The 115,343-nt window shown below is 34.0% G+C and carries 107 protein-coding genes, 1 tRNA gene and 1 pseudogene (1 of these 109 running past the window's edge); 35 read left to right on the top strand and 74 right to left on the bottom strand.

Annotation, left to right across the window (positions count from 1 at the left end; all coding sequences use genetic code 11):
* From GBH57_RS14030 to mraZ, 18 genes are all read right to left on the bottom strand, one after another.
* Positions 1 to 1,168 carry the 5' portion of a TolC family protein gene (locus GBH57_RS14030; protein ID WP_235904722.1) on the bottom strand. 26 nt of this gene lie to the left of the window's left edge, so only the first 1,168 of its 1,194 coding nucleotides appear in the window; it begins with the start codon at positions 1,166 to 1,168; its stop codon lies beyond the left edge, outside the window.
* A 101-nt stretch (positions 1,169 to 1,269) separates the two neighbouring features.
* Positions 1,270 to 5,022, bottom strand: coding sequence for an efflux RND transporter permease subunit (locus GBH57_RS14025; protein ID WP_151675129.1), 3,753 nt, complete (start codon positions 5,020 to 5,022; stop codon positions 1,270 to 1,272).
* A gap of 108 nt (positions 5,023 to 5,130) precedes the next feature.
* Positions 5,131 to 5,550 carry an HYC_CC_PP family protein gene (locus GBH57_RS14020; RefSeq protein WP_151675128.1) on the bottom strand — a complete coding sequence of 140 codons (420 nt, stop codon included), beginning with the start codon at positions 5,548 to 5,550 and terminating at the stop codon, positions 5,131 to 5,133.
* A 197-nt stretch (positions 5,551 to 5,747) separates the two neighbouring features.
* Positions 5,748 to 5,821 (bottom strand) — tRNA-Arg (locus GBH57_RS14015).
* Positions 5,822 to 5,850: 29 nt separating this feature from the next.
* On the bottom strand, positions 5,851 to 6,303 hold the full coding sequence (locus GBH57_RS14010; RefSeq protein ID WP_151675127.1) for a GatB/YqeY domain-containing protein: 453 nt from the start codon (positions 6,301 to 6,303) through the stop codon (positions 5,851 to 5,853).
* 128 nt (positions 6,304 to 6,431) lie between these two features.
* The gene (gene ftsZ / locus GBH57_RS14005; protein WP_151675126.1) at positions 6,432 to 8,585 is read right to left on the bottom strand and encodes a cell division protein FtsZ; all 2,154 of its coding nucleotides are present in this window, start codon (positions 8,583 to 8,585) and stop codon (positions 6,432 to 6,434) included.
* 112 nt (positions 8,586 to 8,697) lie between these two features.
* Positions 8,698 to 10,044: a cell division protein FtsA gene (gene ftsA / locus GBH57_RS14000; RefSeq protein WP_151675125.1), complete on the bottom strand. Its 1,347-nt coding sequence runs from the start codon at positions 10,042 to 10,044 to the stop codon at positions 8,698 to 8,700.
* A gap of 3 nt (positions 10,045 to 10,047) precedes the next feature.
* Positions 10,048 to 10,764: a cell division protein FtsQ/DivIB gene (locus GBH57_RS13995; protein WP_151675124.1), complete on the bottom strand. Its 717-nt coding sequence runs from the start codon at positions 10,762 to 10,764 to the stop codon at positions 10,048 to 10,050.
* Positions 10,754 to 12,121 carry a UDP-N-acetylmuramate--L-alanine ligase gene (locus GBH57_RS13990; RefSeq protein WP_151675123.1) on the bottom strand — a complete coding sequence of 456 codons (1,368 nt, stop codon included), beginning with the start codon at positions 12,119 to 12,121 and terminating at the stop codon, positions 10,754 to 10,756. Before GBH57_RS13990 ends, GBH57_RS13995 begins: the two co-directional genes overlap by 11 nt.
* A gap of 16 nt (positions 12,122 to 12,137) precedes the next feature.
* Positions 12,138 to 13,238 (bottom strand): undecaprenyldiphospho-muramoylpentapeptide beta-N-acetylglucosaminyltransferase, encoded by a 1,101-nt coding sequence (gene murG, locus GBH57_RS13985; RefSeq protein ID WP_151675122.1) that lies wholly within the window; start codon positions 13,236 to 13,238, stop codon positions 12,138 to 12,140.
* 29 nt (positions 13,239 to 13,267) lie between these two features.
* Complete coding sequence (locus tag GBH57_RS13980) at positions 13,268 to 14,461, bottom strand: FtsW/RodA/SpoVE family cell cycle protein (protein WP_151675121.1); 1,194 nt, start codon at positions 14,459 to 14,461, stop codon at positions 13,268 to 13,270.
* Positions 14,462 to 14,526: 65 nt separating this feature from the next.
* Positions 14,527 to 15,885 (bottom strand): UDP-N-acetylmuramoyl-L-alanine--D-glutamate ligase, encoded by a 1,359-nt coding sequence (gene murD, locus GBH57_RS13975; protein ID WP_151675120.1) that lies wholly within the window; start codon positions 15,883 to 15,885, stop codon positions 14,527 to 14,529.
* A 13-nt stretch (positions 15,886 to 15,898) separates the two neighbouring features.
* A complete protein-coding gene (gene mraY / locus GBH57_RS13970) occupies positions 15,899 to 17,131 on the bottom strand; it encodes a phospho-N-acetylmuramoyl-pentapeptide-transferase (protein WP_151675119.1) in 1,233 nt (410 codons plus the stop codon).
* A gap of 4 nt (positions 17,132 to 17,135) precedes the next feature.
* Entirely contained in the window at positions 17,136 to 18,599 is a 1,464-nt protein-coding gene (locus GBH57_RS13965; RefSeq protein ID WP_151675118.1) for a UDP-N-acetylmuramoyl-L-alanyl-D-glutamate--2,6-diaminopimelate ligase, read from the bottom strand.
* Positions 18,596 to 20,599, bottom strand: coding sequence for a PASTA domain-containing penicillin-binding protein (locus GBH57_RS13960; RefSeq protein ID WP_151675117.1), 2,004 nt, complete (start codon positions 20,597 to 20,599; stop codon positions 18,596 to 18,598). Before GBH57_RS13960 ends, GBH57_RS13965 begins: the two co-directional genes overlap by 4 nt.
* 4 nt (positions 20,600 to 20,603) lie before the next feature.
* Positions 20,604 to 20,921, bottom strand: a complete 318-nt coding sequence (locus GBH57_RS13955) for an FtsL-like putative cell division protein (protein ID WP_151675116.1) — start codon at positions 20,919 to 20,921, stop codon at positions 20,604 to 20,606.
* A 17-nt stretch (positions 20,922 to 20,938) separates the two neighbouring features.
* Positions 20,939 to 21,850 (bottom strand): 16S rRNA (cytosine(1402)-N(4))-methyltransferase RsmH, encoded by a 912-nt coding sequence (rsmH, locus tag GBH57_RS13950; RefSeq protein WP_151675115.1) that lies wholly within the window; start codon positions 21,848 to 21,850, stop codon positions 20,939 to 20,941.
* Positions 21,837 to 22,304, bottom strand: coding sequence for a division/cell wall cluster transcriptional repressor MraZ (mraZ, locus tag GBH57_RS13945; protein ID WP_151675154.1), 468 nt, complete (start codon positions 22,302 to 22,304; stop codon positions 21,837 to 21,839). Before mraZ ends, rsmH begins: the two co-directional genes overlap by 14 nt.
* Positions 22,305 to 22,570: 266 nt before the next feature.
* Here mraZ and GBH57_RS13940 point away from each other — a divergent pair, with 266 nt between their 5' ends.
* Together GBH57_RS13940 and yihA are read left to right on the top strand one after the other, a co-directional pair.
* Entirely contained in the window at positions 22,571 to 23,338 is a 768-nt protein-coding gene (locus tag GBH57_RS13940) for an alpha/beta fold hydrolase (protein WP_151675114.1), read from the top strand.
* A gap of 62 nt (positions 23,339 to 23,400) precedes the next feature.
* Positions 23,401 to 24,006, top strand: a complete 606-nt coding sequence (yihA, locus tag GBH57_RS13935; protein ID WP_151675113.1) for a ribosome biogenesis GTP-binding protein YihA/YsxC — start codon at positions 23,401 to 23,403, stop codon at positions 24,004 to 24,006.
* On the opposite strand, the gene GBH57_RS13930 is transcribed toward yihA, so the two are convergent.
* From GBH57_RS13930 to gldB, 3 genes are read right to left on the bottom strand one after another with little or no spacing between them, the layout of a single operon-like run.
* The gene (locus GBH57_RS13930; protein WP_151675112.1) at positions 23,998 to 24,381 is read right to left on the bottom strand and encodes a GTPase; all 384 of its coding nucleotides are present in this window, start codon (positions 24,379 to 24,381) and stop codon (positions 23,998 to 24,000) included. The genes yihA and GBH57_RS13930 overlap by 9 nt on opposite strands.
* Before the next feature lie 6 nt (positions 24,382 to 24,387).
* Positions 24,388 to 24,726 (bottom strand): gliding motility protein GldC, encoded by a 339-nt coding sequence (gldC, locus tag GBH57_RS13925; protein WP_151675111.1) that lies wholly within the window; start codon positions 24,724 to 24,726, stop codon positions 24,388 to 24,390.
* Positions 24,727 to 24,729: 3 nt separating this feature from the next.
* Entirely contained in the window at positions 24,730 to 25,689 is a 960-nt protein-coding gene (gene gldB / locus GBH57_RS13920) for a gliding motility lipoprotein GldB (protein ID WP_151675110.1), read from the bottom strand.
* Positions 25,690 to 25,845: 156 nt separating this feature from the next.
* On the opposite strand from gldB, the gene nadE reads away from it, so the two are divergent.
* Positions 25,846 to 26,640 (top strand): NAD(+) synthase, encoded by a 795-nt coding sequence (gene nadE / locus GBH57_RS13915; RefSeq protein WP_151675109.1) that lies wholly within the window; start codon positions 25,846 to 25,848, stop codon positions 26,638 to 26,640.
* Positions 26,641 to 26,781: 141 nt separating this feature from the next.
* Positions 26,782 to 27,414, top strand: coding sequence for a response regulator (locus tag GBH57_RS13910; RefSeq protein WP_151675108.1), 633 nt, complete (start codon positions 26,782 to 26,784; stop codon positions 27,412 to 27,414).
* Here GBH57_RS13910 and dnaG read toward each other — a convergent pair.
* The 7 genes from dnaG to GBH57_RS16045 all read right to left on the bottom strand — a co-directional run bounded on the left by dnaG (position 27,411) and on the right by GBH57_RS16045 (position 36,051).
* Positions 27,411 to 29,393, bottom strand: a complete 1,983-nt coding sequence (gene dnaG / locus GBH57_RS13905; protein ID WP_151675107.1) for a DNA primase — start codon at positions 29,391 to 29,393, stop codon at positions 27,411 to 27,413. The genes GBH57_RS13910 and dnaG overlap by 4 nt on opposite strands.
* 125 nt (positions 29,394 to 29,518) lie before the next feature.
* Positions 29,519 to 30,565: a hypothetical protein gene (locus GBH57_RS13900; protein WP_151675106.1), complete on the bottom strand. Its 1,047-nt coding sequence runs from the start codon at positions 30,563 to 30,565 to the stop codon at positions 29,519 to 29,521.
* Positions 30,566 to 30,674: 109 nt separating this feature from the next.
* The gene (locus GBH57_RS13895; RefSeq protein ID WP_151675105.1) at positions 30,675 to 31,586 is read right to left on the bottom strand and encodes a hypothetical protein; all 912 of its coding nucleotides are present in this window, start codon (positions 31,584 to 31,586) and stop codon (positions 30,675 to 30,677) included.
* Positions 31,573 to 32,139, bottom strand: coding sequence for an RNA polymerase sigma factor (locus GBH57_RS13890; RefSeq protein ID WP_151675104.1), 567 nt, complete (start codon positions 32,137 to 32,139; stop codon positions 31,573 to 31,575). Before GBH57_RS13890 ends, GBH57_RS13895 begins: the two co-directional genes overlap by 14 nt.
* Before the next feature lie 159 nt (positions 32,140 to 32,298).
* Positions 32,299 to 33,276 carry a polyprenyl synthetase family protein gene (locus GBH57_RS13885; RefSeq protein ID WP_151675103.1) on the bottom strand — a complete coding sequence of 326 codons (978 nt, stop codon included), beginning with the start codon at positions 33,274 to 33,276 and terminating at the stop codon, positions 32,299 to 32,301.
* Positions 33,277 to 33,374: 98 nt separating this feature from the next.
* Positions 33,375 to 35,912 carry an alkaline phosphatase family protein gene (locus tag GBH57_RS13880; RefSeq protein WP_151675102.1) on the bottom strand — a complete coding sequence of 846 codons (2,538 nt, stop codon included), beginning with the start codon at positions 35,910 to 35,912 and terminating at the stop codon, positions 33,375 to 33,377.
* Positions 35,899 to 36,051 carry a hypothetical protein gene (locus GBH57_RS16045; protein WP_161596106.1) on the bottom strand — a complete coding sequence of 51 codons (153 nt, stop codon included), beginning with the start codon at positions 36,049 to 36,051 and terminating at the stop codon, positions 35,899 to 35,901. Before GBH57_RS16045 ends, GBH57_RS13880 begins: the two co-directional genes overlap by 14 nt.
* 100 nt (positions 36,052 to 36,151) lie before the next feature.
* Here GBH57_RS16045 and GBH57_RS13875 point away from each other — a divergent pair, with 100 nt between their 5' ends.
* From GBH57_RS13875 to GBH57_RS13865, 3 genes are all read left to right on the top strand, one after another.
* Positions 36,152 to 36,982 carry a T9SS type A sorting domain-containing protein gene (locus tag GBH57_RS13875; protein WP_151675101.1) on the top strand — a complete coding sequence of 277 codons (831 nt, stop codon included), beginning with the start codon at positions 36,152 to 36,154 and terminating at the stop codon, positions 36,980 to 36,982.
* Positions 36,983 to 37,402: 420 nt separating this feature from the next.
* Complete coding sequence (locus GBH57_RS13870; protein WP_151675100.1) at positions 37,403 to 38,209, top strand: T9SS-dependent choice-of-anchor J family protein; 807 nt, start codon at positions 37,403 to 37,405, stop codon at positions 38,207 to 38,209.
* A 69-nt stretch (positions 38,210 to 38,278) separates the two neighbouring features.
* Complete coding sequence (locus GBH57_RS13865) at positions 38,279 to 39,634, top strand: aryl-sulfate sulfotransferase (protein ID WP_151675099.1); 1,356 nt, start codon at positions 38,279 to 38,281, stop codon at positions 39,632 to 39,634.
* Between the two features lie 38 nt (positions 39,635 to 39,672).
* Here GBH57_RS13865 and rlmN read toward each other — a convergent pair whose 3' ends face one another.
* The 13 genes from rlmN to GBH57_RS13800 all read right to left on the bottom strand — a co-directional run bounded on the left by rlmN (position 39,673) and on the right by GBH57_RS13800 (position 54,987).
* Positions 39,673 to 40,713: a dual-specificity RNA methyltransferase RlmN gene (gene rlmN, locus GBH57_RS13860; protein ID WP_151675098.1), complete on the bottom strand. Its 1,041-nt coding sequence runs from the start codon at positions 40,711 to 40,713 to the stop codon at positions 39,673 to 39,675.
* Positions 40,714 to 40,809: 96 nt separating this feature from the next.
* Positions 40,810 to 42,405, bottom strand: a complete 1,596-nt coding sequence (locus tag GBH57_RS13855) for a T9SS type A sorting domain-containing protein (RefSeq protein ID WP_151675097.1) — start codon at positions 42,403 to 42,405, stop codon at positions 40,810 to 40,812.
* 174 nt (positions 42,406 to 42,579) lie between these two features.
* Positions 42,580 to 43,629: a tRNA preQ1(34) S-adenosylmethionine ribosyltransferase-isomerase QueA gene (queA, locus tag GBH57_RS13850; protein ID WP_151675096.1), complete on the bottom strand. Its 1,050-nt coding sequence runs from the start codon at positions 43,627 to 43,629 to the stop codon at positions 42,580 to 42,582.
* A 255-nt stretch (positions 43,630 to 43,884) separates the two neighbouring features.
* Entirely contained in the window at positions 43,885 to 45,120 is a 1,236-nt protein-coding gene (locus GBH57_RS13845; RefSeq protein ID WP_151675095.1) for a carboxyvinyltransferase, read from the bottom strand.
* The gene (locus GBH57_RS13840; RefSeq protein ID WP_151675094.1) at positions 45,117 to 45,356 is read right to left on the bottom strand and encodes a hypothetical protein; all 240 of its coding nucleotides are present in this window, start codon (positions 45,354 to 45,356) and stop codon (positions 45,117 to 45,119) included. The genes GBH57_RS13845 and GBH57_RS13840 overlap by 4 nt, the downstream gene beginning before the upstream one ends.
* Complete coding sequence (locus GBH57_RS13835) at positions 45,356 to 45,682, bottom strand: nucleotide pyrophosphohydrolase (RefSeq protein WP_151675093.1); 327 nt, start codon at positions 45,680 to 45,682, stop codon at positions 45,356 to 45,358. Before GBH57_RS13835 ends, GBH57_RS13840 begins: the two co-directional genes overlap by 1 nt.
* Positions 45,683 to 45,684: 2 nt before the next feature.
* On the bottom strand, positions 45,685 to 47,718 hold the full coding sequence (locus GBH57_RS13830) for a transglutaminase family protein (RefSeq protein ID WP_151675092.1): 2,034 nt from the start codon (positions 47,716 to 47,718) through the stop codon (positions 45,685 to 45,687).
* Between the two features lie 2 nt (positions 47,719 to 47,720).
* Positions 47,721 to 49,568, bottom strand: coding sequence for a transglutaminase family protein (locus GBH57_RS13825; protein ID WP_151675091.1), 1,848 nt, complete (start codon positions 49,566 to 49,568; stop codon positions 47,721 to 47,723).
* A 10-nt stretch (positions 49,569 to 49,578) separates the two neighbouring features.
* Complete coding sequence (locus tag GBH57_RS13820) at positions 49,579 to 51,405, bottom strand: DUF3858 domain-containing protein (RefSeq protein ID WP_161596105.1); 1,827 nt, start codon at positions 51,403 to 51,405, stop codon at positions 49,579 to 49,581.
* A gap of 113 nt (positions 51,406 to 51,518) precedes the next feature.
* The gene (gene dtd / locus GBH57_RS13815) at positions 51,519 to 51,971 is read right to left on the bottom strand and encodes a D-aminoacyl-tRNA deacylase (protein ID WP_151675089.1); all 453 of its coding nucleotides are present in this window, start codon (positions 51,969 to 51,971) and stop codon (positions 51,519 to 51,521) included.
* Complete coding sequence (gene rsgA, locus GBH57_RS13810; protein ID WP_151675088.1) at positions 51,968 to 52,933, bottom strand: ribosome small subunit-dependent GTPase A; 966 nt, start codon at positions 52,931 to 52,933, stop codon at positions 51,968 to 51,970. The genes dtd and rsgA overlap by 4 nt, the downstream gene beginning before the upstream one ends.
* A gap of 54 nt (positions 52,934 to 52,987) precedes the next feature.
* Positions 52,988 to 54,070 carry a chorismate mutase gene (locus GBH57_RS13805; protein ID WP_151675087.1) on the bottom strand — a complete coding sequence of 361 codons (1,083 nt, stop codon included), beginning with the start codon at positions 54,068 to 54,070 and terminating at the stop codon, positions 52,988 to 52,990.
* A gap of 35 nt (positions 54,071 to 54,105) precedes the next feature.
* Positions 54,106 to 54,987, bottom strand: coding sequence for a prephenate dehydratase (locus GBH57_RS13800; protein WP_151675086.1), 882 nt, complete (start codon positions 54,985 to 54,987; stop codon positions 54,106 to 54,108).
* Positions 54,988 to 55,298: 311 nt separating this feature from the next.
* On the opposite strand from GBH57_RS13800, the gene gldA reads away from it, so the two are divergent.
* On the top strand, positions 55,299 to 56,210 hold the full coding sequence (gldA, locus tag GBH57_RS13795; RefSeq protein WP_151675085.1) for a gliding motility-associated ABC transporter ATP-binding subunit GldA: 912 nt from the start codon (positions 55,299 to 55,301) through the stop codon (positions 56,208 to 56,210).
* Here the strand turns inward: gldA and GBH57_RS13790 are convergent.
* From GBH57_RS13790 to GBH57_RS13755, 8 genes are all read right to left on the bottom strand, one after another.
* On the bottom strand, positions 56,191 to 56,946 hold the full coding sequence (locus GBH57_RS13790; RefSeq protein WP_151675084.1) for a head GIN domain-containing protein: 756 nt from the start codon (positions 56,944 to 56,946) through the stop codon (positions 56,191 to 56,193). The two genes, gldA and GBH57_RS13790, sit on opposite strands and share 20 nt — an antisense overlap.
* Position 56,947: 1 nt before the next feature.
* A complete protein-coding gene (locus tag GBH57_RS13785; RefSeq protein ID WP_151675083.1) occupies positions 56,948 to 58,081 on the bottom strand; it encodes an acyloxyacyl hydrolase in 1,134 nt (377 codons plus the stop codon).
* Between the two features lie 27 nt (positions 58,082 to 58,108).
* Positions 58,109 to 58,876: a head GIN domain-containing protein gene (locus GBH57_RS13780; RefSeq protein WP_151675082.1), complete on the bottom strand. Its 768-nt coding sequence runs from the start codon at positions 58,874 to 58,876 to the stop codon at positions 58,109 to 58,111.
* Positions 58,877 to 58,884: 8 nt separating this feature from the next.
* Entirely contained in the window at positions 58,885 to 59,973 is a 1,089-nt protein-coding gene (locus tag GBH57_RS13775; RefSeq protein ID WP_151675081.1) for an acyloxyacyl hydrolase, read from the bottom strand.
* A 31-nt stretch (positions 59,974 to 60,004) separates the two neighbouring features.
* A complete protein-coding gene (locus GBH57_RS13770; RefSeq protein WP_151675080.1) occupies positions 60,005 to 60,949 on the bottom strand; it encodes a pyridoxal-phosphate dependent enzyme in 945 nt (314 codons plus the stop codon).
* A 28-nt stretch (positions 60,950 to 60,977) separates the two neighbouring features.
* Positions 60,978 to 61,604 (bottom strand): phosphoadenosine phosphosulfate reductase domain-containing protein, encoded by a 627-nt coding sequence (locus GBH57_RS13765; protein WP_151675079.1) that lies wholly within the window; start codon positions 61,602 to 61,604, stop codon positions 60,978 to 60,980.
* A gap of 107 nt (positions 61,605 to 61,711) precedes the next feature.
* The gene (locus GBH57_RS13760) at positions 61,712 to 62,131 is read right to left on the bottom strand and encodes an RrF2 family transcriptional regulator (RefSeq protein ID WP_151675078.1); all 420 of its coding nucleotides are present in this window, start codon (positions 62,129 to 62,131) and stop codon (positions 61,712 to 61,714) included.
* 22 nt (positions 62,132 to 62,153) lie between these two features.
* Positions 62,154 to 62,576 carry an OsmC family protein gene (locus GBH57_RS13755; RefSeq protein WP_151675077.1) on the bottom strand — a complete coding sequence of 141 codons (423 nt, stop codon included), beginning with the start codon at positions 62,574 to 62,576 and terminating at the stop codon, positions 62,154 to 62,156.
* A gap of 86 nt (positions 62,577 to 62,662) precedes the next feature.
* On the opposite strand from GBH57_RS13755, the gene GBH57_RS13750 reads away from it, so the two are divergent.
* Both GBH57_RS13750 and metK read left to right on the top strand, forming a co-directional pair.
* On the top strand, positions 62,663 to 63,205 hold the full coding sequence (locus tag GBH57_RS13750) for a hypothetical protein (protein ID WP_151675076.1): 543 nt from the start codon (positions 62,663 to 62,665) through the stop codon (positions 63,203 to 63,205).
* A gap of 253 nt (positions 63,206 to 63,458) precedes the next feature.
* Entirely contained in the window at positions 63,459 to 64,715 is a 1,257-nt protein-coding gene (gene metK, locus GBH57_RS13745; protein ID WP_151675075.1) for a methionine adenosyltransferase, read from the top strand.
* A 142-nt stretch (positions 64,716 to 64,857) separates the two neighbouring features.
* Here metK and GBH57_RS13740 read toward each other — a convergent pair whose 3' ends face one another.
* The 4 genes from GBH57_RS13740 to alaS form a co-directional block, all read right to left on the bottom strand.
* The gene (locus GBH57_RS13740) at positions 64,858 to 65,781 is read right to left on the bottom strand and encodes a DUF302 domain-containing protein (RefSeq protein ID WP_151675074.1); all 924 of its coding nucleotides are present in this window, start codon (positions 65,779 to 65,781) and stop codon (positions 64,858 to 64,860) included.
* Positions 65,782 to 65,914: 133 nt separating this feature from the next.
* The gene (locus GBH57_RS13735) at positions 65,915 to 66,406 is read right to left on the bottom strand and encodes a hypothetical protein (protein ID WP_151675073.1); all 492 of its coding nucleotides are present in this window, start codon (positions 66,404 to 66,406) and stop codon (positions 65,915 to 65,917) included.
* A 43-nt stretch (positions 66,407 to 66,449) separates the two neighbouring features.
* Positions 66,450 to 67,400: a GSCFA domain-containing protein gene (locus GBH57_RS13730; RefSeq protein WP_151675072.1), complete on the bottom strand. Its 951-nt coding sequence runs from the start codon at positions 67,398 to 67,400 to the stop codon at positions 66,450 to 66,452.
* Between the two features lie 7 nt (positions 67,401 to 67,407).
* A complete protein-coding gene (alaS, locus tag GBH57_RS13725; protein ID WP_151675071.1) occupies positions 67,408 to 70,023 on the bottom strand; it encodes an alanine--tRNA ligase in 2,616 nt (871 codons plus the stop codon).
* Positions 70,024 to 70,141: 118 nt separating this feature from the next.
* On the opposite strand from alaS, the gene GBH57_RS13720 reads away from it, so the two are divergent.
* From GBH57_RS13720 to GBH57_RS13655, 14 genes are all read left to right on the top strand, one after another.
* Complete coding sequence (locus GBH57_RS13720; RefSeq protein ID WP_151675070.1) at positions 70,142 to 71,119, top strand: M23 family metallopeptidase; 978 nt, start codon at positions 70,142 to 70,144, stop codon at positions 71,117 to 71,119.
* 136 nt (positions 71,120 to 71,255) lie between these two features.
* Entirely contained in the window at positions 71,256 to 71,585 is a 330-nt protein-coding gene (locus tag GBH57_RS13715; RefSeq protein WP_151675069.1) for a MerR family transcriptional regulator, read from the top strand.
* A 51-nt stretch (positions 71,586 to 71,636) separates the two neighbouring features.
* The gene (locus GBH57_RS13710) at positions 71,637 to 72,245 is read left to right on the top strand and encodes a LemA family protein (RefSeq protein WP_151675068.1); all 609 of its coding nucleotides are present in this window, start codon (positions 71,637 to 71,639) and stop codon (positions 72,243 to 72,245) included.
* 154 nt (positions 72,246 to 72,399) lie between these two features.
* Positions 72,400 to 72,861, top strand: a complete 462-nt coding sequence (locus tag GBH57_RS13705) for a TPM domain-containing protein (protein WP_151675067.1) — start codon at positions 72,400 to 72,402, stop codon at positions 72,859 to 72,861.
* Positions 72,862 to 72,913: 52 nt separating this feature from the next.
* Positions 72,914 to 73,741 carry a TPM domain-containing protein gene (locus tag GBH57_RS13700; RefSeq protein ID WP_151675066.1) on the top strand — a complete coding sequence of 276 codons (828 nt, stop codon included), beginning with the start codon at positions 72,914 to 72,916 and terminating at the stop codon, positions 73,739 to 73,741.
* A 497-nt stretch (positions 73,742 to 74,238) separates the two neighbouring features.
* A complete protein-coding gene (locus GBH57_RS13695; protein ID WP_151675065.1) occupies positions 74,239 to 74,778 on the top strand; it encodes a hypothetical protein in 540 nt (179 codons plus the stop codon).
* A 46-nt stretch (positions 74,779 to 74,824) separates the two neighbouring features.
* Positions 74,825 to 75,397 (top strand): hypothetical protein, encoded by a 573-nt coding sequence (locus GBH57_RS13690; protein WP_151675064.1) that lies wholly within the window; start codon positions 74,825 to 74,827, stop codon positions 75,395 to 75,397.
* Between the two features lie 461 nt (positions 75,398 to 75,858).
* A complete protein-coding gene (locus GBH57_RS13685; protein WP_151675063.1) occupies positions 75,859 to 76,506 on the top strand; it encodes an SLATT domain-containing protein in 648 nt (215 codons plus the stop codon).
* A gap of 157 nt (positions 76,507 to 76,663) precedes the next feature.
* Entirely contained in the window at positions 76,664 to 78,361 is a 1,698-nt protein-coding gene (locus GBH57_RS13680) for a DUF262 domain-containing protein (protein ID WP_151675062.1), read from the top strand.
* A gap of 30 nt (positions 78,362 to 78,391) precedes the next feature.
* A complete protein-coding gene (locus GBH57_RS13675; protein WP_151675061.1) occupies positions 78,392 to 78,865 on the top strand; it encodes a hypothetical protein in 474 nt (157 codons plus the stop codon).
* A 193-nt stretch (positions 78,866 to 79,058) separates the two neighbouring features.
* Positions 79,059 to 79,652, top strand: coding sequence for a hypothetical protein (locus tag GBH57_RS13670; RefSeq protein ID WP_151675060.1), 594 nt, complete (start codon positions 79,059 to 79,061; stop codon positions 79,650 to 79,652).
* A gap of 42 nt (positions 79,653 to 79,694) precedes the next feature.
* On the top strand, positions 79,695 to 80,033 hold the full coding sequence (locus tag GBH57_RS13665) for a hypothetical protein (protein WP_151675059.1): 339 nt from the start codon (positions 79,695 to 79,697) through the stop codon (positions 80,031 to 80,033).
* Between the two features lie 235 nt (positions 80,034 to 80,268).
* A complete protein-coding gene (locus GBH57_RS13660) occupies positions 80,269 to 80,730 on the top strand; it encodes a mobile mystery protein A (RefSeq protein WP_151675058.1) in 462 nt (153 codons plus the stop codon).
* Positions 80,721 to 81,317 carry a mobile mystery protein B gene (locus GBH57_RS13655; protein WP_151675057.1) on the top strand — a complete coding sequence of 199 codons (597 nt, stop codon included), beginning with the start codon at positions 80,721 to 80,723 and terminating at the stop codon, positions 81,315 to 81,317. The genes GBH57_RS13660 and GBH57_RS13655 overlap by 10 nt, the downstream gene beginning before the upstream one ends.
* A 100-nt stretch (positions 81,318 to 81,417) precedes the next feature.
* Here the strand turns inward: GBH57_RS13655 and GBH57_RS13650 are convergent, their stop codons facing one another.
* The 13 genes from GBH57_RS13650 to GBH57_RS13590 all read right to left on the bottom strand — a co-directional run bounded on the left by GBH57_RS13650 (position 81,418) and on the right by GBH57_RS13590 (position 99,065).
* Positions 81,418 to 81,945, bottom strand: a complete 528-nt coding sequence (locus tag GBH57_RS13650; protein ID WP_235904720.1) for a hypothetical protein — start codon at positions 81,943 to 81,945, stop codon at positions 81,418 to 81,420.
* Positions 81,946 to 81,992: 47 nt separating this feature from the next.
* Positions 81,993 to 82,223: a YodC family protein gene (locus GBH57_RS13645; RefSeq protein ID WP_151675056.1), complete on the bottom strand. Its 231-nt coding sequence runs from the start codon at positions 82,221 to 82,223 to the stop codon at positions 81,993 to 81,995.
* A 132-nt stretch (positions 82,224 to 82,355) separates the two neighbouring features.
* Entirely contained in the window at positions 82,356 to 82,844 is a 489-nt protein-coding gene (locus GBH57_RS13640; RefSeq protein WP_151675055.1) for an Hsp20/alpha crystallin family protein, read from the bottom strand.
* A gap of 175 nt (positions 82,845 to 83,019) precedes the next feature.
* Positions 83,020 to 85,794, bottom strand: coding sequence for an outer membrane beta-barrel protein (locus GBH57_RS13635; protein WP_151675054.1), 2,775 nt, complete (start codon positions 85,792 to 85,794; stop codon positions 83,020 to 83,022).
* A 207-nt stretch (positions 85,795 to 86,001) separates the two neighbouring features.
* Entirely contained in the window at positions 86,002 to 87,318 is a 1,317-nt protein-coding gene (gene der / locus GBH57_RS13630) for a ribosome biogenesis GTPase Der (protein ID WP_151675053.1), read from the bottom strand.
* A gap of 148 nt (positions 87,319 to 87,466) precedes the next feature.
* Positions 87,467 to 88,249 carry a M90 family metallopeptidase gene (locus GBH57_RS13625; RefSeq protein WP_151675052.1) on the bottom strand — a complete coding sequence of 261 codons (783 nt, stop codon included), beginning with the start codon at positions 88,247 to 88,249 and terminating at the stop codon, positions 87,467 to 87,469.
* A gap of 3 nt (positions 88,250 to 88,252) precedes the next feature.
* Positions 88,253 to 89,146 (bottom strand): GTPase Era, encoded by an 894-nt coding sequence (gene era, locus GBH57_RS13620; RefSeq protein WP_151675051.1) that lies wholly within the window; start codon positions 89,144 to 89,146, stop codon positions 88,253 to 88,255.
* A 150-nt stretch (positions 89,147 to 89,296) separates the two neighbouring features.
* Positions 89,297 to 90,577, bottom strand: coding sequence for a cation:proton antiporter (locus GBH57_RS13615; RefSeq protein ID WP_151675050.1), 1,281 nt, complete (start codon positions 90,575 to 90,577; stop codon positions 89,297 to 89,299).
* 63 nt (positions 90,578 to 90,640) lie between these two features.
* Entirely contained in the window at positions 90,641 to 91,657 is a 1,017-nt protein-coding gene (gene galE / locus GBH57_RS13610; RefSeq protein ID WP_151675049.1) for a UDP-glucose 4-epimerase GalE, read from the bottom strand.
* 213 nt (positions 91,658 to 91,870) lie between these two features.
* Positions 91,871 to 96,697 (bottom strand): T9SS type A sorting domain-containing protein, encoded by a 4,827-nt coding sequence (locus GBH57_RS13605; protein WP_151675048.1) that lies wholly within the window; start codon positions 96,695 to 96,697, stop codon positions 91,871 to 91,873.
* Between the two features lie 122 nt (positions 96,698 to 96,819).
* Complete coding sequence (locus GBH57_RS13600; RefSeq protein WP_151675047.1) at positions 96,820 to 97,350, bottom strand: phage tail protein; 531 nt, start codon at positions 97,348 to 97,350, stop codon at positions 96,820 to 96,822.
* A gap of 23 nt (positions 97,351 to 97,373) precedes the next feature.
* Entirely contained in the window at positions 97,374 to 97,628 is a 255-nt protein-coding gene (locus GBH57_RS13595) for a hypothetical protein (RefSeq protein ID WP_151675046.1), read from the bottom strand.
* Positions 97,629 to 97,988: 360 nt separating this feature from the next.
* Entirely contained in the window at positions 97,989 to 99,065 is a 1,077-nt protein-coding gene (locus GBH57_RS13590) for an aminotransferase class V-fold PLP-dependent enzyme (RefSeq protein WP_151675045.1), read from the bottom strand.
* A gap of 87 nt (positions 99,066 to 99,152) precedes the next feature.
* On the opposite strand from GBH57_RS13590, the gene GBH57_RS13585 reads away from it, so the two are divergent.
* From GBH57_RS13585 to fabD, 4 genes are all read left to right on the top strand, one after another.
* The gene (locus GBH57_RS13585; protein ID WP_151675044.1) at positions 99,153 to 99,632 is read left to right on the top strand and encodes a 2TM domain-containing protein; all 480 of its coding nucleotides are present in this window, start codon (positions 99,153 to 99,155) and stop codon (positions 99,630 to 99,632) included.
* 5 nt (positions 99,633 to 99,637) lie between these two features.
* On the top strand, positions 99,638 to 100,141 hold the full coding sequence (locus tag GBH57_RS13580) for a dihydrofolate reductase (protein ID WP_151675043.1): 504 nt from the start codon (positions 99,638 to 99,640) through the stop codon (positions 100,139 to 100,141).
* 171 nt (positions 100,142 to 100,312) lie between these two features.
* Positions 100,313 to 100,813 (top strand): pyridoxamine 5'-phosphate oxidase family protein, encoded by a 501-nt coding sequence (locus GBH57_RS13575; protein WP_151675042.1) that lies wholly within the window; start codon positions 100,313 to 100,315, stop codon positions 100,811 to 100,813.
* Between the two features lie 89 nt (positions 100,814 to 100,902).
* On the top strand, positions 100,903 to 101,784 hold the full coding sequence (fabD, locus tag GBH57_RS13570; protein WP_151675041.1) for an ACP S-malonyltransferase: 882 nt from the start codon (positions 100,903 to 100,905) through the stop codon (positions 101,782 to 101,784).
* 87 nt (positions 101,785 to 101,871) lie between these two features.
* Here fabD and GBH57_RS16270 read toward each other — a convergent pair whose 3' ends face one another.
* The 3 genes and pseudogenes from GBH57_RS16270 to GBH57_RS13555 all read right to left on the bottom strand — a co-directional run bounded on the left by GBH57_RS16270 (position 101,872) and on the right by GBH57_RS13555 (position 102,958).
* Positions 101,872 to 102,063, bottom strand: coding sequence for a hypothetical protein (locus tag GBH57_RS16270; RefSeq protein ID WP_151675040.1), 192 nt, complete (start codon positions 102,061 to 102,063; stop codon positions 101,872 to 101,874).
* A gap of 126 nt (positions 102,064 to 102,189) precedes the next feature.
* A pseudogene (locus tag GBH57_RS16160) lies at positions 102,190 to 102,315 on the bottom strand (DegT/DnrJ/EryC1/StrS family aminotransferase); the annotation flags it as partial.
* A gap of 97 nt (positions 102,316 to 102,412) precedes the next feature.
* A complete protein-coding gene (locus GBH57_RS13555; RefSeq protein ID WP_151675039.1) occupies positions 102,413 to 102,958 on the bottom strand; it encodes a hypothetical protein in 546 nt (181 codons plus the stop codon).
* A gap of 205 nt (positions 102,959 to 103,163) precedes the next feature.
* Here GBH57_RS13555 and GBH57_RS13550 point away from each other — a divergent pair, with 205 nt between their 5' ends.
* Both GBH57_RS13550 and GBH57_RS13545 read left to right on the top strand, forming a co-directional pair.
* Positions 103,164 to 105,029 (top strand): ATP-binding protein, encoded by a 1,866-nt coding sequence (locus GBH57_RS13550; RefSeq protein ID WP_151675038.1) that lies wholly within the window; start codon positions 103,164 to 103,166, stop codon positions 105,027 to 105,029.
* Complete coding sequence (locus GBH57_RS13545; protein WP_151675037.1) at positions 105,026 to 105,664, top strand: response regulator; 639 nt, start codon at positions 105,026 to 105,028, stop codon at positions 105,662 to 105,664. Before GBH57_RS13550 ends, GBH57_RS13545 begins: the two co-directional genes overlap by 4 nt.
* 35 nt (positions 105,665 to 105,699) lie before the next feature.
* Here GBH57_RS13545 and GBH57_RS13540 read toward each other — a convergent pair whose 3' ends face one another.
* A complete protein-coding gene (locus tag GBH57_RS13540; protein WP_151675036.1) occupies positions 105,700 to 106,857 on the bottom strand; it encodes a DegT/DnrJ/EryC1/StrS family aminotransferase in 1,158 nt (385 codons plus the stop codon).
* A 227-nt stretch (positions 106,858 to 107,084) separates the two neighbouring features.
* Between GBH57_RS13540 and GBH57_RS13535 the strand changes: the two genes are divergently transcribed.
* Entirely contained in the window at positions 107,085 to 108,332 is a 1,248-nt protein-coding gene (locus GBH57_RS13535; RefSeq protein ID WP_306424018.1) for a 3-deoxy-D-manno-octulosonic acid transferase, read from the top strand.
* A gap of 4 nt (positions 108,333 to 108,336) precedes the next feature.
* Here GBH57_RS13535 and GBH57_RS13530 read toward each other — a convergent pair whose 3' ends face one another.
* Complete coding sequence (locus GBH57_RS13530; RefSeq protein ID WP_151675034.1) at positions 108,337 to 108,993, bottom strand: DUF2461 domain-containing protein; 657 nt, start codon at positions 108,991 to 108,993, stop codon at positions 108,337 to 108,339.
* Between the two features lie 125 nt (positions 108,994 to 109,118).
* Between GBH57_RS13530 and GBH57_RS13525 the strand changes: the two genes are divergently transcribed.
* Entirely contained in the window at positions 109,119 to 109,352 is a 234-nt protein-coding gene (locus tag GBH57_RS13525; protein WP_151675033.1) for a hypothetical protein, read from the top strand.
* Between the two features lie 75 nt (positions 109,353 to 109,427).
* On the opposite strand, the gene GBH57_RS13520 is transcribed toward GBH57_RS13525, so the two are convergent.
* On the bottom strand, positions 109,428 to 110,198 hold the full coding sequence (locus GBH57_RS13520; protein WP_151675032.1) for an XRE family transcriptional regulator: 771 nt from the start codon (positions 110,196 to 110,198) through the stop codon (positions 109,428 to 109,430).
* Between the two features lie 111 nt (positions 110,199 to 110,309).
* On the opposite strand from GBH57_RS13520, the gene GBH57_RS13515 reads away from it, so the two are divergent.
* Genes GBH57_RS13515 through GBH57_RS16155 form a run of 3 tightly spaced genes read left to right on the top strand, consistent with a single transcriptional unit; the run spans position 110,310 to position 112,795 of the window.
* Positions 110,310 to 111,593 (top strand): putative DNA modification/repair radical SAM protein, encoded by a 1,284-nt coding sequence (locus GBH57_RS13515; protein ID WP_151675031.1) that lies wholly within the window; start codon positions 110,310 to 110,312, stop codon positions 111,591 to 111,593.
* The gene (locus GBH57_RS13510; protein WP_151675030.1) at positions 111,590 to 112,357 is read left to right on the top strand and encodes a TIGR03915 family putative DNA repair protein; all 768 of its coding nucleotides are present in this window, start codon (positions 111,590 to 111,592) and stop codon (positions 112,355 to 112,357) included. Before GBH57_RS13515 ends, GBH57_RS13510 begins: the two co-directional genes overlap by 4 nt.
* A 48-nt stretch (positions 112,358 to 112,405) precedes the next feature.
* Positions 112,406 to 112,795, top strand: coding sequence for a hypothetical protein (locus GBH57_RS16155; protein ID WP_174844043.1), 390 nt, complete (start codon positions 112,406 to 112,408; stop codon positions 112,793 to 112,795).
* 78 nt (positions 112,796 to 112,873) lie between these two features.
* On the opposite strand, the gene GBH57_RS13500 is transcribed toward GBH57_RS16155, so the two are convergent.
* Together GBH57_RS13500 and GBH57_RS13495 are read right to left on the bottom strand one after the other, a co-directional pair.
* Complete coding sequence (locus GBH57_RS13500) at positions 112,874 to 114,820, bottom strand: OmpA family protein (RefSeq protein WP_151675029.1); 1,947 nt, start codon at positions 114,818 to 114,820, stop codon at positions 112,874 to 112,876.
* Between the two features lie 24 nt (positions 114,821 to 114,844).
* Positions 114,845 to 115,343 (bottom strand): PorP/SprF family type IX secretion system membrane protein (locus tag GBH57_RS13495; RefSeq protein ID WP_151675028.1); only part of this gene is annotated, 499 nt, incomplete at its 5' end.

Raw genomic sequence — 115,343 nt, 5'->3', positions numbered from 1 at the left:
CACTCTGCAGGTAGTAGTTATTAATAGCTTCAATTTGATTGATTTGAAACTTTAATTGTAATTCTTGTATATCAAGCACATCATTAAAATCGATAGTTCCCGTTTCATAGTTCTTAATGAGAATTTGCTCAGCATATATAGCTTGCTTTAAATTTTTAGCTTGTGTGTTATATGCTATTCTGGACTGATTGCGTTGTGATACCGCTTTCGCGAAAACGGATTCTAACGCATTTAATCGCTCGTCCTTTTGCAAGTTGATTTCTTGCTGTCGCAGTTCATTTTGCTTAGAAATAGATTTATAACGATTGTTGAAAATGGGAATAGACACCGAAACCATCGGCATTAAAATATCTTTACCATTATCGCTAGGAAATGCATCTGTACGCTCACTTACAGGTAAGTAATCCACACCAAAACCTATCATTGGCAATCCTTCGCGCTGATTGAGTAATTCTGATTTCGCTACAGATTCATAAAGCTTATCGTACTTGAGTAATTCGGGATTTAATGCTAAACCGTCTAAAGTATTTATTGAGTCTATTTCTGGAATATTCATCTCTGTAGGAATAGTAATCAGTGCATTTTTTTCTTTATTTAATAAATTATTAAGTACAGTTTGCTCTGCGCTATATTCTTCTTCCAGCACCTCTATTTTCTGTTGCATTTCGTTCTGGCGTATTTGTAAACGCAGTACATCTACCGCACTGGCTTTTCCTACTTCAACAGATGTCAACGCTAATCGCTCGTAAGTATTTAAAAGCTGAATATTCTCTTCAAGCACTTCTTGCTTTGCCCGAATGGCGTATAGTCTATAATACGATTGAGAAACTGAAAGCGCTAACGTTCGTTTTGCAATCGAGATTTCAACATACTCAGCATCTGCCATTGAAGTGGCATAATTTTCACGTGCTGTGATGGTTCCAAACCAAGGCAGCATTTGTTTTACACCTATACGCGCTTGTTGCGCTCCTGTTCTGGTTTCTGGTGTGCTCACAAAATAGCCTGCGCTTATCTCTGTATTAGGAATCCAGTCGGCCTCATTAACCTTTTCTTCGGCTCTATTGTAGCGCAATTCAAAAGCTTGAATTTCTGGATTATTAGATTGTGCTTCGTCTATATACGCTTGTAGTTGTTGTGCTTGTCCGCCAATTGAAAATAGTCCAATCATTAAGATTAGGAAGGCGTTCAAGCGAGCTTTCACACTTCGGCTCCGATCAGCATAAACTTCTGCGGAAACAAACAAAAGAGAAAGAAATATGAGTGTTTTTTTCATTTATTCGCTTTTTTAAGTTGGTATTCTTTTTTCCAGCTATATAGTACAGGAAGTATAAAATAAGACGTGATGTCGATGACCATTCCACCAAAAATGGGGATCGCCATAGGAATCATTATATCACTTCCTTTCCCTGTAGATGTCAATACTGGAAGTAAGGCAAGAATTGTGGTTACTGTTGTCATCAGACAAGGGCGAATTCGTTTACCAGCAGCCTCAAGAGTTGCGTGTCTTATTCCTTTTATATCTGTTGGGTTTTCTCGGTCAAATGTTTGTGTGAGATACGTCGCCATTACGACTCCATCATCTGTTGCGATACCAAACAGCGCTATAAAACCTACCCAAACCGCCACACTTAAATTGATGGTCTTCATATTAAAAAGATCTCTCATATTCTCACCAAAGAGACTAAAGTTGAAAAACCAGTCTTGACCGTATAGCCATATCATAATAAAGCCACCTGCAAAGGCAACTGTGATTCCCGTAAAAACCATAAGCGATGTAGCAAACGATTTAAACTGAAAATACAGAATTAAAAAGATGATGACCAGTGCCAGCGGCACGACTACAGAAAGCGTTTTTTCTGCTCGTAATTGATTTTCATACGTTCCTGTAAAACGATAGCTTATTCCTGAGGGAACAATCAATTTTCCATTATCAATGTTCTTTTGAATTAATGCTTGTGCATTTTCTACCACATCCACTTCAGCAAAGCCTTCGAGCTTATCAAAGAGCACATAACCAATTAAGAACGTGTCTTCACTTTTTATAACTTGCGGTCCTTGCTCGTAGCGTATCTCTACCAATTCGCCTAAAGGAACTGGGCTACCTTTCTCAACGGGCACGTAAATCTTTTTAAGGTCATCAGGATTAGCTCGCAGTTCTCTTGGGTAGCGCACTCTCACCGCATAACGTTCTCGACCTTCTACTGTTTGAGTAAGTGGCATCCCACCAACAGCTACTTTAAGAACCTCCTGCACATCCATTACAGAAATGCCATATCTAGCGAGTTGTTCTCGTTTGATATCAATAAGTAAATAAGGTTTTCCAACAATGCGATCTGCAAAGACTGCTTGTTCTTTTACACCTTCGGCTTGTTTTAAAATACCTTCTAATTGTAAGCCGAAATCTTCAATCGTTTTTAAATCAGTCCCTTTAACCTTAATTCCCATAGGCGCTCGCATTCCTGTCTGAAGCATCACGAGTCTTGTCTCAATAGGTTGCAATTTTGGCGCAGATGTAACTCCTGGGAATTTAGTGACCTCAACTATATCATTCCAGATATCATCTGGGCTATTGATGTTTGGTCGCCAGTTTCGGTAATACTCGCCATCATTATCTTCAATTAAATCATCTCGATTAGCGGAAGACTGTAGACTTGCTTTATCATAATTTGCGTCATTCTCACCTTCATTATTAGGGTTTATGATGAACCTATTATTTTTAAGTACAAAAAGCCCATCATTATTTACCTTATAGCGTTGTCTATCGCCTTGAGCATTACGCATAAACTCAGATTTGTACTGAATCACATTCTCATACATCGAGAGCGGTGCTGGATCGAGGGCAGATTCGGTTCTTCCTGATTTACCTACTACGGTTTCAATTTCTGGAATACTTGCCACTGCCATATCGAGTTGTTGCAATACACGTTTATTTTCTTCAACTCCTGCGTGTGGCAAAGAAGTAGGCATTAATAGAAATGACCCTTCATTAAGTGCCGGCATAAATTCTTTACCAGTGTTACGCATAATTAAGAGCCCAAACGTCAATACGGTTGCTGGAATAATCAAAAACAGTAGCTTATTTACTAATGCCCAGCGTAATATTCTATCATAATACATTCTGAAAACAGAGAAAATCCCAAGTGTTCCAAAACAGATAATTGATACAAATATCAAATTCAGAATAATACTTCGGTCAAAACCCAATGGTCGCCAGTACTCTGCAAGAAGTATGATTATCGCTGTTGCAGATATGATGATGTTAATGAGGTTTGCACGCTTTCGCGAAAGCGTACCCCGCATAGTCAACAATGCAGTAATAGCAAAACCAATGAGAATAAGACCGAGCCAGTATCCATAGACTATTGCTGCGATTCCCAATAAAATAAGTATGCCGTTAAGAGCGTATCTAGAACGCTCACGGATGCTTGACTTCTTAAATAAGAAGGCTGCAAATGGCGGAATTACAAAGAGTGCTATAACTAATGATGCAGACAGCGCCATTGTTTTTGTAAACGCCAATGGACGGAATAATTTACCTTCTGCACCTATCATTGTAAATACGGGAACAAAACTGATAATCGTAGTAAGAACGGCTGTTAAAATCGCACCTGAAACTTCTGCAGTAGCGTTATAAATAACCTCGTTCATTGTGTAAGGCGTGCCATCTTCTTGCAATCGTAATTTCTCGTCGTCCAGATGCCGTATCATATTTTCGGCAAGTATGACGCCTACATCTACCATTGTTCCAATGGCGATGGCAATACCTGATAATGCAACAATGTTTGCATCTACATCAAACAGTTTCATCGCAATAAATACCATCAAAACCGCAACAGGCAGTAATCCAGAAATAAGGATAGATGCGCGTAGATTGAAAACCATAATGATAATTACCAAAATGGTAATCAATATTTCTAAGGTTAAGGCCTCATTTAGAGTGTGTAAAGTTTCTTGGATAAGCTCTGTACGGTCGTAAAAAGGAACAATGGTCAGTTGAGAGATGGTACCATCTGAGAGTGTTTTTGTAGGTAAACCAGAACTTAATTCTGCTATTTGCTCTTTGACATTAGTAATTACTTTCATTGGATTTGCTCCGTATCGTGCTACCACAACACCACCTACAACTTCGGCACCTTCTTTATCTAAAATACCACGCCTTGTCGCTGGCCCTAAATGAACATTTGCAACATCCTTTATACGAATCGAAGTGAAATTTTCTGAATCTACAACTGCATTTTCTATATCTGCTATCGATTTCACATACCCCAAACCACGCACAAGATATTCAGCTTGATTAATTTCTAAGGTTTGAGCACCGATGTCTTGATTGCTTTCTTTGACAGCTTTTGCTATCTGAGAGAGACTTATATGATATTGACGCATTTTTTCTGGGTCAATATCCACTTGATATTCTTGAACATATCCACCGATTGATGCTACTTCTGAAACACCGCCTGCAGAAGACAATCCATATTTCACATAATAATCCTGAATGCTACGTAGCTCTTGTAAATCCCAACCACCAGTTACATTACCGTCTTGGTCACGACCTTCGAGCGTGTACCAAAAAATCTGCCCTAGTCCTGTAGCATCTGGTCCCAAAGAAGGATTTACACCATCAGGTAACAAGTTTGCTGGAAGTGAATTTAGTTTTTCAAGAATACGGCTGCGCGACCAATAAAAATCTACGTCTTCTTCAAAAATGATGTAGATACTGGAGAAACCAAACATAGAAGAACTACGAATGGTTTTAACTCCAGGAATACCCAGAAGTGAAGTCGTAAGTGGGTAGGTAATTTGGTCTTCGATATCCTGCGGAGAACGACCTTGCCATTTTGTAAAGACAATTTGTTGATTCTCGCCTATATCTGGAATAGCGTCTACCGCTACTGGATTCGTAGGTAGAAACCCAGTATCCCAACTAAAGGGTGCATTTACAATACCCCAACCTACAAAAAGAGTTAAAAGAAGTACCGCTACAAGTTTGTTTTCAATAAGAAATTTAATCGCCTTATTAAGCATACGATTTGATTATTAGATAGTTGAAATTGTGCGAAGTATAAAATACCGTACACGAGATTTAGCCCACTACAGGTTAACTGCTGGGCTTCGTTTCAAAAATTCAATAGATCAAATAAGAAAAGTCTGGTGCATCACTTGCACGTCCTGTTTAACAAAGGGCGGCGAGTAAGCAACAAAAGGAACATCTGTAGTTGCAGTTCCTTCAAATAAATTTAAATAAGAATATGTAAATGATGCAACAAAAACTTGTTGTTCAAAACTGAGTGAGTCAAAAGAAACCTTTAAATCATCTTGCCCTTGCTTTACCATTTGTTCATCAGAGCAGCAAGATTTTTGCGATACCATTGGTTTTTTACAAGAAGTAGTCAATTGCTCTTTTTCCATTCCGCAAGTTTTTACTTGTTGCACAAAAGAAAAATCTACAAGCGTATCTCCACAATAATGCATATCAATAGTGAATGACATTGTAGTCATAAGAACTACAGTTGCCATAAAAACAGCTATTAATTTGTGGATGAATTGTTTCATTTAAAACAAAGTTAAATATTATTTCAACTTTATATTCCCTTTTAACATAACATTATTTGTCAATTTTTTAAAAAATAGTTTTATACCCCCAACATTAAATCATTTTTTATACATTTAATAATCAGACTATTAATCAAACTTTTTAGATAAAAAAAAGCTATTTAAACATTTAGTTAAAATAGCTTTAAGTGAAATTGTGACCTCGAAGGGATTCAAACCCCCAACCCTCAGAGCCGAAATCTGATGCGCTATTCAGTTGCGCCACGAGGCCTAATTAATCTCTTTAAAAAGAGAACATATTTAGTTTGCTAGCTTCTGCTTTACAATAGTGCTAATTGTTTTACCGTCTGCTCTACCCGCAGCTTTGCTATTTACAATACCCATTACTTTACCCATATCTGCCATAGAAGAAGCTCCTGTTAGCGCTATAGCATCCTCAACTAGCTTAGTAACTTCTTCTTCACCTAATTGCTCTGGTAAAAATTGTTCAATCACTGCTGCTTCTACTAATTCTGGTTCAGCTAAATCTTCTCTATTTTGCTCCTTGTAGATAGCTGCACTATCCTTGCGTTGTTTAACTAACTTTTGCAACAACTTAAGCTCTGCTTCTTCAGTTAGGTCTTCTTTTGCTCCACTTTCTGTTTGTGCCAATAAAATTGCACTCTTTACACTTCTAAGTGCTTGTAAAGACTGCGAATCTTTCGCCTTCATTGCTACTTTCATAGCGTCCATAATCTGTGCTGATAAACCCATAAATTCTGTCTTTTTAATGAATTGCGAAGATACCTAATTTTAAAATTACACGAAACAAAAAAGGCGCTTCGAACGAAGAGCCTTTAATGAATTAATCCCGTACAAGACGGCTAATTACTTTTGATAATTTAATCTACATTATCATGTAAAAAACTATTATTACTTCTTAAATCGATATCGTCATCATCTGTGTTAACTGATGTTCTAGACAAATTAACCGCTTCATCATTTGAAGTTTCAACGTCAATCCCCATACGCTTATAAGCCGGTTCTTTTTCAATATCATCAATTTTAGAAGCACTATTTCTAAACTTATAATTAAAATCCTTCATCTTTCTTTTACGGTCTTCCGTACGGTCACGCAACATTTTAGAAATAGGACTATTCATTGGATCAAAAGGAGCATTTTCTGTTTGCTCAGTTTCTTTAGCAGGAACTGTTCTAGTTTCAAAAGCGATCTCTTCTTCAGCCACTTTTTCTTCTTTTACAGTTGGTTTAGCGTTTATTAACTCGTCCTCTTTTTCCGTATAATCATCAAGACTGTAACGTTTAACGCCTTCTCTAGATACTTCACTAACTGGTACAACTTCCACGTGATCTCGAACTTCAATTTCCTCCACACTTGAAGTGATCACTTCGTCTACCTCTTCTTCTGCTTCAAGACTAAAACGTTTTACTTCTGTCATTTCCTCAGCAGCTTGCATTGGCATATCAAACATCAACATTTGATCTTGTACTGCTTCGACTTCTTTCTCTACCTCTTTGGGCATTTCTGAAATTGTAAAGGCTGTTGCCTCTTCTTTTTCATTAAAAGTAATCTCTGTGTTTTGAACTGGTGCTTTGGGTTCAACAATAACAAAATCGTTAACATCAATTTCGTTAATTACTAATTGCTCGAATTCAGCTAAATGATGAATATCAATTACATTGGCTTCAACATTAATATTTTTAATTAATTCTGAAGTTTCAATATAATCCTCAAAAGGTATTTCACGAGATACAATTGGTTCCTTATAAGGCGTTTCAGTAATCACAGTTTGTTCTTTAACCTCTTCCGTTAATGTAGGTGTTGGTATTTCAGATTTAAAAGTGATTTTCTCCTCTTCCTCTTCAAATAATGTATGACGAATAATTGGAGGAGGAGCTGGTTTTTCGTCCACAATTGTTGGAGGAGTTTCCTTAGGAAGCTCAACAGGTGTTGCCGTAACTTTTGGTGTTAAATCTAACTCTGCTTTATGCTCATCACCAAGTGTGTGAATAATTTTTTTTGTCTCTGTATTTGTTATTTCATTTTGTTGTTCTGCATCAAAACCCGTCGCAATAACAGTAATAGATATAGATCCTTCTAAAGTATCATCATCACCTACACCCATAATAATGTTAGCACTGTGTCCTGCTTCATTCTGAATGTGATCACTAATTTCCCCTATTTCATCAATAGTAATTTCCTCAGTACCAGACACTATTAATAATAGTACGTTTTTAGCACCAGCAATTTTATTATCATTTAATAATGGAGAATCTAAAGCTCTAGTAATAGCTTCATTTGCTCGATTTGCACCTGAAGCTGTTGCACTACCCATAATAGCAGTACCACTATTAGAGAGTACTGTTTTAGCGTCACGTAAATCGATGTTTTGTGTATAATGATGTGTAATTACCTCTGCAATTCCTCGCGCTGCAGTAGCTAAAACTTCATCCGCTTTTGAAAATCCAGCTTTAAAACCTAAATTTCCATATACTTCACGTAATTTATTATTGTTAATTACAACAAGACTATCGACGTTTTGACGTAAATTCTCAACTCCTAAAAGAGCCTGTTCATTTCTAATTTTACCTTCAAACTGAAATGGGATTGTTACAATACCCACAGTTAAGATATCCATATCTTTTGCCATACGTGCAATAATAGGAGCCGCACCTGTACCGGTACCACCACCCATTCCTGCAGTAATAAAAATCATTTTAGTATTAGAGGTTAACATACTTTTAATGTCTGACATACTTTCTACGGCAGATTGTTCCCCTATTTTAGGATTTGCACCGGCTCCAAGTCCTTCTGTAAGGTCCATTCCTAATTGAATCTTTATAGGAACTGAACTGTTTTCTAATGCTTGTGCGTCGGTATTGCAGATTACAAAATCTACTCCTTTAATACCTTGATTAAACATGTGGTTGATAGCATTGCTCCCACCACCACCAACACCAATTACTTTGATGACGTTCGATTGGTTTTTAGGCAAATCAAATGAAATGTTGTCAAATTCTGTGCTATTACTCATATACGTTATTTTGCGAGGTTTAATATCCTAATTGATTAACCTAAGTCAATCAAGTCTTTTTTATTTCTTATTTCGCTTTAGCGAACTATATTATTGTTTCAATTGTACTTTCTTACTCAGCGTTGTCAAGAAATTCTTTAAATTTCTCACCCCATTTTTCAAAGAACCCCTTTCGAGGTTGACTTACTGTAGGAGGTTCAACTTCTGTTTCTTCAATTTCTTCCGTAATTACAGTTTCAGTAGTTTCTACAACCTTTGGAGCTGCTTCAACTTGTGATTTAATAGATTGCATTCTTGCTTTATTTTCAAGACTGTTCATCACTAATCCAACTGCAGTAGCATATAACGGACTTGTTGTTTCGGCATCGCTGTCACCAGCTAAATGCTCATTAGGATAACCTATACGGGTATCCATTCCAGTTATATATTCTACTAATTGTTTTAAATGCGATAGTTGTGCACCACCACCTGTCAAAACAATTCCAGCTATAAGCTGTTTTTTCTGATCTTCATGACCATAATTTTTAATCTCTAAATACACTTGATCTATAATTTCCACAACGCGAGCGTGTATAATTTTAGATAGATTTTTAAGCGTAATTTCTTTTGGTTCGCGACCTCGTAAACCAGGAATTGAAACTATTTCATTATCCTTATTTTCTCCAGGCCATGCAGATCCAAATTTCACTTTTAAAAGTTCGGCTTGTTTCTCTATAATACTACAACCAGCTTTTATATCTTCAGTAATTACATTTCCTCCAAAAGGAATTACAGCTGTATGTCTAATAATTCCATCTTTAAAAATTGCTAAGTCAGTTGTTCCACCGCCTATATCAATTAACGCAACACCAGCTTCTTTCTCCTCTTGGCTTAATACAGCATTAGCTGATGCTAGAGGCTCAAGTGTAATTCCACTTAACTCTAATCCTGAACTTTTTACACAACGTCCTATATTTTTAATTGACGCTACTTGTCCCACAACTACGTGAAAATTTGCCTCAAGACGTCCACCATACATTCCTATAGGTTCTTTTATTTCAGCTTGACCATCAACTTTAAAATCTTGTGGTAGAACGTGAATAATTTCTTCTCCAGGTAACATTACAAGCTTGTGAACTTGGTTACACAATCTATCAATATCATCTACGTCAATAACCTCGTCGCTATCTGCACGGGTAATGTAATCGCTATGTTGTAAGCTGCGTATGTGTTGCCCTGCAATACCTACAACTACATCTTCTATTTTTATACCCGAAGATGTTTCTGCATCGGTAACAGCTTGTTGAATGGATTGAATGGTTTGCGTGATATTATTTACAACGCCACGGTGCACCCCCATACTTTTAGACTTTCCTATGCCTAAAATCTCCATTTTCCCATATTCATTCTTGCGACCAATCATTGCGACAATTTTAGTTGTCCCAATATCTAATCCTACAGCAATACTAGTATCTTCCATACCTTACTTTTTTGTTGCAACCACTTGGCTCCCAAATCTTAAATCGACTGTTTTATAATCTTCTAATGTTTTATCTTGTTTTGCTTTTTGATAAAATGCTTTATAATTCTGAAATTTCAAATCTATGGCATTTGTGTCTCCAAAAAGCACTTTATAATTATGCTTTCGCATTCTCAGTAGCACCATTTCTTCATTTGCCACATCAATACCAACAACACTCTTATTCATAAACTCATCCGCTCGTATGTTCTGCACTAAATGTGTTAATTGAGATTGAATTTTAGTAACATTCCCAGTTACTAAAGGCACTCTTGCTGTATACACCGAAGACAATGGCATTTTCTCCCCATCTTCATCTATGTAATAATCCGGTGAAGCTGATACCCTCGCTATCGGATTTCTTTGTTCAATTTTTGCTCCTAATTGCCCATCAACTGTTACAAATACATTTGCATCACGAATCATCTCGTTTTGGAGCAGTCTAGATTCCATCTCTTTCAAAACTAAGGTTTCTTTACTCAGGCTCGTAACACTGTCGTGATTTTGTATTAACATCTTATTAACCGAATTACGTGTTATAAATGGCGCATTTTGGTCTAAAAACTCAATGTCTATTTTAGTCAATTTGCGTTCTTGATTTCGCTTTTTAGTAAAGCCAAACAGCAACACTATTAGTGATGTCAACAACACAAACTTCAATAGTGCCCAATTAACTTTCATACGCTAAAGCTTTTGTAACTGATTCAACTTCAACACCTATGTCTCCGGCACCCACTAAAAGATTAACTTTTAATGCCGAAATTTTAATACTTTCTAATATTTCTTCTTTCGTTATTAATTGTGCTTTCGCGTCATTTTTCCGCTTTAATATTTCAGCTAACAACCACGTTGAATCAACACCTTCTAGAGGTTTTTCGCGAGCCGGATAAATATCTAAAATATATACTTCGTCAAATTGCGCTAAACTTTCTGCAAAACCGTCGATAAAATCGCGCGTACGAGTGAACAAATGCGGTTGAAAAACAATGCACTTTTTCTCGTTTGGGTACATTTCAGTTACTGCTTGATAAAGTGCATTCAACTCTGTTGGGTGATGTGCATAATCATCAATTAACACTAAATTTTTATTATTTATTTTATAACTAAAACGACGCTCAACTCCTTTGAAAGAAGCTAATGCTTTAGGAATTTTACTCACTGGAGTCCCTGCCAACAATGCCATCCCTAAAGCGGTAACTGCATTGTGTAAATTGTGATGACCCGGTAAATAAAACACTAAATTATCAATAGTTTCAGTTGGAGTTTTTAAATCAAATTTATACGCTCCATTTTCTATACGTACGTTTTCAGCTTTATATTGTGCCTCTACTTCAATAGCAACGTCTTTCCCTTTTAATGGCAACCCTTTTTTAAACAATAAATTATCCGAATTAGATACTAAAGCAGCAAAATCTCTAAATGAATTTTCAATTTCTGTAGCATTTCCGTAGATATCTAGATGATCTGCATCCATTGAAGTAATACAAGCTATATCAGGGCTCAATGTTAAAAAAGATCGATCAAACTCGTCTGCCTCAACTACTGTAATTTCCGTTCCATTGCTAATAAAATTAGAATGATAATTCTCTGCAATTCCGCCTAAAAAGGCAGTAACAGGCATATCGCAAGCTACCATTAAATGCCCTAAAATAGCAGAGGTTGTTGTCTTCCCATGTGTTCCTGCAACCGCAAGACATAAGGTATCTTGAGTTACCGCGCCTAAAAACTTAGAGCGCTTAATAACTTGGTACTTATTGTTAATAAAGTAGTTTAATATTTCACTGTCGTTTGGTATCGCCGGTGTGTAAACAACTAATGTGTTTTCTGCTGAAATTTTCTGCAACGGCAACTGGTCAACCGCATCCACATAATTAAGTGTTATCCCCTCAACAACTAATTTTTTTGTAAGCTTAGTTTCGGTTTTATCATACCCCATCACATCAAGTTCTTTGAGCGCTGCAAAACGAGCAAGCGCACTCATCCCTATGCCGCCAATGCCCACAAAGTATACCGTTGATATGTTGTTAAGTATGTTCACTTTAATTTTAATATTATTAGTTCTTTAATAATTTTTCAATCTCATCTACAATATGGTTTGTAGCATTTGGTTTGGCTAAACTTTTAATGTTTTCACTAAGCTTTTGCTGTCTCTCCTTATCATCAAGCAACGACTTAAGCAATGGCTCAAAGTTTTCATCTGCCTCTTTCTCTCTAAGTAAAATAGCCGCATCTTTTTCTGAAATACTCAAGGCATTTTTTGTTTGATGATCTTCCGCCACATTAGGGGAAGGAATAAACATAACAGGCTTACCAACCAAACAAACCTCAGATACCGAAAGTGCCCCAGCTCTAGAGATTATTATATCTGCAGCTGTATACGCTAAGTCCATTCTGTTTAGAAATGTATGCACTTTTACTGTTTCTGTTCCTTTTAATATATATTGATCTTCATACAATTTTCCACATTGCCAGATAACTTGTACTTGTTCTTTATCAAAAAATGGTAACGCTTTTTCGATAATTTGATTAATGCGTCTAGCCCCTAAACTTCCTCCTAAAACTAAAACTGTTTTTTTTGTTGATGAAAGTTTAAAAAAGTCTAGTGCATCAGCTTTAGTTTCTTTTATTGCAATCAAATCTTTCCTAACAGGATTGCCCGTTAGTACTACTTTATCTTTCGGAAAAAATTTATCCATTCCATCATAAGCAGTACAAATGCGTTGAACACTTTTACCCAACCACTTGTTTGTAATTCCGGCGTGACTATTTTGCTCTTGTATTAAACAAGGAATTCGTTTCATTGACGCTACCTTTAACACAGATGCACTTGCATAACCTCCTGTACCAATGGCAACATCGGGTTTAAACTTAGAAATCAATTTTCTAGATTTCATTAAACTGGAAATAAGCTTAAACGGAAACATTAAATTTTTAAAACTTAAGTTTCGTTGAATACCACTAATCCAAAGCCCTTCAATTTTATAGCCCGCTTGTGGAACTTTCTCCATCTCCATTCTATCATTCGCACCTACAAATAAAAAATCCGATCCCGGGTAACGAGATTTCAATTCATTTGCAATAGCAACTGCAGGGTAAATATGCCCTCCAGTTCCTCCTCCTGAAATTATAAACTTGTATGTTTTATTTGCTGCGATATATTTATTCTTTTATTAAAATTTCAGCATTATAGTGCTTCAGATAAAACCGCTAATGGGTTATCATTCTCTTCAATATCTTTTTCTTTTATTTCTCTTTTAGCACTCACGCTCAATATCATTCCTAATGCTAAACACGTCATCCATATACTCGTCCCTCCACTACTTACAAGCGGCAATGTTTGTCCAGTAACAGGAAACAACTCTACTGCTACAGCCATATTTATTAACGCCTGAAAAACAATAGGAAGCCCCACTCCTATCACTAAAAGCTTAGAGAACATTCCTTCAGATTTATGCGCCACTAAAACTAGTCGATATAACAAAAAGAGATAAAGCCCCATTAATATAAAACCACCAACGAGCCCCCATTCTTCAACGATAATAGCAAAAATGAAATCTGAAGAAGACTGAGGTAAAAAGTTTTTTTGAACACTTTTACCAGGGCCAAGCCCTTTAATTCCTCCAGAAGCTATTGCTATCTTAGATCTTTCAATTTGGTAATCTCCTTCCGTATCTGTTTTGTCCGAAAAATTCTCAACCCTACTTATCCATGTATCTACCCTATTTGGAAAAACCCCAGGAAACGCCTTAGCAGAAAGTACAAATAGCGTGAGCATTAGCAAACCCGCACCTAGTACTATTCCTAAATAACGTAGAGGATAACCTCCTACAAAAACCAACAAAGTAACCATTGCAAATATGATTGCGGTAGTTGAAAAATTGGCCGGTAAAATAAGTGCAAGTATTAAAAAAACAGGACCCCACAATGGAAGCAATGTTTCTTTAAAAGTGATTGCCTTATCCTTAATTCGTGATAAATAGCGCGCCACATAAGTCATTAGCACCACTCCAGCGAGCGTAGATGTTTGAAATGTAAAGCCCACAAGCGGCACACGTATCCATCTACTTGCATTTGCTCCGCCTATGGTTGTGCCTTGAGCTAAGGTAACCAACAACAAGACAAAAACCAATGGCAATGCAATTATCGATAGCCCCCTAAAATAATGATATGGTATTTTATGCACTCCATAAAGAATTGCAAAACCTAACATCAAGTGAGCAAAATGTTTAAACAAAAACTTGATAGTGTTTCCGTCACCGTACAAATACGCAAGGTTACTACTTGCGCTATAAACTGGCATAAACGAAAATATAGCGAGTAGCCCAGCTACTGCCCATATATATCTATCTCCTTGTATGTTTTTAAAAAAAGCTCTCAAGCTACTTATTAATTTATATGTACTAATTCCTACTCTTCAACCTTACTTACACAATTTTAATTCTACTACAAATGTCTTACAGCTTCTTTAAATTGTCTTCCACGATCCTCATAACTTGTAAACAAATCGAAACTTGCACAAGCCGGACTTAAAAGTACTGTATCATTGCGGTCTGCTAATTTGTACGCCACTTTCACAGCCTCTTGCATACCTGCAGTTTCAACAATCATATCACTTATATTACCGAAAGCCGCCTTAATCTTTTCGTTATCAACACCAAGACAAACTATCGCTTTTACTTTCTCATTAACAAGAGGAAGTAACTCTGAATAATCATTTCCTTTATCAACTCCACCAACAATCCATACCGTTGGTGTTGTCATACTATCTAAAGCATAAAATGTAGCATTTACATTTGTTGCTTTACTATCGTTGATATACATCACGTTGTTAATTTTAAGCACTTTTTCAAGACGGTGTTCAACACCTTGAAACTTTTCTAAACACTCACGTATTGTTTGTTTTCTAATTTTTAATAATGTGGCTACTGTACTAGCTGCCATGGCATTTTTTGTATTGTGTTGTCCTTGTACTCCTAATGTTGCTAATGGCATAGTGAATATGTTATTATGTAAGGTTATTATTATATTATTATCTTCTAAATAGGCACCTTCTTCAATTTTTCGTTTTATTGAAAAAGGTATTTTTTTCGCTTTAATCTCGTGACTATCTAACCACTTATTTATTTCAACATCATCTGCATCATAGATGAAATAATCATCTTCTGTCTGATTTTCAGTTATCCTGAATTTTGATGCGATATACTTATTATAATCGTACTCATAGCGATCTAAATGATCTGGACTTAAATTTGTTAACACCGAAATATGCGGCGCAAAAGCTACAATTCCATCTAGCTGAAAACTACTCAACTCAAGCACATAGTTTTCAAATTTTCCTTCTGAAACTTGAAGTGCAAAACTGTCGCCAATGTTCCCTCCAAGCGCTACATTTAAATCCTTTTTTAACAGCTCGTACACTAAAGTAGCCGTTGTTGTTTTTCCGTTACTTCCTGTGATACCAACTATGGTAGCATTTGTATAAGCTGAAGCGAATTCGATTTCAGAAATAACTTTCACTCCCTTTTCTAAAAGCGCTTTAACTATAGGTGCTTTTTCAGGAATTCCCGGACTTTTCATTACTAAATCTGCTGTTAAAATCCTTTCTGATGTGTGACCTCCATCTTCAAACTCAATCGCATTATTTATAAGAACTTGCTTGTACTTTTCTTTAATATTTCCGAAGTCTGAAACAAAAACTTCAAAACCTTTCTGCATCCCTAAAACAGCTGTACCAACACCACTTTCTCCTCCTCCGAGGATTACTAATTTTTTAGGCGCTTGATGTTCTATATTGGATTCCATGACCTTTAATTATTTATCTAATTTTTAATGTCACAACCGTTAGTATTGCTAGAAAAATTCCAACAATCCAAAATCGAACTACAATTTTACTCTCGTGAAAACCACCTTTTTGATAATGGTGATGTAATGGTGACATCTTAAATATTCTTCGTCCTTCACCAAACTTCTTTTTTGTATACTTGAACCAACTCACCTGTAACATTACTGACAGTGTTTCCATAAAAAAGATTCCGCACAACAATGGAATTAATAGTTCTTTTCTAATAATGATAGCGATTACAGCGATAATTCCTCCTATTGTCAAACTCCCGGTATCTCCCATAAAAACTTGAGCGGGGTATGCATTATACCACAAAAACCCTATGAGCGCTCCCACAAATGCCATTGTAAAAATTGTGACTTCTCCAGTGTTTGGTATATACATTACATTGAGGTAATCTGAAAAGACAAGATTCCCTGAAACCCAAGCAAATAAGGCAAGTGTTATTACTATTATAGCTGAAGTCCCCGCCGCAAGACCATCAATACCATCTGTCAAATTTGCTCCGTTTGACACTGCCGTAATTATAAAAATTACTATTGGAATAAATATGATCCAGATGTACGATTTGTACTCTTCGCCAGCCCAAGAAATAAGACTCTCATAATTGAATTCGTTTTCCTTAACAAAAGGTATTGTAGTTAGTAATGTTTGCTCCTCTGGATAAAACTCTCTTGCCGAACTCTGTGTAATACTTTCAACAGAATTCACCGGGTTGACTTTCTCTCTCTTAACGGTTACATCAGGGTGAAAAAACATAATTGAACCGACAAAAATCCCTAATCCTACTTGCCCTAAAACTTTGAACTTTCCAGGCAATCCAGCTTTATCATTTTTAAACTTTTTTAAGTAATCATCAATAAAACCAATGATTCCCATCCACAATGTCGTTACAATCAACATGATGACATAGATATTTTCGAGCTTAGCAAATAACAATACAGGAATAAGTGTCGCAAGAATAATTATTATCCCACCCATTGTAGGAGTTCCTGCTTTCTCAACCTGACCTTCTAATCCTAAATCGCGAATAGTTTCGCCCATTTGCTTTCGCTGTAATATGCGAATGATTTTTTTTCCAAATATTGTAGCGATTATTAAAGATGTAATAACAGCAAGTGCCGCCCTAAAGGTGATAAACCCAAAAAGGCTCGCCCCTGGCATTTGATATTCTTTCTCTAAAAATTCGAATAAATAATATAACATTTACTTACTTATTTAGGGCGATTAATAGTTCGTTTACAATTTTGAAATCATCAAAATCTGTTCGTTCTCCGTTAACTTCTTGATACGTTTCGTGTCCTTTTCCTGCAATTAAAATGATATCATTTTCAGCAGCCATTTGACAAGCAGTTTTAATCGCCTGTTTTCTATCTGTTATTGAAAGTGTCTTTCTGAAATTTTCTGGCGACACTCCTTTTTCTATTTCTTCAATAATAGCTTCAGGGTTTTCAGTTCTTGGATTATCACTTGTAAAAATCACTTTAGTACTAAGTTGTGATGCAATGTGCCCCATTTTAGGACGTTTAGCAGTATCTCTATCACCACCACAACCTACCACGGTAATCAATTCTTCATTTCCAGTTCTGATAGTATTAATTGTTCCTAATACATTTTTCAATGCATCTGGCGTATGAGCATAGTCTACAATTGCAGTAATATTTTTTTCTGAAATTTTAAACTGAAATCTTCCATCAACACTTTCAAGAGTACTTATCAATTGTAAAATTTCAAGCTGCTCTAATCCTAATAATTCAGCTGTAGCATAAATTGCTAATAAATTATACGCATTAAAATTTCCGATAAGCTTAACCCACAATTCTTGGTTATTTATCTTAAGTAACAAACCTTGAAACTGATTTTCTAAAATCTGAACTTTATAATCTGCAACAGTTTTTGCTGCATAGCTATATTTTCTTGCTACGGTATTCTGTAGCATCACATCGCCATTTTTATCATCGGCATTCGTTAATGCAAAAGCAGTTTTTGGCAATTGATCAAAAAACAACTTTTTAACATCTCGGTATTCTTTAAAATCTTTATGATAATCAAGATGGTCGTGTGATAAATTAGTAAAAACACCTCCAGCAAACTCTAATCCTGAGGTTCGTTTTTGATCTATCCCGTGAGAGCTAACTTCCATAAAACAAAAGGAAACTCCAGCATCCACCATTTCACGCAAAAACTTATTTATTGTTAAACTATCTGGTGTAGTGTGTGATGCATTAAGCTGCGTATTCCCAACCATTATTTTAACCGTTGACAACAATCCAGCAACATAACCTGCTTTTGAAAACAAATTATATAGCAATGTAGCTATTGTTGTTTTCCCGTTTGTACCAGTAATCCCAACTAACTTTAATTCTGTCGAAGGATTATCGTAAAAGTTAGAAGCCATCATTGCTAAGGCCTCCTGACTATCTTTCACTTGGATATACGTAACACCATTTACAGTTTCTAGAGGAAGTATTTCACAAACAATAGCAATCACACCTTTATCAACAGCACCTTTTATATAGTTATGACCATCACTTAATGAACCATTGATAGCAACAAAAACATCATCAAGACCAACTTTACGACTATCAAAATTAATATCACGAATAGCCACACTCGTATTCCCTAGCACTTTCTCTAGAGGAACTTTGTACAATATGTCTTTTAATACTATCACGATAAATTAAGTGTTATTTCAGTTCCTTTTTTTGGAGATTCTCCAGCAGGTATTGATTGATTTTTCACAGTTCCATTACCAGCTACAATTACTCTATATCCTAAGTTTTCTAATAAAGAAACTGCATCCATTCCAGCCATACCTTTAACATTAGGAACCTTATCAATACGCTTTTGCACTTTCGTATAGTAACTCTCGTAGTCTGCATTTACTATTTTCTCTACAGCATTGATATCTGCTATTTCTGCTTTTAATGGGCTGTCAGTAAATATTTTTTGAGCGATACGTTTAAACACAGGACCTGTAACATCGGCTCCATAATACCCTTTTTTAGTACTTGGTTTATGGATTACAACTATGCAAGAATACTTAGGATTCTCTGCCGGAAAATATCCTGCAAATGATGAAACATATTTTGGATCTTTAGCCCAAGCACTAGCATCACTATAATCCGTTCTTGCCGTACCTGTTTTCCCTGCCATTGAAAAATTTTCAGAATACAAACTTCTTCCTGTTCCTCTTTGCACAATATTTTTCAGAACCTCTTGTATTTGATTAATGGTATTTTGAGATGCTATTTTCTTATTTAATATTTCAGTATCATAAAAAGCAATTTGCTCATTCCACGATTTAATTTCCTTAATAAATTGTGGCTTCACCATTACACCATTATTAGCAATAGCATTGTAAAAAGTCAATATTTGTAAGGGTGTCATACTCACATTATATCCATAAGCCATAGATGGGAGTGCATTTCGACTCCATATTTCATCTCCCACTTCGGGAATAATTGGCGCTCCCTCTCCCTTTATTGAAATTCCAATTTTCTTATCTAATCCCCACGATTTCACTTTATCAGTAAACTTTTTAGGATCATCTTTATAAGCACCATCAATTAAACGCGCAAAACCAATATTCGATGATACCTCTAAAGCTCTTGCTGCTGAAATCTCACCATAACCACCACGTTTAGAATCAGTAATATTTCTTCCATACATTCTCACTCTACCCTGTTCAGTATTCACTACCGTAGCAGTATCAATCACTTTTTGCTCTAAGGCAACCGTCAACGCTACAGTTTTAAAGGTGGACCCAGGCTCACTAGACTCTCCAACTGCATAGTTTAATCGTTCGTAATAACTTCCGTTTTTACTCTTACCTAAATTAGCAACAGCTTTAATATCACCAGTTGCTACTTCCATTACAATTACACTTCCGTGATCTGCTTCATAATCTGTCAACTGCTTCAGCAATGCGTGATGAGCTATGTCTTGCATATTCACATTGATTGTAGAAATTACATCATATCCATCTTGAGGTTCAATTTCATTTTCGTCATAAACAGGTTTCCATCTTCCTTTAGAAATTTTCTGTTTTAATCGATGTCCTTCTTTACCACTTAATTGTTTATGAAATGCTCCTTCTAATCCTACAGCATAATATCCAGGCGTATTTCGATCCTCATTCCCTACTAATCTTTCAGCTATTTTTCCCATCGGGTGTTCGCGAACCGTTCTTGGTTCAGCAATAAAACCACCACGATTAGGACCTAACCTAAACAGCGGCATTTTCTTTACTCGTATATAATCTGAATACCCTAAATCGCGAGCAACTAATAAATACCTATTTTTATTTGATCGTGCTTTTCTAAATAAGTTTTGGTAATATGAAGCAGGCTTCCCAAACATTTTAGAAAGCTCTTTAGATAATGGAACTATATTTTCTTTGAAATTTTCTTCTTTTACTGTAACCGCATCAAATCTAATTTCATACTTAGGAACTGAACTTGCCAAAAGACTACCATCATCTGCATACACATTACCTCTGTTAGCTGGAATAGTAAAGTTTTTAGTAGTGTTTTTAGCGGCAAGTTCACGATACTTATCACCCTCATTAAACTGAATGTCTAACAATTTTACAGCAATAAGCAGCGCAAAGAGAAACATACCTCCGGCGACAAAATATAAGCGGTTTAATATGTTTTTTTGTTCTATGGGCACCGCACTACTGTTTTTTTATGATACTTATTTTTTGTGGTGGCGTTTCGCTTGGTTGTAAACCTCGCTTTGCCATCGCTTGTGTTATTTTACTCTCCATTTTTATTTGGGTTACTTGCTTACGTATATCCAAATACTCACTCTTTAACTCCTTTACATCATTATTCAATTGAGCTATTTTATGTACTTTTTTATCTGCTGTATGACTACTTCCAATCATCACCAAAGCAAGAAAACTTAGAAAAATGATAAACCTCCAGTTTTTAAAGGCATCATCACTTACAAGGAATTTCCCTTTCAATATGTTAGCTATACTTTGCTTCATTTGTTGCTTAAAAGAAACTACTTCAGCTTTGGAGCTAAACGTTCAGCTATTCGAAGTTTAGCACTACGAGCTCTGTTATTCTGTTTTATTTCGGCTGCATCAGGAATGATAAATTTCCCTACAGGTTTAAGAGGAACATCTACCCTTCCAAAAACATCTTTTTCTGGCTCTCCTTCAAACATGCCATTACGCATATATCGCTTAACCAATCGATCTTCAAGACTGTGATAACTGATTAAACTCAACCTTCCGCCTGGCTTAATCACCTCAATTGTTTGAAGTAAAAACTCCTTTAAAGCCTCAAGCTCTTGATTTACCTCAATACGAATTGCTTGATAAATCTGAGCTAATATTTTATTCTCCCTGTGCTTAGGTAAAAATCTACCCAACGCTTCTTTTAATTGCTCACTAGTTTTAATAGGAGTAGCTTTTCTAGATTCACAAATAATTCGTGCCATACCCGCTGCAGCCCTTAACTCCCCATATTGAAACAAAACATTTCTCAACTGGCCTTCTTCATAATTATTAACCACATCGTATGCAGAAAAAGCACTATTCTGATTCATCCTCATATCAAGATCTGCTTCAAACCTTGTTGAAAAACCACGCTCAGCAACATCAAATTGATGAGATGAAACACCAAAATCGCCTAATATTCCATCAACCTCTTTAACACCGTGAAACCTCAAAAAACGCTTCAAGAATCTGAAATTTTCCGGAATCAAAGTAAATCTAGAGTCATCAATAATATTCTCCAATGCATCAGCATCTTGATCAAAAGCGAAAAGCTTTCCTTTTGGCCCAAGCCTATTAAGAATCTCCCGAGAATGACCACCACCTCCAAATGTGACATCTACATAAACTCCGTCCTCCTTAATATCGAGCCCGTCCACCGTTGGGTGTAATAAAACTGGATTATGATATTCCATCGCTATCTGTATCTCCCATTACTTCCTCAGCTAAATCAGCAAAATCGCCTGCTGCGTCTTCTATCGCTTCTTCATATTTAGATTTATCCCAGATTTCCACAATATCAATTGCAGATGAAACCACAACTTCTTTTGTGATTCCTGCAAAAGCCTGCAAATCTTTAGGAATTAACAACCTTCCAGTCGCATCTAACTCCACTGTTTTAACACCAGCCGTAAAGCGACGTATAAAATCATTGTTTTTACGACTAAAACGATTGAGTTTCCCCATCTTTTCCATCAACATATTCCATTGCTCCATAGGGTACAATTCCAAGCAGGGCTGAAAAACCGCTCGCTTAATCACGAAACCGTTAGCCATAGCTGGAGCCAGTTGCTTTTTCAAAGGAGACGGCATCATCAGCCTTCCTTTTGCATCTGCTTTACACTCGTATGTCCCTATTAAATTGAGCACTAAATACTTAGAATTTGGATTGTGAAAGTCCAAATATAAAAAGTATTTACCACTTTTTACCACTATTTACCACATTGTTAATAAGTTTTACCACTCACAACACCTAACAGGAGTTAAGTTTATGGTTTTATGCAAGTTGCATTATAGAACTACAGTTATTTTGCTTCTGAAATTTTAAAGATTTAAGCCATTGAAATGCTCGATAAAAGATTGCTATTTGTTGAATAAAAAAAGTGTATTTTTGCTATTGTAACCTAACCTATTCAATGACAAATCAACTTAAGCAAGAAGGTAAATTTAGCTACATCGAGCTTGGTGAAGGTACGCCCATCGTAATATTACACGGCTTAATGGGTGGCCTAAGCAACTTTGATGGCGTGGGAAACTTTTTCCCTCCAAAAGGATATAAGGTTATTATACCAGAACTTCCTATCTATGAGATGCCTATACTCAAAACTAATGTCAAAACGTTTGCTAAATATGTGAAAGCATTTTTAGATCACAAACAATTGAAAGATGTTATTTTGCTTGGAAATTCTCTGGGAGGGCACATAGGTTTACTTTGCACAAAATTATATCCAGAGTATGTAAAAGCACTTGTAATCACAGGTAGCTCAGGACTATACGAAAGCGCGATGGGCGAAAGCTATCCAAAACGTGGAGATCGTGATTATATTCAGAAAAAAGCAGAAAATGTTTTTTATGACCCAAAAATTGCGACCAAAGAAATTGTTGACGAGGTGTACGAAACTGTAAATGACCGCAACAAACTTATACGCACACTTGCCATTGCTAAGAGCGCTATTAGACATAATATGGGTAAAGATCTTCCACTAATGAACACGCCTACGTGTATTATTTGGGGCCGTAATGATAATGTAACACCACCTGAAGTAGCAGACGAATTTCAAGAAAAACTACCAGATAGTGATTTATTTTGGATTGACAAATGCGGTCATGCCGCTATGATGGAACACCCAGATCAATTTAATGACATTCTTTACGCTTGGCTACAAGAACGCAAGTTTAACTAGAAAGAACTTTTCTTTTTAATATAATATTTCGGCGAAAGCCATAATCCTTTATTTTTAGTATTGTGAAAATCAAATCGGCAGAATTTTTAATGAGCAATAGTGAGGTTTCAAAATGCCCCAAAGATCGCTTGCCAGAGTATGCCTTTATTGGTCGTAGTAATGTTGGTAAATCCTCACTTATTAACATGTTGATGGATCGTAAAAATCTTGCTAAAACATCAGGTAGACCAGGAAAAACTCAGTTGATAAATCACTTTATCATTAATGGAAACTGGCATTTAGTAGATTTACCAGGATATGGATATGCAAGAGTTTCTAAAAAAGCTAAGAAGACTTTTCAGAAGTTTATCACAGATTATTTTGAAACTCGCGAACAATTAGTTCTTGCATTTGTATTAGTAGATTGTCGCCATGAACCACAACCTATAGATATGGAATTTATGGCCTATTTAGGTGAACAAGAAATTCCGTTTCAAATTGTATTTACAAAGGGTGACAAACTAAAACCAAATGCTCTTTTAAGAAATATCGCTGCATATAAGCAGAAAATGTTAGAAACTTGGGAAGAAATGCCTCCATATTTTACAACGTCAGCATCTAATTATATAGGACGCGAGGAGCTGCTTGAATATATCGACAGCCTTAATAACGAAATGAATTTATCCTAACTGACTTAATAATTTCAGTTTAACTTCTATTGCCTCTATTAAATTTTCTGTAGTATCAAATACTTTTAAAAATTTAGGAAGCATAAACACACCCAACTCATTATCCGTAGCAATTAGAACTATTGGAAATTCATATTTAGGCAACCATTTAGAACGATATTGTTTTAAAAACTCATCTTTGTGAAGAAACTCCATTTCCACATTGCTAGAATTTCTAAATTCTTTCCAAATTAGGTTTTCAGTAAAATTTCCGAAAGTAAGCGCACATAAATTACACTCATAAGTTTGCGGGCTTATTATTTTATGAGCCGTACCTATAAGCGAATTTACAGCGCCAGAATTTGCATTGTAAACAAAGATGAGCTTTTTAGACATTAACAATTAAGACTTATTCTTAAGATCTAATTTTTCTGCAAAGTAGTCGCAAAAATCTTTCATGGTATCAGTCATTTTTTCATCATTAGTTGCACGATAAAAAGTATCTGCCATAGCACTTAATGTTTGATGAAAAAATATTTTCATTTCATCAAGCGGCATATCTTTTGTCCAAAGATCAATTCGCAATGATTCCTTTGCTGTATGATCCCAAACAGAAAGCATCATTGCCTTTGTCGCTGCATTATTAATACCGCCATCTTTAGCTGTCCAATTTAATTTTTCCGGAACTTTATTATCATCTAAAGTTACATCTATTGCTATTTGTGATTTATTTTGAGCCATGAGCTATTTTTTGGGTTTGTATTTTGATAAATTATATAATGCTTTTGCATCATATACCATTAATTGTTGTGGTGTTATATCGTTTTTCTCCATAAAGCTACGCACTATCTGCCAACCAACGAAACGACCCACCATACCTGGAGATTTGTTGTCTAATTCTAAATAAAATTTTGAAAATGGTGCAGGAGCTATAAATCGAGGAACCAACTTTGGGTCTGTACTAAAAAGCAATTCCTTTTCAATAAAGTAGCGCCATATTTGTTCTTCGTTAGCATACGCCCAATCTAATTGCTCCTGAGAGTAGCCTATTTTATCAGCATCATCCACATTTGGAAGCCATAAATCTTGTAAATAAAGTTTCTTTCCATGATAAACAAGCTGTTCTAAAAAAGCATTTTGCGTAGGTGGAGCAACATACTTATCTGCGTATTTTGAAGCGATGCTAGGCAACAATTGCTCTGGACGCAAATTTGCGGCAATAAATTTAGTCATATCCGTATAGAAGAAATGATCTTCGCCTAAAAAATTGTCTAATGAAAGTAAAAGAAGTGTGTCCGCCACAATCACCCTATTTGCATAATCCACATCATTATTTAGTGTAACTATAGTAGGTGTTTTAGTTCGCGGAAAATAATACTTTATATGCTGCAACAATGGGCCTACCCCATCCACTAATATGGATGCATCAGGAAATTTCTTAGCAATCTCACTGGTAACCTCTTGCTGTAATGGCTCCTGCATTCTGTTTAGCCAAATACTGTCTGGCGTACTAAGCGAAAAGAACATTGGAAACTCTCTCTTAAGCCTTGGCAAATCGGCCGCATTAGAAGAAGCGAATTCTTGTTCAAACCTAATAACAGAAAGATCGACTGGAATTTTAGAAATTTCAGTTTCAAGCTCACTTTCGCCACCACAACTAATTAATATAAAAGACGAAAAAAGAAGTACTAGTATTTTTTGCATATAAAAAAGAGTTTCTCATTCGAAAACGCGATTCCTTTTTATTAATTTTACGGAGAAAGCGTTATTTACAATTTTAATGCAAAAATACACTTTTACCCTTGAAGGGTTTAAGATCATTACGTCAAAAAAAAAGTTTAAACCATACATACTATTAATATGAAAGTCCCTCAAGTAACAGACCACATTGTGAATTGGCTAAAAGAATATGCAACGAACGCTAAAATGGATGGTTTTGTTCTTGGTATTAGCGGCGGTATTGATAGCGCAGTAACCTCAACCTTATGCGCTATGACAGGACTCAGAACTCTTTGTGTTGAAATGCCAATACACCAAGCACCTAATCAAGTAAGTAGAGGTCGTGAACATATTGAACAACTAAAGAAACGTTATGCCAATGTAAGTAATGTAGAAATTGAATTAACTCCAGTATTTGAAAGCTTTAAAAACCAAGTGCCATTTACAGCGGAAGATGAGTTTTTAGACCTTTCACTTGCTAACACTAGAGCAAGACTACGTATGACAACTTTATACTATTTTGCCGGATTACATCGCTATTTAGTTGCAGGTACAGGAAACAAAGTAGAAGATTTCGGAGTAGGTTTTTACACAAAATATGGTGATGGTGGTGTAGACTTAAGTCCAATTGCAGATTTAGTTAAAAGTGAAGTCTACGCTATTGGTAGACACACTAATGTCCCAAACTCAATTATCAATGCAGCCCCTACTGATGGGCTTTTTGGTGACAGCAGAACTGACGAAGATCAAATAGGCGCAAGTTACGACGAACTCGAATGGGCTATGAAAATGAAAGATGTAGGAAAAGTATCTGGTGATTTTGTAGGTAGAGAAAAAGAAGTTTACGACATCTTCACAAGGCTAAACAGGGCGAACCAACACAAGATGAACCCAATACCTATTTGTAAAATCCCTCTAGATTTACTCGATTTGTAGTCCTACAACGAATTTAAACGTCTTACAACGAAAAGTAATCTTTAGCAAATATGTATTCAATACATTTGAATTGTAGTATTTATATTACAATCTCACCCTTCTTATCTTCAATATAAAAAGGTTACTAAAAAATACAACTTTATGAAGACTGTTTTTATCGCGGATCACCATCCGGTTGCAAGAAAGGGTATTTCCTGCATGCTTAAAAAGAACGATAACTTTTCTATAATTGGAAAAGCTAGTACCGCTGACGAATTATACGAAAGCCTAAGAATAAAAACTCCAGACATTTTAATAATGGAGATTGATATGCCTCAAATAAATGGGATCAATGCTCTAAGAAATATTAAAACAGAATTTCCCGGAATGCGTGTTTTAATTTTCTCTTGTCATCCAGAAGAAATTTACGCACTAAGAAGCATTAAGTCTGGCGCTGCTGGTTATGTCCCTAAAACAGCTCCAATAAAAACCTTGATGAAGGCGATGAAGCAAATTGCTAAAGGAGGTATTTTCTTAAACGAGGAACTCACTTCTACTTTTACAAGTAGAAATGTAGGCGAAAGCAATGCAATTAGTAGATATAAAAAATTGTCGTCTAGAGAAATTGAAGTTCTTAACTTGTTGTCAAGTGGAAAAAGAAATAAAGATATTGCCAATGCTCTTGACATTAACGAAAAAACTGTAAGTACTTATAAAACTAGATTATTGAAAAAATTGAAAGTAGACAATCTTGCAGATTTAATACATCAAGCAAGAATGTTTCAATTTAGCTAGAGTACCCTTCTCAGCTTTTCAGATAAAATACTATGTAGCGTGTTATAGTCCCTAACGGTCTCTAACACGCTTTTGTCTTCATAAGCACCATTAACAATCGGCGTACTTATTAATTCTTTTATCTTTAGTGTGATTAGGTGTCGGCGCAAGTTTAAAATAGTCTCATTTACCATTTGAGAAACCCCTTCTTCCTTTTCCTTTACGTAAATTAAGTTTCGCGCCCAATCGTGTAAAACATATTTTTCTTCATTCATTAATATATCTGAAACAGCATTTGCCTTATCCGCTTCAAGATCATTAATAAAAGTGTTTACCTGAAAGTCTTGCGCTATATTCAATTTACTTATAATTTCAGAATATAATACTTTAAAATCTTCATTTGCGAATTCAATTTCATCCTCTTGAAGATCTAAATATATCTTCTCAAAAACTTTGCTCGACACCACTTCAGGAGTAAATGCAATATTCCCTTTCTCGTCAGTTTCTAAAATTAAATCCTCAAATTCTTCCTCCTTTGTACCGTACAATAAAAGTAGTTCGATAATTTTTCGCTCTAACTCATATAGAGCATCTACTTTTTTTACTTGTTCCTTTGGTGAAGGAATTACATCAAAAGGTTGAGATGTAGGCGGCGCACTTTTAGAAGATTCTTTTGAACTTTTATTTAATAATTGTGCAAGGGTATTAAATAATACCTCCTCGCTAATATCCATAATTCGAGAACACTCCTTAATATAAACTTCTCGTTTTATAGTATCTGGTATTTTTGAGATACTCACTACCATATCACGGATAGTCTCAGCCTTTTTAATTGGATCATTCGCAGCTTCTTTTGCTAATAACGAAGCTTTGAACGCTATAAAATCTTGAGATTGTGAATCTAAATATTCCTGAAGAGCATCAAGCGAATTATTTTTAGCAAAACTATCTGGATCCTCTCCTTCTGGGAAGGTACAGATACGCACATTCATTCCTTGTTCAAGAATTAAATCAACTCCTCTAATTGAAGCTCGTAATCCTGCAGCATCACCATCAAAAAGTACTGTAATGTTTTTTGTAAGTCTATTAATGAGCCTTATTTGCTCTGGTGTAAGCGCCGTTCCCGAAGAAGAAACAACATTTTTCACTCCACGTTGGTAAAACTGAATAACATCAGTATATCCCTCTACAAGATAACATCTATCTTCCTTTGCAATAGACTGCTTAGCATTATAGATACCATAAAGTACTTTACTTTTATGATACACGTCACTCTCTGGCGAGTTTAAATACTTGGCTGCTTTTTTATCACTAGTTAGAATACGCCCACCAAAACCCAAGGTACGGCCACTCATACTTAAAATAGGGAACATTACTCTCCCCTTAAATCTATCGAAAGTTTTAGTCGCTGCTGCTGTTAAAGCATCTTCTTTTACAATGGTAAGTCCTGTTTTAGATAGAAACTCTAATTTGTATCCTTTTTTAATTGCTGTATCAGTAAAAGCAGACCATTCATCTAATGAATACCCTAACTGAAACGTATCAATAGTTTCATCAGTAAAGCCTCTTTCTTTGAAATAGGAAAGCCCAATGGCTTTTCCTAATTCTGTTTTTAGCATTGTAGAATGAAAGTAGTTTTTAGCATATTCATTTACTAAATATAAACTCTCGCGCTCGCCTGCCTGCTCTTTTTCCTCATCGCTCTGTACGGTTTCTTCTATTTCAATTCCATATTTTTTTGCGAGGTATTTTATTGCTTCTGGATATGTAAAATGCTCGTGTTCCATTAAAAATGTAACAGCATTACCTCCTTTTCCACTTGAAAAATCTTTCCAAATTTGCTTTACGGGAGAAACCATAAAACTAGGAGAGCGCTCATCTGTAAAAGGACTAAGCCCTTTAAAGTTACTTCCCGATTTTCTCAATTGCACAAAATCACCTATAACCTCCTCTACTCGAGCGGTTTCAAATACATTATCTATGGTGGTACGTGATATCATAATCTATAGCTCAAAGATTAAAAATAGAATTGACATTTCAGCTTTGCTTAATTTAATTTTTTAAAAAAAAGGGACCTTCTTGAGTTAAGAAGATCCCTTTTTAGCTAACACACTTAAAAAATTATTTAATCGAAATCGAATCTAACACCTGCTGATACATTTCGTTGCTCAGGTCCGTTTTTAAAAATTGGGTTTAAATCATATTTTACATACAAAGACATAGTATCCCAACCTACATAACCACTAAGCCCGTACACAAAATTATTTGTATTATAATCACCTTTCAATTTCTCCTTAACATCAGTTCCTTCCTTTTCATACTTCAGTTTTTGTATTGTAGATAAATTAAGACCCGCATAACCTCCTAAACCAATTTTAAACTGCTCATGAGAACTGAATGACTTTTTACCGTCTTTCTCATACGTTTTAGAAGGTCCAAACTCAAAATGAACAGGAAGTACTAGATTGTCCATTCTAAACTTAGCTTTATCTAAGTTTTCAGAAAATTCTTCTAAACTATTAGTTCCATCACCATTATCCACTAAATAGTTATTGTCTTCAAACTTCAAACCATTAAACTGAAACGAAAAACCATACTTTACTCGCAACCAGTTACTATTATCAAACACACGTGTTGTCCAAGCATAACCTAACTCCACAAACCTACTTCCACCTACTCTGTAAGGCGAATCATCAATAGATTGTCCTTCAATAATTGCATTATTTAACCCAAATGCAAAAGTTAATGAACTATGTGTTCGTGCAAAATGGCTGTTTTGCTTTATTCTTTCACTTGAGCGATTTTTCCCTAATTGAAGACTCACTGTAAACCCATTATCATCTTCTCCATTTCGCTCTAAAAGCGCTATACGATTATCAACAATAGCCACCTTATTTTCAATATTTAAAGCCGTTTTCTCTGCAGCTTGCACTTTTAATTGTTCAGCTTCAACATTTGTAATCTCATTGTTTTCAAGCCTTGAATTTATTTTAGCTACTTCGCTACGCAATTGATCTTTTTCATTTGCAATTATAGTTTCTTTATCAGCATGTAAATCTGTAATTTGCTCTTGAATTTCAATACTATTTTCTGATGTTGTTTCTTGCGCATTGGCTACAAAATTTCCAGTTAGCCACAATGCTGCTGTTAGTGTAAATAAAATTATTCTCATAGTTTCTAAATTTTAAAATTAAGCGTAGCATACCCCCACTTCCGGTTAATGAAAGCCTGCAACTTTAGTGTTTATTATTGGATTTTTAATTTATTAAAAAAAGACTGTTTTAATCGGCACGCATTACTATTGTTGATTTTAAATAATCGAAACCTTCTCCTAAAGCAAAGAAAACCTTATCCCTTAAACTGTGATTAAGCTCCATTTCAACATCGCCTAAAAGCGCCATTGCATCTACCTTTTTATTATTCAAAATTCTATTTAATTGAAGTTCTTTTTGCGCTGTCATCAACAAAGCATCAATATCGCTTTCTGTGATTACTTTCTTATCTTCCTTCAATTGTTTTACTTGAGCAATTACCGCATCAACCTGTTTGTCTAAATTCAAATTATTAAGTGTTTTTGAATTAGTATTTTTCCCTTCGGAAATGTTCAACACTTGACCATTTTGGGCAATTGCATTTTGAGTAGTGATTTGCTTTTTGTCATCACTTCTATTTGTGTTTTGCACATTATTATAAGCAATTGCCGATTCTTTCTTATAAGCCACTTTTGAATCTTGACTACTCTTAACGAAAGGTTTTTCACTAGTTGTACTTGCAATTAGGCTTTTTTGTTTAGTAGCTTTTAGCGATTTACTATCTGAATTTTTCTCAACCAATTCAACAATATTTTCTTTATTATCATCTTCAGTAATCGCCACTGATTCGTTGCCTTCTTTCAAATCATTAATAATTGTTTTGTCTCTTAGCGGTGTTTCAGTTTTTAAAATTTCCGAGTTAATATCTTGTTCTACAAACTTGTTTTCCTCTGTTGTATTTCTATTAAAAAACACTGTCGCTATTATTGCAATTCCAACAAATGAAGCTGCAATAGCAAACCATGGAAATGCCGATTTTTTCTTTTTGGGTTGAGCCTCATCGAGCATTTGCTCTAGCTTACCCCAAGCTCCATTTGAAGGTTGCATCTCGCGCTCTTCAAACTTCTCTCTGCTTTGTTGTTCAAAATTAGTTGGTTCCATACTGTCTATTTTCTTGTAGTTCTATTGCATTTTTCAACAATTTTCGGGCTTTAAAAACTTGTGTTTTAGAAGTGCTCTCACTTATATTAAGGAGCTCACTTATTTCACTATGTTTATATCCTTCTATTGCATACAACACAAATACGGTTCGATACCCTTGTGGTAAATTGTCAATTAATTTCTGTATTTCTTCTACTTCAAATTCAGTTTCAATATGCGAAACGTGGTCCATGGAATTTTCTAAAACAAATGTGTCATTAAATTCAAACTTCTTTTCTTTTCGTAATTGAGAAATACATTCGTTTACCATTATTCTTCTAATCCACCCTTCAAAACTACCTTGGTCTTTAAATGAATTTAGATTAGTAAATACTTTAAAGAAACCTCCAATCATAACTTCTTCGGCGCGCTCTTTTGATTTCATATATTTTCTACAAACACTCATCATTTTAGGAGAGAAAAGTTCAAACAATTGTTGTTGCGCTCTTCGATCTCCTTTTGCCGATTTGGCAATAAGTTTTGTGTAATTTTTATGTAGTGATATTAGTTTCAAAATATGCTACGCGATGGGTTCAATTATATAGACGCAAGATTTCTTATTAAGGTTGCCTGCACAAATTAAAAAAGCAAATAAAATTTCAGAATACTATAAAAATAACTGAAAATGAGGTGATTAAAGTTTAAATAAATTTAACTAATTTTTAATTTATTTTTACTTTTTACGTTCAATAACATAATTAACCATTAGTTCTAATGAGGCTCTATATGGGGAAGTAGGGAATTTTTTAAGAATGGAAAGTGCTTTTTGTTGATAGTCCTTCATTTGCTCAACAGCATACTCTAGCCCTCCTTTGTTTTTCACAAAATTGATAACTTCTTTAACACGCTTTTTGTCTGTATTATGATTTTTAACCGAATTTATCAACCAGCGTTTTTCTTTATCGGTTACATTATTCAAGGTATAGATTAAAGGTAGCGTCATTTTCTGTTCTTTAATATCAATACCTGTGGGTTTACCTATTGAATCGGTTCCATAGTCAAAGAGGTCATCCTTAATTTGGAATGCAATACCTATCAATTCACCAAATTCTCGCATTTGCTCCACAACTTCGTCAGGCGCATGGACAGATTGAGCTCCCATTGCACAACAGGCTGCAATGAGTGTAGCTGTTTTTTGACGGATAATTTCGAAGTAAATCTCCTCGGTAATGTCTAACCTTCTTGCTTTTTCAATTTGAAGTAACTCTCCTTCACTCATTTCACGTACTGCGACTGAAATTATTTTAAGTAAATCGAAATCACCATTATCAATTGACAACAATAAACCTTTTGAAAGTAGAAAATCTCCTACTAAAACAGCAATTTTATTTTTCCACAGGGCATTAATAGAGAAGAATCCTCTTCGACGATCACTATCATCAACCACATCATCGTGAACTAAGGTTGCAGTATGGATTAATTCTATTACTGAGGCTCCACGATACGTACGTTCATTAATAGCACCATTATGATGCATTTTAGCAATAAGAAAAACAAACATGGGACGCATTTGTTTTCCCTTTCTATTAACCACGTAATGAGTAATTCGATTAAGTAGAGAAACTTTAGAGGACATAGAACTTGAAAATTTCTTTTCAAAAAGTTCCATTTCTTCTTCAATGGGAAGTTTTATTTGCGCTACTACTTTCATTATAGGTTCAAAAATACGGTATTTTTAGTTGCTAAAATTTATTAAAGAGCCACGGTAATAGTTTTTTATTACCGTGGCTTTTTGAATAAAAACCCTCCCTATTTATTAACCGAAACTTGATTTCTATACAGCGATTTATCTACACAAGAAGCCATTGCTTCCTTATTAAGATCAGTACCTAAAAATGAAGAAACCTTGCTAGTAACCTCGTCTATATTATTTAATACATCTTTATAATCTATATAAACAAGTTCAACTCCAGGCTCTCTTTCTTTCCAAATTTCAATTTGGTTAAGTTGTTCTTGATAAGAATTCAATAAATTAATAGGCAAAGTGTCTGTATTTCTGCCAATCATTTTTTGTTGTGACTTAACAACTTCGTGCAAATCACGTTTCATAAAAATAATTTTATATCTGTACTTTGGATCAATATGTTTTAAAAGAGGAGCGACTACTTTCACAACTTTATTCTGTGCATCGCCCATCCATTTATTATCTCGATGAAGCCTCATTACAGGTTCATATTCATAATATCCTTTAGGGTTATTTACATCAGCTTCTCTTTTACCATCTTGTAAAACAGAAACACCACCTTTGTCAAGCATTTGCATCATCACAGATGTACCACTTCTTGGTAGACCTGAAACAAGCACAATTTGATTCTCTCGATATTTATTCACAGCCTTATCCCTAAGTTCTAATGGCTGAGCTAGTTTTTCTTTAATATTTTCAAGCGCTTTTTCCACTCGAGGAAATGCTTTAGGCTTTAATCTATTTGCAGTTTCATACGCTAATTTAGCATTTTCCAAATCACCTAGTTTTTCTAAAGCTTCACCTAAAGTATAATGTGCGCCGGGAAAATACTTTACTAATTCTATACTTGTTAGTGCTGTTTCAGCCGCTTCTTCATACTCTCCTAGCCTAACAAAAACTTCTGCTAAAGCTCTATGATACTTAGCTCTGTCTGGCTCAAATTTAATTGCCATTTCAAAAGCTTCTCTTGCTTTTTGATATTGACTTGTTCTTCTATATATTTTACCTATTTGAAACCATATTTCTGGACTTGGTTTCTTTTCAACAGCTATTTTAAGTAGACTTAAAGCTCCATCCACATCTCCTTTACCTAATAATATTTGTGATTCGGGAAAATATGTTGTTAAATTAAATTCACTGTCTAAGGAACGTAACTTATTTAAATATTCTTGGGCTTTATCAAAGTTTGAATATTTCAGCTCAATAGTTAATAAATCCATGTAAAATGGAATTACATCTATAGGTTCAGGTTCTTCAATTAATTCAAGTAAAATTTCACGAGCATTTTCGTAATCTTTTTTTCCTAAATAAACTCTTGCTAAATTATGTTTTAAATCACTTCTAGTTTTAATGATAGCGTCTTCAATTTTCTCATCTGGTCTCTCAATATAACCTAGTTCAATTAACTGCTCCATAGTTTCGCTATCGGATAATTGATCTGTTTCTCTTTCTTTTTTCAACTCCCCAAAATCACCTTCAAGATCATCCCAACTATCGATATATTCAACCTTTCCTGGGTTTTTAAAAATATCTAAAGCTACCTTACCATCCATATCTTTTCCAACTGGAAGATTAAAATGATGCAGTATCGTTGGAGCTATATCAATCAATCCTAAACCAAATATTTTTTCGCCTTTTTTAATATTAGGGCCACTTGCTACAAACATTCCAAATTGTCTATGCTCTAAAGCTGGAGCTGCTGGATACTTGGGCATTTTTAATATCCTGTTTGGTCCTGATTCAAACCCATGGTCTGAAACTACCATAATTGTAGTATCCTCATCAACTAAATCCATTGTTCTTTCAAGCATCATATCTTGAAATTTGTAAGAGCCTACCACTACGTCTTTATATATTTCATATAAATGCGGAGGTACTTCTGGAAGTCTTGGAGGATGGTATTTCATGAAAGCATGGGACATATGATCAATTAAATCATAATAAACTGCCATAAAATCCCACTCTGTATTTTTCATTATATAGGTTGCAGCAGAATGAACAGATACATTCTCGGCAAATAACTTAGAAAAAGTTGAAATAGATTGGTCATTTTCCTGATCAACTTTACTTGCATTTGGCATAAATGGAAGAATGTGCTGACCTGTAACTTCGTATGGGCGCAATCTTAAATCCTTAATTTGTCCTCTATAACTCGTAGGATGAATAGTATCATTATGAATAGGATTTTTCTTTTTAGGATCTTTCTGAATTTTTTGAAATTTTTCAGAAACGACAACTCCATTTATTGGTTCAGCAGGAAAACTAGGCCACCATCCAACAAGATTACTTTTATAACCTTTATTATGAAGCATATTCCAAACAGCTCTAGTTTTTCTTGAATTTGTAGTTACAGGACGTACTCCTTTTAAATCTGGAGCTAATTCAATAAAACCAAGAACTCCGTGCTTATCTGGGGTTTTACCCGTAGCTACACTAGTCCAAAGCATTGGTGAAAATGGAGGGTTCATTGTGCTCATATTTCCATAAACTCCATTATCAATTAGTTTTTTCAATGCAGGCATTTCTCCTTTAGCAAGTAAAGGCCCAATTATTTTCCAATCTGCAGCATCCCAACCTATTAATAATAATTTATTCTTCTTCATATGATTTCTCTTTCGTTATTTTATTTCTTACTTCTCTCCAAGCGCGAAGTCCCACATCGCCCAAAGCTAGTAACCCTAACGAGCCATCTTTAGTGATTTCAACTTTTTTTCCAGGAAGTATTTCTTTACTTTCAGACATGTTATTTGTATATTTTGTATATAATAACTAAATTTATGACGAATTTAATACTTTATAGATATTTCTTTCAATAAAACGAATAACAATTAAAATTCTAATTATGAAAAAAATTACTTCTAAAAATTTAGGTAAAAAATTAGCCTCTTATGGAGCTTTGACTGTAGCAATTGCAGGTGTATCTGACGCCACTGGTCAAATTCAATACACAGATGTAGATCCTGATGAAACTTTAACTGGAACTCGTTTTATGTTAGATTTAAATGGAGATGCTATTGTGGACTATGAAATTAGTAATGACGGTGTTCTTTCTGGAGCTACTCCAGGTACAACAGCTCGTATTTACACTAGTACAGGAAATGCAAATTCAGTATTAGGTATGAATGCTGGTGGAAATTACAACTATCCATTTGCATTGAGTGAAGGCTCTCCAATTGATGGAGCTGAAGCTGATTGGATTGCAAATGCAAATTACCAAACTTTAAACTGGCAAGGTTGTGCATACACAAATAGCCAATGGTGTGATGGACAAGTTGATAAATATGCTGCATTAAGAGTTAATGTTGATGGTGATCAACTTTATGGATGGGTAAGAATGGATATTCCTGCAGACGCATCTAGTATTACAATAAAAGATTACGCTTTTAACACTGTTGCTGGTGAAGGACTTGAAGCTGGTGAAGGTGTTTTAGGATTAAATGATAATGACTTTGCTCCTTTAGTATATTTTGTAGCTGATTCAAAATTAAATGTAAGTACTCAAGGCAACCTAGAAAACATCACACTTTATAGCTTAACTGGACAACAAGTTTCTAACAAAAACTTATCAGGAAATGACGGTGCTGTAGATATTTCTAGTTTAGCAGCAGGGATGTATGTTGCGAACATAACTGTTGATGGCGTACAACGCTCTATTAAAATTGTAAAAAAATAATTTTACTTATATAAAGATTAAAAAGCGGTTCTTTCGAACCGCTTTTTTTTTGCGTTTTAAAAATTTTTCAGGTTGTATTTTATCTCTCTCTTCTCTTTCTTAACGCTTCAGTAATTCAAGATTTTATAACACGACTATATAACCATCAACTCCTTGAGTATTTCCTTTCTGAAATACTCCGTCGTCAAGAGACTTATATTCAATTAAATATGCCTGTTTATTTATCATTCAAAATACTCAAAACATTTTGTTTAGAATTAATCGAAGCCTTTCTTACAAATTAGTTTTTTCATCAGACCTAGAATTTCAAATAACACCTAACCTAGCGTCCTAACCATATTTGTTAATTTTTTCAAAAGTTCTTTATATACTCTAAGATTCAATTACATTTACAAAATAAATAAACTAATAAAAATTACTATGAAAAAAATTACAATTTTAGCAGCTTTAGTTGCTTCATTTTCAATGAATGCTCAGTTATTTTCTGACGATTTCCAAGACGGTGAAATCTCTGATTGGACTACTATCGATGTAGATGGTGATGGTGAAAACTTTACTGCTTATGATCCAAGTACAGCTATGGACGGTGCAGTTTACCACTTATCTTCTGAATCATGGAACGGTGCTCCATTAACTCCAGATAACTACGTTGTTTCTCCTGCTATCGATGTAACTGGAGCAACTGATCTATTATTAACTTATTTCGCTGGTGGACAAGATCCATTATACTCACAAGAAGTTTACACTGTATACGTTTCAACAGGAAACACTGTTGCAGATTTTATGGATGATACCATTACTGTAAGCTTCAATGAAGACTTAGGTAACGATCCTGCTGCTGCTGGTGAGCTTGTTGACAGAAGTTTAGATGTTTCTGATTTAGATGGAGCAACTACTGTATATATTGCTTTCAGACACCACGATGTTTCTGATCAATTTATCATCAACTTTGACGATGTAACTCTTGATGGTTTATTAGGAACTGATGATAACGCTATTGCAGGTTTCAACCAGTTTGTAGATGCTAATAATAACTTAAGACTTTCTTCTGTTAATGGTAACATCGAAACTGTTTCTATCTATAACACTTTAGGACAAAATGTATTGACTTCTTCTATTGAGAACTCAAGCGCATCACTTGATCTTAACGCTTACGCTGCTGGTGTATATGTAGTAAAAGCTAACGTTAATGGTCAAACTAGTACTTTTAAAGTTATCAAAAAATAATTTTTAAATTTCGATTTAAATTTGAAAGCACCATTTTTATGGTGCTTTTTTTTTAATTATAATTGTGTTATGAAGAATCGTGTAAATCTTATTTGTTTAGCTCTTTTGTCACTTATAATTTCATGTAGTGATGATTTAGATGACAACATTATTGAACAACCAATTGAATTAATAGTTTCGGAAGACGTTTCAGTTTATCAAAGTGACGGCTTTTACAATGGATATACTTTAATCGCACCTGTAAACTCAACAAATTCCTATTTAATAAATATGGAAGGATTTGTTGTGAAAAAATGGGAATCTGAACACAGAACAATATCAGCGACATTAAATGAGCAGGGGGAATTAATTAGATCTTACGAAGTAATAAACCCTGTTTTCTCTTTTGGAGGTAGAACTGGAGGAATTGAAAAATTTGACTTTGAAGGTAATCTAATTTGGAATTGGGAATATTCATCTCCACAATACACTCTACATCACGACATTCACGCACTACCTAACGGTAATTTTCTCGCTTCAGTTTGGGACTTAAAAGATGCTAACGAGGCTATTGAAAACGGTAGAGACATCAACTTATTAACTGATGATGCTGTATGGGGTGAAAGAATTATTGAGGTTAAACCAATAGGAACAAATGATGCCGAAATTGTTTGGCAATGGGAACTATGGGATCATATAATACAAGATTACGATGCTACTAAACAGAATTTTGGAGTTGTATCTGAAAATCCTCAAAAAGTTGACCTTAATTACACATCTGGAATTGCTAACCTTAGTCACGTAAACTCATTATTCTATATTGAAGAATTTGATCAAATAGTTTTTAGCTCTAGGCGATTTGATGAATTGATGATTATTGATCATTCAACAACAATTGCTGAAGCCAAAACAAGTAATGGCGGTACTTACGGTAAAGGTGGTGATTTACTTTACAGATGGGGAAACCCCAATGCTTATAAATCTGCTTTAGAAACAGACAAATTACTTTTTGGGCAACACGATGTTACATACATTGGGAATAGCCCGAATCAAGGAGGAAACTTCATGTGTTTCAACAATTCTAGATCAACTACTGAATCTAGTGTAGATGAAATCGCAATTCCAATGTCAACTGATGGAAGCTACACCCTCTCACCTTCTATTGCAAATGAGCCTTCTGATTATTCTTGGTCATACGTATCAAGTGACATCTACGCACCTCGTGTTTCAGGAGCTAAGCGTTTAGCTAATGGAAACACACTAATAACTCAAGGAACTGAAGGTACCCTTCATGAAATAGATGCTTCTGGAACTGTAGTATGGAAATACACAATTCCTTTAGAAGTAAACGATGTTTTTAAATGTTATAGATATGCCAGCGACTTTCCATTATTCAATGGAAATGTTTTACCAATACTTGGTGATGGATTAATTATCGAAGAATAAAATTTACAAAAAAAGCGGTTCTTTTTGAACCGCTTTTTTTATTGCTTATTTGCTAATTGCCCACAAGCAGCATCTATATCTTTCCCTCTACTCCTCCTTACTGTTACAGGAATACGAGCTTTCTCTAAAGCGAGTATATACTCATCAATAGCTTGAGCATTTGCTTGCTGAAATATGCCGTCGTCAATAGGGTTATATTCAATTAAATTGACCTTACACGGTACAAGATGACAAAACTTAACGAGTGCTTGTATATGCGCTGCATTGTCATTTATACCATCCCAAACTACATATTCATATGTAATTTTTCGTTCCGTTTTTTCATACCAATATAGAAGTGATTCTTTTAAATCAACTAATGTAAATGATTTAGCGAATGGCATAATTTCTTCTCTAGTAGATTGAATGGCTGAATGTAGTGAAACAGCCAAATGAAATTTCACCTCATCATCTGCAAGCTTACGAATCATTTTAGGCACTCCAGAAGTAGAAACAGTGATACGCTTTGGCGACATTCCTAAACCCTCTTCCGATGTTATTTTATCAATAGATGCGAGAACGTTTTTATAATTCATTAACGGTTCTCCCATTCCCATAAACACAATGTTAGAAAGGGGCCTTTTATGATATAAGCGACTTTCCTTATCAATTGCTACAACTTGGTCATAAATTTCATCTGGATTCAAATTACGCATCCTTTTTAATCTCGCAGTAGCACAAAACTTACAATCAAGACTACAACCAACTTGAGAAGAAACACAAGCTGTGGTTCTTTTATTTGTAGGTATCAAAACAGACTCAACTATAAGTCCGTCATGAAGTTTCACTCCATTTTTAATTGTTCCATCAGTACTCTGCTGCATAGTATCAACCTCAATGTGGTTAATTACAAAATTAGCCTCTAGTTGATCTCTAGTTTGCTTTGATAAATTAGTCATTCCATCAAAGTTATGAGCTCCTTTTTTCCAAAGCCACTCATACACTTGATTTCCCCTAAACGCTTGATCACCTTGCTCTATAAAAAAACTACGCAGCTCTTCCTTAGACAATGATCTAATATCTTGTTTTACATCACTCATAATGGCACAAAAATACAGCTAATTAAATGACTTTAACCCACAAAAAAACCGTTTCAAAAGAACGGTCTATTAATATCTAAAATTTACAACTATATATTATTTAGAGATTAGAATCTTCTTAGTTATTTCTTGATTAGAATCTTCATCAACTAAATGTAAAAAATAAATGCCATCTGCGCACGAATTAATATCGAGTAAATTATCCGTATTAGATAATGAACCTCCCATTAAACGTTGACCAAAAGCATTATAAAAATTATACGTCAAATTTGGGAAACGACTATTTGTAATAGTAATATAAGTACTCGCTGGATTAGGATAAATCTCTAATTTACCTGTAAGTTCATTATCTGGAATACTCAAAACATTCTGTTTCGAATTAATAGTTGTTTGCCCAGTATTTAAGGGGTCAAGCCAATCTTTTAAACGAGTTTGTTCATCAACCCCAGAATTCCAAGAAACCCCTAACCTACCGTAAATATCATAATCGTTATTTGTTTCATTACCATTACAAGACGATTGCCCTGCATACAATTGTCCAATCACTCTACCATCTTCATTAAACAATGGTGAACCTGAAGAACCACTTTCGGTTGTTCCTATTTCCCAACCGTCTCCTTCTCCTACAGCACCTCCACCTATCAACCAGACTTCGGTACCATTAGCATTTTCCTTTACAGCTCCATCATTATCTCTACAAACTTTCATTATATCACCGTTAGGATGATGAATCCCTACTTCAAACTCAGGATTATCATCACTCATATCCCAACCCGCAAAAGTTACATCCCAAGATAGTGGAATTGTAGTGTTTAATTCTACTAAAGCAAAATCACTTAAAGCACTCGAAGCTTTAAGAACCGCACCACTCATCGTGAAGTTTGTTTGTATATCTAACGTTTCATCTTCCTCGCCACAGATTGGGCTTGGGCTCATCCAATTAAAACGCACACTCCACATAGCAGGATTACTGTTTTGTAAGCAATGATTTGCCGTAAGAAGAAAAGGGCGTTTATCATCGCCAGTATTATTCATCAATGATGCAGAACATAAATAGCCATTCCCTAAATTTAATAAAGCAACAGCTTTTTTTACAATGTTTTTATGATCGTTGAAATCTTCACCAGTATCACAATTTACATCGTAATTACACGCACCACTATCATTCAATCCTCTTTGACCATCTAGAAAAGTCACTACTTTTCCCATTCTATATCCGTGGATAATATTTTCTATTGCTAATGTAGCATCTTCATTAATTCCGTAAGGCTCAAAATATTCAATCCAAATTAAATCACCTTCAACAAACCAAGAACCAATAGCTCCAGAATCATTATTTTCATTATGCCCATAAGCACGAGTAACATCAGTTTTATCTTCGTTATACAAGTATAAGCTTGCACCTAAAGGGATATAAAATTCATTAAAATTAACGCTTAAATTCACCGCATTTTTAGACTGAATTCCTGCACGCCATATCCTTCCATTTAAATCTGGAATATCCGTCCACTCTCCATCTATAGTAATATCGATATCTATAGGTCTACTTATGCCGTAACGCCAAGGCAGGCTTTTATCAAGATCATTAATAGCATCTTCTTGGGCAATTGCTGCGTGATCTAAAGCAGGTAGCTCAATTATTGTTGAAACTGCTTCTGTTGCATAAGTCCAGCTCGCAGGTTCTTGCGCCATTAAAAGCGAAGTACTGCAAAGAAACAATAGACAAATGAGTATTTTTTGAATCACAATAAAGATTAATTAGTACAACTAAAATACTCTAAATAAGTATAATAACAAACAAAATCGTTATAAACCAAAAAATCCCGATGAAGCATCGGGATTTTTAATTATTGTGTTGTGATCTATTTAAATAATCAACATTGCGTCTCCATAAGAGAAGAAGCGATATTTTTCTTTGATTGCTTCAGCATAAGCTTCTTTAATAAACTCGTGTCCTGCAAATGCACTAACCATCATCATTAAAGTTGATTTAGGTGTATGGAAATTTGTAACCATAGCATTAGCAATACTAAAATCGTAAGGAGGGAAAATAAATTTATTAGTCCATCCAGAATATGCATTTAATGTGTGTTTAGAGGACACTGAACTCTCAAGAGCTCGCATTGCTGTTGTACCTACTGCACAAATACGTTTCTTTTTAGCTAAAGCATTATTGATAATTTCAACAGTTTCATCACCAATACTCATCTCTTCACTATCCATTTTGTGTTTAGAAAGATCTTCTACTTCCACAGGGCTGAAAGTACCTAAACCTACGTGTAATGTAACTTCGGCAAAATCAACTCCTTTAATTTCTAGACGCTTTAATAAGTGCTTTGAAAAGTGTAATCCAGCAGTAGGTGCCGCTACAGCTCCTTCTTCCTTTGCAAAAATAGTTTGATATCTTTCTGCATCATCTGGTTCTACTTCTCTTTTAATGTATTTAGGCAAAGGTGTTTCTCCTAGCTCGGTAAGTTTATTTCTAAACTCTTCATACGAACCATCAAATAAGAAACGTAATGTTCTACCTCGTGATGTTGTATTGTCAATAACCTCAGCTACTAACGTTTCATCATCCCCAAAATAAAGTTTATTTCCTATACGAATTTTTCTCGCTGGGTCTACAAGTACGTCCCATAAGCGAGTTTCGCTATTAAGTTCTCTCAATAAAAAAACTTCAATTCTCGCACCAGTTTTTTCTTTGTTACCATATAATCTGGCAGGAAAAACTTTCGTGTTATTTAAAACGAGTACATCGTCCTCATCAAAGTAGTTAATTAAATCTTTGAACATCTTGTGCTCGATGGTTTTTTCTTTACGATTTAAGACCATTAAGCGAGCTTCGTCGCGATTTTCTGCTGGATATTCAGCAAGTAGCTCTTCAGGTAATTCAAAGCCAAAATTAGAGAGTTTCATCCCCATAGGTTTCTATATTTAGGATTAATAGCTGCAAATATACAATCTGGCGATAGGCGTTGTCAAGTAAAACGCCATTTATCTTTTATAAATTGGCCATTTTTACTATAAAAAAGTGAAATAAATAAGGATAGAACTCAATTTTAGGCATAAAGCCGAAATTTTAAACAGCGACTTTGCTTTCACAACATATTAATAGCTCGCACTGTTATTAAATTATTAAAATTTCCGAAGTAAAAAAAAGCGTATTTACTTTCAATTAAGCTCTAAAAACAATCCTACTTTTTCTAAATCTTTATAGAAATCTGGGTAGGATTTTGTAACAACCATTGGGTTTTCAATAGCAATATTAGCTAAGAATGCCAAAGGCGCAAATGCCATAGCCATTCTATGATCTTGATATGTTTTAATAGTGATAGACCTTGTATTATCAAAATCCTTTTCTCGCTTAGCTAGTGATAGGGAATTTTCGGTAATGGTTATAGGAGCATCGAACCTTGAAAGCTCAATTTTCAAAGCCTCAAGCCTATCGGTCTCTTTAATTTTTAGAGTATGAAGCCCTGTTAAATGACAACTAATCCCTAAACCAAAACAAGTTACCGCGATGGTTTGAGCTATATCTGGAGTTTTAGATAAATCTAATTCAATGTGTTGTGGAACACTTTTACTGTGTTTAGATAACGTAACGCTATTATCATTGTTAAACGTAGTGACAACTCCAAGTTTACTATAAATAGCAACTAAAGCTGAATCACCTTGTAAACTGTTTTCTTTATATGAAGATAATTTTATGGTCATTGCTTGGGAAAGCGCAACTATGCTATAATAGTATGATGCAGAGCTCCAATCACTTTCCACAACAGTTGTATGGTTTTTAATTGAAGTAGTAGCTGCGATTGTAAGTTCTTGATTTTTGAAATTTGCTTGTACACCTACTTGTTTAAGTAGTTGCAGTGTCATCTCTATATAGGGTCTTGAGGTAATTGTTCCATCTAACGTAATGTTTAGTCCGTTATCAAGTAATGGCGCTACTAATATTAAAGCTGAAATATACTGACTACTAACTCCCGCATCTAATGTTACATTAGACTCCAACTGAACTGGCGGGTTTATTAGTAAAGGAGGATAGCCTTCTTTTGTTTGGTAAGTTATTGATGCTCCTATTGAATTAAGAGCATCAACTAAAATTTTAATGGGACGCTCTTGCATACGTTTACTACCAGTTAACGTCACACTTTTTATAGTGGTAATAGCGAGGTAAGCTGTTAAAAAACGCATTGCTGTTCCTGCGTGATGAACATCGATTAAACTATCTGATGACACTAAAGCGTTATTTAAAACTTTAGTGTCATCACTATTTGATAGATTATCAATTTTAAGATTAGGATAAAGCGCACGTAAAATAAGCAATCTATTACTCTCGCTTTTAGATCCTGTAATAGTTATTGCTGCTTTTAGTATTTCTTGTTTAAATAAGAGTTGACCTATCATTTACTTCTATTTTCTTGCTGCTTTAGTTTAGACCAAAACTTAATATATGTTATGGTAAATCCATAAATAGCACCTCCTACAAGAAAGGCGAGCAACTTACGGAAAACTCCATTAAAATATTCTGAACCAAATCCTGAAAGCCCCCAGTTTATTACAAACAATACAACCATAGCTGTAATTGTCAAAAACAGTACTGACTTCCAAAACCCTTTGTGGGTTACAACTCTTTTAAACATTATTTAAGCTTTTCGTTATTGTGGTGTCTATCGTGATCTCTCTTAGTTTTGATATCTAACTTTTTATCAAAAGCCTCTTGTAAATCAACACCTGTTTGGTTTGCTAAACACAAGACTACAAACATAACATCTGCCAGCTCTTCACCTAGATCTTTCCCTTTATCGCTTTCCTTTTCACTTTGCTCACCATAGCGTCTTGCTATAATGCGTGCTACTTCGCCTACCTCTTCAGTAAGCTGAGCCATATTAGTTAGTTCATTGAAATAACGAACGCCATGGGCCTTAATCCAATCGTCAACTGCTTTTTGGGAATCTTGAATATTCATACTTATATTTTAGATAATACAACTTTTTCTGTTTCTTTCTCAACTATTTGTGAAAACATAGCTTTCACGTATTGATAATCATCAGCTACAAAGATGGGATTATTTATATCTAAAGTTACTGCTAGTTGAAGGTTTGATCCAGCTTCAGAAATTAAATAAGAATATTCTGCTGCTCCACCCGCAAGTTGCGCTTTAGATTGTTCTGGCAATGAATTGACTTTATACCCTTCAGGAATTTTAATTGTGATATTATATTTACGCGACTTTGGATAGTCAAAGAATAATGGATACAACCTATTATCATCCTTCAAAGGATTTTCTTTTTGTGCAAAAATCAACATTGGAGAAAAATATAAATCACCGTTTATCTCTTCAATTAATGATGGACTTGTTGCTTTAAAACTTCTTGTTAAGTGCTCTTTATTTGTATCTAAATCCTTCACATCAAATTCTGAAAAAGAAACATCTTCTCCATTTTTATCTAAACTACTCATTTGGCTTTCATTTGATTTAGCGCGAAATTCAGATCTATAATCTCTTGCATAATGTTGCGAAAGACGCTCTCTAGTTTTGATTTCAAAAGCTCCATCTTTTATTTCAGCTTGTACATATGTAAGTGCATTTGAAGCAAAACTAGGATATAATGGAACCCAATTAGATGTTCCGTCTCTGTTAATAGCTCTTCCTTGCCAGTTCATTGCTCTTTCTGGCAATAGACCTATATATGAATAAGGGTCAGTTGCATCCATTAAAAAGCTCTTTCCTGAAACATTAGCTTTTACTACTAAATAATTAAATCCATATCTAGTAGGAAACAATGGAACTCCATAATTTTTAACACTCACTAAAACTGGTGTTGCAGGTATATTTTGACTTTGTAACATAGATGTAAGCATAATGTTTATATCACCTACATTTCCTTGTCCAGCTTTATATGCTTGTTTTACACCATTCTCAGGAAAATAACCGTAGCTCCCATTCCAAGAAACTTTTTTCTGAACAAAATTATAAATAATACCCATTTTCTCCATTGGATCAGACACTCCACTTAACAGTGCGGAAAGCTCGTCTTTATAGTAATCTTCTTTGTTTAATTGATTTACAAATTTGTCGTTTTCGTAAATAGACTTTGTAACTGCTTCCCAAGAAGTTGAATAGTTTTTAGGTATTCCATTCGGGTTTTTAATAAGGGATAACTCCCAAATTGACCTCGCTTGATAATTACGTATATTATCAACATAGCCTTGATTTTTAAGTGGTGGAATATTAACTTCCTCTAACAAGTAGCGTCTCTCTTGATAGCTTGCAGTTCTATCTTTTAATTGTCTACCATCACTAGAACCAATATTACCGTTTCTATTTAGTGTCCCAAGACCTGATTGTTCCCTAAATTTCAATTCAATATTCTTATCAGATTCAGCAAATGTATAGGCAAGCGCAGCTTGTGGATTAGGGTATTGTTTGTACACAAAAAAGTCTGGTACTTTAACATCTACTACTATTTTTTTAACAGGAATAGTATATTGTAAATCTATATCATCAATGGAACTAAAAGGTGATTCTAATATATATTCAACTTCAATAACACTTCCTGCTTTTAAATTAGGCATTGTAAATGTTGTTGCTACATAATAATTATTAATGCGCTCTTCAAAAATTTGCGCCGTTTTTAATTTATCCTTTTCTATAGAACCATCAACAAGATTATATGTTACAGCTTTAATGCCTCCCACTTGTTCTCTATCTGCATTATAGTTGTAAGTTTTTATACGCTTTGTTCCCCAATCGAAACCTTCCGGATTGTAAATTTTGATTCTCTCAAAAACAGTGGTTGAAAGTTCAAATCCTTTAGATTGGCTATAGTCATATTTTACAATGTACTCTCTGTATAATATAGCTGCATCTGCATCAGGAAACAATGGATCTTGAGTTTGCTTAAGCTCTTCTTTTGAAACTTTTCCTGGTTTGTAGTTTTGTCCATTTACAAACAAGACACAACTTAAAACCATTAACAACGTAAGTGATTTAATTTTCATAGTTATTTTTTTGAAAGAATTATTTTTGATTGTGATGTTTTTAGAATTTCAGTAAACATTTGTTTGTAGCTATCATAATAGCCAGCATTAACTAATGCGTAGTTTATATCTAGTTGATATGAAATTTGCAATACTGAACCTACTTGAGTTGTATTGAAACTAAACGAAGCGTTATTTTCTTCTAATGATATTTTTTTAGGCTCAGGCAACTCATCAATTTTGTAGCCCTCTGGCAAATTAATGTTTATAGTAATAGTTTTAGAATATGGATATCTAAAATCAATAGGGTAAAGTCTTTCTGTTTCATTGAATTGATTTTCATACATACCAAAATAGAGTAATGGTTCTACGTATATATTATCACCTATTTTCTCTAGACAATCTTTGTAACTAAAGTTATACGATATGGTAACTGGTTTTTTTCCGTTACTTAGATCTTTAAATTCAATGTTGGACGGTGTTAACTTTGGATGCTCTTCAGTTAGGAAATCACGATAAGCATCTTTACTTTTAAGTAAATATTTTCCTCTAAAGTTATATGCTGAATAATCATTATAACGACTCTTCAAACTACCTACTGCAGTAGCATTTTCAAGATCAAGATCAACAGAAACTATTGAAAATTCCTTAGATATTTTAGTTGGAGATGTTTGTACAATTTTATAAGTATCGTCTTTATAAACTATAAGTGCATTCCCATTAATAAAGGCATTACGAATTTCCCCAAAATTAGCATATTTAGATGACGCATCTAAGTAATAAATCTGGTCATCTATTTCTAATGCTGTTATAGTATTATTAAACCCTTTAACAGTAGGGAACAAAACATAACCTCTATTCACAGACGCTAACAATAATGGATTAGCTTCTAGTCCCACCCAACGAAGCATAGATGTTAATGTTAAATTTATATCTGAAACACTCCCTTTTTTATCGTTATAGGATGCTCTTATATTCTCACTACCTAATGAATAATTGTAATTCCACTGCATCCTTTCTTGTAGGTAATAATAAACTGCTTTAGCCTTTTCCATAGGACTCATTGAATCATCAATAAAAGCACGTAAATCGTCCCTAAAAAAATGATTTTTTTTCAATTCTTGACCAAAAGGCAACCAATCATTATATGTTTCTGCTACATCACCCCAATCATCTAACTTCCCTTTCCCTTTCCCTACTACTTGTTCTATATATAATTTACCAAGATACGAGTCTGTGTTTTCCACAAACCTCTCCTCTTTAATACCTTTTATATTAGTCCCTCTGTATCTAATTTCATAAGGTTTTTGATTAACTTTTAAATCAACTTTACTAAGTGGGTTTTCGGTTATTTTTAACTCATATGAATATGGGTTTTTCAGAAGAACAAAGAGATTCTTAATTGGAATTGTTGCTTGAGTATTTATAGATCTTAAACCAATATCCCTAACTTTATATTTAAGTTCTAAAACAGAACCTTCTTTTACATTTGGGAATGATATTTTACTTATTTCTACGCCATTACCAACATCCTCTTTGAAGACACTACCTTTATCTACCTTGACACTTACAATTTGACCATTTTCTAAATTATGCGTGTATGCTTTTAAAGACTCTACATCATCGAAGTTTATTTCCCATTTTGCGTGATTAAAACCTTCTTTATTATAGATTTTAATTCTTTCAAAAACATAAAGAACTTTTCCAAACTCAAATTCTATCTCTCTATAAATTAGTTTGGCATTTGCTTCCCCAAATACGTCGTCCTTTGTTTCTTTTAATTCTTTAAATGAAACATCTCCAAATTCGTAATCTTGTGCACTTAATTGAGAAAAAATAAAGACTAAGAGTAATAATATAGCTTTTTGCATTTATTATTTATTATTTTCTAGTTAAAACCACTTTACTATTGTCTGCTTTTGTTACGGCATTTATAAAATCCACAAATGCATCATATTTATCCTTACCATACACTCCATTTAAATATGAAAAATTGCGAACATATTTAACTTTCGTTGCATTAATAGATTCCACACTAGCAGTATAAATTCCAAATTCAGTTGTCATTTCAATAGGCTCAAAAGCAGCTTCAATTTCATATCCATCTGGTAAGGTTAACTCAACAGTATCTGTATAGGTTTTACCTCTTCTAATAATTAAATCTTGAGTTCGAGCTTTTTTTGTGGTTGGTATATATTCCATTCTATCAAAAACATTAGGTACAAACAACAATCTCTCTCCTGCTTTAGAAATATAACTAGAGGCTTCAAAAGATATTTCTTCAGTAAAAACTACTTCTTTTTTATTGTTATCGAAGTTGATATCTGAAATAGTAAGATTATTTAAATACGACCAATTATTTTTATAATAATTTTCGGTTTTATCGTATTCAATATTAGCCAGCTCATATCTATCACCATACATTATTCCTTTAGAAACTTGTTGAAGTGATCCGCCTATACTTTGATCTTCTCGAATAGCAATTTTAGCCGATATACTTTGAAGGTTTTCATCAGGAGAAAATGCTTTTGTTGTGTTAACTACACCTCCATTTTCAGTAATCATAACAACTTTTCGGTCATCAGTAAAATCACCTAAATAATTAAAAGGAATTTGTTGATTTGTACATTCTAAAAATAAATTTTCATTCTCCAATGGAACCGTCAAAATAACATGATCCCCTTGTACAGCAATAAAGTCCTCATCAATATCACGCTTTTCTTCTCCTGAATTTACAATAGTATAGTAACTTTCAATATCCTGAGTTTTAAGTAGCGCTTTTGTATAATTAACAAGCGCTTTACAATCTCCATAGCCCAATTTTGCTACTTCATTTGCTGGAGATGGCTGCCATCCACCAATACCAACCTGAACACTGATGTAGCGAGTATTATCCTGCATATACTCGTAAATAATTCGAGCCTTTTCTTTTGGATCGACAACTCCTGCTACAATTTTTTCAACTTCATTTATTGTTTCCTGTGGCAACTCTCCTTTATCATTTAATAGATGTTCATTATGCCACTTTCCAAAGTCCTCCCAAGAAGATATAGAAACATCTTGTCCTGACAATCTAAATTGCTTGAGCGCTAACTTTACTACTGGAGAAAACTGCGTATAATGAGGACTCATCAACTCCTCTTCAGTTGCCGAAATATTTTCTATTATATATTCGTTTAAACTTGGAGTTTCTTTTATTGTAGCGCCAAACTTCTCCAAATTATATTTCTTAGTAAGTAACGGAACTTCCTTTTCGTTTACAAGTCGGTATACAGATTTTTCAGTGCTAACTCCATAAAAAGGAGATGGGTTCCATTGCGGTAAGAATGCTGTAGATTTGCTTCTGGTTTTGGAAATAAACTCAAAAGTATAAGGGATTTTCACAGGAATATACTCAATAGCTTTTATTCTATTATCTGAATACAAATCACCTGCAGAGGCACTCATATCAGTAAAATCTCTCTCTTTAAACTTTTCGACAACTTTCCCGTTTGAATTATAAACAAATGCTCTAATCTCTTTGATTGAAGAATCGTCATCATAAAATGCATACGGATGTATGGCGGACATACCATCCCTATTAAGAACCGTAATAACAACCCTCTCATACGTTGTCATTAAATCAAAATCGTCCAATGTTATGGATGTTTCTTGATATCTAATGACAGCATTTGCGTCTTTTTTTAAATTTTCTGGAATTTCGCTCACAGCATATTGAGCTAGGGTAAAGGTTTGAACACTTAAACACAGGAGTAATAAAAAGAGCCTCATAAGCACATTAAATCTTCTAATTGCTGCAAAGTAATACTTGCATTACAGCATTATTCTTTATTCTTTGAATCAATAATTATAGTCACAGGACCATCATTAATGAGGGCAACATTCATTGTTGCGCCAAAAATGCCAGTTTGAATTTTCTTGCCCATAATTTTTTCAATTTGGGCTACAAAATTGTGATACAGGGGGAGTGCAATATCTGGTTTAGCAGCTTTTAAATATGAAGGACGATTGCCTTTTTTTGTACTTGCGTGTAATGTAAATTGACTTACAACTATAATATCTCCATCAATATCTTTAATAGATTTATTCATTACACCAGCCTCATCATTAAAGATGCGTAATTTATAAATTTTTGTTGAAAGCCAAGCAATATCTTCATCAGAATCTTCAGGTTCAATTCCAACTAAAATTAATAAGCCTTGTTTAATTTCAGCTACGGTAGTATTGTTAACCGTTACAGACGCTTCTTTAACACGTTGCAATACTATTTTCATTCCTGAGGCGGTTGTTGTTTTTCGTATATATCTTTTCTGAAATGATCTTCTTCTCCTTCCATTATTTGCAAGTAACTCTTATAACGAGACCAAGCCAACTCATCGTTTTCTAATGCCGCTTTTACAGCACATTTTGGTTCCTCTACATGAAGACAATTATTAAATTTACAATACTGTTTGAGTTCAAAAAATTCAGGGAAATAATCTCCTAATTCTTCTTTTTCAACTTCAACAATTCCAAATCCTTTAATTCCCGGTGTGTCAATTATCTGAGCATCAAATGAAAGATCATACATTTCAGCAAAAGTTGTTGTATGTTGTCCTTGTTTATGTTGACTTGAAATTTCCGTAGTTTTTATACTTAAGCCTGGCTCGATGATATTCACCAACGTAGATTTCCCAACACCACTATGACCAGAAAACATACTCACTTTCCCTTGCATCATAGCTTTCACTTTCTCTATATTTTTTCCAGTTGTAGCCGAAATACCCACACACTCATACCCTATGCTTCTATAAAGAGCAGCTAGGTATTTTATCTCTAAAATTTCTTCCTCATTATAAGTGTCAATTTTATTGAAAAGTAACACTGCCTTAATATGATAGGCTTCTGCAGTAACCAGAAATCTATCTATAAAAGAGGTAAAAGTGGGTGGATTGTTTAATGTTACAAGCAAAAAAGCTACATCAATATTTGCTGCTATAATATGCGTTTGTTTAGAAAGGTTAACCGATTTACGGATAATGTAATTCTCTCTTGGCTCTATTGTATGAATAATACCAAGTGTCTCATCTCCTTTTTTCTCCACGTCAAATTGAACATGGTCTCCTACTGCAACAGGATTAGTACTTTTAATACCTTCCATTCTAAATCGGCCTTTAATACGGCACTCATAAAATGTTCCCTGTTCAGATTTAACAGTGTACCAACTTCCAGTAGATTTATAAACGGTTCCTTTCATACGGTGTAAAATTGATTAAAATATCTTTAAATACACGAAGCTATTATCACTTTTTTAACCAATTATCACTTTTTTCTGATGATTTATCGATTCTTGGTGTATTGCTTTATAGATTTTAAGGATAAACTCTTCGCTTAGTTTATACTCTTCTCCTTCTAAAATCATCTTACCAAGTACCTCGTTCCATCTTCTAGTTTGTAAAATTGAAACATTTTGCTTCTTTTTCAACCCCCCTATTTCATCTGCAATACGCATTCTCTTTCCAAGGGTCTCAATTAATTGATGATCCATTACATCTATTTTAGTACGTAATGTATTCAATTTATTTTTGAACTCTACCTCATCACCTTCTTCAACACGTATTTTTAAATCAACCGTCATTTGTGCTAAAGTTTCAGGAGTAATCTGCTGTGCAGCATCACTCCATGCATTATCAGGATCGTAATGTGTTTCCACCATTATTCCATCATAATTTAAATCTAATCCTGTTTGACATAGATCAAAAATTAAATCTCTTCTACCTGCAATATGGGAAGGATCTAATATAAGTGGTAAATCTGGAAATTTATTTTGTAAATCTATTGGTATTTGCCATTCTGGATTATTGCGGTATGTATTTTTCTCATAAGTTGAAAAACCCCTATGTATTACTCCTAGATTTTTCACATCGGCAGTATAGAAACGCTCTACAGCCCCTAACCATAATGCTAAATCTGGGTTAACTGGATTTTTAATAAGTACTATTTTATCAGTCCCTTTTAAAGCATCAGCTATTTCTTGAACAATAAATGGCGAAACCGTTGTACGGGCTCCTATCCATAAAATATCGACATCATGCTTTAACGCTAAATCTACATGGTTTGCATTTGCAACCTCAGTAGTAGTTAGCATTCCTGTTTCTTCTTTAGCTTTTTGTAACCATTTTAACCCCAACGCTCCTACTCCTTCAAAATTTCCTGGACGAGTTCTAGGTTTCCAAATACCAGCTCTTAAAACTGTTGCGTCTGTATCTTTTAATTGGTGTGCAATTTTAAGTAATTGCGATTCTGTCTCGGCACTACAAGGTCCTGCTATCACTAAAGGATGAGCTAGCTCCATTTTATTTAACCAAGTTCTTAATTCTTTCTTATTTTCCATTTTATTCTATTATTTTATTTGAAATATCAATTATGCTATTTTGACATTTCATACATCAATTCATTCTCCTTAGTAACTTTGTAAGGATTGTTTGTTAAATTCTGCTGGTAAACACCCATAATTTTAAGTTTCAACACTGCTTTTTCTAATAACAAAACAACTTCCTGAAACAGTTCATAATCCTTAAACAATACATCTATGAAAAATGCATATTGCCAAGGTTTACCCTCTATAGGAAAGGATTGAATTTTGGTCAAATTAATACCAAAGGTACTCAATAGTTGTAACACATTTGAAAGACTCCCTATTTCGTGATCCAACTCAAATTTCACTGATGCTTTATTGATACCTTCACTATTAATTGGGTTATTTCCTAAAATTACAAAGCGAGTTTTATTTTCTTTTATGGTTTGAATTTTTCTATCTAATATGGTTAACCCAAATTTTTCAGCAACTTGTTTACCTGCAATTGCGGCTACGTTTTTTAAGCCTTGCTCCTTTATTTTCTTAGCTACAGATGCAGTGTCTTTTCCTTCAATAATCTTACAATGTGGCTGCAGTTTTTGCAAATAATCACTACACTGCTGCAATGCTACTGGATGCGAATGCACCTCATCAATATCATGTATAGTTTGTCCATTTAGTGCCATCATATACATATTGATCGTTAAAAAAGTTTCACCTAAAATTTTAAAATCACCATCATCTATCAATTGATAATTTGGTAATATTGATCCTGCAATTGTGTTTTCAATTGCGATAACTCCCATATCAACTTTTTTCTGCTCAAGTGCAGAAGTAACCTGTTTAAAAGAACTACACGGAACAAGAGTTATATCCATTTCAGGAAAAAATTGTTGTACGGCTAAATCATGAAACGAACTTTCAATACCTTGGATTGCGATTTTTAGACTCATAGTTTTAAAATTTATTGGACAAAAAAAATCCCGAACATTATGTCCGGGATTGTAAAAGAATATATTGTATATAACTACATAGCAAACCCCGGTTTTTCCATAAAATAGAAATACCAAAAGTTAAAAAATGTAGCGTTGTTATTCATTGCTTAAATTATATAACACGAAACTAGTACTTTTTTTATAAACTAAAAGCAACTTTATTTTAATTTTTTCTTAAATCCAAAAAAAATGAACATACTATCTATTGCATATTTTAAGTTATCTTAACTACTACCTTAGTCTGTTTTTAACTATTTTTGAATCGAAATATGTCTATAGCTGTAAAAAATATTACCAAAATCTACGGAAATCAAAAAGCTCTGAACAATGTGTCTTTTGATATAACTAGCGGTGAAATCGTGGGATTTCTAGGGCCTAATGGCGCAGGAAAATCAACCATGATGAAAATACTCACTACCTTCATTCCATCAACCGAAGGCATAGCTATTGTAAATGGATTTGAGGTAACAACCTCAGCTAAGGATGTTCAGAAAAGTGTAGGATATTTACCTGAACACAATCCATTATATACAGATATGTATGTAAAGGAATATTTGCAATTTAACGCAGCTATTTACGGAATATCTAAAAAAGAAGTCGAAAAGGTTATTGACCAAACAGGACTAACTCCTGAAGCTGGAAAAAAAATAAAACAACTTTCTAAAGGTTATCGACAAAGAGTTGGACTTGCAAATGCATTACTGCACGACCCACAAATACTCATCTTAGATGAGCCTACTACTGGACTTGACCCTAATCAATTAATAGAAATTAGGTCTTTAATCAAAGGATTGGGTGGAAAAGGCGGAAAAACAATTTTACTCTCTACTCATATTATGCAAGAGGTAGAAGCTATTTGCGACCGTGTAATCATTATTAATAAAGGTGAAATCGTCCTAGACAAAACACTTGAGTCTTTAGCTAAAAACAAACAGCAAATTATAGAAGTTGAATTTGACTACCGCATTGAAGAAGTAGCAATCCAAAAACTTCAATACGTTTCTAAAGTAGAAAATCCTGGTGGATTTGTTTATCACATACACTGTGATACTGAAAATGATATGAGAGGAAACATATTCGATTTCGCTCACGACAATGGACTGAAAATACTACAACTCCATCAAAAAAACACTACGTTAGAAAACCTATTTATCGAGCTCACTAGTCAAAGTCAAAAATAAGCCTTCCCTTATAAGGTGTTTCTACCTCAACTCTATCCGGTCTATTTTTCGAGATGCAGTCACCAAGACTAACTATACGCCCCGTAATAGATTGTTGTGGATTTACAATCATTTCATTGGTACTTCTATGAAATAAATTTAAATGTTGCACTATTAAGTTAGGCGCTTCAATACTACAATCACCTGCATATAACCCAAAAAATGCTATATCTACTTCTCCTTCAAGGTTAAATGCTGAAAGTCCATTTGCGATAACATTTAAATGATCAACATCAAGAGTAAGTTTAAAATCTCCATCAGTATGATAAAAATCCTCATTGCCCTGATCTTCAGAATACAAGGTTAAATTCGGGAAATTTAAAACACCTCTGCTTTCGACTGTCAAACCAGTACTACTTCTTATTTCAGAAATATTAGGAGCTGTAACATACACCTTTGTAATCCCATAATCACGAACTAAATTACAGCCGTTATTATTATACACATTCAATCTGCCGTCTTCTACGACAATCTCAATATCATTCAATAAATTCTCCCCAGTTTCTATTAGCACTTTCTGCTCATCACCTTGTTCTATAATTAACTGAGTTCGCTCCCATACTGTTATTTTATCAAACTGATCAACTGTCATTTCAACCGAAACAATATCGCCAGAAGCCTGGATACAATTAAGTCCTGATTCTGAATCACAACTAACAAACAGCATTACTACAATAATTAACAAAAGCTTTTTCATATTATAATCTAATTCCTAAACTAAATTCAACACCTTCGGCTTTTGCCCAATGCGCTTTTACAGTGACGCCAGCAAAATAGCGGTCATCAAAGAAATAGCGTTTTAAGCCTAGTCGATTATATACTCTATTTTCAAATTCGAAAGGATAATAAACATAATACCCTAATTGCGAAACAAATGCTACTTTATTGAAGCGCAGCTCGTGACCAATAAACAACCCAACTCTTTTATGATCTTCCGTACCAGTACCTCCATCTTCTGGAAATGCGATTGCTCGATACTCAACATAATCTTTTAAAAATGGTAATACAAATACATCCACTCCTGCTTGTAGGGTACTTTTGTAATTGATACGCTTATCTGCAAAAGCAGAAAATACATAAAAAGGAGATTGACCTGAACCTAAAACATCACTTTCATTTAAGCCAAACCGAAACACAAAATTATATTTAATTGGCTCAGCATAAACGCTGCTTTTCTCACCATCTTGCACAGGAATATACTCTGGGAAATTTTCGTAATCGAACAAATAACTTACACCTGCATTAACCCCAAGTGTATTTGTACTATTGTTAGGCGCTCTTAAATTTGCATTACTATAGTGTATTATATCAATACCTGCATGAAAACCAAAACCCCTCCACACATTCTCTCTCACATAATTTAATTTTAAAAAAGTAGAACTTAATAGAGTAGTTCCGTACGCATTGTTTTTAGGGTTATCAACCTCATCATAAGGATCTGTGGCATAAGCAATACCTTGACCTAAACGAATAACCAAGTGCCTATTATAAAAGTAGAAATTGTAATGTCCATAAGCACTGAACACTTCACCTAAGTGTTCGTTTTGCATATTTTGATATGCTGCTGTAACTCCCCAATCTGGATATCTATGAAAACGTTCCCAAGCTTTAAAACCGTAAGTCTTTCGATTAAAAGTTAGAGTCACTCCTCTTGGATGTCCTGTTATTAAATGAGAAATATCTGGATTGTGTTCTAAAATACTTCCATAAAAATAATCAGCTTCTATTGAGAAAGGTCGCTGCTCAATTCCAAAATCAGGATTTGATGAAGGTATCTGGCCAAAAGCCGCATATGACAATACTAGTAATGCTAAAAGTAATTTATGTTTCATAGATAATTGAAGGAGGGTAAATATACATTAATCTTCAAAGATTAATTGCCCTGTAAATGATTCTTCTACTTCAACAATTGGAGGCGTATTTTTAGCTATCACATCGCCTGTACCAACTATTCTACCCGATATACTATTAACAGGAAACACAATCATCTTATTAGCAGAACGTTGAAATATTGTCAAATCGTCAACACGAAGAGTTGCTCCTTCAAATCGCGGATTTTCATCTGCAAAATTAATATTTGCTGTTTGAACATTTCCGCTAAGGTAAAAAGCACTTTGACCATTTGCACTAACTCTTAACTCCGTTGTATTAATATCTAAATAAAAATCTCCACCTTTTCTAGGATCTGCCAGTCCACCAGATGTATTACTTACTAATAAAAGCGAATTAAATGATAGCTCCCCAACCCCCACAACATCATAGCTAGATGCATTCTGGATTCTAGTTATATTGGGCGTTGTAATTCTAGCAATAGTACTACCATATTCACGCACAAAATTACAGCTATTTGTATCCCTAATTATGAGCGTTCCATCCACTACTTCCACAAATACATCTGGCAGTAAATTTTCTCCAGTTTCTATTGAAACCTCTTGTGTGGCACCTTGCTCAATAAACAAAGAAACATTGCCTTCAATTTGAATTTGATCAAAACTAGGCACAGTAAATATTGATTGCATAATCGACCCTTTGGCCTGAAAACAATCTCCTACATTTTCTGAATTACAGCCCACAAATAAAACTGCTAACAGTAAAAAGTACTTCGGAAATTTTAATAATTTATCCATTGTTAATTTTATAATCGTATTCCTAAACCAAATTCAATTGCTTCTGCCTTTGCACCGTGCGATTTCAATGAAACTGATGCAAATGTGTTTTTATAGACTTTATACTTAAGCCCTGGACGCAAGTAAATTCTACCTTCAAAATCATAAGGATAATACACATAATACCCTAATTGTGTGATTAATGACAGCTTATTGAAATGCAATTCGTGACCAATAAAAACTCCCGCACGTTTAAAATCTTCTTCACCGGTTACACCTCTTGTTGGAAATGCTGCTGCAACATAATCGATTTCAGCTTCTAAAAATTTTGAGTAAAAAAAATCTGCTCCTACTTGCAATGAACTTTTATAACCAATTCGTTTATCAGCATATGCCGAAAGTATGTAAAATGGCTTTTGACCTGTACCAATAAAATCACTTTCATTTAGCCCAGCTCGTAGAACTAAGTTTATATGTATAGGCTCTGTGTACTTCGAATAATCATTTTGTTGATACTCAGGATTGTTTTGATATGCTAACTCATAACTTACCCCAAGAGTAGCTGTCAATGAATTTGTACTTGAATTTGGCGCTTTCACATTTCCATTAGAATAATGAATTAGTGAAACTCCCGCTTGGATACCAAAGCCTTTAATGATGTTCTGCCTAGAGTAATTAAGCATAAAATAAGTTGAGTTCAACAGCTTTGTACCATAGGCGTTATTCTTAAAATTTTCATCAAGATCAAAAGGGTTTGAAGCGTAGGAAATACCCGTTCCTACTCTAAAAAAGAGACTTCGTTTTAAAAAATAGAAATTGTAGTGACCGTGAATCCCAATATTAGTTCCCAATACATCATTGTCTGGATTGTGATAAATTAGTGAAAAGCCGTAATCAGGATAATTGAAAGCCTGCTCCCATCTTTTAAAACCATAAGTATGTGTGTTAAAAGATAGAATTACACCAGCAGGATGTCCTTTAATTAAATGAGAAATATCTTTATTATGGTTTAAAATACTTCCATAAAAATAGTTTGCATCTATGGAATTTGTTGTTTGTCCTTGAGCTGAAGCCAAGCTAACACATACAAGCAACCACAATAAAATAAGACTTCTCATATTCAACAAATTAAACGAAATTGTTTGGGACTTAAAAAGGTAAGTTTGACAAATCTACATTTCCGCCTGATAGTATAATTCCTACTTTCTTGTTTTTAAATTTTTCAGGTTCTCGTAGTATGGCTGCTAAAGGCACTGCACACGAAGGCTCTACTATTATTTTAAGACGTTCCCAGATTAAGCGCATTGCTGCAATTATCTCCTGCTCTTCCACCCTTATAATTTCAGAAACAAGTTCTTTTATTATTGGAAAATTATAATTCCCAAGGTGTGTACGTAGTCCATCAGCAACTGTATTTGTTGTAGTATTATATGCTATTTTTCCCGTTTGAAGTGATCTGTAAGCATCATCTGCTTCAAAGGGCTCTCCTCCAATAACCTCGCAAGCTGTTCCATAATATTTAGCCGCTAAGGCTGTACCTGCTATTAAACCTCCTCCTCCTACTGGAGCACTTAACAAGTCTAAATCTGGATGTAAATTCAGTAACTCTATTGCAGCAGTGCCTTGTCCTAAAATTACATCTATATTATTTGAAGGGTGTATAAAAACCGCTCCAGTTTCAGCTTCAATCTCTGCAGCTTTAGCCTCGCGAGCTTTAATGGTAGATAATGATTCTGTTATCTTACCTCCATAAGCAATAACAGCATCTTTTTTAACTTGAGGTGCATTAGACGGCATTACTATGTAGGCTGTAATTCCTAAACTTTTAGCAGCTAATGACAATGCTTGAGCAAAATTACCTGAACTATGGGTAACGACACCTGCTTTTTTTTGACTTGGAGTTAGTTGCTGAATTGCATTAATCGCACCACGCATTTTAAATGCTCCCATTTTTTGAAAGTTCTCACACTTAAAAAAAAGTTGTGCACCGCTAAGTTCGTTTAATAATCTTGATGTAAATACTGGCGTATTATGGACGTAGGGTTGAACACGATTAAATGCGTTTTCAACAGCTATTCTAGAAGGAATTTTCATCCTCCTAAATTACAAAAGAAATAGTAAATTAAACAAGAAATTGGATTCCGCATTCACTTGTTTCATTTGGTTTTGTAGGATCAAAATAATCATATTCGATAGGCAACCCTCTCAGGTTTAAAAATCTTGTAATTTCTTGATTTGAGAAATAATAAAATGGACTCACTCTTAAAACGCCATCCTTAGTCAAACTAAAAATATCTAATTCATCCCTAAAAGCTCCTTGCTTTTTCCTAACCGTTGTAAACCAAACGTCTGGTGTATATTTTTTAATTGCTCGAGCAAAAGGCTCTAATTTCACTTTCGTTACAAACAATTTAAACTCATCTGAATCTTCTAACCCTTTTGATGGTTGCTCAACAAATTCTAATGGTCTAAAAACTTCTAAGTTCAAAGATAAAAGTAGGCTTAATTTTAATGAGTGTTCTTTAGTAGCTTCTGTATTATGCCCTGTGTCACACCAGACCACTTGAACATCTTTCTTTAAAGCAGTTACTGAATGCAATATTGCTGCAGAATTGGGGCCAAAACTTGTAGTAAGTAAAGGATTTTTTGCAATCTTTAATGCAAGTGCTATAATTTCACTAGGTTTACTAAATCTATATTTTTTATTTAATTCGCTTACACTAATAGCATCTAAAGTCTCTACAGTCATATTACCCTATTTAAATAGTAGGATAAGCGAAAGTATAAAAAAAATCTATAAATTAAATTATAAATTCAATTTATAGGTTTTTTTTAACGATTAATAAGGTATGTAATCTACACTTCATTTTTAGCCAAATCAGCTACTGAGGTGTTTTCGTATATTTTTAAATTATTGTCTCGCACTCGAATCATTAAATCGTGTAAACTGCAATCATCTTCATCATGACAATCATCACACTTTTTATAAAATTTTAAACTCACACAGGGAACCAATGAAATAGGTCCTTCAAGAATACGATATACAACGGCAATAGAAATTTCAGTTGCAGGTTTAGCTAACATATAACCTCCACCTTTTCCTTTTTTTGAAATAAGCAAATCATTCTTTTTCATCATCAACAAAATACTCTCTAAAAATTTCAGCGAAATATTTTCTGCTTCTGAGATTTTAGAAATTTGAATTGGAATTCCCATCTCCTGTTTGGCAAGAAAAGTTAACGCCTTTAGTCCGTATTTTGTTTTTCGTGAAAGCATAGGTTGTCATTAAAATATTTAACTAGACAATCTTAACGCTATTTAATGTGATTTCATAATTAACAATCACACTTTTTTCTAATGTTATGGAAACCGAACAATATTTTTCAAAACTTAGCTCAGCTGCTCTAATGGCTTTTTCCGGAGTAATGTTTCCTTCTAATGTGATATGTACATTAATGGTTTTAAAAGGCTTAGCCTCTTTCACCACTTCTCTATTACCATCGACTTCTATAGAATAATGTGTAATTTCTTGTCGTTGCTTCTTTAAAATATGAATTACATCAATTGCACTGCAGCCACCTACACCCATTAAAAGCAATTCCATTGGACTTGCTCCTTTACTAACTCCATTTACTGTATTATCGATTAAAATTGGGACACCACTTTTACCCTTTGCCTCAAAAAGATAGTCCTCATTTACGCGTTGCATTTCAATTTTCATAACTTTTTTTTATTGTAGTATCTTTACTATTTAAGTGAATACGAACAAATATAAGTCAATATATTTTGGATAGTAAACGGGTAATTATGAAAATTTCAGTAGAAATAAAACTGCTTATTACATTTTGTGTTTGCGTCACATTTAATTTAAATGCCCAAACTAGCAACATTAATTTTCCAGATGATTTCTTCGGAAATTATACAGGAATATTAGATATTCATAACACAAAAGGGATTACTAAATACCCTATGGAATTTCAGTTACAACCCTCAGATAGTTTAGGGCATTATCAATACACACTTATTTATGGTGATGGTGATAATAAACAAGTACGCCCGTATACCTTAAAAGCAATAAATAAAGATAACGGCACCTATATTATTGACGAAAACAATGGTATTATCCTTGACGAAAAAGTAATTGAAAATAGGATGTACACCATTTTTGAAGTGGGCGGGACACTACTTACTACTTTTATCACATTTGAGGAGAATCAAATGCTTTTCGAAATAGTTGTTATTAAGGTTGCAAATAAAAACAGCTCCGGAGGAACCAGTGAAGAAATTCCAGAAGTTTTCTCATACCCTATCACCACAGTGCAACGCGCAATACTCACTAAAGAAAAATAACGTATAATTTCTGAATTGTTTCAAACTACAAATTATAAACTCTTCCCAATTTTCAATTCTAACTTGAGCTACCTTTTAAATATTCATTATCTTTGCACTCATAATTAAAGAGGCCAGATTTGACTGCTTGCTCCCTCTTCTGATACAATACGATTTCAGAAAAAAATTGCTAAAACAGTGAATTACTTTTGTAATTTCTCCTGGACGAATACGTCAAATCTACCTTACATTTTACAATTTATAAAACCATTTTATGGCATATTTATTTACTTCTGAAAGTGTTTCAGAAGGACATCCAGACAAAGTAGCTGATCAAATTAGTGACGCACTTATTGATAACTTTCTAGCATTTGATCCACAGTCAAAAGTAGCCTGTGAAACATTAGTAACAACAGGACAAGTAGTACTTGCAGGGGAAGTAAAAAGCAATGTATATCTTGATGTACAAAGCATCGCAAGAAACGTCATCAATAAAATAGGATATACTAAAGGAGAATACCAATTTGACGGTAACTCTTGTGGAGTAATGAGCGCAATTCACGAACAAAGTGACGATATTAATCGTGGTGTTGATCGTGATACTAAAGAGCAACAAGGTGCTGGTGACCAAGGAATGATGTTTGGTTACGCAACAACAGAAACTGAAAATTACATGCCACTTGCCTTAGACCTTTCTCATAAAATACTACAGGAACTAGCTGATTTACGTAGAGAGGAAAAAGAAATTACCTACTTACGTCCAGATTCTAAAAGTCAAGTAACTATTGAATATAATGACGATAATACTCCTGTACGTATTGACGCTATTGTAATCTCTACACAACACGACGACTTTGATGAAAATGATGAGCGTATGCTTGCCAAGATCAAGAAAGACCTTGTTGAAATATTAATTCCAAGAGTCGTTGCTAAATTACCTGCAAATATTCAGGCATTATTTAACGACGACATTACCTACCACATCAACCCTACAGGAAAATTTGTTATTGGTGGACCTCACGGAGATACTGGATTAACAGGACGTAAAATTATTGTTGATACTTACGGTGGAAAAGGTGCTCACGGTGGTGGTGCTTTTAGTGGTAAAGATCCAAGTAAAGTAGATAGATCAGCAGCTTATGCAACAAGACATATTGCTAAAAATATGGTTGCCGCTGGTGTTTGTTCTGAAATATTAGTACAAGTTAGTTACGCTATTGGAGTTGTAGAACCTATGGGAATCTTTGTAGACACCTACGGTACTGCAAACGTAGATTTAACTGATGGTGAAATTGCAAAGATTGTTACAAAAGTTTTTGATATGCGCCCAGCTTCAATTGAAGAGCGTTTAAAATTACGAAACCCTATATATAGTGAAACTGCTGCTTACGGACATATGGGACGTAAAAACGAAGTGGTTTCTAAAACTTTCAACTTACCTAATGGTGAAGACAAAACAATGGATGTTGAGTTATTTACTTGGGAAAAGTTAGACTATGTAGACAAAGTAAAAGAAGCGTTTAAACTATAAACATTCCTTTTTAAATACAGCAAAGCCGAAATTTTATTCCTTTAAAATTTCGGCTTTTATAATTTTGATAACTCTATTTTCCAACCATATAAAAAACCCAAACAAATTCACATTGTTCGAGTTTTTTATTTCGTGTTTAAATCTAGTTTACTGCTCCAGCCGCTAAGCTTAATAAAGCACTACTTATAGTTGTTAGCAACTCATCATCCCCTATAATTGTGTGACGTTCTGCCAAAAACTCAGGATCCGTATAGGATACTTTTACAACTCCATTCTCATCTTCATAAACTAACATTTTTTGTGGTAAATCAATACCCGTAATTTGTGAGCTTTGCATTAATGGTGTTCCAGCTGCTGGATTAGAAAATACAATTAATCGCGTTGGGTTCAATATCATATTCACCGCCTGAGCATTTGCTTGATGATCTACTTCAGCTATAATCGACAAATTAGTATTATTAGATATTCCCTCACGTAAATTATTGTACGTAGTTTGAAAATCATTCTGACTAACAAAGGTTATAACACCCTCATTCTCCTCAATACTTTCGCTATTGTTTTCAAAAGTAGAATTACCTGTAACATTGATGGCAATTGTTGAAAGTGCTGAGTTTATTTGCGAAATTGTTGGGGCAGTTTCTATAGCATAGCGAGCTGCTAAATAATCGGTAGAGTTATACGCTATAAAAACATTGTTACTCGAGTTTTGATACACAAGCATTTTTTGTGGTAAATCTAAACCAGCTAACTGGTTTGTTTGCATTAACGAAGTTCCCAACGCTGGGTTTCCAAACATTATTACGCGTGTATTTGGCAATGACAACCCTAAATCTGATGCATTTTCACCATGATCTACCTCAGCAACAATGGAGATTGCATCATTACTTTGCAACGAACTCCGTAAAGCGCTATAAGTAACATCAAAGCTACTACCACTTAATGAATACGCCAATCCTGGGGTTCCAGGATATGTAACCACAACAGCATTATCATCAAGATTATTGTCGTCGTTTTTATTACAAGAAAATAATGTTACTGCAAGAGCAACAAGAAGCATACGTTTCATAGAATTAAATTTTGTCATTTGTAAAATAACAATGATGCCGCTTTCTAACCTTACTATTTAATAGAATTTAACAGCACCTTGTCAACTCTTTGTTAACGGAAGTCGCGCTGTTTTATTGAAGAAAATCTAAATACTACTGAAATTTAATTTTAAAAACCCCATCAGTAAGGGTCGCTTGATTTCCAGAAACTGCATATGCAACAAACTCAAATGTCCCCTCATAAAATTCACCATCATCTCTAGAAATATTAAGGAAACCTGTACTCTCAGCATTTATATATGTATTAGCATTATAACCATTACCTATTACACTAAATCTTAAATCTGAATTTTCTAATGTATAATTCCCGACTCCTGTGTAATTAGATACAGAACATCTTAACACAATATCGCTTTCTCCAAATATTTCATTTACGCCGCGTAATGAAAACATCATACCATTTGCTCCTTGTTGAACATTCGCATAAAGTGCAGCATTATTTTTATTTCCAGTATCTTCAAATGATTCACCGTTTAAAACAGCTGTAAGAAATTCTTCTTTTACTACATCTAAATCATCATCATTACCACAACTTAATAATCCAACGAAAACTATAGACAATAATACTACCTTAGCTAAATTCATAATTTTATTTTTACTGTAAATTTAAAAAAAAGGGTTATATATATTAGGAAAACTTACAGTTTAAAATAAGTGACTCTACCACAGTAATTTTCTCTTTAAGTTTTAACTCAAATTCCTTATGAGCTAAACTATCAGGATTGAATGAACGATGTTGCAATCCTTTTTGTATAAAATCAATCTCTTTTTGAAGTTGTAACGTTTCCGAAGAAATCCACACCGTTTTAAAATGCTCCCAGATTATAGTAATTGCTGTATTTGTAGGGTGTAATAAATCCTCCTCATAAAAACGATAGTCTCGCAACTCGTCCATTTGTATTTCGAAGGAAGGAAAATAATAATTGTGCTTTCTAGGTGCTACTGCTTGATGAACGCCAGCTAATAAGTGGGCTTTGCTCCTTGAATTTTCTACAATCCCATCTTTAATATGACGTACTGGAGAAACCGTATAAATAAAATTCACATTCGGGTTTACATCTCTTACCAATGCCTCAATAGCTAAAATACTTTCTTCTATCTGACTAGGAGTAAGCAGCTCTTTCAAAAATTTTCTTTGAGGAACTTTATGGCAATTTGCTACTATTGCATCTGTTTCAATAAAGCGATACACCCAAGCAGTACCAAAAGTCAACACTATGTGACTCGCAGCTTCTAACGATTGTTTTAACGTATGTAAAGCAGCATTTAACTGTTCTAAAAGTGTTTCTTCCGAAGCACTCGACAACTGCGAATGTGCCTCGAAACAATGCCAACGTTCATTTTCAAAAAACACATCTTCCTCTGTGTAATGAACTTCATTTAACGCCCGAGTGATACCTCTTTCAATCGCAATAGGATGAAACAAAATACCAAATGGATTTAATGTATTCTGAAATTTGAAATAATTAAGCTTTGCGCCAATGTTTTCAGCAAAACAACTTCCCAACAACAACACTTTAGACGAATAATCTATTTGATTTCGTTCTGGTTTAAATGGGATTGTTGTTTGAAGTTTCATCTAGTGATTAGTTTAAGTAATTCCTCACTTCTTCAATTGCTTTCGCAAGTCCGTCAGGGTTTTTACCTCCTGCCGTTGCAAAAAACGGTTGACCACCACCACCACCTTGAATATGCTTTCCAAGTTCGCGAACAATAGTTCCAGCATTTAATTGCTTTGAAGTTGCTACTTCCTTATCAATGTAACACGTTAACAGCGCTTTTCCATCTTGATTACTTCCGAAGAAAATAAACAAGTTTTCAATCTCTCCACCTAGCTCAAATGCTAAGTCTTTCATTCCACCAGCATCAAGATCAACTTGTGTTGCTAGAAAGTTGACACCGTTAACTTCAACGATCTCATTTTTAAGTTCGCCTTTAATATTTTTAGCCTTATCTTTTAATAAAGCTTCAATTTGTTTCTTTAAGTCGCTATTTTCCGTTTGCAATTTTTCAATGGCAGCAACAGAATCTTTTGGGTTATTAAGCAATGCTTTTACTTTCCCAAAAGCAGCATCCGTTGAAGAGAAATACTCTTTCACTGCATCATTTGTAATCGCTTCAATACGGCGAATTCCTGATGCAACTGCTCCTTCACTTAAAATTTTAAAATGCCAGATATCTGCCGTATTACCAACGTGTGTTCCTCCACAAAGTTCAATTGATTGACCAAATTTAATGGTACGTACTGCATCGCCATATTTCTCACCAAAAAGTGCCATTGCACCATTATCAATAGCTTCCTGCATTGGCACGCTTCTATTTTCTTCAAGTGGTAATCTTCCTGCAATTCTTGCATTCACAAAGTTCTCTACTTCTTGCAATTGCTCTGGAGTTACTTTAGAAAAGTGTGAAAAGTCAAAACGTAAATATTTAGAATGTACACTACTTCCTTTTTGCTCTACGTGAGTTCCTAAAATTTCGCGTAGCCCTTGGTGCATTAAATGCGTTGCCGTGTGGTTACATTCTGTTCGTGCACGTTGCTTTGTATCTACAACAGCCCTCATTGTTTCATTTAATGATTTAGGCAGGTTTTTAGCAAAATGTATAATAACATTATTCTCTTTTTTCGTGTCTAGTATATAAACAACATCGCCATTAGGCACTTCTAAATATCCTTTGTCTCCCACTTGTCCTCCACCTTCTGGATAGAAAGGTGTTAAGTTGAAAACCAATTGATACAACTCACCATCTTTTTTAGAAGTTACTTTGCGGTAACGCGTTAATTTAACATCAGCTTGTAAGTAATCGTAGCCTATAAATTCCTCCTCAGCATCATCCATTAATACGGTCCAGTCATCACTTTTAGATTCGCTAGCTTCTTTACCTCTGGCTTTTTGCTCTTCTAATTTTTGATTGAATTCTGAAATATTATAGCTGAAACCTCGCTCGCGCAAAATCAAGTCGGTTAAATCTTCTGGAAACCCATAGGTATCTTTCAATTCAAAAACCTTTGCTCCTGAAATCTCATTAGACTTAGCTCCTTCAATCATTTTGTCTAATAAGACCAAACCTTGATCTAGTGTACGTAAAAAAGAAGCTTCTTCTTCTTTAATTACATTCTCTATTAATTGCTTTTGTGCTTTTAATTCTGGAAAAGCATCTCCCATTTGTCTACTTAACACTTCAACTAAGCGGTAAATAAATGGTTCTTTTTTATTTAAAAATGTGAAGCCATAACGTACAGCTCTTCTTAGAATTCTTCTAATTACATACCCAGCACCGTTGTTACTTGGCAACTGTCCATCTGCAATTGAAAATGCTACGGCACGCACGTGGTCACTAATTACTCTAATAGCAATATCCACTTTTTCATCTTTACCATAATCAGTATGTGTAATCGCTTCAATCTCTCTAATGATAGGTGTAAAAACATCCGTATCATAGTTCGATTTCACGTCCTGCATTACCATACACAAACGCTCAAAGCCCATTCCTGTATCAATGTGCTTGTTTGGAAGTTCTTCTAAAGTTCCATTTGCTTTACGGTTGTATTGCATAAAAACCAAGTTCCAGATTTCCACCACTTGCGGATGATCTTCATTCACTAAAGTTTTACCGTCAACGGCTGCTTTTTCTTCTGGAGTTCTAATATCGACGTGAATTTCACTACAAGGTCCGCAAGGTCCTTGATCGCCCATTTCCCAGAAGTTATCTTTTTTATTTCCTTTTAAAATTCGGTCTTCCGAAATATATTTTTTCCAAATATCATACGCTTCGGTGTCCATTTTTAAGTTGTCAGCATCATCGCTTCCTTCAAAAACAGTTACGTATAAAATGTCCTTGTCTATTTTTAAAACTTCGGTTAAAAGTTCCCAAGCCCAAGCAATTGCTTCTTCTTTAAAATAATCGCCAAAACTCCAGTTTCCTAGCATTTCGAATAAAGTGTGGTGATAGGTATCATAACCAACTTCCTCAAGGTCATTGTGTTTCCCTGAAACGCGTAAACATTTTTGCGAATCTGCTAGTCTATTGTTTTTTGGTGTCGCATTTCCTAAAAAATACTCTTTAAAAGGGGCCATTCCACTATTTACAAACATAAGCGTTGGGTCATCCTTTAACACCATTGGCGCAGAGGCCACGATATCGTGAGATTTTGACTTAAAAAACTCTAAAAACTGTGAGCGGATTTCACTGGACTTCATAACTTTACGTTTATCTGGTTTGCATTATAGGGTACTCCCTAAACAATTTTCTATATTTGTGTAACGTTGTTGTTAAAAACACAACATATCAACGAGCAAAAATAACTTTTTTTACCGTATGTCTAAGGTTAAATATTACTACGATAGCGAAACGCTGTCATACCGAAAAATAGAACGAAAAAAGGGGCGCAAAACAAGCATCTTTTTACTGTCTTTTTTAGGGATTGTTTTAAGTGGATTTTTACTCATGTTGGTCTTTTTGAATCTTCCAAATTTCGAAACACCAAAAGAAAAAACACTTGCTAGAGAACTTTATAACTTAGAGTTACAACTAGAATTACTTAATAAAAAAATGGCGCAAGCTGAATCTGTTCTCGATGAAGTTGCAGAACGCGATAATAACTTATACCGTGTTTATTTTGAAGCAAATCCAATTCCAGAGGAACAACGAAAAGCAGGTTTTGGAGGAGTTAATAGATACAAAGATCTTGAAGGATATGACAACAGCGACCTTTTAATTTCATCAAACAAACGCTTAGATATTTTAACAAAACAAATTGTTGTGCAGTCACAATCGCTAGACGATATTGCGAAAATGGCTGAAGAAAAAGAAGCACTTTTAAAAAGTATTCCAGCAATTCAACCTGTAAACAACGAAGACCTAACGCGTATGGCGTCTGGTTATGGTTATAGAACCGACCCATTTACAAAGGCACGAAAATTTCACTTTGGGATGGACTTTACCGCTCCTCGTGGAACGCCTGTGTATGCAAGTGGTGATGGTAAAGTAATACGTGCAGACAACTCTGCTTCAGGATATGGAAACCACATTAGAATTGAACACGGTTATGGCTACGAGAGTCTATATGCGCATTTATACAAATACAATGTACGTAAAGGGGCAACGGTAAAACGTGGCGATTTAATAGGTTTTGTAGGAAGCACAGGTAGGTCTGAAGCGCCTCACCTTCACTACGAAGTTTTTAAAGATGGTGAACGTATTAACCCTATTAACTTTTACTACGGAAACTTATCTCCAGATGAGTTTGCAGCATTGTTGAAAAAGAGTCAGCAAGAAAATCAATCGCTTGATTAACGCGTAGAAACTGAAATTGAAGTTGAAATTTTAATCAATAATCGTTTAGCCGAAATAGTAATTATCGAAGCACCGCTTTTAAATGAATAACATTTCAGAAAAAAAATAAAAAAAACATTAAACCATACAGTAGCTAATGCACGTTAACCTTCCAGAAAAATTATATTACAGCATAGGCGAAGTTGCCGAAGCTTTTGACGTAAATACGTCACTAATTAGATTTTGGGAGAAGGAATTTGATGCGCTACAGCCTAAAAAAAATGCCAAAGGAAATAGAAAATTTACGCCGGCAGATATTAAAAACCTCGAACTCATTTACCACTTAGTGAAGGAACGCGGTTTTACCCTAGACGGAGCTAAAATCCATCTAAAGGAAAACAAAAAGAAAACCCTCGATAACTTTGATATCATCAGAAAACTGGAAACAGTAAAATCTGAATTATTAAAAATTAAAGATCACTTATAATAACATTACTAAACCTCAATAATTATAACAACCTAAATTAAACAATACATCATGAAAAAATCAGTCATCATTATCATAGCAATAGTTGCAGTTCTTGGAATCTGGGCTTTTACAAAAGGATCTGGCTTTTACAATACTTCAATTGAGTTACGTGAAAACGCAACTGCACAATGGGGTAACGTAGAAAGTAGCTACCAGCGTAGAGCAGACCTTATTCCTAACATTGTAAACACCGCAAAAGGATATGCAGAGTTTGAACAAGAAACATTAACTAAAGTTATCGAAGCGCGTAGCAAAGCAACTTCAATTACTATTGACCCAACGAATATTACTCCAGAAAAAATGGCGCAATTTCAAAAGGTTCAAGAAAATATGACGGGCGCTTTATCTAGATTATTAGCTGTTTTTGAACGCTACCCAGATTTAAAAGCGAACGAAAACTTTAAAGAGCTTATCAACGAACTGGAACGTACGGAAAACAGAATTAACGTAGAGCGTAACCGTTTTAACGAAATTGCTAAACCATACAACAAACACTTACAAGTATTCCCTAATAACTTCTTCAATAGCTTTATTGGGAACTTTGAGCAAATGGCTTATTTCGAAGCGAAAGAAGGTAGCGAAGATGCTCCAGATGTTGATTTCGATTTCGGAAAATAATATTTTTTATCATTTTACTTTTCAAGCGCCAGGCGCTTGAAAAGTAAAATAACTCAGGCTCTATCAATGTAAGGTATGTGCAAAAATACCCACTATGGATGCACACAAAGCCTGTGTACTTTAACTATTGAAACAACTCAATTACCACTTAATTATGGCATCAAAAGTAGAAGATTTTTTAAATGATGGTGACGAAGCTCGCATTATTGAAGCAATTCGCGTTGCAGAAAGTAACACGAGTGGCGAGATTAGAGTTCACCTTGAAAAATCGGTCATTAGCACCAATGCACTCGAAAAAGCCGATGCTTTTGACAGAGCCGCACAAGTGTTTGACATGTTGCATATGAACAACACCAAACATAGCAACGGTGTGCTAATATATGTTGCCGTAGAGGACCGTGAGCTTGTGATTATGGGGGACAAAGGTATTAATGATGTGGTTGCTCCTAATTTTTGGGAAAGCACGAAAGATGCTATTATTAACCAATTTAAAAACGGTGATACTGCTCAAGGATTAATTGATGGTATTTTACAAGCAGGAAAGCAACTTAAAAAACACTTTCCTAAAAAACGTGGCGATGTTAATGAGCTGGGAGATACTATTTCGGTAGGGTAATATTTCAGTAGTAATAGTCACAATTTATGCAATAAGCAACAACCTATTTTTTTTGAAAACGAAACATACACTACTTAGTTATCTAGTTATAATTGCCGTATTCTTTACTGCAACGCAAACTGCCATTGCGCAATTTGAGATACCGCCTGTCCCTAAAGTACAAACATCAGTGTATGATTATGCGAACTTAATGACGCCTTCTCAAAAGTCTAGCTTAGAGAATAAATTAGTGCGCTATGCAGATTCTACCTCAACGCAAATTGTAGTAGTGGTTATTGAATCTACTAAAGGGGAAGACATTTCTTTTTTAGGTGCCAAGTGGGGACAAAAATGGGGCATAGGACAAGCAGATAAAGACAACGGTATTTTAATTACCCTTGCTACAAAGGATAGACGTGTAGATATCAATACGGGCTATGGTATTGAATATATTTTATCTGACCGTGATGCAGAGCGTATTATTAACCGTGTGATGATTCCACAGTTTAAAGTTGGAAACTATTACGGCGGACTCGATCAAGGCGCAGATGCGCTATTTAGCTACTTAAACGGTTCGTATAAAGAAGACCGTGACTTTAGTAATGAAGAAGGAGAATTTCCTGCTGGGCTTATCTTTTTCTTACTTTTCATTTTCATTATTTTCATCATTGCCTTGTCTTCTAAGAAAAACGGCGGTGGCGGAAAAGGTAACGGAGGCAACAAGAGTTTTGGCTCTAGCTTACTAGACGTAATCATCCTATCTAATATGGGACGCACCGGAGGTTTTGGTGGTGGAAGCGGCGGCTTTGGCGGCGGTGGAGGATTTGGTGGAGGCGGTGGCTTCGGTGGTGGATTTGGCGGCGGTGGCTTTGGAGGTGGTGGTGCTTCTGGTGGCTGGTAGGTCAATAGTGACACTGTTACTATAACTACTCACTTTAAATTAACCTTTTACTTTAATAAACTCCCCTCCTATTTTTAGGACAGATCCTGCATTTTTGCACACCATGTAAAACTACCCGTTTTTGCGATTTTACAAGTAAACCCATTATATCTTTCAATACATTGGGTGAATTTCAATAAACAACGTTTAGCTCATAACGGATATGAGGTTGCAAAGAAAAGCAGCTTTAACACCCTCTTTTCTAAAAAAAAGGAGCTCATTACGGAAAACCGTAATCGGGTTACACTTTTTTGAACCACATTTACAGAACCTGACAGATCCTGTATTGATTACGGGATAATAATGAACATGTAAATTTATAACACGTTGTAAAACATCAAACAAGAAAGTTCTCTTAAAACTTACTATCCAAAATCAAAGTTTAGACAAGTAAATAAAATAAAAATGTATAGTCGTATTATAACTAAACGAAAAATAACTTAACCATGTCTATAATTATGAAAATCACAAAGATATTAATTGCAATAACAATTACGGTTAGCTTTTATTCATGTCAAAAAGACAGCGATTTTGAACAAAACCAAGAACCCAATATCCAAAGTTTTATTAGCATAGCTAATTTGGATAAAAGAATGGAAGATTTAATTTCCAGCTCAGCAAATGAAAATAACGAATTTAGAAACCCTTGTCATTTTGTAATAATAACTTGGGATGGATGGGGGAGAAAATCACTTAATTGTGATGGATGGGGTCTATGTGACGCAGAATGGTTTTTCTGGGATTGTAGCAACCAACAGTTAGGTAGTACGGGTTCACCATTACAATTTCAATCCTCTACAAACAGACCATTTGTTGATATTTTATTTGATGAACCGATACCGTCTAACGTAGCAATTGAAGACTTAGCTTTAGCTATCGATGAAGAATTTCAGGTTTATATTGAAAGTGAACAAATAAATCTAACATTTAAGGCTCAGGTCTATTCTTATAATGAGACTTTAGGCGATTATGGAGGTATAAGAATATACCTTGATTAATTTATACATGGCCGTTGTATCTTAATGAGGTCTAAATATTCTTACTATGTTTAAAAATTTATTAATTTTTAGTGCTTTTTTTTCAATCTATTCTACAAATGCGCAAATTCAAAATTGTAATCTTAAAAAATCAATCAACAATGAGATTTCAATAGTTGATAAAGATGATATTATATGTTTAGCTAAAAATGCTGATAGTGAAAAGATCATATTATTTTCTTTTGGCACTTGGTGTTCGCCTTGTAGATTACATTTAAAAAATGCCCTTATGCTTCAGAAAAAATATGACGTTACAGTTTATATTTTATTAATAGATAGAAATGAAGAAAAGTCATTACGTGCTACATTTGAATACCTAAGAAATAGAGAAAAAGATGTTACTATTTTATTGTTAAGCCCAGAATATTCAAAAAGACCAAATAAAAAGTATCGGAAGTTTTTAGTAGAAATAACACCTAATAATTTTGAAAATATTAATGATATGTCAAAATATATATTATTGAATAAAGAAGGTGATGTAGAAATGGTGACGAATTGGAAAGACAATTCTAACTTTGACTGGGAAGATGATATTAATATGCTTAAAAAAAAGATCATACCATTACTCTCTGTAAATTAATGTGAGAAACTCAAAGCACATTCCATTAGAAAACACAACCTCTGGTGGCTATATTCTAATTGAGTGAAATGCTGACAGTAAGTTGCTGTCAAAAAAAACAGCTGCCATTTTTAATAAACTCTCCTCCTATTTTTAGGACAAACGCTACATTTTCACACACCACGTAGAACTACCTGTTTTTACATTTTTACAAGCAGATCCATTTCATTTTTCAATGAATAGGGTGATATTGTAGTAAAAAAAGCGCGGCTCGTGACGGATATGATACGAGTTCACATAGAAAAAGCAGTTTTAACACCCTCTTTTCTAAAAAAAAGGAACCCATTGCGGAAAACCGTAATCGGGTTACAATTTTTTGAACCACATTTACAAAAACTAACATATCCTATATTGATTTTGGGGTGAATATGGCTAGTTGATTAAATAACACGTTAGGCATCATTTAAAAAAATACATCGCGATTGGAAAAGAAAAAGTCATATAGAGATTATTTAGACAAAACATTTTTAGAAGAGTTGAACTATAAAATATGGTCAACCAAAGGGAGTCGTTTTAATTCGAATAAAAGATTATTGAAAATTGCTGACTTGTCAAATTTATGTACAAGTATGTTATCTGTTTATTTAATTGCGGTCGGACTTTTATCAGTTTACAACATTTACTCTACTGAAAATATTGACGAAAATTTAATCGCCTATTCTATAACTTGTCTTTCAATTCTTCTTTTAGTATTCGGACAGATAGAAAACGCCAAAGACTTTAGCACAAAAGCTAAACAATTTCATAATTGCGGACTTGAACTTTCGGCTTTATACAATGATTTAAGAATTTTTAAAACTCTAACTGACAAACCGAGCCTTAAAGACAAAAGAGAGTTTGCGGAAAAAATTACTGGAAAGTATGAACGGATTTTGGAAAGACACGAAAATCATCATCCGATTGACCATAATATGTTCAAAGCTACAAAAGCAGACTATCACGAATTGAGTGATTGGTCTGTTTTTAAGATTAAAGCTGATTATTATTTGAAAACAAGTCTGATTTATCACGTTTTAATAATTTTACCGCCAATAATTATAATTGGATTAATGATAAAAAACGTTTGGTAACAATGTATAAAAATAATAGCGGTTTAATAGATAAAACGAAAGTAAGTAAATGTAAAAAAGGTCTATGTCAAAACGAAAAGTTAGTGCATAAAACTCGCTAATTTTCATATACAAAACCGTTATCTGCAACTAAAACATATAGGAAAAATTAAAATAAATGAAAACCGAAAGCCACTCAATAAATGACGTCTTAGCAAAAAATGCTACTTCCTTTTTCATACCACCGTTTCAAAGAGCTTATGCTTGGGGGAAACCAGAAATTGAAAGATACTTCAGTGATGTGACCAGAATCATTGACTCCGAGTTAGACTCTAAGCAACAGGACAAGCTTGAACACTTTTTTGGCACTCTTGTAATAAAGGAAGAGAAAGCAGGGTTTGCTAACAAATCTGTAATAGTAGATGGTCAACAAAGATTAACAACTACACTAATTTTCCTAATAGCTCTGCGTGACACTGAGACAGATAGTGATAAAGTTGAGTTTATTAACCAGAATTATTTAACTAATAACTCTTCAACATTTCAAGACAAAATCAAGCTTAAGCAAGTCACAAAAGACTGGGATTCATATAAAGCACTAGTTAATGGTTTAGAACCAAATCCTGGAGTAATAAGAATTGCATACGAACTATTTAAAAAGTTCATACGTGAGAAAAAGATGTTAAACCCAGAAGTTGAGTTTAAAGATTATATAATAGCAATTCAAAGAATGAATGTTGCTGTGATATTTCTAGATGAAAGACCGTTCAAGGGGGAAGATCCACAAATCATATTTGAGACTTTAAATTCTTTAGGTAAACCCTTATCTCTATCTGACTTAGTAAGAAACTTTGTACTTCTAAAAATGGATAGTGAAAGTCAATCTCACATTTACGAAAAAGTATGGCACCCTAAAATTGAAGAAGTCTTTGATAACAATTCTTCTAAATTCTTCAGGGATTACCTGCAATATAAAAAAGCAACATCTTTAAAAGTTGTTAGTGATAATAATACAAAAGAACTATATCAGCAGTTCAAAGACTTTGTCGATGAAGGCTTTGAGAAACATAATCATTTCATAGACGATATTGTTAGATATGTCAAATGTTATAAATGGATAATAACTGAAGTTGTTAACGACATAATTTCACGTGATAGCAGTAATGATAAAGAAATTAAGGAATTGCTTCGAATAATCTTTCACGATATAAAATCTGAAGCATTTAAGCCACTTGTTTTAGGATTGTTAGAATATCACCAATATGAAGTTAATGGGCTAAGCTTGAGTGATGAGTCTTTAATAACAGCACTGAAATCTATAAGAACTTATCTAATTAGACGAAGAATTTTAGGTCTTACCCAAGGGGAGAACAAAAATATTGTAACAATAAGCAAGAGAATATTTGAAATTGCTGGTGGAAAAATTTCGATGATTCAACTTTTGACCAATATGATCTATCGACTTAGAATACCTAATGATGTTGAATTAAGTTTGAGTTTAAAATCGATGAATTTTTACAAAGGATTAAACAAATACTCCAAGTTAATTCTAGGTAAAATTGAAGAAAACAACACGAAAGTTGCAGTAGATTTTCGTAACAAAAAAGTTACGATAGAACATTTAATGCCTCAAAAATTAGAAGATAATTGGAAAGCAGACTTGGGTGACAATTTTGAGGAAATACATCAAACATATTTACACAACATTGGTAATCTTATTCTTACAGAATTCAACAGTGAAATCGGAAACAAGTCATTCCAAGAGAAGAAATCAAAACTCCAAACCTCTTCACTAAATTATAGATTAGATATTATCAAGCGAGATATTTGGAATCAGGAAAGTATCATTGAGCACCAAGCAAATATGATTAAATAGTTACTAGAGACATTTCCGTTGCCAGTTGAAATGAGAGAATCATCAAATTGGAATACTCAAATTGTTGAAAAATCAACTTTCTCACCTTTAGAATCGGATGCTGGAGAAATGGCAGAAGGAAATAAACCTCAAGAATTGCAAATGGATGATAAAGTTATAAAGGTTAAGTCTTGGCAGGACGTTCTTATAAAATTTCTAAAACATCTTAAAAACAACCCGGAATTTGATTTTGAATCTATTTTAGAAAATCAACTTGATTTATTTAGTAGAGAAGAGACAATTCTTAAGTGGGGTGTCCTAAAAGATATAATCGATTCGAATTTCAATCATTCAAATAGATATAAATCATTCGATGGAAAAGTGTGGGATAAAGAGAAAGATCTGGATGATGAAATGTTGTTTATTCACATTAACATCTCTGCATCCAGATGTATACTGAGAATTTCAAGAATAATGGAGAAGTTTAATATGTCTAAAGACTCGGTAGTTATACAATTGAGATAGTAAAAGGTATGCACCAAACAATGTATATAAAACATAGCTATTACGGGTTTTTCGAGATGTTCGAGTGTATTTATGAAGAACACCAAATTTTTAAAATTGAAATAGTAAAAACTACTTATAAAAATTAGCCCTTTAAACTAAATCTAGTGTTTTTACTTTAACCCGTTAATATTATGAAGATAATTATAATAAAATGACAGTAAAGTATATAGACATAAATGACTTAAAAGAAAACAATAGGCTGATTTATTATTCTGAATTATTATCAACTATTCAATGGAGAGACAAAAGAGAAATTATTCTCGAACGTGATGATTACAAGTGTCAATCTTGTAAAAAAGAACAAAGACCTAGTCAATGCCAGGGTAATTATAGAGAAATGAATGCTGATGAAAAAATTATACATATTCAGCAATCAAAATTAGATTTTGAAAACTCTGATTTTGGAAAACAATATTTGAAAGCGGTAGGGAATTACCCAAAATTCACAACTCCAAAAATACTAGAAGACAGTCAACATATTGTAATACTTCATGTGCATCACAAGTACTATATTAAAAATAATTATCCTTGGCAATATGATGACGATGCACTAATAACTTTATGTTCTAAGTGTCACGTAATTACACATCAAAAAGAAACAATACCAATATATAAAACTAGTAAAAAATACTATTCAACTAATACCATACCTTGTGATAGATGTTATGGGACAGGCTATTTACGTGAATTCCACTACCATCTGAGTGGTATCTGTTTTGGATGCGGTGGTGAAGGAATTAAATGAGTTATATATTAAATCAAAAACACTATTATGAAGAAAGAAATTATGCTATTATTATTTTTTACTTGTTGTTTTACGGCATATTCACAAACAGTAAATGACATACCTATTGAAGAGATTGATGTTGAATATCTTCGGATTGTAGGTACTTCTAGAATGATGAGTAAAAAAGTTACAATAGAAATTGATTTCGGTCAAGACACCAAATTTTTTGGTTCTGGTAAGGAAACTCAAGTGAAAGATATTGAAGGTAAATTAGTTAAGTTTAATTCGATGATAGACGCATTAAACTTCATGAGTTCAAATGGCTATGATTTTGTACAAGCTTATGCTTTTTCAGTTAACAATCAAAATGTTTACCACTATCTTATGAAGAAAAAATAATAACTTAAATATTACAAACCCACACTTTACTCCCTAGGAAAAAGCCCCATCTCTTTAATGAGACAGGGCTTTTTTAATTGCTTAAAATTTCGGTAGAAAAAGAGGTTCTTAGTTAAACACAAATCGTTGATAGAGAACAAAAGAATACATATATGTATTCTTTTGTTGTGATTTTTATACATATTTGTATACTTTTACTTTAAATTACATACTTATATGTATAAATTTCTGACACATGAGAAACAAGAAAAAACTACTCATAGAACAATTAGACCAAAAACTGGCTCATTTTAAAGACGCAGGAATGGTCTTGGTACCACAAAAAGGATGGGTAAATACCATTAGAACCACTCTTAATATGACAAGGCACCAATTAGGGACCAAACTTGACTTAACTAAAGGTGCTATTCAAAAAATTGAAGAACGCGAAGCTACAGGACAGATAACCATCAACAAGCTAAAAGATGTTGGCAATGCTTTGAATATGAAATTTATTTATGGTTTTATACCTACTGATGGGACCATCGAAAACCTAATCAACTTAAAAGCTGAAAAACTAGCCCGAAAAATTGTATTAAGGACCAATCAAAATATGAAATTAGAGGACCAAGGAATCAGTGAAAATAAAATTGAACATTCAATAAATGACTTGGCTAATGAAATAAAAAGGGAAATGAGAAAGTCATTATGGGATTAGATTTAAAATACATAGATGGCCAAACACCTTTAGATGAAAACGAAAAAGAAGGTCTAAAAATAAAATCAATAACAACGCAACAAGAACTCGATGAATTTGAACAGTTAAATATTGAAAAAGCTGTAGAATGGACTATTCGAGCTACTTTAAAACCTGAAAAAATATTGACTGAAAAGTTTATTAAAGATGTACACAAAAAAATGTACAGCGATGTTTGGAAGTGGGCTGGCGAATTTAGAAAGACTGATAAAAATATTGGAATAAAATGGACTAAAATAGGAATAGAACTGAAAAGTTTAATTGATGACACTAAATATTGGTTAGAAAACAAAACGTATCCTCCTAATGAAATTGCTATTAGATTTAAACATAGAATTGTAGCAATTCACTGCTTTCCAAATGGAAATGGTAGACACTCAAGATTGATGGCTGATATAATTATTGAATCTATTTTCGGAAAAGAAATTTTCAGCTGGCACAAATCAAATATGGCTAGAGCAAATGAAACAAGAAAAGAGTATATCAAAGCATTAAGAGAAGCTGACAATGGAAATATAAAACCATTAATAAAATTTGCAGAAAACTAATAAAACTAAAGCCAACAAGGTATAAAACAACCACAAACCCACACGTTACTCCCTAGGAAAAAGCCCCATCTCTTTAATGAGACAGGGCTTTTTTAATTGCTTAAAACTCTTGGAGCGTAGTATCTTTTACTGGCGGCTGTTGTTCCTCTTCTGGTTTTGTAAATTGCGACTGGTATTTTTCTAGAAACTGCTTTTGGCGTTCTAGCATTTGCTGTCTCATCTTGTCAAGGTTCATAAAATCTTCGCCAAAATTACTGTCAAAAAAGTCATCATTAAAAAAACGATTATTAAAGAGCGAGTCCTGCGAGAAAATAGGCTTGAATCCTTGGTCTTCAAACATAGAAAAGTTAGTGTAAAATCTTGCCTTTAATTGTTCCATTAAGCTATCTCTGTTTTGCGGGTTCAACGCATCCATATTTGTTGACGAGGACCAGCTATAAATACTATCGTATTTTACTAAGTTACCGTGCTCATCAAACTCCTTATCTACTTTCCAAGTGCCTTCGGGTTGCTCGGCCTTTTTAATAAGGGTATTATCGTTTTTATTTTGGGCTAATTGATCTGCTTTTTGACCATTACAACTAATTGCGCCTAGCGCTATTAAGGTGTATAATACATACTTTTTCATAGTACTAATGTTTAATTATTACAACCAGAGCAGTACAAAGCTCAGCCTTAAACTCGATACAATCCTCCAGTTTCAATCAGTTTAATTAATTTGTTTTGATGGTAAATTTTACTTTTACGTTCTCCGTTTACATACCAAACACATTCCACATACGAATCGTGTTTTTTTATTCTAAAAATAGGATCTCGTACAGTGGTGTATTTAAGTATTTCCATTTTTGGGCTAATAGTTTTTCCTTTTAATTTAACCCAATCTCCAGGTTTAAATTTTCGTGGCATAACAATAGCTTTTTTAAAATTTCAGATACATAAACATCTTAACATAGGTAGTTAAAGGAGGCTGAATGGCTCAACCTCCTTTAGTTTTAAACTTTATAACTAGCAGCATCTTGCTGCAACTAGCCTCGTGTGTTATGAAATTGAAATTGATCGCGATGGCCTTTGCTTTGCCTCTTCTTTTTTGGGCAGTACAATGTTTAGAATACCATCAACGTATTTCGCATTAATTTTATCGTCATCTACAGTTTCGGGAAGTGTAAATGTTCGTTTAAATGAAGAATAACCAAACTCTCTACGCGTGTAGTTGTCTTGGGTTGTTTCCTTCTCTTCCTTTGCTTCAGATGAGATTGCTAATAATTGATTGTCTACATCAATTTTAATATCAGATTTCTTTAAACCTGGCACTGCCATTTCGACGATGTAGTCGTCTGCCGTTTCCTTAATGTTCACTTTAGGAAGTGTGATTCCGGTATTAAAGTTTGATGTAAAAACAGAGGATAGATCTCTGTCAAAAAAGTCGTCTAACCAAGTTGCCAAATTAGGTGTTCTTGATGTTGCACTAGTTTTTGAATTGGTGTTTGCTAAAGTTCCGTTTTTAGGAACAGTTACTAAATTGCTCATAATTACAAAATTTTAAATTAAACAATATTTCAAATTTGAAATCGCTTTTGATTTCAATACTAGGGCAACAAAAAAAATACCAAACTTAATTTTTGGGTTTTGTCATTTATAAGAAATATTCAATTCTGAAATTTTGTCATATTTCATTAAAATTTCCGAAGAACATCAAGCGCTTTTAGTCAAACCAAAAGTTGTCATCTCCCGTTTCGCCTTTCTTCCCAAGGGTATTAAACTTATAACTAAAGCTCAACATAAAATAGCGTTCTAACACAGTACTTTGTAAATCCTGAATATAATCCTGCGTAGAGGTACGCGCTGCGTTCGTGTTTTGACCGAGTAAATCATAGGCTTTTAACGTAATTACCGCAGTGTCCTTCATAATAGAATATGCCAAGCTGCTATTCCAGAAAACAGACGATTGCTGGAAGCCTTCGGCGACATCTGGGTTGTAATTATACGCGATGTCATTACTCCATTCTAGAGGTTTTGGCAACGTTAATGAAGTACGTAAACGCACGTTGTGGTTTCGGTAGTTTTGCTCTTCAAACAATGGGAGGTTAAAAGTGTTTTTACTATACGTAAAGGAATACGATGGGCGTATTTCAAACAAATCGTCCCAAGTGTATCTCACCCCTATTTCTGGCCCGTAGGAAATGGTTCTACTTGCGTATTGAATATCGTTATTGAAGTTAACGGAGCGATCTGCATTTATATTCATCCCAAGGTTGTAGTTGATTGTACGAATACTATCTACTTTTTTCTGTGCATTGTACCCAACGTTTGCATATAAATTATATTCACCATCTACATTAGTGTAAGTTGTAGTTCTAACAAAATTTTCATCTGTTGTAGTTTTAGAAACTACTTGATCATTATACCAACCTCCATTAATATGGCTGTAAATTCCGGTTCTTGTTTGAAAATCGTAATTATTAAAACCTCCATAAATTGTATGACTATTAGATGGTTTTAAGTCTGGATTACCTGTTCTAATATTTAATGGGTTAGACACATTTACATACGGAGACAGCTGCCCAACTGATGGCGCATTGTTACGCAGGTTATATCCTGTGTACATACTCATTTTATCACTAAAACGATGTCTTGCTCTAATTCCTAATTCGATTGCGTTAAAATCGTTCTCAAACTGTATATCGCGCAAGGCATCGTCACTTTTTAATGTTCTAATCACATATCCAGCACTTGCTGAAATATTCGATTTTTTATTTCTGTACGTTACTCCCAATTCTGGTCTAGAGCTATTATCAACGTTTTCAAAATCTGTACTTTGATCTAAATTGAAGCTTGTGTATTGCTGGCTGGTTTCATCAAAATCAAAAACGCTTTGCTCATCGTTACGAGTACTAGTTCTATAACGGTATTCTGGCTCTATAAATAGCTTATCTTCAATTAAAGGAATTCGCCATTTAGCCGTAACCGTGTATTGATTAGACTCTTGGTTTCCGTCTGTTCGTTGGTTTCTGTTTATAGTTTCGGGAGTATCGCCAAAAATTTCGGTAGTACTTAAATTAAACTCATCGCTTACATCATCGTTCATTTCATTTCGAACACTCAATCTAACATATGCACCTTTAGCACCGTAACGTTTAGTAAGTTCTAAATTGTTTTCAAAAACTCGATTTTGATTTGTTGTAATTTGGTTTTGTGTCGATTGGTTTGTTAATTCGCCATCAATTGTTGTGGTTGCTTCGTCGTTGTTATAATTGTTTTTTCCTTCGCTATAACTAAACTTCGGTCTAAAGCTAATTTGAAATGTGGAGTCTATTTCGGTTTTTAAATTAGCATTTACACTATGGCTGTCTGTATTAGAGGTTGTCCCCGAAACACTGTTAGAGAAAAATCGGTTTTCAGGTAATATATTTTCTCTGTTTCTAATTACATCATTGTATGAGTTTGAAGCAGCGTAAAAATAATCGGCTGTAATTTCAGTTTCCTTTCCCCAATCATCTGCATAATTGGCCCCGCCTACTCTAGAGTTGGTAATACCTTGACCACCTCCAAACTGTCGGCCGCCATAATTTAATGCGCCATTATCACTGATATTGATATAACGAGCGCCACCAAACATTTTATTAAGTTCCCCAAAACTAAACCCTGGCGAGTTGGTATTATTACCTCCACCAAGTACACTAATTCTAACATCGTTATCAAAATAGTTTACGAGTCCAGCATATTCAAATCGTTCATCAGTACCACCACCTGCGGCAACACGACCAAAGATTCCTTTGTTCTTTTCTTCGTCTATGGTAATATTGATGGTTTTGTTTTCAGAATCTCCAGCTTCTCCTGTAAATGCTTCGGCATCAGTTTTAGTATCTACTACTTGTATTTTCTCAACAATTTCTTTTGTTAAGTTTCGAGTTGCAATGGTTGGGTCATCGCCAAAAAACGGTTTTCCGTTTACGAGTATTTTGTTAACCTCTTTACCGTTTACTTTAATTTTACCTTCTGCATCAACTTCAACACCTGGGAGTTCTTTTAGAAGCTCTTCAATGGTTGCGTCTTTTTTAGTTTTAAAGGAAGCAACATTAAACTCTAAAGTATCTTTTTTAATAGTAACAGGTGCACGGTATGCTTTTACAACGATTCCGTCTAGCCTTTCAGAAACTTCTTCAAGCGGAATTATCCCAAGGTCCACATTAAGCTTTTCTTCAAGGTTTACTTTTTGCAAATAATCTTTATAGCCTATGTAACTTACGTTTACATTGATTTCCTTTTTAGAGTAATCGCCTATAAGTTCAAAAACTCCATTTTGATCACTTATGGTGTAGGTTACTAAGGTGGAATCCTGAGGGCGTTCTGCAAATACGGTTGCAGACTCAAGCGGAATACCGCTTTCGGCGTCAGTTAGTGTTCCTTTGATAGTGAATTCTTGAGCTGTGAGAATGGTTGTGAGAAATAAAAAGCCAGTTAGTAGTACGTTTTTCATTTGTTAGTTTATTGTATAACTCGAAATTATAAAACCTAGTATTCTAAAACAAACAAGTTCACAGTAAATAACACTTATTAACTCACATAGACTCGCAAGGACTCCCAATTACCCATAAAAAAAGCTCATTAAAAATCAGCTGTTGCCATTTGATTTTTAATAAGCTCAATTAATAAAAAACTTAAAATTTCCGAAGTATGGAAATCGTTATTTCTTTCTAATAAAAACGGTTACCGGAACTCCTTTAAAGTCATATTTTTGACGGAGTTTATTTTCAAGAAAACGTTTATAAGGTTCCTTTATATACTGTGGTAAGTTTGCAAAAAATGCAAAAGCTGGCCACTCAGTTGGCAACTGTGTTACGTATTTAATTTTAATATACTTCCCTTTGTGCTGTGGTGGTTGAGTTGCTGCTATGATATCTAGCATGGTCTCATTTAACTCACTTGTTTTAATTCGTTTAGTTCGGTTTTTGTAAACCTCAACTGCAGTTTCAATTGCTTTATAAATACGCTGTTTATTTAACACAGACATAAACACAATAGGCACATCAGTAAAAGGTTCGCACTGTTTTCTAATGTACTTTTCAAACTCGTTAGTCGTTTGATTGTCTTTTCCTTCAATTAAATCCCATTTGTTAGCAAGGATTACCACACCTTTATTGTTTCTATGTGCTAGCCAAAATATATTCTGAACTTGCCCATCAAAACCTCTCGATGCGTCAAATACTAATATAATAACATCACAATGCTCAATAGCACGAACACTTCGCATTACTGAATAAAACTCAAGATCTTCTTTTACTTTACGTTTTTTACGAATACCTGCAGTATCTACAAGGTTAAATTCAAATCCAAAACGATTGTATGTGGTATCAATACTATCTCTAGTTGTACCAGCGATATCTGTAACGATATAGCGATCTTCACCAATTAAGGCATTGATAAATGATGACTTTCCTGCATTAGGGCGACCAACAACTGCAAAACGCGGTAATTTTTCTGCTGCATCTTCTGTTCCTTCATCATCCATATCTGGCAATGAGGCAACAATATCATCTAAAAGATCTCCACTTCCACTTCCGTTGATACTCGAAATAGTATAGTAACGCTCAAAACCTAATGAATAGAATTCCACAGCGTCTTTTTCACGTTGACCATTATCGACTTTGTTTACAGCAAGGAAAACAGGTTTACTACTTTTTCTAAGCAACTTAGCCACATCTTCATCCATTCCTGTAACACCGCTTTCAACCTCAACCATAAAGATGATAGCATCTGCTTCATCGATAGCAAGTTCTACTTGACGGTCAATTTCAGCTTCAAATACATCTTCGCTTCCTTTTACATATCCTCCTGTATCAATAAGGGAGAATTCCTTTCCGTTCCAATCACTCTTACCGTAATGACGGTCACGAGTAACTCCACTCACTGCATCTACAATCGCCTCACGGCGTTGAATCAATCTATTAAAAAAAGTAGACTTCCCTACATTAGGGCGTCCTACGATAGCAACAATACTCATAAATTCTGAAATTTTATTGGGTGCAAAGATAACCACTAATTTAACAGCTAAGTACAAATTAGATTGGCAATTACAAAATTTTAAAAGAAGCTCTTTATCAGCGACTTACAGACTACCACCGAAGTGATAATAAACTGCTTATTTTCAACTATTTTCTAGCAGCTGGATCCTGCTGAAAACATTGTACTAACATCTTATAAATTGCAGGATGTTTACGTTTAAAAAGGTCTGGACGTTCAAAAAAGTACTCACTTACCACTGCAAAAAATTCGGCTTGTTTAGTTCCACCGTACTTTCGGATGTCACTTTCATCATTATTAATAGCCTCCATTTCCTCGTGCATTAAATTAATCCACGGTAAAATATATTCTTGTTTTAACAATTGCTCTGGAATTCCATCTGTCTGGCCATCCATTTTATCTAGTAAATGTACAAACTCGTGTACTGGTGTATTATGCTTATCAGTTTTATTAGAAAAGGCTTGGTGCAATGCGTGTTGTGAAAGTATCATCTGTTTTTCAAACTGACCATTACCTACCATTCCAGAAATTACACGTCCGTCATTATTGGAATCAAACTGTAAGTCTTCATTAAAACTATTTGGATAAATGAGGATTCCACTTAAGTTATTGTAATGCCAATCGCCAAAACCAAAAACAGGAATTACCGCACTTGCAGCGAGCAACATTCTGTCTTCATCTGTGATTTCAGTTTTTACACCTTCGATTGAAACTTCAGCAAGAAAACGCATCATTCTACTTTTGAATATTGCTTTTTCAGAAGGGGCTAACTGTTGGTAAAACAACACTCTTCGCTCTAAGGCAGCTTCCCAATTTGTAGGAAACATTTGAACGGTTTTGCCGCGCATTTTCTTAAAAGCAAGAATTGCAAAAACAACAATTGCGGCAAAAAGCAGAAAATAAAGCCCCATTAATTATTGATTGTTATAACCAAAACGGCGTAATTGTCTTGTGTTACTTCTCCAGTCCTTATTAACTTTTACGTAGGTTTCTAAGTGAATTTGTTTACCAAAAAACTTTTCTAAATCTTTTCTAGACTCTACACCTACACGTTTTAATGCTGAACCTTTATGGCCAATAATAATTCCTTTTTGAGAATCACGCTCTACCATAATCACGGCACGAATTCTAATAATATCTTCGTCTTCGAAAAAATCTTCCGTTTCAATTTCAACTGAATAAGGAATTTCTTTTTTGTAGTGCATTAATATTTTTTCGCGAATAGTTTCGTTTACGAAAAAACGTTCAGGCTTATCTGTTAATTGGTCTTTTGGGTAGAATGCTGGTGATGCAGGAAGTAATTCAATAATACGTTTAAAAACTTCAGTAACACCAAAATTCTGTAATGCTGAAATTGCGAAAATTTCGGCATTAGGCACTTTTTCTTTCCACAGTTCTAATGCTTCCCCTAAAAGCTCTTCATTACCTTTATCAATCTTGTTGATTAATAATAAAACAGGTGTTTTACTACTTTTAATCTTCTCGAAAAAAGCTTCGTCTTTTAGTTCTTTTTCTCCTAATTCTACAATGTACAATAGGACATCTGCATCTTCAAAAGCCGATTTTACAAAGTCCATCATGCTTTCTTGCAATTGGTATGCAGGCTTAATAATTCCAGGAGTATCACTAAGTAATACTTGAAAATCGTCACCATTTACAATACCTAAAATCCTGTGTCGTGTAGTTTGCGCCTTAGAAGTAATAATAGATAATCGCTCACCTACAAATGCATTCATAAGTGTGCTTTTCCCTACATTTGGGTTTCCTATTATGTTTACAAAGCCAGCTTTGTGTGGAGTTTCTGTCATGATGCAAAGATAGTTACTTAATACATTTAAAAAACTACCATTTTATTAAAGTATCAATACGCTACATAACTCATAAACGACAGAGGTGTTCAGCCGAAATTTTAATGCCTTATCAACTATTAAAACCCTTAAAATTTCGGCTAAAATATGCTAGTGGGTATTGTCTACTTCCTCTAGCTCCATCATATGTTTAGAGCGTACTCTTCTAACAAGATTGTCTACCGTTAGTCCTTGTACTAGTATGGAGAATACTACAACTATGTAGGTGATTACTACAAAAAGATCACGTTCCATTGTTTCGGTAAGTCCAAGTGCAAGTGCAATGGAAATCCCTCCTCGAAGTCCTCCCCAAGTCATTATTAAATTGGTTTTAGGCACAAAATCGAGCTTCTTTTGAAATAAACTGATAGGCAGTAAAAGGGAAATATAACGACATGCTAAAATTATTGGTATAGCTAAAAGTCCAGCTATTATATAGTTTTGTTCAAACGTTAACACCAGAATTTCCATTCCAATAAGGACAAAAAGTATGGTGTTAAGTAGTATATCAATAAGTTCCCAAAATTTATCTACGTAGGTTTCTGTTGTGTGTGACATTGAACGTTGACGTATTATATCATTTCCAACAAATAGCCCAGCGGTCACCATCGCCAATGGTGCCGAAAGGTGAAACTTTTGAGCAATAGCAGTACCTACCATTACAGTTGCCAAGGTGATAATTACTTCAATATCATAGTCATCAATTGATTTTAAAAGTCTGTACGTAATATATCCTAAAATAAACCCAAGGAAAATTCCTCCTAAAACTTCTTGAGAAAAAAGGACTACAACATCTAAGGGATTAATGGTACCGCCTTCATCTAATTGTGCGATTTGGAAAATAGTTAAGAACACCACTACTCCTACTCCATCATTAAATAATGACTCTCCTACAATTTTAGCTTCTAGCTTTTTAGGCACTCCTGCTTTTTTTAAAATCCCTAAAACCGCAATAGGATCAGTTGGTGAGATTAATGCTCCAAAAAGCAAGCAATAAATAAAGTCAATCTCAAAACTTAAAAGCTGAAGTATAAAAAACATCGCGATTCCTACTAAAAATGTAGAAACCAATACCCCAACGGTAGAGAACAACAATACTGGCCAGCGTTGTACTTTGAGTTCTTCGAAGTTAGTGTGTAAAGCTCCTGCAAAGAGCAGGAAACTTAACATGATGTCTAACAATACTTTTTTAAAATCAATTTGGGTAATTATATACCGTTCAGCATTTAGTAGTGAATCATCAAAATAACTTAATGCAAACACCGCAAAAGTGAATACAATGGTAATCAGCATTAGCCCAATAGTATTGGGTAGTTTTAAAAACCTAACGTTTACGTACCCAAAGGCAGCTGCTAAAAAAACTAGTACTGTAATAATTAAAAAGTAATCCATAGATAGTTTTTTATATGCTTAAAAGTAAGTTTATAGCGAAGTTGCAATATTTTTACACCTCTATTAAGCTCTAATTTTCTGTTCCCATTTCCAGGCTGAAGCTAATGCTTGTTCTAAAGTATATTGCGATTTCCAGCCCAGAACATCATTTGCTTTTTTGGTATCTGCAAACGCTGCGGTAACATCACCATCACGGCGTGGTACAATTTTATAGTTTAAAGGCTTTTTACTCACTTTCTCAAAAGCTTTCACCACTTCTAATACGGAAGAGCCAGTTCCGGTTCCAATATTAAAAAATTCGAAAGCACTTTTGTTTTTATGTTCTAGTAGTCGTTGTAGTGCTAATACATGCGCTTTAGCTAAATCTACTACGTGAATATAATCTCTAACAGCAGTACCATCATCTGTTTCATAATCGTCTCCAAAAACAGAAAGTTCATCACGTAAACCTAAAGCGGTTTGAGTAATATATGGCACTAAATTTTGTGGTGTACCTAATGGCAACTCCCCTATTTCAGCTGACTCGTGTGCTCCTATGGGATTAAAATACCTTAAGGCAATTGCATCCAAACCTTTTGCAACATTGCAAGTGTCTATGATAATTTCTTCACCTACTTGTTTTGTGTTTCCGTAAGGAGATAATGCTTTTTGCACTGGCGCATTTTCTGTAATTGGTAATATTTCGGCTTGACCGTAAACAGTACAAGATGAACTGAAAATAAACTGAGCTTGTTTCTTTTCTTGTAATTGTTGTAGAATATAAATAAGTGCGTTTAAATTGTTTTCATAGTACAATAAAGGATTTTTCACACTTTCTCCCACAGCTTTTGAAGCTGCAAAATGAATCACTCCCGTAATATCTTGATACTTTTTAAAGAAACTAGCTACAGCTGATTTTTCTCTCAAATCTAATTGTTCAAACTCAGGTTTAGTTCCTGTAATTTTTTCGATTCCACTTAGAACATCGATTGAAGAATTAGACAAATTATCGATAACTACAACATCGTATCCTTTTTGTTGCAACTCTACAACAACGTGCGAACCAATAAATCCTAAACCTCCAGTAACAAGTATTTTCATAAATTTCAATAATGTTATATATGTGTACTACATTCTCGTTATTTAACCTTACGCAAATATAACAGAATCACATTCTATCAATGACTCTGCAATAACTTTAATAAGCTCATTAGGTCAACCCCAATTTAATCACTTTATTTTTAAACAAAAAACCTCTAAAATTAAATTTTAGAGGTTTTTTTAATTACCTATTTTAAACTTATAGCTCGGCTCTTAGTTGTCTTTTATGAGTCGTTTGGTTATTTTTCCTGCTTCAGTATGGATTTCAACAAAGTAAACTGCATTAGCTTTTTCACTTATATCAATCGTTGTGGCATTAGCGTTTATAGCTTCTCTAAGCTGTACAACTCTACCTAAGATATCCGTCACCTTAATACTTGTTATTAAAGATTGTGGTGAATTAATAGTTACAATTCCTTCAGTTGGATTAGGATATAGCTGTACAATAGACAATGCTATTTCTGGAATATTTAAAACACTCTCATCCATAAATTGCAATACAAACCTATTATTAAAAGTTCCTATTGAGCTAACAAAGTGATATGGTGTTTCTGAAATATTATGCACCGTATTTAAAAAAGTATCCTTCAAATAAACTGTTGCTTGCTCAATTAAATTTCCCTCGAGATTTTCTACTGAAATTATATACGCTGTATTTACTTGATCTATTTGTGAAGAAAAACCAATACTCACTTGTTTCTCTTCAGTAAAACTTTCACGACCTTGGATTACTAATTGCTCACTTCCATCGATAATATGAGAGTAAATTGAAACAGGAGTACCAACTCGAGGACTATCATATTTAGCTTCAAAGCCTGGAGTTCCATCTTCTACAAAACCCACTAAAGTAGTACTCTGTAATTGAAATTCACTATTTTCAACTTTTAACCAGATTCTATCTTTATTAAATTCTGGTGTTCTAAGAGTAGTATTGTTATCGGTTAAACGCATCGTATTAGTAAACGTTGCTGTTTGACCTGTTCCAGTTACCGCTCCGTTATTTTTAACTCCAAAGCCTTGCGCAGTACTTATTGGAAAATCATTAGGAATAGTCCCAGCTGTTGAGCCAGTGCCGTTAGCCGAAACATTTAACCCCATACTATTAAAGGTGGAAATATCTCCCATATCAAAGTTAACATCATTCCATCCTGGGAAAGTTGCGTTTGGCGTTGTTCTATGCTCCCAAAAATACACCTCGTCAACAGCATCATTAGCTAAAATAAATTGCATTGCCGAAATTGCAGAAGGGTAAGGATTTGCTAATAAATTAGGACTTGAGTTTTTATCTCCATTGTATCCTAAAGAATAGGTCAACGTTCCTGTATTTAAAGTTCCTTCCACACCTGTTTGTTTAAATAACATATCATATTGTTCACCACCAACTAGTAATGACGGTTGTGGCATGGAATAATATCCTTCGCCAGGGTTCATCACTCCAACTAATGGTGTAAAATCATCTCCTTCTTCATCTACAAAATTTGTCCCATCCATAAATAGTGCTTGCACATCTGCATTAGGTGTGAAATCAGCAGTTGAATGTTTTAGTATTCTGAAAAATTCACGAGTTACTATTGGCCCTGTATTTTCAACAACTGCAGGTCGATTGTTTGTAACAGGACTACCTAATACCATAAATACTCTTGGATCTAATAAAGGAGAGGTCACCATAACTTCCACAGTACCATTATTAGTAACTATAGCATCATCTCTATCTTGTACGACACTACCTCGATGTTCCACAATTAATGATGCTCCTGCACTTACAAAAATATTCCTTTCTGTCCTTAAGTAAGTATCTTCTTTAATTGTGAGTGTTGCATTGTTTTCAATAGTACAAGCGCACCCTTCAATACTTCCTTCTATAGCCGAATTGTAATCCGCACTTATTATTACTTTACTACTCAGGTCTGGTAAGTCTCCATTTACCCAACCTCCGGTTGAATATTCTCTAACTGTACCAGCCACTGTTACATTTGCTGTGCAAGTATCAAAATTACCGCTTGAATCAAATGCAAATAATGTTTCTGAATTAACACCAATACTGGAACAGTTATAAACTTTATCATCAGTGGTAATTACAGGGTTATTTACAGTTACAGTACTATTAATTTCTGTTTGTGAAAAAGCATTAAAAGTTAATAAGTAATACACTTTTGAAGCTTCTAGCGGCAAGCTACCTCCTAGACCAACTCCATCACCACTAACAAATGTTCCATCTTGAGAATAATTAATAAACCCTAGATAACCAGGTCGACTACTAAAATAGCCAGAATTCGCTGGTACTTCTTGGTCAAAAAGCATAAATACTACATCACTTGAAGTATTCTCACTAGTTGCATTAAATATATAATTACCTGCATTTTGCACTATTAATTTCGAACTGTTTACATAGTAAATTGTACCACCTGATAGGTCATCACTATTTGAAATATCTGCTGCTGCTTTAAAAGTAATAGTTTCGAACCCTAAATATAGGCTACAGGCGTCTGTTGAACCATTGTTCATTGCAGAAGGTGAAACAAGTGCCTCTCCATTAACATCAAGCGAAGCCATAACATCTTGGCAAATAGCATTAGGAGCCACATTATCCGCTACCGTTACTGTTGCTGTACAAGTATCAATATTTCCCGCTTCATCAGTAATCGTTAAAATAACCGTATTAGCACCTATGTTTGAACAATCAAAATTTGTAATATCTAATGATAAAGCAACTCCTCCTTCTCCATCACTACTACCATTATCAACCTGCTCTGCAGTTATACTTGTATTTCCATTTCCATCTAACTGTACAATTATATCTTGACAGATTGCTGTAGGAGGATTTAGATCACCACATATTTTAAAGTTATCTAAACCTATATAACTAAAACTACCCCCTAATTCAAATTGCAAAGCGTCTATATCAAAACCAGAATTGTCAACCCCACCTTCAGAAGTAAAATCAATGCTAAAAAAACCTTGTTCTACGCCTAGTACTGTGGGAAATCCTGATGTTTTATTTACAGTAAAAACTGTTACTCCATCAAGAATACCTCGGATTGTGATAGTACCATCATTAGTTGGAAATTCCCCATCTGTTAATGATGACAGATAAAGTTTTACATCTCCAGCATTAACTGTTTCAGTATTAGTAATACTTACAGTATATACTTTATTTAGTCCTTGATCTGAATCATTATCTAAAAACCTATCCGAACCCCCAGCTCCTGCATTCAAAAATTCAATTACACTAAAGTTTGATGTTCCTGTTGTAAGAGGAGTTCCACCTGTGGTCCAACTTGTCGCCCCTACAGAAAGTGATTCAAAAGATTCTATTAAACAACTAGATACAAAATGCACCTCACCTTCCGTAAAAGGATCAGCTGGCGAATTTCCATCTACATCCGAAATATTAGTTCCTGCGAGTAAATCCAATCTTAAAGAGCCCTCTCCAGAAATTGTATTAATTAATACAGTATATACATTTCCTGTACCACTCACACTAGCTATAGTTGCCGAAACATTATCTGTTGTTAGTGTAAAATCGTCAACTGAAACATTAAACGCATCTTCATTAAATAGTACCGTATAACTCACACTAGTTGAACTTGCCGCTGGATCACCAACTAAGCTAATACTTTGCGTAATTGGTGGATTTGCGTTAGTTAACTCTTCACAATGTTCAAAGTTATCCGCTACGATATAACTAAAACTACCTCCTATACTTAGTTCTAATTCATCAATATTTATAATTGCGTAGTTGCCAGCACCAGCTGTTGCAAAATCAAATTGAACGAAACCATTATTTACTCCCAAAGCAGTTGGGAAACCATTATTTTTTGTAATTACGTATTGTTGAATACCATTTAATTTTCCAGTTATAGAAACTGTTCCATCATTTGTAGGAAGTGATCCATCAGCAAGTGAAGAAAGATAAAGTGATAGTTGCTCAACTTGAAAGTTCTCAGAACCTGTTGTGGTTATCGAATACGTTTTATTAACACCTTTATCACTAAAATTACTTAAAAAGTAATCTGAATCATCTGCCCCAGCATTGTTAAAAAACTCTATATCAAAATTTGAAGTACCCGTTGTAAAGGACACACCATTACTATTAAAATTGATATCTCCAGCAGTCGTATCTTCAAAAGTCTCAATAAAACATCTTGAAATAATTTGTACCTCTCCATTTGTAAATGCCTCGGGAGGGCCATTAGACTCTGCATCTACAATGTTTGTATTTGCTTTTAAATCTAAACTCATTGTTCCTTCACCGGTAATATTTGTAACATTTACAGTGTAAATTGATCCCGATCCACTAATTGAGGATAACACACCTGTAGTACCCACTGTATCTAATAAAAAATCATCTAACGAAACATTAAACGCATTTTCTGTAAAATTCACTAAAAATTGTAATGAAGTAGTTGTTGTTGGAGGATTCCCAACAATTGTAATACTATTTACTTCTGGTGGATCTGCTGCAGCTGCAGGATCATCAAAAACGAAGTTATCTATTGAATTATAAATAAAAGGTCCATTTTGAGTCACTTCTATACGGTCTATGTTAATGTTACTAAAATCGCCGCTACCTGAGGCCGCAAAGTCCATTAAGAAGAAACCATTTTGGGGGCCTGTATTAGTGGTTAAATAACCCGTTGTTTTTGTGAAACTAAACTGTGTCACACCACCTAATTTTCCAGTAAAAGTCATTGTTCCATCATTAGTAGGAACTACCAAATCTGTTCTGGAGCTAACCCAAATCTCCATAGATTTCATAGTAAAAGCAGTACCTCCTCCGGTAAGAGCAATAACATTAGTCTGATTAACACCAATATTATTTATATTAGATAGAAAAAAATCTGAATCTGCCGCTCCTGCATTGTCAAAAAACTCAACGCTATAATTTGGGTTACCAGTTGTAGTAAAAGTTCTTCCTGCATTTGTAAATACTGTCGCACCAACAGGAAGAGCTTCAAAAGTTTCTGTGAACTGTGCTTTAGTTGAAAACAAACTCCCAAAAATTAGAAGGAGTAGTAGTAAAGTATTTTTTGTACTCATAATGTAAAATTTACAATTATAGATTTTAATTTATAATGCTACTTCATAATAACACAATAGACAAAAGAAGTGATTCATCAATTTCAATAAAAACACCCATTCAATTATAATGTATTCAAGTTTTAAGATCTAGATGGATATATCCCTATTAAACAAATAATATAATTAACCCCTAAATATGGCTGCATATTATTTACTGGAGTAGAGCTTCCTCCTGCTGTACCTGAGTTTAATTCAACATCTGGGGTTAACGTATTAAAACCAAGAGAGGATGTAAAATCCCTACCATCTAACACACCCGTTGTTGCTATTGAAACACTTGGAGAGGCAACACTTTGACTTGCATTTCCAGAACTTACTTTAACTGGAATATTAGGCATATTTGCTGGAAGCAATGTAGTTGTTTCTAAACCTCCTCGACCACCAGTAATAGTGTTAGACAAACCCTGCCCTGCACCTGAACCTAATGGCACGCGACCTCTTAAGTCTGGTAACGCAAATGTTGAGACTCCATCACCGCCATAAATTGTTCCTATTATAGAAAAAAGTGCTTGATTTTGTGAAATTGAAATAAGTTGCCCATGACAAAAAGCCCAGTTTCTTGGTGCAAAATTACCTGCGAATAATATTAATTGTGCTATATATCCTTCCATGATAGTTATATTTATTAATTAGTTTAAGTTGTTGGTAATCCAGTTGGTGTAATAATCATTTCTTCTAAAGAAATTGGAATAAGCGTACCGTTTGTAGTAGTTAAAGTACACGTACCATAAAGATCAAATACTGTATTTAACACACCTCCGCCTTCATAACGATAATAAGCCTCTGTAGCATGAGTACGCACTAAAACTCCCCAAGTTTCTTTAACATTAGGGTATCCCTCAATTTTTTTATCCCCCAGATCAATAAAACTAATCGATCCTATACCCATGACCTCGAGGAAAATGTTTCCTTGAGAGTTAAAGGTATGTACAGCTCCCTTAGCAGGGATGACTGTTTTGTCACTGGCCGTTATGGGCCAGATATAGTTATTAGTAACTTGTAAAGTATACATATGTTTAAATATTTAGTTAGTTGATTATGCAATTTAATATCAAACAATAACTAAAACAATACGTATATATACTCGAATAATTTTACACGAAAAACAACCTCAAAACATTGATTTTCAATATTTTAAAATGTTATAAAAAATCCAATAAATTAGTAAAACACTTACAAACTGAAGGTTTAATTAATATAGATAATAAAACTTTGAAATAAATTTGAAAAGCATCAAATTTTTAAAAATTTACAATTCTAATACGTTGATTAATTTATCAACATCAGCTAACTTATTATAATAATGAAAACTTACGCGCACACCTCCACCGCGTGGTGAGCAAATAATGTTTTGAGACATCAGATTTTTAAAGACAACCATGTCGCATTTTAAATTAAAAATAGACGAATGTACATTTCTGTTTTTTGTCGTATTATCTAACAAATTTAAAGCTACAAATCGTTCTTTGGCATACGCCGAAATATCCTTAATTTTAGTTTCAATTGCTTGCATTGTATAGTGCTCTGCTTGCAAAATCCCTTGTTGAAGACTTCCATAATTAAAAGTGTCTTGATGGCCTGGTTCAAAATGTTTTACAAAAGAAGTATCCGTAGCTAAACTATCAAAAGTTTTGGCTGAATTGAAACCAATGGTTTGAGGAAAAATATGCTTTTGAGCGCTTTTTTTAATTAACATAAGTCCGTTTCCAAATCCTGAAAGCATCCATTTATAACCACTTCCTCCAAAAACATCAATTGCACTATCTTGAAAGTTGAATATTTCAGTTCCCATATATTGGGTAGCATCTGCCATAAATAGCACATTTGGATATTGAGTTTTTAATTCCTTCAGAAATTTTAAGTCCATTTTTACTCCGCTTAGCCATTGAACTACACTAAATACAAATATATCTGGACGATGCTTTTTAAAAGCCTCTGCAATGGAAGTTTCTAAGTTTTCAGAAATGGAGGCATAACAGACATTGAAATCTCTAGTTTCAATGGGCCACAACAACGAAGGATAATCGTCTTTAAGCATCAAAACTTTTTGACCTTTTGGCAAACCTTCTAAAATAGTATTAATCCCAAAAGATACATTTGGGATCAATGCCACCTCATCTATATGTGCGTTAAAAAATCTTGCAACAGCTGCTCTTGTATCTTCAGGAATTTGCTTTCTTACGGAAAAATCTGCTCCATTATTTAGTAAATCGTTTTCATGTTCCCTTCGCCAATTGAATAATGTTTTAGATAACAAGCCAGAACTTGCCGTATTTAAATAGGTTTGACCATTTAAGGCTGGAAATTCTGTTTTTAATTCTTCCATAAAGCGATAGGTTATGGTGTTAAAATTAGGTAATTTTGAGATAGATTTTTACAAAAACAAATCTTTTTAATCGTAATCTCAATTACTATGTTTTCAAAAAACAAAGCCAAAGATACTGTAGACAAAGAAGCTCGTGAGCAATACGAATATGCTAGAGAGCGCATAGCCAAGAAAAAAAACTTGATGCGTCATTTTGTTGTTTTCCTAGTGGGATCAGTTTTACTTATTATTATAAACCCAATACTTGGTTATGGAGATGATTTTTTTATAAAAGATTGGTTTGTATGGGCAATTTTAATCTGGACCTTTATCTTTTTAATCCATTTAGTAAATGTATTTCTCATCAATAAATTTATGGGAAAAGAATGGGAAGATCGCCAACTTGAAAAATTAAAAGCACTACAAGAAAAACGTGTTGCTGAACTCAAAAAGCAAGCGTTACAAGAGGTCACTATTCGTGAAAACAAAATTGCGAAAGAACAAGAAGCTCTTAAAGATATGACCGCTTCAACAAAAGAAGAACTTCCTGAAGTAAAAAAAAACAACCCGAACCAATTACCACAATAAAAAGAATGATTACAATAATAGCAGCAGCTGGCGAGAATAATGAGTTAGGGAAAGACAACGATTTAGTGTGGCATTTACCACACGATTTTAAACGTTTTAAACAACTCACTACAGGGCATTTTATTATTATGGGACGTAAAACATTTGAGTCGTTCCCTAAGCCGCTCCCTAATCGCACGCACGTTATTATTACTAGAAATAAAGACTATACACCCAAGGTTCCTGAAGGCAGAGAACAAGATGTAATTGTGGTTCACTCTCTCGACGCAGCACTTTTAAAAGCATCGGCAGATAAGCAACCTTTTGTAATTGGTGGTGGAGAAATCTACAAACAAAGCATTGAAGCTTCAGACAAAATTGAACTAACTAGGGTTCATAGCACTTTTGACGCTGATACTTTTTTCCCTGAAATAGACCAATCTCAATGGGAGAAAATTTCAGAAGTACGACACGACAAAGATGAAAAGCACAGCTTTGCTTTTACTTACGAAACTTGGGTTAGAAAATAAATCCTGTTTTAAAAATGCCCTATTTACCAAAAATCACGGTAGTGAAAAATACAAATTGAATTCAAATAACTTAAAATAGAACATTTCTTTTAACATACATTAAGTTTTGTTTATCGTTTAATTAATATCAATAGACGTTTAGTACTTGTAATTTTATAAAAAATCAAAATTATGAGTCAAGAAAATTTAAGCAATAAAGAAGCTATTGAAAAGATTAAAGACATTGTGAACGAAATTGATTTTGCAATGATGGTTACTAACTTAGGAAATGCTCCATTGAGCGCAATCCCTATGAGTACAAAAAAGGTTGATGACAACGGAGACATCTGGTTTTTAAGTAATAAAAACAGTGACCATAATAAGGATATTACTAATGATTCTCGCTGCCAACTACTTTATAGTAGCGGAAGTGACATGAAGTTTTTAAGTTTATATGGTACTGCAACAATAGTGACAAATAGAACAATAATTGAAGAACTGTATAGTAAAGCAGATGACATTTGGTTTGACGGCGTAAATGATCCTAACATAACTGCTATCAAAGTAGATCCTAACAATTCGGTTTATTGGGATAGTGGATCTAGTAAATTAGTAAGTCTATTTAAAATGGCTAAAGGTGCAATTACCGGCGAAAAGCAAGATATAGGTAGAACCGGAACACTAAATACCTAAAGAGTATATATAATAATGATAATCCCATCGAAGATGCTTTCTTTGATGGGATTTTTTTTAAGATATTTATACCCTCAAAAATAATACATATGAAAGCATATATTTTCCCCGGTCAAGGAGCCCAATTCACAGGGATGGGACAAGACTTATACGAATCATCTCCAAAAGCTAAAGAGTTGTTTCAACAAGCAAATGAAACACTTGGCTTTGACATTACTAAGATAATGTTTGAAGGTACGGCAGATGAACTTAAAGAAACTAAAGTAACACAACCCGCTATTTTTCTACACTCTACTATACTTGCAGAAGTGATGGGTAGTAACTTTAAACCTGATATGGTTGCTGGTCACTCTTTAGGTGAAATTTCGGCATTAGTAGCGAATAGAACTTTAGCTTTTACTGATGGATTACAATTAGTTTACAAAAGAGCTTTAGCGATGCAAAAAGCTTGTGAACTTGAGCCTTCTACAATGGCTGCAGTATTAGGACTTGAAGATAGCTTAGTCGAAGCTATTTGTGCTGATACACCAGGTACGGTTGTTGCCGCAAATTACAACTGCCCAGGACAATTAGTGATTAGTGGTGATATTAATGCAATAGGTTTAGCTTGTGAAAAGTTAAAAGAAGCTGGCGCAAGGCGTGCTTTAGTACTACCTGTGGGGGGTGCTTTCCATAGCCCATTAATGGAACCTGCTAGAGAAGAGCTAGCTGCTGCTATTGAATCAACAGTTTTCACAGCACCTGCCTGCCCTATCTACCAAAATGTCTCAACATTTGCGGTAACAGATCCAAGTGAAATAAAGAAAAATTTAATGTTCCAACTTACTGCTCCCGTTAAATGGACACAAAGTATTCAAAATATGATTAAAGATGGCGGAACTCAATTTATCGAAGTAGGACCAGGAAATGTATTACAAGGATTAATGCGTAAAATCGACAGAAGCGTAGAAACATCAAAAGCAGAAATCTAATAGATAAAATATAATGCTACCTATAATAGAAAAGCCCTTTATTCATATACGAATAAAGGGCTTTTCTATTATTAACTTTAGATAATTTTAAGCTGAAAGTCGACAGGATTCACAGTCTTTAACTTCTCCATAATATGTCTCTCGATATTTATGAAGCGTTTTAATTGGAATATTCAAAACAGTCTTTTTTACATACGTAACTTTTGCTGTTAGAATTCCCATTTGATTGGAAAATCGTTTTTCTTTCTTTGTTGTTCTTTTAATTTTTATCAATTTCATTGGTATCATTTTCAATTGCTACAAAGCAACCATTCTTATTAACCAATACCAAAGCACAACAGTTAAACCTTAGTTAAACCGAGTTTAACAAAAATTGAATTATACTTTTACAAAATCAATTACCGTTTATGTAATAAAAGCTATTTGCTCATCATCAAGTTCTGTGTGCATTGGCAAAGAAATAACTTCCTTCACTAATTGATTTGTGACTGTAAAATTTGCTTCATTGTAACGATTAGCTTTATACATTTTATTTATAAAAATAAAGTTTCCAAAACCGCTTTATAACAAAACAAAAGCGGTTTTAGCAACTAAAAATAAGGGCAACATTCAAATAAACAGCTATCTATTATTGTGCTTTTTCAATAATTAAATTTGCTAATTCAATTAAACTAGCTTGTGGATCATCACATCCTAATTCAAAAAAAAGTTCATCGGTAACTACGGCAACATTTATATTTCTCAAACGAAATAAAACAGTAAAATCCTGGTTTTCTTGGTCTTCTGCATAAATTGCTTCATCTCCTAAACCATTTAATGGGCTTAACATTTCACCTGGAAAAAAATCATCTCCTAATAATTCATAAAAATCAACAGCATCATTTATACTAGCAGCCTCCCATAAAGTAACCCCATATAACTCCTGCGAAGCAGAAACATTTTGTCTAATTATATAAGTACAGGCAGCTCCCGTACCCAATCCTTGTGAGTTTGCAGCTTCAACACCGCAAAGTGACTGCAAATTTACATCTACGAAGAATGTACCACAATCTCCTATAGAGATCAACCCAGATTCATTACCATCATTTGGAGTATCATCATCATCGTTTCCACAAGAAATCATTGTGAATACACTTAGTAAGATAACAATAGTTTTAGTCTTTAAATTTTTCATTTTAATTTTAGTTTTAGTTTTAGTTTAATTATTTTTTTGAACCGAAATATTAAAATCTTATTATTTAGGATATGTTTCATTTATAAGTATCTTAGTACAACAATGTTACACGACAAAAATATTTTAAGAAAAAAACTTAAACCTAAGGGTAAACATTGAATCTGTTATCTAGTGGTTTTCCACTATTTAATAAAAACTTCAGTTTATGAGAAATATCATTTTAGCAATCTTAGTGTTCTTCACATTTAAAATGATGTCACAAGAATCGACCTACCCAAAAATTGATAGCATTATCTCTCAAATTCAAAGACTACCAATAACAGAAACAAAAAATGCAGCTAATTTATTTAGTAATGCAAAAAAATTAGCAAGAGAAGAATATAATGAAGAAGCATACTTTAATGTGATGACTGACGAAATTGAGTACGCTAGTTATATAGGCTTAAACGAAAAAAGGTTGTCTTTATCAGATTCTCTTATAAAATTTAGTCCTTCACCAAAATTTAAAGCTGAAGGCTATTTACAAAAAGGTATTTTAGAAACACAGAGAAACCGAATTCCTAGTGCAATAACACTCCTTAAAAAATCATTAATCATATTCGAAAAATTAAATAATATTTCCAAACAGTCTCAAGTGTTCAAAGTATTAGGGAATTGTGCTTTCATTTCTGAAGACTTAGGGCAAGCAAAAGACTATTATATACGTTCTTCAAAACTGTCTTTGCAAATTGGTGATACCATTCCAACTGCTACTACTTATACAAATATTTCAAGAGTTTTTGAAGCTACAAAACAACTAGATTCGGCAATTTATTATAACGATAAAGCAAGAAATATTTCTGAAATAGCACCTAATCAAACTGAATTAAAATTTATCGTTTATAGTAATGATGCAAATTATAAAAGTGAATTATTACAATTTAATGAAGCCGAAGAAAGTTTAAAAATAGCTAAGGAAACCGCTGAAAAAATTGGGCATCCCGGAATGATTGGAAATATTTATCAAATGAGTTCAATAATAGCAGATAGAAGTAACAATCCAGATCGAGCGCTAAACGACGCCGAAAAAGCTTACGATATATTTAACGAAAATAATTTAGAAAGCTATTCACAACAAACACTCTACATTATGCAAGAATTTGCATATAAGTCAAAAGATTTCAAAAAGGCATACAACTACTTATTGAAATATGATAAAGTGAAAGATTCTATGGAATTACTTAAAAACAGTAATAACCTAAACAACCTTCAACTTAAATATAAAACAGCAGAGAAAGAACTTAAAATTTCGCAACAAGAAGCCGAAATAACAAAAAAAGAAAACCAAAATAAATTTATTGCATTAGTATCTATTGGTTTAGCTTTACTTTCCACCTTATTATTCCTATTTTTTAGACAACGTCAAAAAACACAAAACCAACAAATTGTGACTTTAGAAAATGAACGTGAAAACATTGCTTTACGCTCTTTAATTACTGGTGAAGAAAAAGAACGAAGTCGCATTGCAAAAGAGCTACACGATGGCTTAGGTGGTGTTCTAGCAGTGAGTAAAATACACACTAGTAAACTACTTCTAAAACAACCGGAAACACAAGAGTTAATTAAAATCAATGAGTTAATAGATACTGCAGCAAAAGAGTCTAGACGAATTTCACATAATTTATTACCTGAAATATTAATACGAAAAGGACTTGATGCAGCACTTACAGATTTTATAACTTCAGTAAAAGAAAGTCACTTACTTGATGCTTCATACCATAGTATAAATATATCGATGACTTTATCTCAATCTTTTCAATTAAGTGTATATAGAATTGTTCAAGAATTAATGAACAATATTATTAAACATTCAGAAGCCACAGAAGCACTTGTTCAATTGCATCAAGAAAATGGTAAATTAACAATCACCGTAGAGGATAATGGAAAAGGATTTTCAAATGAGCAAGTTTATGAAGGAATAGGATTTTCAAACATAAAATCTCGTTTATCACTTTTAAAAGGTTCATTTGACATAAATTCCTCAGCAAGTAATGGAACATCTGTATTCATTGAATTACAATTAGAGAAATGAAAAAAACATATAACGTAGCCGTTTTAGATGACCACGCATTAATTCCTCAAGCAATTAAAGGCTTATTAGATGATATTAAAAAATATAGTTTTATAGAAGGATTTGTAAAGTCTGAAATGTTTTTCGATTATATTTCACAAGGCTATTTGATTGATATATTGTTGTTAGACATTCAATTAAATAACGAAGATGGGATTAAAATTTGCCAACAAATAAATTTTTCTTCACCTGAAATTATCGTCATTATGTTATCTAGCAATACCCAATCTGCCATTGTTATGGATGCTCTTAAAAAAGGTGCACAAGGATTTCTTCCCAAAAACATAGACCAACGATCGCTTATTGAATCTTTTGAAGAGACCATAATAGGAAAAACATACATTCATCCAGAAATTTCCTTAGTAGAAATAAAATCTAAATCAAGTAATTTTGAATACATCCCAAAACTAACTAGAAGAGAAAAAGAAGTACTTCAGTTAATTCTCGATGAAATGACAACAAATGAAATAGCAGAGAAATTATTTTTGAGTCCGAGTACAATTGAAACTCATCGCGCAAGTCTAATTAGTAAAACTGCTTCAAAAAACGTAGTAGGCCTTATAAAATATACCATAGAAAAAGGGCTACTAGATTGACAGGTAACCCTTTAAAAATTCTAACAATAAATTAATTACTTAGTTACAAAATCAATTACCGTTTTTGTAATAAAAGCTATTTGCTCATCATCAAGTTCTGTGTGCATTGGCAAAGAAATAACTTCCTTCACTAATTGATTTGTGACTGTAAAATCTGCTTCATTGTAACGATCATCTTTATAAGCCTTTTGTGCGTGTAAAGGAATTGGATAATACACACCACAAGGAATATCATTTTCATTGAGATGTTTCACTAAAGCGTCTCTATCTGCATTGATAATTCTTAAAGTATATTGGTGAAAAACGTGACAGTCACAAGTATCACAAATAGAATTTCCTGCATTACAGTAACCTGTAGGAGTAATAATTTGGTCAACACCTTGAAAAGCTGCAGTATATTTTCTTGCTGCATTTCTTCTTGCATTGTTGTAACTATTTAAATGAGGAAGCTTCGCTCTTAATACTGCTGCTTGGATTGAGTCTAATCTTGAATTAACCCCCACAACATCGTGATGATAGCGAACATACATACCGTGATTTACAATCCCTCTAATAGTATGAGCAAGATCATCATCGTTCGTGAAAATTGCACCACCATCTCCATAACAACCTAAATTTTTAGATGGAAAAAACGAAGTAGAACCTACGTGACCTATTCCTCCAGTCATTTTTTTAGTACCATCCTTAGAAGTATACTTTGATCCTATTCCTTGAGCATTATCTTCAATAACATATAAATTATGTTTTTCAGCAAGTGCCATTATTTCATCCATATTTGCTGCAAGTCCAAATAAATGAACAGGAACAATAGCCTTAGTTTTTGGCGTAATCGCCTTTTCTAAAGCAGCAATATCTATATTAAAATTAACTGGATCAACGTCTACTAAAACTGGAGTTAAACGCAATAAAGCTATCACCTCAACTGTTGCTGCAAATGTAAAATCTGCTGTAATAATCTCATCACCAGGTTCAAGACCTAAACCCATCATTGCAATTTGCAATGCATCAGTTCCGTTAGCACAAGGTATTACGTGTTTTACGCCTAAATATGCCTCTAATTCCTTTTGGAATCCCTGCACTTCAGGACCGTTAATAAAAGCAGTAGTATCAATTACTTCTTGAATCGAAGCATCTACTTGTTCTTTAATCGCCGCATACTGACCCTTAAGGTCAACCATTTGTATTTTTCTCATATGAAAAGCCCGTGAAGACGGGTGACTATTATTTTCTTTGGAACCATGTTTTAATAATCAATTTACTAATAGGATATTTGCAACATAGCTTCAATTTGCAAAAATACGAATTTACATTAGTATTTTTATAGTGTACTTCCCTATTTCTAAATTCTAAAATCAATCTTAGCGCTAGTTGAAAGTGCAATTTTGTATTTTAGCACCTTATGCAATATTTATATTCCCTATTGACAAATTTAGCCTGGTGGATTCTCCATTTAGTAGCACTTTTTAGCCCAAAAATGAAGCTATTTGTTAATGGACGAAAAAACACTTTTACTATTCTAAAGAACGTTATTAAACCAATTGATCAAAATATTTGGTTTCATTGTGCGTCTTTAGGAGAGTTTGAACAGGGACTTCCCATTATGGAAGCTCTCAAAAGCAAACATCCTTCAACTAAAATTATTATAACATTTTTCTCCCCTTCAGGTTACGAACAAAAGAAAAACACTCCTATTGCAGATGTGGTTTGCTACCTCCCTATGGATACATTATCAAGAGCAAAAAAGTTTATTGAATTAGTAAACCCAACACTTGCCGTTTTTGTGAAATATGAAGTATGGCCTAATTATATGACTACTTTAAAAAATAAACAGATTAAAACAATTTTAATCTCTGGACTATTTAGAAAAGAGCAGGTGTATTTTAAACCCTTCGGAAATTTTATGCGCGGAGCACTTGCTAAGTTTGATCACTATTTTGTTCAAAATCAAGAATCAAAAGAATTATTAGAATCAATAAAACTTTCAAACATTAGTGTAAGCGGAGATACTCGTTTTGACAGAGTTTCTCACCAAATAGAAATGGATAACGCTGTGAAATTTATGGACGAATTCACAAATATTCCTAACTGTACTTGCATTATTTGTGGGAGCACTTGGCCAGAAGATGAAGAAGTTTTAATCGATTATATCAATAGCGCTTCATCTAACGTAAAATTTGTAATTGCACCTCATAAAATTGACTTACAAAAAATTAAAACACTGCGACAAAAGTTAACCTCTACAACAAGTGTTACCTATTCAGAATATAAAAAAGGGACTATTTCAAACAAAAAGCTAGAAGAAACTAATTTATTGATTGTTGACACCATAGGGTATTTAACCAAAATATATAGCTATGCAGATATAGCATATGTTGGTGGAGCAATGGGAGAAACAGGACTTCATAATATTTTAGAACCTGCTACTTTTGGAGTTCCAATTATTATAGGAAAAAACTTCGTTAAATTTCCTGAAGCTGAACGTTTAAGATCATTAGCTGGATTATTCTCTGTGTCTAACAAAGAGGAATGTAACACCATTTTAAACAAGCTTGTAAGTGATGCCAATTTCAGAAAAAAAACAGGAATGATTTGCGGTCATTTTGTTAATAGCAATACTGGCGCTACTAATATTATTATTGAGTATTTAGACCAACAAAAGATACTATAAACGGCTAGTCTAACTTAGCAGCATTATTTAAATATCTTCTAAAAGGCAACAACTCTTTATAGGTTTCAATTACCACTTTATCAAAATTAGGATCTAATATTTCCTTGTGTGTGAAATTTCTTCCAGCTGCAAACGATTTTTTCCTCAATAAATCTATATGCTCATGCTCTTGGGTATATCCTTTAGGAGAGGTTTTAAGCTCATCTGCCTCTATTAATCCTCCAAACATATTCAAGAACGATTTTTTAGAAATTATTTTCTTCAGCTCTTCCCCATTATAATCAATCCCATCTCGAATACTTTTCAAAATAGTTGATGAAGGATGCCAATACCCACCACCTATAAATGAATCATTAAGTCCTATTTGAATATAAAAATCACCTTGTCTTGATTCTTGGTCTAAACCAGCCCCAAAATGATCTTTATAAACAGGTTTATCTGGCTGAAACATTAAATTATTGTTAATGCGATTTATAGCTTTTTTACCCGGAGTATCAGTATAATCTGAATCTATTTCAGCTAATTTAAAATTCATTTTATCTAGCCAATCAATATAAAAATTTCTAACAGCCTGATATTGTTCACGGTGGCTGTCCATCCATTCCTTATTATTATTCTGTTGCAAATCGAGTAAAAAATCAAACAAATTTTTGAAGGTCATATTTTTTCGTAAAAGACGTTATTTCAGTAATTTAAAGACTAAAATATTAGTAAAACTTTATGTTTTAGTAGTGAATTTTTGACTTAGTTTTGTCCCCAAACCTAACAATAATAAAAACATTTATTATGAAAAAAGTAGCATTTATTGCCCTTGCCGCATTGACAATATCATTCACTTCTTGTAGAGATGATAAAAAAACGGAAACTGAGACAATATTAGAAGAAGCTCAAGATAACGGAGCTGAAATTGATATTAAAGATGATGGCGACAAGATTAAAATTGAAAACCAAGATGGATCTGAAGTCAAAATAAAAACTGACGACGACGGAGATTTAAAAATCAAAACTGACGACAACTAATTTGTAGTTAGTAAATCCAAAAACACCTGAATCATTAAATGATTCAGGTGTTTTTTTTGTTATAAATTTAATACGTTAAGTGTTCAAATTATTAATTTGTCCCTTTAGTTCTTCCATAGATTGTTGTAACTCTCTCAGTAAAGAGCTCTCATTTGGCTCATCAATACCAAAGGTAAGTTTACTGTTTACTAACCATAACTCTTGTATGTTTTTTACTTCAACATCAATTGGTAAATATTCTTGGTTTAAAGAAATCAATCTTACACGATCTGGTGCGTTAGGAACTTTTTGAAGTTTCTTTACTAAAACAGAATCATTTAAAACTACAATATAAATTTTACTATCGCTAGCCTCAGTAACATTTGGAACAGCTTTTCCTAGAACCCACTCGTTAGGTCGAATGTTTGGAAGCATACTATCACCCTCAACTTGAAAACCTCTGTAGGTTGCATTGCGATACTGTGGTAACGGTATATTAAATGCTGGTAAAGTTTCGTACCAATCTACATCTTGAATATTATGTGGATACCCTGCAGCAGCTTTTTGGTTAACTAAAGCAATAGTATCATTTTGATTCACATCTAGAGTTATTACTTTTGGACTTACATCTCCCCCGTTTATGTTAACCACTTTAGTATAACTTTCTCCAAATAGCCATAAAGGGTTTATACTAAATTGTCGTAATAATTCCATAACAACTTTACCGGAAAGTTTTGTTTTGCCACGTTCAATATCTGCAGTTGTAGCACCTATTCCTAAAATCTCAGCAAAAGATTGCTGCGTATGTTGCTGCTCTTCTCGCACCTTTTTAAACCGCCTTGCCTCTATAGAAAGTTTTGTATCCATATTCAAATATAATAATTAATTTGGAATATATCCATTATCACTTAGGAATTGTTCCATTTGAAAGGAAATATTCCATAACTTTGTAATATTTCCGAAGATAATATTGCAATTATGAATTTTGAACGTATTAAAGAGAAGTTGAATATACTTGCTGATGCAGCTAAATACGATGTGTCTTGTTCCTCTAGCGGTAGTAAACGAGCTAACAAAGACAAGGGTCTTGGTGATAGCTCTGGTATGGGTATTTGTCATACTTATACTGAGGATGGTCGCTGTGTATCACTTTTAAAGATTCTGCTTACAAATCACTGCATTTTTGATTGCGCTTATTGTGTTACGAGAAAAAGTAATGACATAAAAAGAGCTGCATTTAAGGTTCAAGAAGTAGTTGATTTAACTATTAATTTTTATCGACGTAACTATATTGAAGGATTGTTTTTAAGTAGTGGTATTTTTAAAAATGCAGACTACACTATGGAACGTCTTGTTGCTGTTGCAAAAAAATTGAGACTTGAAGAAAATTTTAATGGCTACATACATTTAAAATCAATTCCTGGTGCCAGCGATGAGCTAATGCGTGAAGCAGGATTGTATGCAGATAGATTATCTGTAAATATTGAAATACCTTCGGTTAAAGGATTGAAATTATTAGCGCCAGATAAAAATAGAGCCGATTTTATTAAGCCTATGGAAAAGGTGAAAAACGAAATAATTCAATATAAAGCCGAAAAAAAAATTATTAAAAATACACCCATTTATGCTCCAGCAGGGCAAAGTACCCAAATGATTATTGGAGCAACTAATGAAACTGACGCAGAAATAATGTACACATCAGCATCATTTTATAAAAACTTCAATTTAAAGAGGGTGTATTATTCTGGCTATGTCCCTATTAGTTATGACAGTAGGTTACCTTCAATAGGCACTGAAGTACCAATGATGCGAGAAAATAGGTTGTATCAAACCGATTGGCTTTTGCGCTTTTATGGATTTGACATTAGAGAATTACTGAATAAGGACACACCCAATCTAGATATGGATATAGACCCTAAACTAAGTTGGGCATTGAGAAACCTGAATCTATTTCCAATCGATATAAACAAAGCTGACAAACATATGCTAGCGCGGATTCCAGGCTTAGGAATGAAATCAGTCAATAAAATTATTAATGCTCGAAGATTCAGAAAGCTCAATTGGGAACATTTAAAAGCAATAGGCGCTGCTGTAAATAGAGCTAAATACTTTATGACCTGTGATTCGCGTGTTTATGAAACTAGAGATTTAACCGCTGCTCAAATTAAAGGTTTGATACTCTCAAATTCAAGTAGTAAGTATCGAAAAACATTAAATAATCAACTTAATTTATTTGATACAGTAAAACCGTTATCAGTATGAGCGACATCTTAGTATATGATGGTAGTTTTGATGGATTTCTAACAGTGGTTTTTGAGGTATTTGAGTCTAAATTACAGCAACCTAAAATTGAACCTGCATATCGAGCATCGGCTACTTTTTTTAGTGAAACAAGAGAAATTCAAACAGATTTTATAAAGTCTAAAAGAGTTTGGGATGGTATTATTAAAAAAGGAAATAGCAATATCAAACGAATTATTTACAAATCCTTTTTAAGTGAGAAAGTAGGTGTTGAAAACATATTATTAGATTATATCTGTAAATTTTTTGCTGATAATACAGCTGTCTTCGGAAATTTTACAGATCCAAGTGTGTTAAAATTATCTAAAATAGTTAAGAGTGTCGAGCGAGAAAAACACAGAATGGACGCTTTTATTAGGTTTAAGCTCACAAAAGATAATATCTATTTTGCAACAATTGAACCTGATTTTAACGTGCTTCCTTTAATTTCAAAACATTTTGAAGATAGATATGCTGATCAACAATGGATTATCTATGACCTAAAAAGAAATAAAGGTCTTTACTACAATTTAAATATAGTAGAAAATATCACTTTAGAATTAAAACCTGAAGCCTTAAAAACAAAGGGAACAGACGTACTTTTTACTCAAGAAGAATTGGCTTACGAAGAATTATGGAAAAATTATTTTAAGAGTACCAATATTGAAAGTAGAAAAAACATGGTTTTACATGTAAAACATATGCCTAAAAGGTATTGGAAATACCTGAGTGAGAAGCAACTTTAACATTTATTTGTTTATTTTTGCAGTCACATTAACATAAAACAAACTATCATGAAAAAAATTATTACAACTCTAGCAGCTTTGGCTCTTATCGTATCTGTTTCATCTTGTCGTGAAACTACAGGAAGTGTAACTGATACATTAGAAGAAGCTGGCGAAAGCGCTAAAAGCGGATTAGAAGAAGCTGGTGATGCAGTAGGTGATGCAGCTGAAAAAGCTGGTGATGCAGTTGAGAACGCAGCAGATAGCACAATGGATGCAGTAGAAAATGCAGCAGATAAAGCTGGTGATGCAGTTGAGAACGCAGCAGACAAAACTATGGATGCTGTAAAAAACACAGCAGATAAAGCTGGTGATGCAGTTAACGATGCAGCTAACAAAACTGGAGAAGCAGTTAACTCTGGAGCTCAAAAACTTAAAGACGGAATCAAAGGACACTAATCCTCAAAGATTTTAATTTAAAAACCCCAGTTACCATATAACTGGGGTTTTTTTAATACTTAATATTTCGGTTTTACCTTATTTACTTACTACAATAAATTCCGATCTTCTATTTAGTTCATGTTCTTGATCACTACAAGTAACCCCATTTGAACATTGATTTACAAGACGAGTTTCTCCATAACCTTTTCCTGATAATCTAGTAGCTTTTATTCCACCTTTTTCCACCAACCATTTTCTAGTTGAAATGTTACGACGTTCAGACAACGATTCATTATATGAATCTCTACCACGGCTATCTGTATGAGAACGTACATCAATTTTCACTGTTGGAAATTTTTTCATGTAATTAACAACACGTTGTAATATTGCAGCGGCATCTGGACGAATAAAACTCTTATCATAGTCAAAGTTGATATTATCAAGATCCAGTAATACTGTTAAATCAGTTCCTATAGAAACAACTGGTGCGACTATTTTAGACGTTAAACCTATTTCTAATGATAATGATAAGTCCAATTCCGTTGTGCTATTAAAAGTCTCCTCTGCAATGTTATAATTTTCTTTTGAAGCTCTAGCAGTGTATGTTTTTTCACATTTAATAATTCCTAAATCAAAATACCCTTTTTGGTCTGACGTTGTTTCAACCAAAACCTCCATAGCATCACCAATTAACACAACTTTTGCATTAGCGATAATTGCATTTGTATTTTTATCACGAACTATACCGTCAACCTTCTGTACACACTCAACAATTACTGGCATAACTTCCTTAAAACCATAGATATCATCAAATCCCTTTCCTCCATCTCGATTAGAAGTGAAAAAGCCTTCTTTTGCAGTAATATTAAGGATGAATCCAAAATCATCTTTTGGAGAATTAATTGGCCTTCCTAAATTTTTAATTCCAGTATTAGAAGTTTTTACTAAATCTGTAACAAACACATCTAGACCGCCTAAGCCTTGATGTCCTTCAGAAGCAAAATATAATTTATTGTCATCCGCTATAAATGGAAATGTATCCCTAAATTCAGTATTTATAGTTTTTCCTAAGTTAATTGGTGTACCAAACCCATCTCCTTCTATTGCAATTTTATATAAATCTGACTCCCCTAAACCACCAGGCATATCGCTTGCGAAATAGAGCGTTGTCTCATCTACACTTAATGCAGGGTGCGCTACTGAAAATTCATCACTATTAAATGGTAATTCTTTAATTTTCCATTTTCCTTTTTCATTTAATCTACCACGATACAGTTTCAATCTATTTGTACCATCTTGATCAGTTTCATAATCATATTTAGTATAGTTGTTTCGTGTAAAGTAAACTGTTTTTGAATCTTTTGTAAATACTGCTGAAGACTCGTGATACTGTGTGTTTAATACTTTAGACATTTTCTCAGGTGTTTCATCACCATAAGCTTCGGCTATTTGTACCGTGTATAAATCAAAAAACGGTTGATCATTCCAGTTATGTTTTTTAGGGTTTGTACCCTCAAATCTATTAGAGGCAAATACTAATTTATTATCTTTAAAAGATGGAGCAAAATCTGACAATGTTGAATTAAAAGTAACATTTTGAACTTCATATCTACCAGAATTACGATCAATATCTTTCATTGTCGTTTTAGAATTTATTGAACTCTCTGGGAGATTTGCAGCCTTTCTATATTCTTTCATGATCTTATCTGAAAGATTGTACTGCTCCGTACTTTTTAATGTCTGCGCATATCGATATAGATATTCTGGAGTTGCAGTTAAATTCATAAAATCATATAGATGCGTATACCACGTAGCAGCATTTACATAATCTGCAGTAAAGTAATAAGAATCTCCTAAGCCTTTAAAAAGCTCTTCAGATTTGTATCCTTCTTCAGCTAATTTTAAATAATCTTCTTGCGCATCGATATATGAGTAATCACTAAATTCCTGCGATGCTTTTTTTATTACATTTTTTTTTTGCGCATTTCCGAACCCAAAACTCAGAACACATAATACAACAAATATTTTTGCTGAAATTTTCATAATCTCGTAATTATTAGTTTCATTTTAGAAGAATCTAGGCGAAATCATTCGCTCCTCTTTTTTGAATAATTCGTACCTCAAAAATATCTCGTAAGAACCTGAATTAAATTGATTCAACGCTGTTGTTTCTCTATCGTATGCAATACCTAACATAAGCTCATCAGATAATTGAAAACCTGCCATTGCACTTAATGCTGCACTCCATCTGTAAGCAACCCCTAGAGTTAGCTTATCCTTTATTAATGCGTTTAATGAAAGGTCAACTTGTAATGGAGCACCTTCTACTGCCTTAACAAGACCAGAAGGCTTTAAATCTAAATCGCGATTCAATTCAAATACGTATCCACTCATTAAATAAAAATTCACTTTCTCTTTTGCAGTAGCGCTAGAATTTGTTGAAGAACTTCCTAGTGTTGAACTCTCATCAAAGTGATCCGTCTCTAATACATTTGGAGCACTAAAACCTAAGTAAAACTTATTTGTATAATAGTATGCTCCTAAACCAAATTGAGGAGAAAACTTA

The sequence above is a fragment of the Patiriisocius marinus genome, from assembly GCF_008974325.1.
GTDB lineage: Bacteria > Bacteroidota > Bacteroidia > Flavobacteriales > Flavobacteriaceae > Patiriisocius > Patiriisocius marinus.
This window is presented reverse-complemented; position numbering and strand designations above follow the sequence as displayed.

Coding starts and splice junctions, on each gene's coding strand:
- GBH57_RS13770 (WP_151675080.1), bottom strand. CDS start 60,949: ATGAAAATTCCTTCTAGAATAGCTGTTGAAAACGCATTTAATCGTGTT.
- GBH57_RS16045 (WP_161596106.1), bottom strand. CDS start 36,051: ATGTCTGAAAGTAAAGAAATACTTCCTGGAAAAAAAGTTGAAATCACT.
- rlmN (WP_151675098.1), bottom strand. CDS start 40,713: ATGAGTGATGTAAAACAAGATATTAGATCATTGTCTAAGGAAGAGCTG.
- GBH57_RS13735 (WP_151675073.1), bottom strand. CDS start 66,406: ATGAATTTAGCTAAGGTAGTATTATTGTCTATAGTTTTCGTTGGATTA.
- GBH57_RS13600 (WP_151675047.1), bottom strand. CDS start 97,350: ATGGAAGGATATATAGCACAATTAATATTATTCGCAGGTAATTTTGCA.
- GBH57_RS13775 (WP_151675081.1), bottom strand. CDS start 59,973: ATGAGAAGTCTTATTTTATTGTGGTTGCTTGTATGTGTTAGCTTGGCT.
- GBH57_RS13800 (WP_151675086.1), bottom strand. CDS start 54,987: ATGAGTCTAAAAATCGCAATCCAAGGTATTGAAAGTTCGTTTCATGAT.
- GBH57_RS13680 (WP_151675062.1), top strand. CDS start 76,664: ATGAAAACCGAAAGCCACTCAATAAATGACGTCTTAGCAAAAAATGCT.
- GBH57_RS13705 (WP_151675067.1), top strand. CDS start 72,400: ATGGCATCAAAAGTAGAAGATTTTTTAAATGATGGTGACGAAGCTCGC.
- GBH57_RS13640 (WP_151675055.1), bottom strand. CDS start 82,844: ATGAGCAATTTAGTAACTGTTCCTAAAAACGGAACTTTAGCAAACACC.
- GBH57_RS13660 (WP_151675058.1), top strand. CDS start 80,269: ATGAGAAACAAGAAAAAACTACTCATAGAACAATTAGACCAAAAACTG.
- gldC (WP_151675111.1), bottom strand. CDS start 24,726: ATGGCTCAAAATAAATCACAAATAGCAATAGATGTAACTTTAGATGAT.
- GBH57_RS13520 (WP_151675032.1), bottom strand. CDS start 110,198: ATGGATACAAAACTTTCTATAGAGGCAAGGCGGTTTAAAAAGGTGCGA.
- GBH57_RS13830 (WP_151675092.1), bottom strand. CDS start 47,718: ATGAAAATTAAATCACTTACGTTGTTAATGGTTTTAAGTTGTGTCTTG.
- GBH57_RS13605 (WP_151675048.1), bottom strand. CDS start 96,697: ATGAGTACAAAAAATACTTTACTACTACTCCTTCTAATTTTTGGGAGT.
- GBH57_RS13510 (WP_151675030.1), top strand. CDS start 111,590: ATGAGCGACATCTTAGTATATGATGGTAGTTTTGATGGATTTCTAACA.
- GBH57_RS14010 (WP_151675127.1), bottom strand. CDS start 6,303: ATGGGTTTATCAGCACAGATTATGGACGCTATGAAAGTAGCAATGAAG.
- GBH57_RS14020 (WP_151675128.1), bottom strand. CDS start 5,550: ATGAAACAATTCATCCACAAATTAATAGCTGTTTTTATGGCAACTGTA.
- GBH57_RS13895 (WP_151675105.1), bottom strand. CDS start 31,586: ATGGAACCAACTAATTTTGAACAACAAAGCAGAGAGAAGTTTGAAGAG.
- gldB (WP_151675110.1), bottom strand. CDS start 25,689: ATGCAAAAAATACTAGTACTTCTTTTTTCGTCTTTTATATTAATTAGT.
- alaS (WP_151675071.1), bottom strand. CDS start 70,023: ATGAAGTCCAGTGAAATCCGCTCACAGTTTTTAGAGTTTTTTAAGTCA.
- GBH57_RS13525 (WP_151675033.1), top strand. CDS start 109,119: ATGAAAAAAGTAGCATTTATTGCCCTTGCCGCATTGACAATATCATTC.
- GBH57_RS13500 (WP_151675029.1), bottom strand. CDS start 114,820: ATGAAAATTTCAGCAAAAATATTTGTTGTATTATGTGTTCTGAGTTTT.
- queA (WP_151675096.1), bottom strand. CDS start 43,629: ATGAAACTCTCTAATTTTGGCTTTGAATTACCTGAAGAGCTACTTGCT.
- GBH57_RS13995 (WP_151675124.1), bottom strand. CDS start 10,764: ATGAAAGTTAATTGGGCACTATTGAAGTTTGTGTTGTTGACATCACTA.
- rsmH (WP_151675115.1), bottom strand. CDS start 21,850: ATGGAATATCATAATCCAGTTTTATTACACCCAACGGTGGACGGGCTC.
- GBH57_RS16155 (WP_174844043.1), top strand. CDS start 112,406: ATGAAAAAAATTATTACAACTCTAGCAGCTTTGGCTCTTATCGTATCT.
- GBH57_RS13840 (WP_151675094.1), bottom strand. CDS start 45,356: ATGTTTAAAAGAGTTGTAACCCACAAAGGGTTTTGGAAGTCAGTACTG.
- GBH57_RS13655 (WP_151675057.1), top strand. CDS start 80,721: ATGGGATTAGATTTAAAATACATAGATGGCCAAACACCTTTAGATGAA.
- GBH57_RS13590 (WP_151675045.1), bottom strand. CDS start 99,065: ATGGAAGAATTAAAAACAGAATTTCCAGCCTTAAATGGTCAAACCTAT.
- GBH57_RS13730 (WP_151675072.1), bottom strand. CDS start 67,400: ATGAAACTTCAAACAACAATCCCATTTAAACCAGAACGAAATCAAATA.
- GBH57_RS13755 (WP_151675077.1), bottom strand. CDS start 62,576: ATGAAAATTGAAATGCAACGCGTAAATGAGGACTATCTTTTTGAGGCA.
- GBH57_RS13885 (WP_151675103.1), bottom strand. CDS start 33,276: ATGAAAGTAGTAGCGCAAATAAAACTTCCCATTGAAGAAGAAATGGAA.
- GBH57_RS13870 (WP_151675100.1), top strand. CDS start 37,403: ATGAAAAAAATTACAATTTTAGCAGCTTTAGTTGCTTCATTTTCAATG.
- GBH57_RS13835 (WP_151675093.1), bottom strand. CDS start 45,682: ATGAATATTCAAGATTCCCAAAAAGCAGTTGACGATTGGATTAAGGCC.
- der (WP_151675053.1), bottom strand. CDS start 87,318: ATGAGTATTGTTGCTATCGTAGGACGCCCTAATGTAGGGAAGTCTACT.
- GBH57_RS13575 (WP_151675042.1), top strand. CDS start 100,313: ATGAGTCAAGAAAATTTAAGCAATAAAGAAGCTATTGAAAAGATTAAA.
- GBH57_RS14025 (WP_151675129.1), bottom strand. CDS start 5,022: ATGCTTAATAAGGCGATTAAATTTCTTATTGAAAACAAACTTGTAGCG.
- GBH57_RS13550 (WP_151675038.1), top strand. CDS start 103,164: ATGAGAAATATCATTTTAGCAATCTTAGTGTTCTTCACATTTAAAATG.
- GBH57_RS13865 (WP_151675099.1), top strand. CDS start 38,279: ATGAAGAATCGTGTAAATCTTATTTGTTTAGCTCTTTTGTCACTTATA.
- ftsA (WP_151675125.1), bottom strand. CDS start 10,044: ATGGAAGATACTAGTATTGCTGTAGGATTAGATATTGGGACAACTAAA.
- GBH57_RS13930 (WP_151675112.1), bottom strand. CDS start 24,381: ATGTCTAAAAAGCTCATCTTTGTTTACAATGCAAATTCTGGCGCTGTA.
- era (WP_151675051.1), bottom strand. CDS start 89,146: ATGACAGAAACTCCACACAAAGCTGGCTTTGTAAACATAATAGGAAAC.
- GBH57_RS13805 (WP_151675087.1), bottom strand. CDS start 54,070: ATGGAAAATAAGAAAGAATTAAGAACTTGGTTAAATAAAATGGAGCTA.
- GBH57_RS13955 (WP_151675116.1), bottom strand. CDS start 20,921: ATGAAGCAAAGTATAGCTAACATATTGAAAGGGAAATTCCTTGTAAGT.
- GBH57_RS13740 (WP_151675074.1), bottom strand. CDS start 65,781: ATGAAACGTATGCTTCTTGTTGCTCTTGCAGTAACATTATTTTCTTGT.
- GBH57_RS13690 (WP_151675064.1), top strand. CDS start 74,825: ATGTTTAAAAATTTATTAATTTTTAGTGCTTTTTTTTCAATCTATTCT.
- dnaG (WP_151675107.1), bottom strand. CDS start 29,393: ATGATATCACGTACCACCATAGATAATGTATTTGAAACCGCTCGAGTA.
- rsgA (WP_151675088.1), bottom strand. CDS start 52,933: ATGAAAGGAACCGTTTATAAATCTACTGGAAGTTGGTACACTGTTAAA.
- ftsZ (WP_151675126.1), bottom strand. CDS start 8,585: ATGAGTAATAGCACAGAATTTGACAACATTTCATTTGATTTGCCTAAA.
- GBH57_RS13845 (WP_151675095.1), bottom strand. CDS start 45,120: ATGATAGGTCAACTCTTATTTAAACAAGAAATACTAAAAGCAGCAATA.
- GBH57_RS13785 (WP_151675083.1), bottom strand. CDS start 58,081: ATGAAACATAAATTACTTTTAGCATTACTAGTATTGTCATATGCGGCT.
- GBH57_RS13780 (WP_151675082.1), bottom strand. CDS start 58,876: ATGGATAAATTATTAAAATTTCCGAAGTACTTTTTACTGTTAGCAGTT.
- GBH57_RS13760 (WP_151675078.1), bottom strand. CDS start 62,131: ATGCTTTCACGAAAAACAAAATACGGACTAAAGGCGTTAACTTTTCTT.
- GBH57_RS13875 (WP_151675101.1), top strand. CDS start 36,152: ATGAAAAAAATTACTTCTAAAAATTTAGGTAAAAAATTAGCCTCTTAT.
- GBH57_RS13555 (WP_151675039.1), bottom strand. CDS start 102,958: ATGAAAAATTTAAAGACTAAAACTATTGTTATCTTACTAAGTGTATTC.
- GBH57_RS13695 (WP_151675065.1), top strand. CDS start 74,239: ATGAAAATCACAAAGATATTAATTGCAATAACAATTACGGTTAGCTTT.
- GBH57_RS13645 (WP_151675056.1), bottom strand. CDS start 82,223: ATGCCACGAAAATTTAAACCTGGAGATTGGGTTAAATTAAAAGGAAAA.
- GBH57_RS13855 (WP_151675097.1), bottom strand. CDS start 42,405: ATGGCGCAAGAACCTGCGAGCTGGACTTATGCAACAGAAGCAGTTTCA.
- fabD (WP_151675041.1), top strand. CDS start 100,903: ATGAAAGCATATATTTTCCCCGGTCAAGGAGCCCAATTCACAGGGATG.
- GBH57_RS13595 (WP_151675046.1), bottom strand. CDS start 97,628: ATGGGTATAGGATCGATTAGTTTTATTGATCTGGGGGATAAAAAAATT.
- murD (WP_151675120.1), bottom strand. CDS start 15,885: ATGGAATCCAATATAGAACATCAAGCGCCTAAAAAATTAGTAATCCTC.
- GBH57_RS13530 (WP_151675034.1), bottom strand. CDS start 108,993: ATGACCTTCAAAAATTTGTTTGATTTTTTACTCGATTTGCAACAGAAT.
- GBH57_RS13825 (WP_151675091.1), bottom strand. CDS start 49,568: ATGCAAAAAGCTATATTATTACTCTTAGTCTTTATTTTTTCTCAATTA.
- GBH57_RS13585 (WP_151675044.1), top strand. CDS start 99,153: ATGTTTTCAAAAAACAAAGCCAAAGATACTGTAGACAAAGAAGCTCGT.
- metK (WP_151675075.1), top strand. CDS start 63,459: ATGGCATATTTATTTACTTCTGAAAGTGTTTCAGAAGGACATCCAGAC.
- GBH57_RS13545 (WP_151675037.1), top strand. CDS start 105,026: ATGAAAAAAACATATAACGTAGCCGTTTTAGATGACCACGCATTAATT.
- GBH57_RS13765 (WP_151675079.1), bottom strand. CDS start 61,604: ATGACTGTAGAGACTTTAGATGCTATTAGTGTAAGCGAATTAAATAAA.
- GBH57_RS13615 (WP_151675050.1), bottom strand. CDS start 90,577: ATGGATTACTTTTTAATTATTACAGTACTAGTTTTTTTAGCAGCTGCC.
- galE (WP_151675049.1), bottom strand. CDS start 91,657: ATGAAAATACTTGTTACTGGAGGTTTAGGATTTATTGGTTCGCACGTT.
- GBH57_RS13790 (WP_151675084.1), bottom strand. CDS start 56,946: ATGAAAAAGCTTTTGTTAATTATTGTAGTAATGCTGTTTGTTAGTTGT.
- GBH57_RS13670 (WP_151675060.1), top strand. CDS start 79,059: ATGACAGTAAAGTATATAGACATAAATGACTTAAAAGAAAACAATAGG.
- GBH57_RS13715 (WP_151675069.1), top strand. CDS start 71,256: ATGCACGTTAACCTTCCAGAAAAATTATATTACAGCATAGGCGAAGTT.
- GBH57_RS13515 (WP_151675031.1), top strand. CDS start 110,310: ATGAATTTTGAACGTATTAAAGAGAAGTTGAATATACTTGCTGATGCA.
- GBH57_RS13880 (WP_151675102.1), bottom strand. CDS start 35,912: ATGAAGAAGAATAAATTATTATTAATAGGTTGGGATGCTGCAGATTGG.
- nadE (WP_151675109.1), top strand. CDS start 25,846: ATGAAAGTCCCTCAAGTAACAGACCACATTGTGAATTGGCTAAAAGAA.
- mraY (WP_151675119.1), bottom strand. CDS start 17,131: ATGTTATATTATTTATTCGAATTTTTAGAGAAAGAATATCAAATGCCA.
- GBH57_RS13940 (WP_151675114.1), top strand. CDS start 22,571: ATGACAAATCAACTTAAGCAAGAAGGTAAATTTAGCTACATCGAGCTT.
- GBH57_RS13580 (WP_151675043.1), top strand. CDS start 99,638: ATGATTACAATAATAGCAGCAGCTGGCGAGAATAATGAGTTAGGGAAA.
- GBH57_RS13635 (WP_151675054.1), bottom strand. CDS start 85,794: ATGAAAAACGTACTACTAACTGGCTTTTTATTTCTCACAACCATTCTC.
- GBH57_RS13720 (WP_151675070.1), top strand. CDS start 70,142: ATGTCTAAGGTTAAATATTACTACGATAGCGAAACGCTGTCATACCGA.
- GBH57_RS13710 (WP_151675068.1), top strand. CDS start 71,637: ATGAAAAAATCAGTCATCATTATCATAGCAATAGTTGCAGTTCTTGGA.
- GBH57_RS13675 (WP_151675061.1), top strand. CDS start 78,392: ATGAGAGAATCATCAAATTGGAATACTCAAATTGTTGAAAAATCAACT.
- GBH57_RS13650 (WP_235904720.1), bottom strand. CDS start 81,945: ATGAAAAAGTATGTATTATACACCTTAATAGCGCTAGGCGCAATTAGT.
- dtd (WP_151675089.1), bottom strand. CDS start 51,971: ATGAAAATAGTATTGCAACGTGTTAAAGAAGCGTCTGTAACGGTTAAC.
- GBH57_RS13900 (WP_151675106.1), bottom strand. CDS start 30,565: ATGAGAATAATTTTATTTACACTAACAGCAGCATTGTGGCTAACTGGA.
- GBH57_RS13665 (WP_151675059.1), top strand. CDS start 79,695: ATGCTATTATTATTTTTTACTTGTTGTTTTACGGCATATTCACAAACA.
- GBH57_RS16270 (WP_151675040.1), bottom strand. CDS start 102,063: ATGAAATTGATAAAAATTAAAAGAACAACAAAGAAAGAAAAACGATTT.
- GBH57_RS13910 (WP_151675108.1), top strand. CDS start 26,782: ATGAAGACTGTTTTTATCGCGGATCACCATCCGGTTGCAAGAAAGGGT.
- GBH57_RS13750 (WP_151675076.1), top strand. CDS start 62,663: ATGAAAATTTCAGTAGAAATAAAACTGCTTATTACATTTTGTGTTTGC.
- gldA (WP_151675085.1), top strand. CDS start 55,299: ATGTCTATAGCTGTAAAAAATATTACCAAAATCTACGGAAATCAAAAA.
- GBH57_RS13625 (WP_151675052.1), bottom strand. CDS start 88,249: ATGGGGCTTTATTTTCTGCTTTTTGCCGCAATTGTTGTTTTTGCAATT.
- GBH57_RS13540 (WP_151675036.1), bottom strand. CDS start 106,857: ATGAGAAAAATACAAATGGTTGACCTTAAGGGTCAGTATGCGGCGATT.